80 protein-coding genes, 1 tRNA gene and 1 pseudogene (1 of these 82 running past the window's edge) are annotated in these 85,032 nt (G+C 61.0%); 54 read left to right on the top strand and 28 right to left on the bottom strand.

The window, feature by feature from the left end:
- Positions 1 to 546 precede the first annotated feature (546 nt).
- From Q1A71_RS17215 to Q1A71_RS17205, 3 genes are read left to right on the top strand one after another with little or no spacing between them, the layout of a single operon-like run.
- Positions 547 to 1,050, top strand: coding sequence for a 2Fe-2S iron-sulfur cluster-binding protein (locus Q1A71_RS17215; protein WP_299679115.1), 504 nt, complete (start codon positions 547 to 549; stop codon positions 1,048 to 1,050).
- Positions 1,047 to 2,033 (top strand): xanthine dehydrogenase family protein subunit M, encoded by a 987-nt coding sequence (locus Q1A71_RS17210; protein ID WP_299679112.1) that lies wholly within the window; start codon positions 1,047 to 1,049, stop codon positions 2,031 to 2,033. Before Q1A71_RS17215 ends, Q1A71_RS17210 begins: the two co-directional genes overlap by 4 nt.
- Complete coding sequence (locus Q1A71_RS17205; protein ID WP_299679109.1) at positions 2,030 to 4,384, top strand: xanthine dehydrogenase family protein molybdopterin-binding subunit; 2,355 nt, start codon at positions 2,030 to 2,032, stop codon at positions 4,382 to 4,384. Before Q1A71_RS17210 ends, Q1A71_RS17205 begins: the two co-directional genes overlap by 4 nt.
- On the opposite strand, the gene Q1A71_RS17200 is transcribed toward Q1A71_RS17205, so the two are convergent.
- Complete coding sequence (locus Q1A71_RS17200) at positions 4,376 to 5,302, bottom strand: AraC family transcriptional regulator (RefSeq protein ID WP_299679106.1); 927 nt, start codon at positions 5,300 to 5,302, stop codon at positions 4,376 to 4,378. The two genes, Q1A71_RS17205 and Q1A71_RS17200, sit on opposite strands and share 9 nt — an antisense overlap.
- Before the next feature lie 225 nt (positions 5,303 to 5,527).
- Between Q1A71_RS17200 and Q1A71_RS17195 the strand changes: the two genes are divergently transcribed.
- The 3 genes from Q1A71_RS17195 to Q1A71_RS17185 are packed head-to-tail and all read left to right on the top strand — an operon-like array spanning position 5,528 to position 7,558.
- Positions 5,528 to 6,415: an NAD(P)H-binding protein gene (locus Q1A71_RS17195; protein WP_299679103.1), complete on the top strand. Its 888-nt coding sequence runs from the start codon at positions 5,528 to 5,530 to the stop codon at positions 6,413 to 6,415.
- A gap of 49 nt (positions 6,416 to 6,464) precedes the next feature.
- Positions 6,465 to 6,965 (top strand): twin-arginine translocation pathway signal, encoded by a 501-nt coding sequence (locus tag Q1A71_RS17190; RefSeq protein ID WP_299679100.1) that lies wholly within the window; start codon positions 6,465 to 6,467, stop codon positions 6,963 to 6,965.
- Positions 6,962 to 7,558 (top strand): ferric reductase, encoded by a 597-nt coding sequence (locus Q1A71_RS17185; protein WP_299679097.1) that lies wholly within the window; start codon positions 6,962 to 6,964, stop codon positions 7,556 to 7,558. Before Q1A71_RS17190 ends, Q1A71_RS17185 begins: the two co-directional genes overlap by 4 nt.
- Before the next feature lie 40 nt (positions 7,559 to 7,598).
- Here Q1A71_RS17185 and Q1A71_RS17180 read toward each other — a convergent pair whose 3' ends face one another.
- Entirely contained in the window at positions 7,599 to 8,531 is a 933-nt protein-coding gene (locus tag Q1A71_RS17180; RefSeq protein WP_299679094.1) for a 3-keto-5-aminohexanoate cleavage protein, read from the bottom strand.
- Between the two features lie 301 nt (positions 8,532 to 8,832).
- Positions 8,833 to 9,591, bottom strand: coding sequence for an IclR family transcriptional regulator (locus tag Q1A71_RS17175; protein WP_299679091.1), 759 nt, complete (start codon positions 9,589 to 9,591; stop codon positions 8,833 to 8,835).
- Between the two features lie 260 nt (positions 9,592 to 9,851).
- On the opposite strand from Q1A71_RS17175, the gene Q1A71_RS17170 reads away from it, so the two are divergent.
- The 7 genes from Q1A71_RS17170 (at position 9,852) to Q1A71_RS17140 (ending at position 16,662) form a co-directional block, all read left to right on the top strand.
- Positions 9,852 to 10,760 carry a hypothetical protein gene (locus Q1A71_RS17170; RefSeq protein WP_299679088.1) on the top strand — a complete coding sequence of 303 codons (909 nt, stop codon included), beginning with the start codon at positions 9,852 to 9,854 and terminating at the stop codon, positions 10,758 to 10,760.
- On the top strand, positions 10,729 to 11,709 hold the full coding sequence (locus Q1A71_RS17165; RefSeq protein WP_299679085.1) for an aldolase/citrate lyase family protein: 981 nt from the start codon (positions 10,729 to 10,731) through the stop codon (positions 11,707 to 11,709). The genes Q1A71_RS17170 and Q1A71_RS17165 overlap by 32 nt, the downstream gene beginning before the upstream one ends.
- Positions 11,702 to 12,634, top strand: coding sequence for a DUF6282 family protein (locus tag Q1A71_RS17160; protein ID WP_299679082.1), 933 nt, complete (start codon positions 11,702 to 11,704; stop codon positions 12,632 to 12,634). The genes Q1A71_RS17165 and Q1A71_RS17160 overlap by 8 nt, the downstream gene beginning before the upstream one ends.
- A 98-nt stretch (positions 12,635 to 12,732) precedes the next feature.
- Complete coding sequence (locus Q1A71_RS17155; protein WP_299679079.1) at positions 12,733 to 13,500, top strand: class II aldolase/adducin family protein; 768 nt, start codon at positions 12,733 to 12,735, stop codon at positions 13,498 to 13,500.
- 17 nt (positions 13,501 to 13,517) lie between these two features.
- The gene (locus tag Q1A71_RS17150) at positions 13,518 to 14,528 is read left to right on the top strand and encodes an amidohydrolase family protein (protein ID WP_299679076.1); all 1,011 of its coding nucleotides are present in this window, start codon (positions 13,518 to 13,520) and stop codon (positions 14,526 to 14,528) included.
- Positions 14,525 to 15,826, top strand: coding sequence for an amidohydrolase family protein (locus tag Q1A71_RS17145; RefSeq protein ID WP_299679073.1), 1,302 nt, complete (start codon positions 14,525 to 14,527; stop codon positions 15,824 to 15,826). The genes Q1A71_RS17150 and Q1A71_RS17145 overlap by 4 nt, the downstream gene beginning before the upstream one ends.
- A gap of 77 nt (positions 15,827 to 15,903) precedes the next feature.
- The gene (locus Q1A71_RS17140; protein ID WP_299679070.1) at positions 15,904 to 16,662 is read left to right on the top strand and encodes a dienelactone hydrolase family protein; all 759 of its coding nucleotides are present in this window, start codon (positions 15,904 to 15,906) and stop codon (positions 16,660 to 16,662) included.
- Between the two features lie 87 nt (positions 16,663 to 16,749).
- Here Q1A71_RS17140 and Q1A71_RS17135 read toward each other — a convergent pair whose 3' ends face one another.
- On the bottom strand, positions 16,750 to 17,529 hold the full coding sequence (locus tag Q1A71_RS17135; RefSeq protein ID WP_299679067.1) for an IclR family transcriptional regulator: 780 nt from the start codon (positions 17,527 to 17,529) through the stop codon (positions 16,750 to 16,752).
- A gap of 323 nt (positions 17,530 to 17,852) precedes the next feature.
- Between Q1A71_RS17135 and dctP the strand changes: the two genes are divergently transcribed.
- The 5 genes from dctP (at position 17,853) to Q1A71_RS17110 (ending at position 22,731) form a co-directional block, all read left to right on the top strand.
- Positions 17,853 to 18,908, top strand: coding sequence for a TRAP transporter substrate-binding protein DctP (gene dctP, locus Q1A71_RS17130; protein WP_299679064.1), 1,056 nt, complete (start codon positions 17,853 to 17,855; stop codon positions 18,906 to 18,908).
- 71 nt (positions 18,909 to 18,979) lie between these two features.
- Positions 18,980 to 19,477, top strand: a complete 498-nt coding sequence (locus tag Q1A71_RS17125; RefSeq protein ID WP_299679061.1) for a TRAP transporter small permease — start codon at positions 18,980 to 18,982, stop codon at positions 19,475 to 19,477.
- A complete protein-coding gene (locus Q1A71_RS17120) occupies positions 19,474 to 20,781 on the top strand; it encodes a TRAP transporter large permease (RefSeq protein WP_299679058.1) in 1,308 nt (435 codons plus the stop codon). Before Q1A71_RS17125 ends, Q1A71_RS17120 begins: the two co-directional genes overlap by 4 nt.
- Positions 20,782 to 21,237: 456 nt before the next feature.
- Positions 21,238 to 21,813 (top strand): cytochrome b, encoded by a 576-nt coding sequence (locus tag Q1A71_RS17115; RefSeq protein WP_299679055.1) that lies wholly within the window; start codon positions 21,238 to 21,240, stop codon positions 21,811 to 21,813.
- Positions 21,814 to 21,924: 111 nt separating this feature from the next.
- Positions 21,925 to 22,731 (top strand): serine hydrolase, encoded by an 807-nt coding sequence (locus tag Q1A71_RS17110; RefSeq protein WP_366140289.1) that lies wholly within the window; start codon positions 21,925 to 21,927, stop codon positions 22,729 to 22,731.
- 404 nt (positions 22,732 to 23,135) lie between these two features.
- Here Q1A71_RS17110 and Q1A71_RS17105 read toward each other — a convergent pair whose 3' ends face one another.
- Positions 23,136 to 23,366, bottom strand: a complete 231-nt coding sequence (locus tag Q1A71_RS17105) for a hypothetical protein (RefSeq protein WP_299679052.1) — start codon at positions 23,364 to 23,366, stop codon at positions 23,136 to 23,138.
- Positions 23,367 to 24,028: 662 nt separating this feature from the next.
- On the opposite strand from Q1A71_RS17105, the gene Q1A71_RS17100 reads away from it, so the two are divergent.
- A complete protein-coding gene (locus Q1A71_RS17100; RefSeq protein ID WP_299679051.1) occupies positions 24,029 to 24,907 on the top strand; it encodes an NAD(P)H-binding protein in 879 nt (292 codons plus the stop codon).
- Positions 24,908 to 24,936: 29 nt separating this feature from the next.
- Positions 24,937 to 25,917, top strand: coding sequence for an MBL fold metallo-hydrolase (locus Q1A71_RS23680; protein WP_366140281.1), 981 nt, complete (start codon positions 24,937 to 24,939; stop codon positions 25,915 to 25,917).
- Here Q1A71_RS23680 and Q1A71_RS17090 read toward each other — a convergent pair.
- Together Q1A71_RS17090 and Q1A71_RS17085 are read right to left on the bottom strand one after the other, a co-directional pair.
- A pseudogene (locus Q1A71_RS17090) lies at positions 25,915 to 26,586 on the bottom strand (transposase); the annotation flags it as partial. The gene Q1A71_RS23680 and the pseudogene Q1A71_RS17090 sit on opposite strands and share 3 nt — an antisense overlap.
- Positions 26,587 to 26,722: 136 nt before the next feature.
- Complete coding sequence (locus Q1A71_RS17085) at positions 26,723 to 27,811, bottom strand: site-specific integrase (RefSeq protein ID WP_299679047.1); 1,089 nt, start codon at positions 27,809 to 27,811, stop codon at positions 26,723 to 26,725.
- Between the two features lie 113 nt (positions 27,812 to 27,924).
- Between Q1A71_RS17085 and dusA the strand changes: the two genes are divergently transcribed.
- The 3 genes from dusA to Q1A71_RS17070 all read left to right on the top strand — a co-directional run bounded on the left by dusA (position 27,925) and on the right by Q1A71_RS17070 (position 30,808).
- Positions 27,925 to 28,926, top strand: coding sequence for a tRNA dihydrouridine(20/20a) synthase DusA (gene dusA, locus Q1A71_RS17080; protein WP_299679044.1), 1,002 nt, complete (start codon positions 27,925 to 27,927; stop codon positions 28,924 to 28,926).
- Between the two features lie 304 nt (positions 28,927 to 29,230).
- Positions 29,231 to 29,890, top strand: coding sequence for a phytanoyl-CoA dioxygenase family protein (locus Q1A71_RS17075; protein ID WP_299679041.1), 660 nt, complete (start codon positions 29,231 to 29,233; stop codon positions 29,888 to 29,890).
- Between the two features lie 132 nt (positions 29,891 to 30,022).
- Positions 30,023 to 30,808, top strand: a complete 786-nt coding sequence (locus Q1A71_RS17070; RefSeq protein ID WP_299679038.1) for an inositol monophosphatase family protein — start codon at positions 30,023 to 30,025, stop codon at positions 30,806 to 30,808.
- On the opposite strand, the gene Q1A71_RS17065 is transcribed toward Q1A71_RS17070, so the two are convergent.
- Together Q1A71_RS17065 and putA are read right to left on the bottom strand one after the other, a co-directional pair.
- Positions 30,809 to 31,576, bottom strand: coding sequence for a rhomboid family intramembrane serine protease (locus tag Q1A71_RS17065; RefSeq protein ID WP_299679035.1), 768 nt, complete (start codon positions 31,574 to 31,576; stop codon positions 30,809 to 30,811).
- Between the two features lie 61 nt (positions 31,577 to 31,637).
- Positions 31,638 to 35,063, bottom strand: a complete 3,426-nt coding sequence (gene putA, locus Q1A71_RS17060; RefSeq protein WP_299679032.1) for a bifunctional proline dehydrogenase/L-glutamate gamma-semialdehyde dehydrogenase PutA — start codon at positions 35,061 to 35,063, stop codon at positions 31,638 to 31,640.
- 97 nt (positions 35,064 to 35,160) lie between these two features.
- Here putA and Q1A71_RS17055 point away from each other — a divergent pair, with 97 nt between their 5' ends.
- The 4 genes from Q1A71_RS17055 (at position 35,161) to Q1A71_RS17040 (ending at position 39,197) form a co-directional block, all read left to right on the top strand.
- A complete protein-coding gene (locus Q1A71_RS17055; protein WP_299679148.1) occupies positions 35,161 to 35,652 on the top strand; it encodes an Lrp/AsnC ligand binding domain-containing protein in 492 nt (163 codons plus the stop codon).
- Positions 35,653 to 35,683: 31 nt separating this feature from the next.
- The gene (locus Q1A71_RS17050; protein ID WP_299679029.1) at positions 35,684 to 36,238 is read left to right on the top strand and encodes a tetratricopeptide repeat protein; all 555 of its coding nucleotides are present in this window, start codon (positions 35,684 to 35,686) and stop codon (positions 36,236 to 36,238) included.
- Between the two features lie 41 nt (positions 36,239 to 36,279).
- Positions 36,280 to 36,365, top strand: a tRNA-Leu gene (locus Q1A71_RS17045).
- A gap of 231 nt (positions 36,366 to 36,596) precedes the next feature.
- Positions 36,597 to 39,197 carry a methyl-accepting chemotaxis protein gene (locus Q1A71_RS17040; protein ID WP_299679026.1) on the top strand — a complete coding sequence of 867 codons (2,601 nt, stop codon included), beginning with the start codon at positions 36,597 to 36,599 and terminating at the stop codon, positions 39,195 to 39,197.
- Between the two features lie 73 nt (positions 39,198 to 39,270).
- On the opposite strand, the gene metG is transcribed toward Q1A71_RS17040, so the two are convergent.
- From metG to Q1A71_RS17025, 3 genes are all read right to left on the bottom strand, one after another.
- Complete coding sequence (metG, locus tag Q1A71_RS17035) at positions 39,271 to 40,992, bottom strand: methionine--tRNA ligase (RefSeq protein ID WP_299679023.1); 1,722 nt, start codon at positions 40,990 to 40,992, stop codon at positions 39,271 to 39,273.
- A 90-nt stretch (positions 40,993 to 41,082) separates the two neighbouring features.
- Positions 41,083 to 42,312, bottom strand: coding sequence for an MFS transporter (locus tag Q1A71_RS17030; protein ID WP_299679020.1), 1,230 nt, complete (start codon positions 42,310 to 42,312; stop codon positions 41,083 to 41,085).
- 66 nt (positions 42,313 to 42,378) lie between these two features.
- Positions 42,379 to 42,975, bottom strand: a complete 597-nt coding sequence (locus Q1A71_RS17025; protein WP_299679017.1) for a YceI family protein — start codon at positions 42,973 to 42,975, stop codon at positions 42,379 to 42,381.
- A gap of 169 nt (positions 42,976 to 43,144) precedes the next feature.
- Here Q1A71_RS17025 and Q1A71_RS17020 point away from each other — a divergent pair, with 169 nt between their 5' ends.
- The 4 genes from Q1A71_RS17020 to Q1A71_RS17005 all read left to right on the top strand — a co-directional run bounded on the left by Q1A71_RS17020 (position 43,145) and on the right by Q1A71_RS17005 (position 47,255).
- On the top strand, positions 43,145 to 44,188 hold the full coding sequence (locus Q1A71_RS17020; RefSeq protein ID WP_299679014.1) for an aldo/keto reductase: 1,044 nt from the start codon (positions 43,145 to 43,147) through the stop codon (positions 44,186 to 44,188).
- A gap of 99 nt (positions 44,189 to 44,287) precedes the next feature.
- The gene (locus Q1A71_RS17015; RefSeq protein WP_299679011.1) at positions 44,288 to 45,202 is read left to right on the top strand and encodes a 3-keto-5-aminohexanoate cleavage protein; all 915 of its coding nucleotides are present in this window, start codon (positions 44,288 to 44,290) and stop codon (positions 45,200 to 45,202) included.
- Positions 45,199 to 45,786: a lipocalin family protein gene (locus Q1A71_RS17010; protein WP_299679008.1), complete on the top strand. Its 588-nt coding sequence runs from the start codon at positions 45,199 to 45,201 to the stop codon at positions 45,784 to 45,786. Before Q1A71_RS17015 ends, Q1A71_RS17010 begins: the two co-directional genes overlap by 4 nt.
- On the top strand, positions 45,783 to 47,255 hold the full coding sequence (locus tag Q1A71_RS17005; protein WP_299679005.1) for a carnitine 3-dehydrogenase: 1,473 nt from the start codon (positions 45,783 to 45,785) through the stop codon (positions 47,253 to 47,255). The genes Q1A71_RS17010 and Q1A71_RS17005 overlap by 4 nt, the downstream gene beginning before the upstream one ends.
- A 100-nt stretch (positions 47,256 to 47,355) precedes the next feature.
- On the opposite strand, the gene Q1A71_RS17000 is transcribed toward Q1A71_RS17005, so the two are convergent.
- Positions 47,356 to 48,048 carry an NUDIX hydrolase gene (locus tag Q1A71_RS17000; protein WP_299679002.1) on the bottom strand — a complete coding sequence of 231 codons (693 nt, stop codon included), beginning with the start codon at positions 48,046 to 48,048 and terminating at the stop codon, positions 47,356 to 47,358.
- Positions 48,049 to 48,083: 35 nt separating this feature from the next.
- Complete coding sequence (locus tag Q1A71_RS16995; protein ID WP_299679145.1) at positions 48,084 to 48,425, bottom strand: DUF983 domain-containing protein; 342 nt, start codon at positions 48,423 to 48,425, stop codon at positions 48,084 to 48,086.
- A gap of 279 nt (positions 48,426 to 48,704) precedes the next feature.
- Here Q1A71_RS16995 and Q1A71_RS16990 point away from each other — a divergent pair, with 279 nt between their 5' ends.
- From Q1A71_RS16990 to Q1A71_RS16975, 4 genes are all read left to right on the top strand, one after another.
- Positions 48,705 to 49,160, top strand: a complete 456-nt coding sequence (locus Q1A71_RS16990) for a calcium-binding protein (protein ID WP_299678999.1) — start codon at positions 48,705 to 48,707, stop codon at positions 49,158 to 49,160.
- 67 nt (positions 49,161 to 49,227) lie between these two features.
- Positions 49,228 to 49,821: an RNA polymerase sigma factor gene (locus Q1A71_RS16985; RefSeq protein ID WP_299678996.1), complete on the top strand. Its 594-nt coding sequence runs from the start codon at positions 49,228 to 49,230 to the stop codon at positions 49,819 to 49,821.
- Positions 49,805 to 50,158, top strand: a complete 354-nt coding sequence (locus tag Q1A71_RS16980) for a hypothetical protein (RefSeq protein ID WP_299678993.1) — start codon at positions 49,805 to 49,807, stop codon at positions 50,156 to 50,158. Before Q1A71_RS16985 ends, Q1A71_RS16980 begins: the two co-directional genes overlap by 17 nt.
- A gap of 3 nt (positions 50,159 to 50,161) precedes the next feature.
- The gene (locus tag Q1A71_RS16975; RefSeq protein WP_299678991.1) at positions 50,162 to 50,653 is read left to right on the top strand and encodes a periplasmic heavy metal sensor; all 492 of its coding nucleotides are present in this window, start codon (positions 50,162 to 50,164) and stop codon (positions 50,651 to 50,653) included.
- Between the two features lie 3 nt (positions 50,654 to 50,656).
- On the opposite strand, the gene Q1A71_RS16970 is transcribed toward Q1A71_RS16975, so the two are convergent.
- Positions 50,657 to 52,039 (bottom strand): diguanylate cyclase, encoded by a 1,383-nt coding sequence (locus Q1A71_RS16970; protein WP_299679142.1) that lies wholly within the window; start codon positions 52,037 to 52,039, stop codon positions 50,657 to 50,659.
- A gap of 122 nt (positions 52,040 to 52,161) precedes the next feature.
- On the opposite strand from Q1A71_RS16970, the gene Q1A71_RS16965 reads away from it, so the two are divergent.
- From Q1A71_RS16965 to Q1A71_RS16945, 5 genes are all read left to right on the top strand, one after another.
- On the top strand, positions 52,162 to 52,443 hold the full coding sequence (locus tag Q1A71_RS16965; protein WP_299678989.1) for a DUF3572 domain-containing protein: 282 nt from the start codon (positions 52,162 to 52,164) through the stop codon (positions 52,441 to 52,443).
- On the top strand, positions 52,440 to 53,141 hold the full coding sequence (locus Q1A71_RS16960) for an HAD family hydrolase (RefSeq protein WP_299678986.1): 702 nt from the start codon (positions 52,440 to 52,442) through the stop codon (positions 53,139 to 53,141). Before Q1A71_RS16965 ends, Q1A71_RS16960 begins: the two co-directional genes overlap by 4 nt.
- Positions 53,142 to 53,260: 119 nt before the next feature.
- Entirely contained in the window at positions 53,261 to 54,823 is a 1,563-nt protein-coding gene (locus Q1A71_RS16955) for a trimethylamine methyltransferase family protein (RefSeq protein ID WP_299678983.1), read from the top strand.
- Between the two features lie 99 nt (positions 54,824 to 54,922).
- Positions 54,923 to 55,510 (top strand): heme NO-binding domain-containing protein, encoded by a 588-nt coding sequence (locus Q1A71_RS16950; RefSeq protein WP_299678980.1) that lies wholly within the window; start codon positions 54,923 to 54,925, stop codon positions 55,508 to 55,510.
- On the top strand, positions 55,507 to 56,544 hold the full coding sequence (locus Q1A71_RS16945) for a diguanylate cyclase (protein ID WP_299678977.1): 1,038 nt from the start codon (positions 55,507 to 55,509) through the stop codon (positions 56,542 to 56,544). Before Q1A71_RS16950 ends, Q1A71_RS16945 begins: the two co-directional genes overlap by 4 nt.
- Positions 56,545 to 56,969: 425 nt before the next feature.
- Here the strand turns inward: Q1A71_RS16945 and Q1A71_RS16940 are convergent, their stop codons facing one another.
- A complete protein-coding gene (locus tag Q1A71_RS16940; RefSeq protein WP_299678974.1) occupies positions 56,970 to 57,884 on the bottom strand; it encodes a LysR family transcriptional regulator in 915 nt (304 codons plus the stop codon).
- A 110-nt stretch (positions 57,885 to 57,994) separates the two neighbouring features.
- Between Q1A71_RS16940 and Q1A71_RS16935 the strand changes: the two genes are divergently transcribed.
- Together Q1A71_RS16935 and Q1A71_RS16930 are read left to right on the top strand one after the other, a co-directional pair.
- Entirely contained in the window at positions 57,995 to 58,924 is a 930-nt protein-coding gene (locus Q1A71_RS16935; protein WP_299678971.1) for a VOC family protein, read from the top strand.
- Positions 58,925 to 58,936: 12 nt separating this feature from the next.
- Complete coding sequence (locus Q1A71_RS16930) at positions 58,937 to 59,620, top strand: alpha/beta hydrolase (RefSeq protein ID WP_299678968.1); 684 nt, start codon at positions 58,937 to 58,939, stop codon at positions 59,618 to 59,620.
- Between the two features lie 156 nt (positions 59,621 to 59,776).
- On the opposite strand, the gene Q1A71_RS16925 is transcribed toward Q1A71_RS16930, so the two are convergent.
- Together Q1A71_RS16925 and Q1A71_RS16920 are read right to left on the bottom strand one after the other, a co-directional pair.
- Positions 59,777 to 60,658, bottom strand: coding sequence for an AEC family transporter (locus Q1A71_RS16925; RefSeq protein ID WP_299678965.1), 882 nt, complete (start codon positions 60,656 to 60,658; stop codon positions 59,777 to 59,779).
- Between the two features lie 52 nt (positions 60,659 to 60,710).
- Positions 60,711 to 61,004 carry a DUF6476 family protein gene (locus Q1A71_RS16920; protein ID WP_299678962.1) on the bottom strand — a complete coding sequence of 98 codons (294 nt, stop codon included), beginning with the start codon at positions 61,002 to 61,004 and terminating at the stop codon, positions 60,711 to 60,713.
- Positions 61,005 to 61,017: 13 nt separating this feature from the next.
- Between Q1A71_RS16920 and Q1A71_RS16915 the strand changes: the two genes are divergently transcribed.
- The 3 genes from Q1A71_RS16915 (at position 61,018) to Q1A71_RS16905 (ending at position 64,141) form a co-directional block, all read left to right on the top strand.
- Entirely contained in the window at positions 61,018 to 62,043 is a 1,026-nt protein-coding gene (locus tag Q1A71_RS16915) for an RluA family pseudouridine synthase (protein ID WP_299678959.1), read from the top strand.
- A 186-nt stretch (positions 62,044 to 62,229) separates the two neighbouring features.
- Entirely contained in the window at positions 62,230 to 63,126 is an 897-nt protein-coding gene (gene rpoH / locus Q1A71_RS16910) for an RNA polymerase sigma factor RpoH (protein WP_299678956.1), read from the top strand.
- 316 nt (positions 63,127 to 63,442) lie between these two features.
- A complete protein-coding gene (locus Q1A71_RS16905) occupies positions 63,443 to 64,141 on the top strand; it encodes a hypothetical protein (RefSeq protein ID WP_299678953.1) in 699 nt (232 codons plus the stop codon).
- 12 nt (positions 64,142 to 64,153) lie between these two features.
- On the opposite strand, the gene Q1A71_RS16900 is transcribed toward Q1A71_RS16905, so the two are convergent.
- Complete coding sequence (locus Q1A71_RS16900; RefSeq protein ID WP_299678950.1) at positions 64,154 to 65,968, bottom strand: M3 family oligoendopeptidase; 1,815 nt, start codon at positions 65,966 to 65,968, stop codon at positions 64,154 to 64,156.
- A gap of 211 nt (positions 65,969 to 66,179) precedes the next feature.
- Here Q1A71_RS16900 and Q1A71_RS16895 point away from each other — a divergent pair, with 211 nt between their 5' ends.
- Positions 66,180 to 67,085, top strand: coding sequence for an ABC transporter C-terminal domain-containing protein (locus Q1A71_RS16895; RefSeq protein ID WP_299678947.1), 906 nt, complete (start codon positions 66,180 to 66,182; stop codon positions 67,083 to 67,085).
- 52 nt (positions 67,086 to 67,137) lie between these two features.
- On the opposite strand, the gene Q1A71_RS16890 is transcribed toward Q1A71_RS16895, so the two are convergent.
- The 5 genes from Q1A71_RS16890 to Q1A71_RS16870 are packed head-to-tail and all read right to left on the bottom strand — an operon-like array spanning position 67,138 to position 71,891.
- A complete protein-coding gene (locus Q1A71_RS16890) occupies positions 67,138 to 68,019 on the bottom strand; it encodes an amidohydrolase family protein (protein WP_299678944.1) in 882 nt (293 codons plus the stop codon).
- Positions 68,012 to 69,610, bottom strand: coding sequence for an ATP-dependent DNA ligase (locus tag Q1A71_RS16885; protein WP_299678941.1), 1,599 nt, complete (start codon positions 69,608 to 69,610; stop codon positions 68,012 to 68,014). Before Q1A71_RS16885 ends, Q1A71_RS16890 begins: the two co-directional genes overlap by 8 nt.
- Complete coding sequence (locus Q1A71_RS16880; RefSeq protein ID WP_299678938.1) at positions 69,607 to 70,614, bottom strand: ligase-associated DNA damage response exonuclease; 1,008 nt, start codon at positions 70,612 to 70,614, stop codon at positions 69,607 to 69,609. The genes Q1A71_RS16885 and Q1A71_RS16880 overlap by 4 nt, the downstream gene beginning before the upstream one ends.
- A gap of 39 nt (positions 70,615 to 70,653) precedes the next feature.
- Positions 70,654 to 71,601: an alpha/beta hydrolase gene (locus tag Q1A71_RS16875; protein WP_299678935.1), complete on the bottom strand. Its 948-nt coding sequence runs from the start codon at positions 71,599 to 71,601 to the stop codon at positions 70,654 to 70,656.
- The gene (locus tag Q1A71_RS16870) at positions 71,601 to 71,891 is read right to left on the bottom strand and encodes an SCP2 sterol-binding domain-containing protein (protein WP_299678932.1); all 291 of its coding nucleotides are present in this window, start codon (positions 71,889 to 71,891) and stop codon (positions 71,601 to 71,603) included. The genes Q1A71_RS16875 and Q1A71_RS16870 overlap by 1 nt, the downstream gene beginning before the upstream one ends.
- 75 nt (positions 71,892 to 71,966) lie before the next feature.
- Here Q1A71_RS16870 and Q1A71_RS16865 point away from each other — a divergent pair, with 75 nt between their 5' ends.
- The 5 genes from Q1A71_RS16865 to Q1A71_RS16845 all read left to right on the top strand — a co-directional run bounded on the left by Q1A71_RS16865 (position 71,967) and on the right by Q1A71_RS16845 (position 76,934).
- Positions 71,967 to 72,524, top strand: coding sequence for a tetratricopeptide repeat protein (locus Q1A71_RS16865; protein WP_299678929.1), 558 nt, complete (start codon positions 71,967 to 71,969; stop codon positions 72,522 to 72,524).
- A 24-nt stretch (positions 72,525 to 72,548) separates the two neighbouring features.
- Complete coding sequence (locus tag Q1A71_RS16860; protein WP_299678926.1) at positions 72,549 to 75,368, top strand: DEAD/DEAH box helicase; 2,820 nt, start codon at positions 72,549 to 72,551, stop codon at positions 75,366 to 75,368.
- Positions 75,369 to 75,746 (top strand): RNA-binding S4 domain-containing protein, encoded by a 378-nt coding sequence (locus Q1A71_RS16855; protein WP_299678923.1) that lies wholly within the window; start codon positions 75,369 to 75,371, stop codon positions 75,744 to 75,746.
- A gap of 52 nt (positions 75,747 to 75,798) precedes the next feature.
- A complete protein-coding gene (gene fdxA / locus Q1A71_RS16850; RefSeq protein ID WP_299678920.1) occupies positions 75,799 to 76,137 on the top strand; it encodes a ferredoxin FdxA in 339 nt (112 codons plus the stop codon).
- 284 nt (positions 76,138 to 76,421) lie between these two features.
- Positions 76,422 to 76,934, top strand: a complete 513-nt coding sequence (locus tag Q1A71_RS16845; RefSeq protein ID WP_195820682.1) for a CarD family transcriptional regulator — start codon at positions 76,422 to 76,424, stop codon at positions 76,932 to 76,934.
- Positions 76,935 to 76,983: 49 nt separating this feature from the next.
- Here the strand turns inward: Q1A71_RS16845 and Q1A71_RS16840 are convergent, their stop codons facing one another.
- The gene (locus Q1A71_RS16840) at positions 76,984 to 77,745 is read right to left on the bottom strand and encodes an adenosylcobinamide-GDP ribazoletransferase (protein ID WP_299678914.1); all 762 of its coding nucleotides are present in this window, start codon (positions 77,743 to 77,745) and stop codon (positions 76,984 to 76,986) included.
- 82 nt (positions 77,746 to 77,827) lie between these two features.
- On the opposite strand from Q1A71_RS16840, the gene cobT reads away from it, so the two are divergent.
- Positions 77,828 to 78,841 carry a nicotinate-nucleotide--dimethylbenzimidazole phosphoribosyltransferase gene (cobT, locus tag Q1A71_RS16835; protein WP_299678911.1) on the top strand — a complete coding sequence of 338 codons (1,014 nt, stop codon included), beginning with the start codon at positions 77,828 to 77,830 and terminating at the stop codon, positions 78,839 to 78,841.
- On the opposite strand, the gene Q1A71_RS16830 is transcribed toward cobT, so the two are convergent.
- Together Q1A71_RS16830 and Q1A71_RS16825 are read right to left on the bottom strand one after the other, a co-directional pair.
- The gene (locus Q1A71_RS16830; protein WP_299678908.1) at positions 78,842 to 80,716 is read right to left on the bottom strand and encodes a monovalent cation:proton antiporter-2 (CPA2) family protein; all 1,875 of its coding nucleotides are present in this window, start codon (positions 80,714 to 80,716) and stop codon (positions 78,842 to 78,844) included. It abuts the gene before it with no gap.
- 24 nt (positions 80,717 to 80,740) lie between these two features.
- Complete coding sequence (locus Q1A71_RS16825; RefSeq protein ID WP_299678905.1) at positions 80,741 to 81,196, bottom strand: Lrp/AsnC family transcriptional regulator; 456 nt, start codon at positions 81,194 to 81,196, stop codon at positions 80,741 to 80,743.
- Between the two features lie 157 nt (positions 81,197 to 81,353).
- Between Q1A71_RS16825 and hppD the strand changes: the two genes are divergently transcribed.
- Complete coding sequence (gene hppD, locus Q1A71_RS16820; protein WP_299678902.1) at positions 81,354 to 82,448, top strand: 4-hydroxyphenylpyruvate dioxygenase; 1,095 nt, start codon at positions 81,354 to 81,356, stop codon at positions 82,446 to 82,448.
- A 53-nt stretch (positions 82,449 to 82,501) separates the two neighbouring features.
- Here hppD and Q1A71_RS16815 read toward each other — a convergent pair whose 3' ends face one another.
- Positions 82,502 to 84,826, bottom strand: coding sequence for a hypothetical protein (locus Q1A71_RS16815; RefSeq protein WP_299678899.1), 2,325 nt, complete (start codon positions 84,824 to 84,826; stop codon positions 82,502 to 82,504).
- A 158-nt stretch (positions 84,827 to 84,984) separates the two neighbouring features.
- On the opposite strand from Q1A71_RS16815, the gene Q1A71_RS16810 reads away from it, so the two are divergent.
- Positions 84,985 to 85,032, top strand: partial view of an SIMPL domain-containing protein gene (locus tag Q1A71_RS16810; RefSeq protein ID WP_299678896.1) — the 5' portion only. The gene runs 636 nt beyond the window's last position; 48 of the gene's 684 nt are visible here — the first part of the coding sequence; its start codon is at positions 84,985 to 84,987; its stop codon lies off the right edge, out of view.

Below are 85,032 nucleotides of genomic sequence, written 5' to 3'. Positions count from 1 at the left end.
GAAACCATCGTCCAGATGGACCAAAGGCCGGTCATGCACTAACAATCAAATTGGACCACTCAAGTGCGGCTGATCAACCGAGGAAGGACGACGTTCGTCGGGGCAGTGTCTTGATCTGACCGTCGTGATCACTTCCGATCCGAACCTTCTGGCGCACACGCGGGGTCATTTCGGGCAACTCATGTCCTTGATGAACAATATTGCGGACGACGTGTAGGCGTCGTTCTAAATCTGATCTGCCCATACTCTCCAGAACATTCCGATTACCACCTAACCAAGATGTTTTCACGTCTCTAACAACAAGGGTCTCGACCAAATTCGATAGTTGCGAACGCCGACGACAATAAGCTGTACGCTTAGAACGGTCGCAGTCGAGGCCTTAAAATATACTTTCACCAGCCACTTGCGTGCGGCGCGACCAATCTCTCAAGGATTTATCTCATTTGAAGGCTGGGTCAGGAGGAAATCTGATCTGCTTGGGTGTTCTGGTCAACGACCGCTACGGCGAATTTGCGCGTTAGAGCGCTCAGCTTAGGGAGCGAACCGATGACCATAGAAATAAACAACCAACCCTACGATTTGCCGGATGATGCCCGCATTTCGCTTCTTGATTTCATGCGAGAACGTCTTGACCTTTTTGGCAGTAAGAAAGGCTGTAACCAAGGCGCATGCGGAGCGTGCACAGTGTTGGTTGATGGAGAACGTATTCTTGCGTGTCTCGCGCTTGCCGCCCAATATGATGGTCGTTCGGTCACGACGATTGAAGGTGTAGCGGACGGCGATGAGCTGCATCCTTTGCAGGCTCTTTTTGTCGAGAACGAGGGGATGCAATGCGGTTACTGCACCCCAGGCCAAATTATGAGCGGGATCGCTCTTAAGTCCGAGCTGGAGCGCGGTGCTCCAAGCAATGTTTCCTCGGACCTGACTGTCGCCCCGCGCCTGAGCCGCGATGAAATCAAAGAGCGGTTGAGCGGAAACCTGTGCCGATGCGGGGCCCACAACGGCATTATCGATGCCGTCGCAGCCTATGTGGGGGGGGAAGAGCAATGAACCCTTTGACATACGAAAAAGCAACGTCCTCCACTGACGCTCTCGAACGACATGATGGTGACACCGCAAAGTTTCTGGGAGCGGGAACCAACTTGGTGGATTTGATGCGTGAAGGAATTGCGACCCCGACACGTCTGATTGACGTCACCAGCTTGGCGCAGAGCATCGAAGAGCAGTCTGACGGTGGTCTTCGGATTGGTGCCGGCGTCAGCAACACGGCCGTCGCCGAAGACGCGACGGTCCGAGCCCAATATCCTGCTCTATCCCGTGCTATCCTTGCAGGAGCATCTGCACAAATCCGAAATATGGCGACGGTCGGCGGGAACATTCTGCAGCGGACACGCTGCTCGTACTTTTACGATGTGGCTGGATCACGGTGTAACAAGCGTACTCCCGGCGAGGGTTGTGATGCTATCGGCGGTTTCAACCGTGCTCATGGCATCCTTGGCGTGTCAGATAGCTGCATCGCAACACATCCATCGGATATGTCCGTCGCTCTTTCGCTCTATGACGCAGTGATCAATGTCGAGAGTGAGCAGGGGACCCGAAGCATTTCGATAAACGACTTCTACGTTCTTCCCGGAGATACGCCTGACATCGAAAATCAGCTTAATCCGGGTGAGCTCATTGTATCAGTCGATCTTCCTGCACCGTCTGCAAACAGACGTGCAACCTATCGCAAGGTGCGAGATCGCGCGAGCTACGCTTTCGCACTTGTCTCTGTCGCAGGCAGCCTGATCATCGAAGATGGGTTGGTTGTAGACGCCGGTATTTCAATCGGCGGCGTCGCACCTAAGCCTTGGCGCGCAACAGAAGCGGAAGCGGCGATTGTTGGGTCCCCACCAACAGAGGAGGTCTTCCGAAATGCCGCTCAAATCGCACTGGCGGACGCAACAACTCAACCCGGAAATGTCTTCAAGCCTGAACTGGCGCAACGTGTGATTGTTGCCGTGCTGCAAGACCTCGCAGGAGACGCACAATGACAAATATCAAACCCAACCCGTCTTCACGCAAGTCGGATCCCAATAGACGTCAGGTCCTGGCTGGTTCAGCGGCCGTCGTTGCTGTTAGCGCGCTTGGCCTGCCTGTTGGTGCACAAACCACCACAACACCTGCTGCTTCGGGCGCTTTTGCCAGTCTAGGCGTTCCTCATATTCGGCGAGACGGAGCGGAGAAAGCGCGCGGCGGCGCAAAATTTGCCGCTGAATATAGCTATCCTGGCATGGTCTATGGCGCACTTGTCTACTCGACCATTGCGCGGGGTACGATTACGTCTCTGGAGGCAGCTGAGGCAGAGGCAGCACCTGGTGTTGTTCTTGTGATGACGCATGAAAACGCGCCAAGACTTGAACGACCTGAACCCTTCTATTCCTCACCAACCGGAATGGCGGGAAGCTCGACACCTGTGATGCAAGACGCTGAGGTACTTTGGAACGGGCAACCTGTCGCAGTCGTTCTGGCGTCGACCCAGGAAGAAGCCGATCATGCAGCCACCTTGATCAACGTCGCCTATGAAGAGTCTGATGCTGTCACGAGTTTTGACGTCGCAGCAGAAAGCGCGCAGACAAGTTTCTATGCGGGCCGTAATCTACTCATTGAGGAGGGTGATGCAGAGGCGGCACTAGCGGATGCGGAAGTGTCCGTCGATCTGTCGTTCAACACCCCAGCACATAACCACAATCAGATTGAGCCGCATGCCGTCACGGTCTTGTGGCAAGACGGCATCCTTCGCATGCATGATTGCTCGCAAGGGGTCGATTTGTCCGCCATTACGATTGCGAAAGTGTTCGGCATTTCGCCCGCAGAGGTGCATTTGTCAGCTGAATATGTTGGCGGAGGCTTCGGAGGCAAGACGGTATGGCAATACCACATCCTCGCTGCTGCTGCATCGCAATTGGCCGACAGACCTGTTCGCATGGCACTGACCCGAGAGGGCGTGTTTCGGATATGTGGTGCGCGCGCGCCAACCCGGCAGCGAGTAGCATTGGGCTCTAACCGCGAAGGTCGTCTGACGTCGCTGATCCACACCGGAACGACGATGAAAATTGAGAACAACTCGATGACTGAACCGTTTTTCGAGCAGAGCGAACACATGTATCGTGCCGACAACATGCACCTTGAGATCCGGGCAGGCACGATGGATATGCTTGCGAATACGTTTATGCGAGCACCGGGGGCAGCAACTGGGACATTTACCCTGGAAGTTGCGTTGGACGAGCTTGCCGAACGCCTCGCGATCGATCCCATTGAACTGCGGGTTCGCAATGAGCCTGACGTCAATCCAACAACCGGCCGCAAGCATTCGCAGCGTGCATTGATCGATGCATATCGCGAAGGTGCGCGTCGGTTTGGCTGGGTTCCACGTTCGGGAGAGCGCCAAGGCTACCGCGAAGGTGAATGGCAAGTAGGGACCGGTATGGCTGCAGCTTACTATCCCTATAAGCGTTTCCCAGGTGGTGCCGCCCGTATCACGTTGAACGGTGAGGGTGGTGCATTGATCGAAACCGCCGCGGCCGACATGGGCATGGGGACGACAACTGCAACAGCAGCCGTTGCCTCAGAACGGCTTGGCATTCCCTATGAGGCGATTGAAGTCAGGCACGGTGACAATACGTTGCCTGGTGCCTTGATTGCGGCTGCATCACAGCAAACCGCGGCAATCGGAGCCTCATTGACAGCGGCGCATGAGGTTTTGCTTGCCGAGCTTGTGAGCCTAGTTCCAGCGACATCACCGTTGCATGGCCTTCCGGCTGCTGAACTTGGAACTGCTGAGGGGGCCCTTTATTCGCTAGCCGATCCTCAGCAACGGATCCCGCTGGTTGACCTTGTTGCATTGTCGGAAAGCGGCACTGTATCTGCGGAAGGGCAGGGCGGGCCTATCTCGGAATGGACACAGGACTGGTCAATGCATTCGACTGGGGCGGTATTCACTGAGGTCCGGGTGAACTCAGTCACCGGTGAAATACGCGTGCCTCGGATCACGGCCATCTATGATTGCGGAAAAATCCTGAACTCGAAATTGGCTGAAAGTCAGTTTCGAGGCGGCATAATCATGGCGCTCGGGATGACATTGATGGAAGGCGCCAGTTTTGACGAGCGGAACGGACGCGTGATGAACCCAAGCTTCGGGTCCTACTATATGCCGACCCACCTTGACGTGCCCCATATTGACGTGGGCTGGACTGACATTCCTGATCCTCAAGCACCGACGGGCGCGCGCGGAATTGGCGAGATCGGGATGAGTGGACCAGCAGCAGCGATCTCAAATGCCATTTACGACGCAACCGGGAAGCGCGCACGCGACCTCCCGATCCGTTTGGATGCCCTAATGTGAGACGACCAAAGCGCGCCGCGAGTTTTTTGCAAATTGTCGCGGCGCGTGTCCCATGGTCCTCTTGAAGGCTACACCAAATGCGCTTTCAGAAGTGTAGCCGACATCGGAAGCAATTGTCGCCACGGGCATCTGTGAGTTTTTCAACCTATCTGCAGCAATCAACATGCGCCACTCAGTCAAATATTCGATTGGTGTTTGGTCGGTCACCTCACGAAATCGAACCGCAAACGAGGTTCGTGAACTTGCAGTCAGCTTCGCAAGTGTCTCAACGCTCCAAGCTCTCGCTGGATCGTCGTGCATCGCTGCGATCGCAGGTGCGATGCGTTTGTCCGCCAAGGCGGCGAGCCAGCCTTTGCCGACCGGCGAATTTGTCGAGAGATGATCGCGCAGGACTTGAAGCAGCAAGACGTGGGAAAGATGTGTGACCGTTAATGGGCTTCCCGGTCGGGGCAAACGCAGCTCATCCGCAATGCGACTAAGTGTCCAACGGATGGTCTCCTGCTCAGGACCAGGGCTGATCACGATCAAAGGTGGCAAATTGCGCATGAGTGTCCGCGCAGGTAATCCGTCAAGGAGGAACCTCGCACCCGTCATGAAAAAATCGCCGCCGCATCCGTAGGTCGCCGTCCCGCCATGGCGTACTGGCTCGTATAGAATTTGTGCATCAATCCCTGTTTGTGAGGGTTTCGATGACAGGACAAAGGGCCGACCCCGTGGCAGAATTGCGCAATGGCCAGCCGGAAGATGAACGGGGTCGGTATCCTGAACGGTAATCCAGCATTCTCCTTTGAGAACGGCATTACATTTCAGACCCTCATGCGCCTCAAATCGAATTGACCAGTCACCGCCCGCGTCAAAACCGGCAGCGACACAATCATGTGGATGCAACAATGAGACGATATTGGACAAAGGATCCATAGATGACCTGTTTTTGAACGCTGGCGAGATATTTGCGAACTACTGAGTGCTTTAAGTTCGAATTATCGCTCATATCTCATCGGATATCAACATGGAGGATCGCGTCGTGCTCCAAAGATCAGCACTGTTCTTGGGTAGAAAATCGCAGGCTTGTGCTGAGCTGTCTGCATCTAGCTGCTGTATGATCGGCGGTTGGCTTCGCGCAACTCAAGAGAGTGAACCAAAATGAACAGTTGTAAATCTACACCCAAAGTGATGGTCACAGGCGCAACGGGACAACTCGGAGGTCTGGCGATTTCGGCCTTGCTGCAAAGGTTGGATCCGAACCAGATTGCCGCGCTTGTGCGACCGAAAAAAGAGGCCGATGCCCGCGTGTCGAAACTCGATCAACTAGGGATCGAAACGAGAGAAGCGGATTACGAAGATCCTGCGGCACTGAGACAGGCGATGTCGGGGATCGAACGTCTGCTATTTGTCTCTTCCAATTCGTTTGAACCGCGCCGGACCCAACATCAGAACGTGATTGATGCGGCACAGGCGTCCGGTGTGAAGTTCATTGCATATACCAGCATTCTAAATGCTCAGGACACGCCGCTGGTTTTGACGACCGATCACCGGGAAACTGAGGACATGTTGACGTCTTCCGGCATAGATCATGTGGTGCTTCGCAATGGATGGTATCTGGAAAATCATCTCAACGGAGTCCAACAAGCCTTGAAGGATGGTTTCATTGCAGGCGCTGCAGCCAATGGTCGTTTTTCTTCTGCTGGTCGCGCGGATTATGCAGCGGCGGCCGCTGTTGTGATCCATCCAGATTTCGTCCCGTCTCGGCAGGTCTTTGAATTAGCCGGCGATGCTTCATATTCGCTCAATGATCTCGCTGCGGCTTTAAGCGAGCAGTTCAATACGGATATTCGATACCGGAATATGGATGCAGAAGCCTTTAGAACTACGCTGGAGGCACACAACCTGCCACAGACGCTTACGTCAATTCTGGTCGATACCGATCTGTGTGCTGCCGATGGGGCGCTTGAAGACGCTAACGGCACGCTAGGGGATCTTATCGGCCGTCCGACACTTTCACTGGCCGATGCCCTATCAGCCAGCCCTTAACCTTTTGGGGCTCTTCAATTGCCCTAAATCTAACTCAGGAGAATGCGAAATGACAAAAATCACACCCAACCGCCGCACCATCTTGGCAGGCACGGCAGCAACTTTTCTCACAGGAATTTCTGGGCTGGTCACGCCAGCGCTTGCACAAGGTCTCGCGCCGACCCGGACAATGCGTGGCGGGGCGAATAACTATCGTCCCGGCGCTCCGATCGTCGATCGGATCGGGGGCGGGGGCTTTTGGACGACAGGGACTGTTCGGCGCGCAGGCGATGGCATGCCTCTCCCCGGTCGCCGGATTCAAGTCTGGGCCCACACTACCGAAGGCCATGAACGCGACGCGGCATCACATGGCGCGACCCTAACTGACGAGAACGGTATCTTCCGCATTGAAATGCCTCAGATTGTTCCTGCGTTTGGCCAACCACATGGGCACTTGGCATATGATGCCGAGTTTGATGATGGCGGGTTCCAAACCGTCTTTTTGAGACCGGTCATGGCGCGTGCATCGGATACAGAGTTGAATGTGGATTTTGTTCTGCAGCCTTCATGACCTCAGGAAAGACAGTGTTGTGGATGCTGGTTGCACTCGTGATCTTTGTTCCGATACTGGTTGCAACCCAGAGTTCGCTCCTTGAATGGCGCCAGCCGATTTATGTAGCTGCTGGCTTTGCAGGGATAATCGCCCTGGCATTGATGCTGTTGCAAATCCTTTTGGTGAGTGGCCAGCTGCTTGTTGGTTCGAAACAGAGATACGCCCATGCAATAGTCGGCGGAAGTATCGTTAGCTTAATCGTCGTTCACATCGGGGGGCTTTGGTATGTTAGCCCTCCGGATGTTGTTGACGTGCTTCTTTTTCGCTCACCTACACCGTTCGGACTTTGGGGAATGATAGCAACACTTGCTGTAATTGCCTCCAGCGGTTTGGCCGTCTTCAGGACGCGGATCAGTTTGACACGTTTTCGCGCGCTACATGGGGCCAGTGCAGTTCTTGTTGTGATTACGACTATTGCGCACACCATTTTAATTGAGGGCGCGATGGGTCAGAATACTAAAGTGGCCTTATGTATTATGGTCGTTGGGGCACTTTTTTGGACGCTGTGGCGTCGTCGAAGCTGGCGTGTTTTCAAGCTTAAAAGAGCGTAGCTAGGCAACGCTCTTTCTGCCTGACACATGCGTTTCAGACCTAAAATGACACGTTGTCACGACCTTTAAGACCAAGAATATCTCGCGCTTGGTCTGGCGTTGCAACTTCACTCCCCAAAGCTTCGACAATCCCGCGAACTTTTTTGACTTGCTGAGCATTGTTCTCTGCAAGCTGTCCCCGCGCGATGAGAAGACTGTCTTCAAGGCCAACGCGCAAATTACCGCCCATCTGGCTTGCGGTCGTCGCCAGAGACATCTGTGCGCCACCAGCCCCTAAGACTGACCAACGATAATCATCGCCAAATAGCCTATCGGCAGTGCGCTTCATAAAGATTAAGTTGTCGACTTCCGGCCCGATGCCACCAAGAATTCCAAAAATGAACTGCAAGAAAATCGGTGCTTTGAAGAAGCCCTGATCCATGCAGAACTTCAGGTTATAGAGGTGGCCGACATCATAGCACTCGTGCTCGAACTTGATATCGTGCGGACGCAGTGTGTCCGCGGCTTCCCGAATGTCACGGAACGTGTTTCTAAAGATGTTCCCCTCGGAACCTTCAACATAGTCTTTTTCCCAATCAAACTTCCACTTGCCATCATAGCGTTTCGCCAAAGGATGAAACGAGAAGTTCATGGAACCCATGTTGAGCGAGCACATTTCTGGGCTGAACTGGGTCGCGGGTTTGACGCGATCTGATATCGGAAGCTGAAGCGAACCACCTGTCGAAATGTTCACAACTGCGTCTGTCGCTTGTTTTATTTTCGGTAGGAAGGCTGCGAAGTGATCAGGGTCTACGCTGACACCTCCATCATCCGGGCGCCGTGCGTGAAGGTGCAGAATTGATGCCCCGGCTTCAGCGGCTGCGATTGACTGATCCGCAATTTCTTCGGGGGTGTAGGGCAGGGCGGCTGACATGGTTGGAGTGTGAATCGCACCAGTGATTGCGCAGGTGATGATGACAGGGGTTTTCGCCACGACGGATCCTCTAGATTGTTTGACTTAGATGCTTGAGATCGGGCACTCGCAAGGATCGACCCGTTTTCGGCGCAACATTCGTGAGTGCATGACACACGAATGTTGCGACTAGCGCAACCCTGTTTCGATTATCGCAATTGTGATGATCGTTGGTATGCCGAGAAACCTTTGGAACTGGAGGTTCATAATAGTGTATCAACTATAGTTTTTTGTTTTAGCTCACGCTTCGAAAGCGACGCTGCTGCGGCGCAAAGATAATCTTTGGTACCATAGTCGAGTGCATTCAGTGGGTGGGTTCAGACTATGCTTTGTCTTCCTGAGAGAACCCAAGATCTTCTGAAATAGCCGCCGCCGCCCTCAGAATCTCAGACAGCTGTTGTGCCGTCGGCTCGTTTCCGATGTGCTGAACTGAATCGTTTATGGCGATCGTTCCAACAAACCGGCCATTGCCTTCGAAGATTGGTGCCGCGAGAGTATTCAAACCGATCAAAGCCTCGTTCGCAGCCATGGCCCATCCATTGTTCCGTATACGATCCAATTCGACGTCGAGTGCTTCTGGGTTTGTTATTGTCTGCGGCGTAAGAGCAACCAGTTCAGAGCTCAGAACTTTCTCTCTGAGGTTGGCGGGCCCAAAGGCGAGCGCGAGCTTACCTTGGGCGGAACCGTGCAGGCTGAGCGGCGAACCAGGCAAAACGCCAATTTCAATATCTGATTTTCCACGAAGGGCGGCGATAACCCGTATGCCATCTCCTTCAAACTGCGACGTTACCGCAGAGTGCCCTAAAGCATCTCGCAAGTTCGCTAGGACCGGCCTTGCGGCGGATAGAAGATTGATCTGGCTCAAGAGATTCAAGCTAAGCTTCACCATTCCGGGGCCAACTTGGTAGCGCTCAGAATCCGGTGCGCGTTGAACAAATCCTTCTTGTACAAGCGTTTGAAGATATCTGGAAATCCGACTTTTCGTCGTTCCAAGGTTTGCAGCGAGCGTCGTGACACCGGTTGGACCATCGGCCTCAGCCAGTTCGCGCAAAATGCGCAAAGCGAGCACAACCGCCTGCACGCCACCTGCGGCTTCCCCAACTACCTTTGGCAATGGATCGGTTCAAACATGCTGGAGGTCACCCTTCAATGGAGGTCAGATTTCCCGTGGACTCAAGTTCAGCACGGGGTGGCTGTCAAGTTCGATAAATTTCGTCTTGACCACAGACACTCATCTACGCCATTGTCCTATTCAGCAAAACATTGTTTCAATCAGAGAACCAAAGAGAGCCGAGGGATAGTGTGAAAACACGGTTGCCGGCGCACCAACGGAGATACGGCATGTATGACAGCAGAGATGTAAGAGCGACGTTGGCAAGCGCTGGAGCAGGCGGCCTTCCAGCTCCAGAGCTATTGTCGTCTGAAAGCGTCGGTCTTTTTTACGAGGAAACGCCACAATTTGACGATGACCACGGAAAAACGTGGCTTATCCGGGGCCAGAATTTCGTGATCGCCTATACTGAGGTTGCGCCCGGCGGAACCGTTTCTCGGATCGATCACCCGGATGAATACATGGCTATGGTGCCAGATCGTGAGACGCCTGCTGTTCTGAGTGCCGGTACTGAAACAAACGAGATCGATGGTTATTCCATGATCGTGATGCCACCCGGTGACAGCATCATTACTCTCACCAAAGGCGGTCGGCTCGTTCGCGTATTTTCAACCAATTCAGAAGAACTCAACGCACAGTGCGCCAATGCCGATGCATACGCAGAGCCTCGCATCAATGTCACTCCATTAACTCCATGGCCGGACCCGAAGGGCGGTTTCAAAATCCGAACCTATTCTCTTGATGTTCCGCAGCAAGAGGGGCGTTTTGGTCGAATTTGGCGTTGCACAACTGTGATGATCAACGTGTTTGATCCACAGATGGGGCCTCGCGATACTACTCGTTTGTCGCCCCATTCGCATGACGACTTCGAGCAAGCATCCCTCGTGCTGGGTGGGACATTCGCACACCATCTTCGCTGGCCATGGACAGTCGATCTCGCGTCTTGGCGCGAAGACGTACATCTTGATGTAAAGGCGCCGTCTGTCGCTGTTATTCCTCCGCCCACGATCCATACGTCGCGAGGCACAGCAGCGGGTGCGAATGACCTTGTCGATATCTTTTCGCCGCCTCGCCTTGATTTTTCGATGAAGGAAAACTGGGTTTTGAATGCCGAAGATTATCTACTGCCCAACACGTAGGATCAGTCGCACCTTCACCAATCAGGCAAAAACAGCAAGGCCAAAACCGGCCTACCTCGGCCCAGTTGACGAGCAGTTCCTGCCGCAACGCCGCCCAAATACAAGAAGTGGTTTTGCGGCAGGGAATGCTCGCAAAGAACTGCGGGAGGAAAGGAAAATGACCGACTTTCGAAAGCGGCTCCTCGCTGGCGAACTCATGATGGGAAGCTTCGTAAAAACCCCCGCAACCCATACCATTGAGGTTTTGGGCGACATCGGTTTTGATTTCGTCGTTATCGACGAAGAACATGCGCCATTTGATCGCGGAACAATTGATCGGGCCATTCTTGCGGCTCGCGCGTCAGGAACGTCCCCGATTGTCAGGGTGGCAGGTGCTGATCCATCCAAGCTTTTGGCCGTTCTCGATGACGGAGCTGAAGGCGTCCTGATCCCCCATGTCTACAGTGCCGAAATCGCGCGAAAGGCTGTTTCAGCATGTCGGTATCGCAGTGGATCTCGTGGAATTTCAAATACGACCCGTGCTGGTGGCTATGGCAGACTCGGCCTGTGGGAACATGTCGACATTCAAGACGCGGCTGTCACCGTCATCGCAATGATCGAGGATCCACAAGCGCTTGATGCAATTGATGACATCGTTGCAACTGACGGGCTAGATGCCGTTTTTGTTGGCCGTGGCGATTTGGCCGTGGCTATGGGCGCTGAGGGGCAGAATGCACCGGACGTACTGGCTGCCACTGCGCGGATAATTGAGGCGGCAAAAGCAGCAGGCAAACCCGCCATCATCATGGTTGGATCGGCAAAGGAAGGTCAGTCTTTCCTGAAAGACGGTTTCAACGGTTTCATCATTGGATCTGACCACAGTTTCATGCGCCAGGCGGCTATCCCCGCGTTGAAGGCATTTTCGGAACTGCGCCCGCAACCCAAGCAAGAGGATGCCTCACATGGTTAATGTCGCTGTATCTGAACCACAATTCGATCCACGGGTAGCCGATCTGCTGAAGGGTGCGATTGATCCGCATGTTCACAGTGGTCCCTCTATTGCAACGCGAGGGATCGACCATCTTGAACTTGCACGCGATGCATCTGAAGCCGGAATGGCTGCGATTGTTACGAAGGACCATGACTACAGTGGCGTTATGTGCGCCGCTCTGATCGAAAAGCACCACCCCGAACTGACAACGCGAGTTTTCTCAAGCGTCGTGCTGAACAACGTGGTCGGAGGGCTCAATCCGTTCGCCGTAGAGCATACAGCCGCAATGGGCGGAAAAACTGTTTGGCTGCCAACCTTGACAGCCGCGCACCATGCAAAGTGGGAGCGGACGTCGGGGATCGAACATCCCGCCAGCACGACAAAAATTCGGCCGGCCGAGATAATCCCTGTAGTTGGCGACGATGGGCAGCTCTTCGATTCAGTGAAAGAAATACTTGATACTATTGCGCGCACGGGCATCACGTTGGCAACCGGCCACTTACACATCAGTGAAAGCTGGATCGTAGTTCGAGAGGCTATCACGCGCGGCGTCGAACGGATCGTGATCACACACCCCGAAGACATCGTCGAAGGCACGATTGAAGATGTTGCGGGGCTTGCTGAACTGGGCGCATTCATCGAACACTCCCTTTCGTTTTTTGTGCCCGGTTCAGCCTTTCGCAGCAGAACTGCCGAAGACTTGCGCGCGCACATCGATGCCGCTGGCGTGGACAAAACCATAATGAGTTCGGACCTAGGACAAAACGGTCTGCTTCATCCAATAGACGGCATGCGCGAAGGCATTCAGATGTGTCTCGACCTCGGGTACGGCGAGCCGGATATCCGCAAAATGTTCTCAACTAACGCGAGACGCGCATTTGATATCGAGATCGTTCAAATCTGAGGCAAATCTCTGCGCAATCGACGCCGCTATTGTACCTTGCGGTATCTTGAAAAGACAGAATTGGGCCGAAAATTTCGGCCCGTAATGGGAGGAAAACAATGCTTGATCAATCCACATCGTCCGGCGTGAGCGCCGCAGAAACAGAAGCACGCATCGACTTGGCCGCAGCGATCCGCCTTGTCTCGTTGTTCGGTTGGGATGACGTAACGCTGGCTCATTTGTCAGCACGGTCTCCAGATAATCCGGATCACATGCTCTTGCATGGCCCACAATATTTCTTCGATGACGTTCAAGCCTCCAATCTTCATCTGCTTGATAGGAACGCCGAGCATGTAAGGCCACAAGACGACATGCCGCACAAGTTTGCGTTTCCGTTTCACCGCGAAATCTATGATGCATTTCCGAAGGCGAATGCCATCATCCATGTGCACACCAAGGCTGTCTGCGCCGTGGCAATGCAGAAACAGGGTCTCATTCCGGGCAATCAGTATGCGATGTGGCTTGGTCCTATCGGTTACCATGATTATCCTGGCATGCTTTCTTCGCCAGAAATTGGAGCCGACCTCGTCAACTCTTTTGGCGATGGCCAAATCGTATTGCAGCGAGGACATGGCGTCGCGATCTGGGCCCCCACGCAGCGCGAAGCATTTGTGTTGGCCTATACGTTCAACCGCGCCTGCGAAGCGCAGATCATGTCTGGCGTTGGAGAGGGTGGCATTGAAGCATATGTGCCGCCAAATGACGTGCTTGGCGCAACCGTACAGCAGGCCCGTGCAATCACGGACGGTGAGCAAATGTGGTCCAAAGTTTGTTGGGAAGGCTGGAAACGGAAGATCGCCCGAAGTGCCCCCGACTACTGTCACTGAGCAACAGACCCAGAGCAATGATTGACGTCCATCTTCATGCGATGCCTGGTCGATACCGGGCGGCCCTAATAACCGCATTTGGGACGGGGGTTAGGACACCAAAGTGGAATCCTCCTCTCGCATTGGAGTTTATGGATCGTTGCGGTGTAAGCTCTGCGATACTCTCGCTCTCCGCGCCAGGGACACATTTCGGTGACGATGACCATGCGTCATTGTTGAGCCGGGGTGTCAATGATGAGTTTGCACAACTCTGCGTGGAGAGCGCTCGCTTTGGCGCCTTCGCGACGTTGCCATTGCCAGCGGTGAAACTGGCCTGCGCTGAAGCTGAACGTGTGTTGGGGGATCTGAAACTGGACGGGATCAGTCTTCAGACTTCCTACAACGGCATCTATCTCGGAGACCCCACATACGACCCCTTGCTTGAAGTGCTCGATGCGCACTCCGCCGTGGTTCTTATCCACCCTTCACCAAGCACAGCATCCAAGAGTGTTGGCCTCAACATACCGGTTTTCGCCGTTGAGTACCCCTTTGAAACGACCCGCGCGGTGGTGAACTTGGTCTTTGCAGATGTCGCTGAGCGGTTCCCAAACATTCGCTTTATCTTGTCCCATGGAGGGGGGGTTATCCCGTTTCTTAGTTGGCGTATTGCGGCGATCGCGGCACACCAACTCTCTCTTCCCTCTGATGTCGAGGGATCAATGGCTTCTTCCTTCCCGACTCGGCTTGTCGACCGGGCAGGGCAATTGTCTATCAGCGACACCCGCTCGCTTCTCAGAAACTTCTACTTCGACGTGGCCCTGACCGGCGATGCTGCTGGTCTCGGTGCGCTACTTGAGTTTGCGGGAGAGGACCGGGTTCTGTTTGGAAGTGATTGGCCGTACGCGCATGACCGTATCGTGAATGATCAACTGGCATCAATGGATGATCCCGAAGTCATCCCGATTGAAGCACGCAAACGGATTGGTCGCGCCGCAGCGACTTCCCTTTTTCCGCGCCTGAAAACAAAAACAAAGGTAGAGCACCTATGACCGATGTTGTCACAAACCTTCCAGCGGGCGCGGATGAAGGTCTTTTTGCTGAAATTTCCTCAATTCAGGCCATCGATCAGCACGCCCACCCGGTGGCTGTGGGGGTTGAACCGGCGGGCGCCCGAGAACGGCCGATCCAGCCTCAAGATGTCCAGGTTCCCCTGCGAATGCGGACTGACAATCCAGAGTATCTGGCGGCATGGTCCGCGTTGTGGGGCATTCATCTGACCGATTTTTCTGAAAAGGGTCTGGTCGATCTGATTGAGCGCAAAGAGGCCGAGATATCGCGCAGGGGCAATGCCTACAACACCTGGGTGTTGGAGCAGGTCGGCATTGAAACGATGATTGGCATCGCGCCCGGTCCAAGCCCGTCCGAGCCCTCACCGCACTTTGAATGGTGTGCTTACGCGGAATGGTTGCTTTGGCCGTTCGCGATCGCAGAAGTCGAGCCAGATGGCCTTTCGGCCGTCTATACCATGGTACGCGGAAAAATGGTCGACCGCTTCTGCGGTGGTGACATGCCAAACACGTTACGAGGTTATCTCGATCACATTATGCAGGGCGCTTTGGTACTTTGGCGTGAACAAGGTGCAGTAGGCATCAAGTTCCACGGTCCATACAATCGCCCCTTGCGCTACGATGAGGTTTCGACCGAGACGGCCCAGACCGTCTATCAGGAAGGGCTACGCAAGGGATCATTGACGCCTCAAGAGCACAAAACCCTTCAGGATTTTGTGTTCGAGAGACTAGTCGTTGAGGCGGGCAAAGCAGGTTTGGTCGTGCAAATCCACACCGGATATGGTGTTGCAGATAGGTTTGACGTTGAAGGAAGTAACCCGGTATTGATGCAGCGCATTTTCCGCGCAGCACCAGGCACCAAATTCGTGCTCCTACATGGCGGATGGCCATTTATCTCTCAGACGGTGGCGCTGCTCAGCTATCCGAACGTCTACACGGACTTTTCTTGTGCCACGATCTTCCGTTCGGCACGTTCGGTCAGCTTGCAGATCAGGGAAGCGTTGGAATGGTGGCCGGAAAAGCTGCTCTTTGGAACAGATGCATATTCTGATCGGTCCCTTGGTATGCTTGCGGCATCGCCAGTAAAGAATAACCGCCTTGCTGGCTGGGAAGAAAAAGCCTGGATTATGAACCAAACCGGCAGAGCCGCCTTAACGCTGGCGTTAGGTGACATGCGCGCAGACGGACAAGTGTCTTCACAGGTCTGCGCGAACCTGAGCCAAGGCATTATGCGGGACCATGCACGAACGCTGTACGACCTGGATGGTCGCAAGCGTTAGAAATCAATCACCTAAAGATCGAAACACGTGCGTTACACCATGTCGGACAATGCACCACAATTGCAGAGATTGTCGAAATGACCCTAGAGACACTCCAAATAGAAACACCTGACGGCGTGATGCTAACGTATGTCGGACGGCCTGATGGTGAGAGCCGTGGCAACGTCCTGATTTACATGGATGCCATGGGTATCCGCGACGAGCTGCTTGACGGATTCCTTGAACGTTATAGGGCCGCAGGTTTCACGACATTTCTGCCCGATCTCTATTATCGTTTCGGTGAAAACGTGTCGTTCGACGCAACGGTGAGCTACAGTCAACTTCCGAAAGATGTGCAGCCGGTGTTCTATGCAACGGTCAAAAAAATGCGCAATGACGCGCCCATCGTGCGAGACACAGGCCTTTTGATCGACGCAGTGGGAGCCGCAACGGGCACCGATCAAACGAACCTTTGGAGTACTGTGGGTTATTGCATGGGCGGCCGGTTTGTCGTGCGATCGATGGCAGCTTATCCAAAACAGTTCGCTGCCGGTGTGGCTGTCTACCCCACCGGATTGGTGACCGATGAAAAAGATGCGCCTGTGCATGATATCGCTCAGATCTCTGGCAAGCTCTTCATCGGCTTCGGCGGAGCAGACGAACTGACACCGCTCGATGATATCGACGCCGTAAAACAGGCTCTTGAAGCGGCCGACCCAGAACATGATGTGCACGTATATCCGGATGCTGGTCATGCCTTCATGATGCCTGGCAAGCCATCCTCCTACCGCCATGAAGCCTCTGAAGACGTCTGGACGCAAAGCCTGGAAATGTTCGGGAAACTAGAGACAACGTGAGCGAACCCGAAGCTCCAATCGGTAGCGCGGTGCCTATTGACCAGCCTAAAGAACGGAAATATGCCCCATCATGGGCGGGCCTTCAGGCTACGTTATTCCGAGACGCCTCGAGATACTGTCTGCGGCGTCGATAACAGCGTCAACCTGCTCCTTCTCTGGTTTTTGCTGTAGTCTTTGGATTGAATCCACAATCGCTATACTGGCAACAAGCTGCTTATGCGCATCGCGAATGGGTGCCGCCAAAGCATTGAGCCCAAGCAGAGACTGATTTGGCGCAATGGACCAGCCCTGCTTTTTGATCCTATCGAGAATCTTCTTGAGCTCGACCGGTTCAACAACCGTTTCCGGTGTCAGTGGTTCGAATGGAGTAGCAAGCGCAAGATCCTGGTTTTCTGGCGATGCAAGAGCAAGAGAAATACGCCCCTGCGCAGTTGCGTATTGGTTGAGCATCGTTCCTCGTCTGACCCCAATTTCGAAAGGCGAGGTCCCAACTATGCTCGCGACAACACGCATGCCTTTCGGCTCTAAAGCGGACAAGATAACCGTGTGTCCAAGACTGTCGCGAAGATCCCGCATGATCGGAAGAGACACTTCCACGAGCTGATCGCCGTGCTCCAACAATGCGCCCAGTGATAAAGAGCGCGATCCGATCCGATATCGATCAGTCTCCGGACACTGATGTAGATAGCCTGTGGCAACGAGCGCTTGCAGATGGCGATGCACGCGACTGCGACTGAGAGAGAGAGCTTTCGTTATATCTGTCATACTTCGGGGCTGCGATTGCTCGGCCAGGTATTCAACCAACAACAACCCGAAGACGCTCCCTTGGATCGTTTCTTGGCCATCGCTTTTATTGGAGACTTCCAATTATTGAACCTCCTGCTCAAATCTGCCGCCACCTAAGGCCGACTCAGATTTACTATGCGCGAAAACGAAAAAACGCAAGTTGGCGTCGGGTTGCGCAAAAAATGTAGATACGTCTCTCAACATATTGAAATACTTATATAAAGTTCTGGTCAAATAGACTTTGCGGGGTTGACTTGATGAGCGCTCATCCTTACAAAAATGAGATCTCGTCTCGTTTTTGATGTATCACGAACGAGAACTGACGTCGATGTTGATCGCCTGTTTCAGTGCTCTGGACGCATAGAAGGGTGGGTTGACGACACAGTTAGGGGAGGGCGGTACGAATGGCAGTTCTTGCCAAAAAATGGTCAGGGAGGATTGAAGTGATCACGACAGAGAAATTCGCACCAGAACTACGCCGGTTTGCGACAGCAACCGCACTCGGTGCCACGCTTCTGACTTCGCCGCTGGCGGCTCAGGATGCAGAATTCACCATCAGATTTGCGATGCCAACCGCAAACGATTGTAACGAACGTGCTGGTGAGTTGATGGGCGAAGCCATCTTCGAAGCTACAAATGGCCGTGTTGCGACCGAGATTTATAACCGCCATCAACTTGGCGGCCCATCGGCCATGATCTCCGGGCTCCAGCTCGGAACGATTCAGGCTTATTTGGGTGTTCCGGGGTACTTTGCTGGTCTTGAAGAACGCATGAACCTCTTGTCAGTCCCGTTCATCCTCGACGGCGGCATGGATGGCGCGAATGCAGTGTTTCAGGACCCGGAGGTCAATGACTACATCTTATCGATGATGGAAGACAACGGGATCATCGGCGTTCAAGCGGTGGCGGTTAACCCGGTCCTTTATCTTGCGACGTCCGACATCAGCACACTCGATGGATTCGAAGGTCTGAATTTCAAATCAGACGGGGCGGAAGTTCAGGAGATATTCCTGAGCCGCATTGGCGCGACAGCCGTACCAATGGGAACCGGGGACATTGTTCCCGCGCTACAAGCAGGAACAATCGACGGTGTTGGTTCCGGTATCGCCGTCTTGAACGCATTCAATCTTCACTCGATTGCTACACAGGCAGTAAATCTTGAGGATACCGTCGTCCCGGTCTTCATCGTACTATCCGAGGCCTGGCTGAACACTCTACCGGATGATCTTGCCGATACGGTCGTGGCGGCTGCACGAAGCACACAAGCCGACTATGCGCAGCTGTGCACCGATGATCTGCCCAACATGATTGCGCAATGGGAATCGAATGGTGGAGAGATCATCAGTTTCAGTGATGAAGACCAGGCGCGTTACCGTGAAATGATGGCCGGTCTTGCAGAAGAAGTTTCTGCAAGAAATCCTGAAATGGAAGAGTTTCGTCGGCTGCTCCAGGGCGAATAGTCTAGCAACGTGTGCTCGGAGATTCGCTTCGGGCACACCCATTCTTCTATTCGCGAACGGTGATCGCCTTGATGTCTGTTGTCTTTGTGAGGCTTCCGACCATGTTGGCAAGCCTCTGCTTTCTAACGTTGGTTCTTGTAAATTGCACCAACGTCGCTCTGCGTTATGTCTGGAGTTCTCCGCTCTCTTGGGCCGAAGAAGTCATGATCTGCCTGACTCTTTGGGGGGTTGCGCTGATGTTCCCCGTTCTGACGTACCAACGGGCCCACCTTCGCATTAACCTTTTCGACTCTCTGATGTCATCGATTGGCCGAAGGATTAGAGGCGCAATCGAGAACATCGCGCTCATCGGAAGTGCAGGATTTGTCGCCTACCAGTCGTCAATTGTCATGCAGCTCTATTTGAATAGTGGCGAAACAACGACTGCAGCGCGCATGCCAATGTGGCTCTATCAAGGGTCGTTCTTTGCTGGTTTCACGTTAACGGCTCTTGCCGCTCTCTTTAGCCTACCGTCCTATCTTAAAGACGACGTTGAGGATCAGCAGGCTGTGCCGGAGACGGCAGAATGACTGGTCTGATCCTCACTGGTATGGTGATTGCCCTTCTACTGGGGTTCCCGATTTTTCTCTGTGTTCTGATCGCAGCGATCAGTCTAGTTGTGTTCGAGGTCGGCCTCCCTCACGTGATTTTGCATCAGGTGATGTTCGATAGCGTAAACAAGGGGTCCTTCCTTGCGTTGCCCTTCTTCGTTTTTGCCGGTGACATGATGTCTCGAGGGGGTGTCTCCGAACGGCTGCTGAACTGGGTGATGCTCGTTATGGGTGGGGCGCGAGCAGGGCTGGGTCTGTCTTCAATCTCGTTCTCAACGATTTTCGGAGCCATCTCCGGATCATCGACAGCCGCGGTCGCGACGGTCGGGCCACTGTCATATCCCAAGATGCTACAAAGTGGCTACAATCATGGGTTTGCCGCGGCGATCGTAATTGCCGGTGGTGGCATTGGGTCTCTCATTCCGCCCTCCATTGCTTTTATTCTTTACGGAATCGTCACAGAAACCTCCATTATTGACCTCTTCGCGGCAGGCATCGGTCCGGGTCTTGTGATGGCGGTTGCATTTTCGGTGTACATTGGCCTTCGGCTGCGACTGGCACACGCTGCCGAAGTCGCCTCTTCGGATGAAACGCCGAATAGTTCATTGAACGCAAAGTTTCGTGAAATCGTGCGTGCCTCTCTTGGTTCGATTTGGGCATTCGGAATGATTGCACTGATTTTCGTAGGGATTTATGGAGGCATCTTTTCCCCTACCGAAGCGGCCGGAGTATCGTCCGTCTATGCATTTATCGTCTCAACCCTGATCTATCGCGAAGTAACGTTGCGGGATTGTGTGGACATGGCGGGGCGCACAATGTTCCTGACTGCGATCCTCTTTCTAATCGTGTCCGTCGCTGCATTCATGGGTTGGCTCCTTACGATCAGCGGTGCTATCGGCACCATTACAGCGGCTGTATCAGCGATGGAACTCACGCCATGGCAGACGCTCTTAATCATCAATTTGCTGCTTCTCGTTGTCGGATGTTTCCTTGATCCAGGAAGCGCTATTCTCGTGCTGGCACCGGTTCTGCTGCCAATCGCGCAATCCATTGGCGTTAATCCGACGCATTTTGGGGTGATTATGGTCATGAACCTTGCGATCGGTGTGTTCACACCGCCGGTCGGGCTCAATATCTTCATGTTTCAGTCTCTCTTTAAGATAGACCTGCGTGCGATCTACTTCGAGCTCGTTCCATTCATCCTTGTCGCGTTCAGTGCGCTGCTTCTGGTAACATTTGTGCCCAGTATCTCATTGTTTATGGTGGAGGTTCTCGCGCGTTAAGTCAGTGCGATTGTGAACAGGGCCAATATGAGTGCCCAACTGGAAATCATGACCACATCGCGCCTGTAATCGACCGAGGGATCTTAGATAGAGTTGTAGGAAAGTTGAGGCTGAGGCCAGCTACAACGCCAACAATAACCGTCGAAACTGGCGGTGGATCAACCGCTGCGGTTTGCCAGAAAGGATCGAGTAGGTGTCACGGCTTGATCGCGACACATCGGAACGCAATGCATCCTGTCCTTCGGCTTTTTGACCGGAAGATGAATTACCCGTCTGGCCGAACGCGTGCGGAAGAGGCACTCCTGTGCCGGGGTCGCGGAAATTCGAGATTCGAACAGAGCGCAGCGGATTTTGAACGTTCTCACGAAAACTCGGAACGCATGAGTATTCAGAACGCAGATTAGCTGAATAGGTGAACTACTCAACAACCTGGACCATATCGGAGGCGCTCAGGCCATGCTCAGTTCAACCGATACGCCACCGTCAACGGGTGGCCAAAGATTCGATCGTATTTCCCGGATCAATCATTGGTTTACTGCCGCAGTTTTCCTTGTTGCATTGGGCATCGGTCTGGTGATCGACTACGCCGGGCTTTCCGAACAAATGACTTTTGCTCTTTATGACTGGCACATGCTGTTTGGCATCGTCGTGCTGGTGTACGGACTGTGGCGGGTCAGCTGGCGGATGGTCAATGGCTTCCCTGCGCCAGTCGACGGCACACCGCGTTGGCAGGAAAGAGCTGCGCATGCCGTCCACATCGGGTTGCTAATCGTCATCATCGTTATGCCGATATCTGGTATCGTAATGACGATCTCGGGAGGGTTTGATGTCGCTATCTGGGGTGTGGTTCTGGTCCCATCTATTGGGGAAATTGTGTGGTTAAATTCAGCGGCCGGGTTCACCCACTGGGCAATCTCAATGCTGATATTGGTGCTCTTAGCGCTCCATATCGGCGAGGTATTGAAGCATCATTTTGTCGATCGAGATGCGACTTTGAGCCGTATGCTCAGAGGTTCCAAAGAAGATATCTAGTTCTGTAGTGATTATGCGGCCCAACCAGAGCTTTTAGAGAGGTAAATGATGCACACGTCCCGCCGATCCTTTCTCAGATCAACCGCTGCCATTGGACTAACTTCTTTGGCTATGCCGGCCTTGGCGCAGTCCCTGCCAGCGTCCTCCTTGGGTGAGGTCCAGATCAATGCGGAGGCGATGGAACAGCTGCACGCCTTGGTGGTCATCCAGGGCGGAGAAGAAAGGCTGGCAATTGCACCCCGTGGGCCGGGGCTCGACCGCATTGCAAACATCAAATCGGTATCAAAGACGATTGTCGCGCTGCTGACGGGCATTGCCATTGACCGCGGCCATCTGAGTGGGCCGAACGCGCGCGTGTTGCCATTGCTTGATCGAGCGGAGACGGGGGACGCACGAGACAGCCTGACTGTTGGAAACCTGTTGTCCATGCAAACCGGTTTGGCCACGACCTCCGGTGCGAATTACGGCGCTTGGGTTTCGTCGAACGATTGGGTCGACTACGTGCTGGATGCCCCGGCAGAAAGCCGCCCCGGTGCTTTCATTTATTCGACGGGCGGATGGCATGTGTTGGGCGCGCTGCTGGCGCGTGTCACAGGACGGGATCTGCACAACCTGGCGCGGAATTGGCTGGGGGATCCGTTGGGGGTCGAGATTCCACGGTGGTACCGCGATCCGCAGGGGCTCTACCTCGGCGGAAACCAGATGGGCCTGACGCCTCGCTCCCTCGCGCGGATCGGCGAGATGGTTCGTCGGGGCGGTCTATGGAACGATACGCAAGTTGTTCCAGCAAACTGGATCGAAATGTCATGGCAACCGCGCGCGCGCTCGCCGTGGTCGGGAGATCAATACGGGTATGGTTGGTTTCTGACGCAAATTGCAGGGCAAGAGGCGGCTTACGGGCGGGGATACGGTGGGTAGCTTCTAGTGGTTGTGCCGGATCTGGATCTTACTGTTGTGATCACCTCTGATCCGAACCTCCCAGCACGTACGCAGGGTCATTTCGGGCAACTTATGTCGTTGATGAACAGCATTGCCGAGAACGTGTAGGCGTCGTTCTAGATTCAACCAATTGGCTGGTTCACGAACTCCATCGAGATCGGATTGCAACGACGGATCGCGCCAATTGCCTTTACAAAGGCGCTATACCTCCGATCGTACCCCGCGCTGGTGGCAGTATTGACGCCAGCTCATGCGGCAAACCGGCCGAACGGTTGGCACTATCACATCAGAGCGTGTAAGAGGCGTCAATCTGCGCTCAATTTCATCATTACACCTTCGTTGGTATGCGGGGGCAATTGAAGCTGCGGATGCCACGCAAAAGGTCAGGCTTTGGTGAGTGGTGTCGGTTTTTCCAATCCTTTTTCGCCTCTGAGAACAACTAGCGCGCCCGCGAATATGATCGCGACACCGCCACCAGTCCAGAGTGACGGGATTTCGCCGAAAGCCCAGAAACCCAGTGCAATTGCAGTCAGGATCGACGCATAGCCAAAGAAGGATAATAGGCGCGGCGAGCAGGGCACGAATGAACACCGCTTGACCAGGTGGAACGGCATCTGCAGTCGCCTTGATACAAGCCAGCATACTGCTCAAGAGAACAACGGACAGCAATTTGTAACCAATTCCTTTGAAGGTCTGGCTTGAGCTTTCGTCAAAATTGGCTTCGTTTAGCGAAGAGCGCATTCGACAAAATTTGGTCAGATTGCGCAACACTCGACCTTATCTTTTCTACAGGTTTCAACGTCGGTATGTCGCGACCATCAGGACGATGTCCTGTTCATTGAAACAATGTGGGCAACCTCTTTGAGAGTCAAGTCAGAGCTGGTCCACCAACCAAGAATGTAACACTGACCCGTTTTGGGTTTGCCGCAGATTCCAACTCGTGGGTAGGGTGAAGCAGCTTAAACAAGACGGCGAACAAGCAGTTCCCCGAAGTGCGTTAGCGTTAGGTGCGCTTGGTATTGGACAACCAATCATAGCATGACAGCAACTCGTCGGCGACTTTGTCGATTTCATCTAAGTCGACAGTGAATCGCAGCCACTGAAGGCGCTTGCTACGAAATCCGATAAGTGTCTCAAGGAGGCCGTCGAGACAAAAAACATCCATACGTCGTCTCAAAATAATTTTGAACGATCAAGGCATTTTGATGCACTTTCGAGTGTTTAACGTACAACGTTGGCCGCCTAACTGAATTGAACACAGTTAAGGAAGCATCGGATGATCTTAGTAACAACACCGACTGGCGATATCGGCTCACGTGTCTTGACGCGGCTGATGACTGACACGGAATTGCCTATCAGGGCGATCCTACGCGAACCGAGCAATTTGCCCCTTGCGCTGCGCAAGCGTATCGATGTCGTTGAAGGGTCTCACGGGGATGCAGAGACTATCGGTGCTGCCTTAGAAGGAATTGATCGCGTATTCTGGTTGCCGCCTGGTGATCCGACGGCGGAGAGCGCCAAGGCAGCTTATGTCGATTTCTCGCGCGCTTTCGCGGAAGCGCTGCCGACAACCTCTGTAACGCACGTTGTAGGCGTCTCTGCATTGGGCCGGGGGTGGAACCATTATGCGGGACTCGTCTCTGAGAGTATTGCGATGGACGATATGATCGCCAAGACCGGAGTCGCCTATCGGGCACTGGCCTGTTCTTCGTTAATGGACAACCTCAAACGGCAAACACAGTCCTTGCGCGACGGCAAATTTTTCGCGCCCACGCCTGCCTATCTGCCTCTTCCACACGTGGCAAAGTCCGACGTGGCTGCGGTGGCTGCAGGTTTGCTATCGCGGGTCGATTGGAACGGCGCAGAGGACATTCCGCTGCATGGTCCAGAAAACCTGACATTTGCAGAGATTGCCAAGACTTTGACGGACGTGCTGGGCCGACCAGTCGTTTTTTCCGAAGTGTCGATGGAAGGATTTGCCGAAAGCCTGCGGAAGAACGGCGCCAGCCCAGGCATGACGCAAGATTACGTCGCGATGCTGACAGCCAAAAATGACAGAATGGATACTCTGCTGCGAGACACACCTCGTCACAACACCCCAACCACGTTCCGCACATGGGCTGAGGCCGAACTACGGCCCACCGTGCTGGATTAAACTTCACCGCCAACAAAAAGGAAAACTCGATGACAACCGATCTTACGACCAATCGCAGACATCTGATGCAAGCTTCCGCCGCCGCGCTGATCACTGGCGCCTTGCCCACAGTTGCGTCCGCACAGGAGGCCACTGATGCGGGGCCGACAACGTATCCTCAGCCAAGCGTCGACGCCCGATTTGCCGCAGAAGTCGCACCAGGGATTTTTGTGATCCCGGATCAGCGCATCCCGCTCGTTCCCAATGTTGGCATCATCGTCGGGACAGAACGGGTGCTTGTCGTGGATTGCGGGCTTGGGGTCGACAGTGCAGAAGCAGTGATGGAAACCGCGCGCCGGCTGGCGTCCGGACGCGAAATCGTTTTGACGCTGACCCATGCGCATCCCGAACACGGTTTTGGCGCACAGGTTTTCGCACCGGATGCACAGATTTTCTATAACCGTGCGCAGGCTGATCATCTTGCGCGGGCGGGGCAGGGCCTTCTCGACGGGTTCCGGGCTGGGGTGCTTCCGGCGGAACATCAATTCCTTCTTGACGGAATCGAAGTCACGATGCCGGATGAGACCTACGACGGCGCGGAGACGCGTTTGGATCTGGGTGGGCGTGAGGTCGTGTTGCGATCGGTCGGACTGGCCCACTCCCCAGGCGATCAGATTATCGAAGTCCCTGACGCAGGCGTTCTTTTCGCGGGTGATTTGATCGAAGAGCGGATCTATCCGATCGTGCCCTATTTCCCGCCGTTGATCGGGGCTGAGGATATTGATTTGCTCGCTTGGCGGATGGCCCTATCCGGAATTGAAGAACTTGCTCCGGCGCTGATTGTCCCCGGCCACGGAAGCCTCGGCGGTGTCGAGATTGCACAAGACGTCGCCGGTTACTTGGATGCTTTGGACGAAATAGTCGCAAATGGTGCGGATATGGAAATGATGATCGCCGAGGTGCAGCGCCGCTATCCCACGTGGGAACAGGCAAATTATATCCCGCCCGCATTGGAGTATCTGAGGCGCTAGATAGTTCGTTGAGTAGATGAATTGGGCTTTATCACGGTCGGCGGCCGACCATCGCGCAGCCGGGTCGACGGGTGACAAGTACTTCGGCTGAACCGGCGTCGCCGCGCCGAAGGCCGCGTCGTCAAGCGTAGCCAGATACTCGGATGTCGCGCGGCTGGCGTGCTCTCCCGGAGCCCAGTCGTCGGGCGCGATCCCGTCCTCGCGGTTGGCGTCAGCTTTGATCAGCGACGCGTCGACGCCGAAAGCCTCGCCACCGACCAACCCTTTTTGGATACAGCGCGCCAAGACGTCCTCGAAGAGAAGGCGAAACAAGTCGCAATCGCGGAACCTTCCGTGGCGCTTCTTTGAGAACGTTGAGTGGTCGGGAACCGGGTCGTTCAGATCCAGACCGCAGAACCAGCGATACGCGAGGTTTAGACGGACGTCCTGGCAAAGCCGCCGCTCCGATCTGATCCCGTGGCTGTAGCCGATGATCAGCATCCGCAGCATCAGCTCCGGATCGATCGAGGGTCGACCGATCCGGCTGTAGAACGGCTCGAGCCGAAGACGGATATCGGAGGGATCCACCAACCGATCGATGCTCCGCAGCAGGTGGTCCTCCGGGACATGATCTTCGAGACTAAACTCGTAGAAAAGGCTCCGCTGAAGTGTCTGGCGCTCGCCCATCATGACCGCGATCTCCTGCTTTCACAGGAAGCTTGAATCAGCCCCAAACCCCGCTTTCAACCCGACTTTTTCAACAAAACCGGCCGACTTTGACTTCGGCAGACCCGTTGCATGATCATCGACGCAGTCCAGACTTTCTTCATTCTCCGGCTAACAGTGACGAAGGCGAAACCACGCGTTTCGGAACCAACGCATGCAGCGCTTCTGGTTGAAGATGTGTATAGCGGCGCAGCATTTTCCAGTCTCTGTGGCCTGTCACCAGCGCGACCTGTTCAATGGTAAGCCCTGCTTCGAAAAGGCGACTTGTGCCTTCGTGACGTAAATCGTGGAAGTGCAGATTCCTCACGTCGACGCTTCTACAGGCTCGTCGAAAGGCCGTGCCGACCGATCGCGAGTTGTAAGGAAAAATCCTGTCGTCAAAACGTCCGAAACTCTTTGCATGAGCGATGAGAAGCGCCCAGGCGTCGAATCCGGTGGCGGCGAAGAGCGGGATGCGCTGGTCATTTCCGGTCTTGTTGCGCGGGTCTTTTCTGTCCCGGATCATGAGCATGCGGCGGTCGACATCGAGATCGTTCCATTCGACGCGGCAGATCTCGTCGAGCCGCATGGCCGTGGCGACCGCGAACTTCACGATCCGGGTCATGGGCAGCGTCAGGCGCTCATTGTCATCGAAGCAACGGAACAATCGGTTCAACTCGTCTGTGCGGGGGCGTCGATCCCGCTCTGTACCCTTGCCGATGAGGCCAAGGCGTTTAAGCGCGACATGCGCCAGATCGACGGGCTCCGGAGAAATATCGAGACCGTGGACCGCGGCCGCATGGGTGATGATCATCTTGATCACGCCGATGTCGATCCCGAGCGTGACCGGGCCCGCACCTTGCTCCGCACGCATCTTGCCGTAGTCGATCAGCATCTGCCGGTCGAGGTGCCCGATCCGCTCCTTGCCGAGATCGCGCTTGAGCGTGGTCAGCGTGGCGGCCTTGCTGCGACGCGGCGGTTTCCCTACCTCGCACATATCGGTTATATGAAGGTCGATGAGGTCGCCAAAGGTCTGGAGGCTGGAGACGGACGACTTGTTCGGCGCCAGCCCCTGATCGACCCGGGTCTCCGCCTGGCGGGCCCAGCGATGGGCGTCGTCGCGGCGGAGGAAAGTCTCGCTCGCGTAGCGGCCCTTTCGTCTGATCTGGACCCGGTAGGCGCCAGAGGGGAGCTTGGTGATGGAGGCCATTCTCGTGTGCGCTGTGTGTGCAATGAGTCGTCGTAGAGGGGCAAATTCGGGGATATTGAGGCGTATTCCAGCGTAGCAGCATTCGCCGCCAACAGTTTGAAGATACATAAAAAATGCAACTAAATCAACATTCTAGATTGTCTATTGCGCCTATGATGGATTGGACTGACCGGCACTGCCGCCATTTGCATCGATTGCTAAGCCGACAGACGCTACTTTACACCGAGATGGTCACATCGGCGGCGCTTGTGCGCGGGCAAGCCCTGCATCTTCTGGAACAGTCACAGGAGGATCACCCTGTCGCACTGCAACTGGGCGGTTCGGATCCGGATGAGTTGGCGCGGGCCGCGAAGCTCGGGGTTGACGCCGGGTATTGCGAGGTCAATCTCAATGTGGGGTGCCCGTCTGACCGGGTGCAGTCGGGATGTTTCGGCGCGGTGTTGATGGAGCAACCCGGGCTCGTGGCAGATTGCGTTGCCGCCATGAGCGATGCCGTCGCGGTTCCGGTCACGGTCAAATGTCGGATCGGAGTGGATGACCAGGATCCGACGGTCCTTCTGCCGGCCTTTCTCACGCATGTCATCGGGGCGGGATGCGAGCGTGTGAGCATTCACGCACGCAAGGCGTGGTTGCAGGGCCTCAGCCCGAAGGAGAATCGGGACATCCCCCCACTTGACTATGATTTAGTGCTGCAGATGAAAGCCAGGTTCCCCGACCTGCACATTACGATCAATGGTGGCATTACATCACTGGATCAGGCTCAGGCTTTTCTGGCGGCAGGTCTGGACGGTGTGATGATCGGGCGCGCTGCCTACCACGATCCGGCGGCAATTCTGTGTGAGGCCGATCCGCGGATCTTTGGCGTTGGCAAAGCCAGTGTGCCTGAGGATGCTGTAGTGCAGATGCTGCCATATGTTGATGACCACCTCGCAAAGGGCGGCAAGCTCGGACAGATCACCCGCCACATGCTGGGACTATTCGCGGGACGACCCGGCGCGCGCGCCTGGCGGCGCATGTTGTCAGAGGGGGCTCATCGGCAGGGTGCGAGCCCGGACCTGCTGCTCGAGGCGTTGCGACAGATCGGGCCGCGCAATGATCTGCAGAGAACGGGCTAGCCGTGCAGAGCAGAGGGCGTCTCAGCGGTGCAACATGGCGGGCTGATCGAGCGGAGGGGTGCAGATGTTGGACGGCACGCACCGCCCTTTGCAACCCTAATGTTTGCGAGCCGCGCCTTTGGCCATCAGGCCTGACCTCTGGCGGCGAATGTCGTGACCGCCACTCCTTCGAATGACCGATCCGGCGACCTTCTTTGAGCAGGGCTGGGCAATTTTCCCAGCCGAGCCGACCGTTACCAATTGGGTGAGGCACGCACTGCCGCACGCTCAGGCCGCGGTCAAGGCCCCTGAAAATGCACACCTGTTGCAATGTGAGCGAACCTGGTTTGTCGGCCTCGACGCGCTGCCCAATGATCCGGCGGGCCGGATCGCCGAGGGTCCCCCGCTCGATGGTCGAGCCGTTGCTTTCGCCGCCAGCGAGTGTGGTGGATGGCCCGCTCTGCATCCGGCGCAGATTTCGGTGACATATCCTGGCTATCCGCGCCCGCGGGCCGGCGAAACAGAGGCCGGCTTTCGATATCGTCTGGACCGCGACGCCGCACATGTGGACGGTGTCATCGGCGTCGGGACACCCAAGCGGCGGTTTGTTCAGGAACCCCATGCTTTCATATTTGGGCTGCCGATGACAGAGGCCTCCCCTCAGGCTGCACCCCTGGTGGTGTGGCCCGGCAGCCATCTGATCCTGCAGGCCGCGTTTCGCGCAGGTCTTGCGGGCGCATCGGGGGACTTGTCGCAGGTCGACGTCACCGACATCTATCAGGCTGCGCGTCGCAAAGCCTTCGAGAGCTGTACGCGCAAAGCGATCCACGCCCCCGTTGGTGGCGCGATCCTGCTGCACCGTATGCTGGTGCATGGTGTCGCGCCTTGGCAGGAGAACGCATGGGCTGGAGCCGATGGCCGGATGATTGCGTATTTCCGACCGCAGATCCGCGGCGGGATTTCGGCGTGGCTCAGTGCGCGGTGAGGCCATTGCGTGCGTTGCACGTGGTGCAGTTCGGGCATACCGGCCGTGCGCGCGATTTGCAGCGTATTCCCCTTGGCAAGCCTGAGCCCAGCACTTATACGCGCAGCCTGATCCTCATCGGAGACCCCAAGCATGGTTGGCAGCGCAAACCTCAACATCATGATCAAGGCTGCCCGCCGCGCGGGACGGGCTCTGGTCAAGGATTTTCGCGAAGTGGAGAATCTGCAGGTTTCCATGAAGGGCGCGGGAGATTTCGTCAGCCGGGCCGATCTCAACGCGGAGACGATCATCAAGGAAGACTTGATGGCTGCACGTCCGACCTATGGCTGGTTGGGTGAAGAGGGTGGGGGCGAAGACGGGCAGGACCCCACCCGCCGCTGGATTGTCGACCCGCTGGATGGCACGACGAACTTCCTGCACGGGTTGCCGCATTGGGCGGTCTCCATCGCGCTTGAGCACAAGGGCCAGATCGTCGCCGGTGTCATTTTTGACCCGGCCAAGGACGAGATGTTCTTTGCCGAGAAGGGGGCGGGGGCCTGGATGAACGACAGCCGCCTGCGGGTCTCGGGGCGGAGCAAGATGATCGAGGCGCTGTTCTCCACCGGGCTGCCCTTCGGTGGGCGGTCCGACCTGCCGGACACGCTGAAGGAAATGGCGCGTGTGGCACCCGTCTGTTCCGGAATCCGGCGCTGGGGGGCGGCGGCGCTCGATCTCGCTTACGTCGCTGCGGGGCGCTATGACGGGTTCTGGGAGCGGCGGCTGAATGCATGGGATATCGCGGCCGGTCTGATCATCGTCCGCGAGGCGGGTGGACTGGCCGAGCCGATCGAGCCGGACGGCAACATCATCGAGGATGGAACGATCATCTGCGCGAACGAGGCGCTCTTTGCGCCGCTCGCAAAACTCGTACGGATCTGATCAGCTCCAGGGGCCGCGGGGGCGGCGCTGTCGACCCACTTTGGGAATGCTGCTTGCACCGATCCTGTAACGTGCCTGAGGATGCGGTGGGCGTCCATCCGTGCGGTCCCAGAACGCAGGTCCGCCCCGCCGGATCCAGAGCGGGCTGATCAGGGCCAACCCGGCGATAAATCCGCCGGCGTGCGCCCAGTAAGCCACGCCGCCTGCATCCGGGTCGGAACCGATGCCTCCGGCAAATTGCAGCGCAAACCACACCGCGAGCATGATCCAGGCGGGGATCGGAAAGATCCGGAAGAACACGATGAAGATGATCAAGATGTCCACTTTCGCCTTGGGAAAGAGCAAAAGATACCCGCCCATCACCCCTGCAATCGCGCCGGAGGCACCCACGGTCGGGATGACTGACCCCGGCGCCGAGATGTATTGCACCCATCCTGCAGCGATGCCTGCCGCGAGGTAGAACAGGAGATAACCCAGATGGCCCAACTCATCTTCGATATTGTCGCCGAAGATGTAGAGGAAGAGCATATTGCCGGCCAGATGCATCCACCCACCATGCAAAAACATCGACGTGACCAACGTGTACGTGCCCTGGCCGGCTTCGAGCCGTGCCGGGATCAGGGCCCAGTCGATCCAGAAGGCGTTGATCAGCCGCGCCTCCTGCATGATGCCCACGTAACTGAGGAAAATCCCGATATTGGCGGCCATCAGGATGTAGGTCACATACGGCGTCCGGCCTGACGGGTTGTGATCACGGATCGGAAGCATGGCCCCACGCTGCGGGATTGGACCAACGGCGTCAAGAGAGCAGGTCCGACGCGGCGCTGCGTCAGGTCGCCGCTCCCAACAGGGCCGCGTTGCCGCCCGATGCGGTCGTGTCGACGCAGACGTGACGTTCTGCACGGACCCGGGTGAGATCGGGGCGCCCGGGGATCACCGGGATGATCGGTCCCGGGCGCGCGGCGAGGGCGCGTTCCATCTCTCGTCCGGTCTCTTCGTCCCCCCACCACAGGACGCCCCCATAGCTCGGGCCATCCGTCAGCTGCTCGGGAACCACGGTTCCTGTCGCAACGACTGCGACGCCGCCGATAGCTCGGACGGAACGGGCCTGTTCGGCGGCGGTGTCCGGCCCGGGGCCGGCGCAAAGCAGCGCGGCACGGGGCTGTGTGCTCAACCGGTTGGATTCGCCCGTGGGTCCGGGCAGGCTTTGAGCGGTGACAGGGGCTGCCAAGCCCGTTGGAAGCACCGGCAGCTGGGTCATCTCGTTCTCCCAGGTGTCGGTGGGTGTCTCGCGGTCCGGGGCCGCAAAGCGTGGCAGATAGTTCGGCCCGCCGGCTTTCGGCCCGGTCCCCGAGAGACCCTCGCCGCCAAAGGGCTGGCTGCCGACAATGGCGCCGATCTGGTTGCGGTTCACATAGATGTTGCCCGCCTCGATCCGATCCGAGACGTGTTGGACCCGGTCGTCGATCCGGGTGTGCAGGCCAAAGGTCAGCCCGTATCCTGTCGCGTTGATCGTGTCGATCACATCGTCGAGCTCGTGAGACTTGAACGTTGCCATATGCAACACCGGTCCGAAGATCTCGCGCTCCAGATCCTCGATACTGGTCACCCGGATCAAGGTTGGAGCGACGAAGGTGCCCTGGGTTGGCGTTTCAAGCTCCGCGATCACGCGTCCCTCGTGCCGGGCCTCTGCGATGTGATCTGCGATGCCTTTGCGGGCGGCCTCATCTATGACCGGGCCCACGTCTGTCTTCAGGTCCCACGGGGTGCCAAGGCGCAACGCCCGCATCGCACCCACCAGCATCTCGGTGAAACTGGTCGCGATGTCCTCCTGCACGTAGAGACAGCGCAGCGCGGAGCAGCGTTGCCCGGCAGACTGAAAGGCGCTTTCAATGATTGATTGCACAGCCTGTTCGGGCAGGGCGGTGCTGTCGACAATCATTGCGTTGAGCCCGCCGGTTTCCGCGATCAGCGGTGTTCCAGGCGTGCAATGCTCGGCCATGGCCGCGCGAATGCGCAGCGCGGTAGCAGTTGATCCGGTAAAGGCGACCCCGCAAACGCGTGGGTCCGATGTGAGCGCGGCTCCGATCTCGCCGCCGCCCGGCAGAAGCTGCAGCGCGGCTCGCGGGACACCCGCGTCATGCAGGATGGAGGCGGCGAGACAGGCTGCAAGCGGTGTTTGCTCTGCCGGTTTGGCCAGCACCGCGTTGCCTGCCGCCAGCGCGGCAGTCACCTGTCCGCAGAAGATCGCGAACGGGAAATTCCATGGAGAGATGCAGGTGAAGACGCCTGCGGCTGGTGTATCGGTTGCCTGCGCTGCGTAATACCGCAGGAAATCCACCGCCTCGCGCAGCTCCGCCACGCAGTCGGGCAGGGTCTTGCCTGCTTCCCGCGCAAGAACGGCGAAGATCTCGCCGAAGCGGTTCTCCATCTGATCCGCGGCCGCTTTCAGGATCCGGCGCCGGTCCGGCAGAGGCGCCGACCAAGCCCGAGCCTCCGCAAGCGCGGTCTCGACATCCACCGCCGTTGCCGGCTGCACCGCGCCGGGGCTGTCGCCAGGGTTCGCCGGGTTGATCACCGGTGTGACTGTGCCACTTGGGTCTGCCTTGCCAGCCAGAAGAGGCCGCGCCTGCCACTGATGGGCCGCAAAGGCATCCCGCGCCGCGTAGATCTCGTCCAGGGTCTGGCTATGGGTCAGATCGAACCCTCGTGCATTCTCGCGCAGCGGTTTGAACAACTCCGGGCCGGTTGCGATGGCGGGGGCAGATGCGCTTGCAAGCATGTCAAAAGGATCGGCTGCCACAACGTCCGGCGGCACGTCTTCATCGACGATCTGGTTGACGAAACTGGAGTTCGCGCCGTTCTCCAGGAGGCGCCGCACCAGGTAGGCCAGCAGATCACGGTGTGCGCCGACGGGCGCATAGATGCGGCAGCGGGTCTTGTTCCGTGCCATGACCAGTGTGTGCAATGTCTCGCCCATCCCATGCAAGCGCTGGAATTCATAGGTCTCCGGGTCCTCCGCCAGATGCAGGATCGCCGCGACGGTATGGGCATTGTGCGTGGCAAACTGCGGATAGATGTGATCAGTCATCCCAAGCAGCCGCTTGGCGTTGCAGATGTAGGACACGTCGGTCGCCGCCTTCCGGGTAAAGACGGGGAAGCCATCCACCCCGTCGACCTGTGCGGATTTGATCTCCGTGTCCCAATACGCGCCTTTGACCAGCCGGACCATGATCCGGCGATCATGCCGTTCGGCCATATCGTAGAGGGTGTCGATGACCGTTGCCGCGCGTGGCCCATAGGCTTGCACCACGACGCCGAAGCCGTCCCACCCAGCGAGCGCAGGCTCGGCCATTACGCGGTCGATCACATCAAGCGACAGCGCCAACCGGTCCGCCTCCTCAGCGTCCACGTTCAGGCCCATGCCCGCAGACTTGGCCAGCAACGCGAGGGCCCGCAGCCGCGGGACGAGGTCGGTCATCACGGCCTCTTCCTGTGCGACTTCATACCGGGGATGCAGTGCGGAGAGCTTGACGGAGATGCCCGGGTTCTTGCGGATGTCTTCGGATGTGCAGGCCGCGGCGATGGCCGAGATCGCCCGAGAATAGCTGAGATGGTATCGTTTGGCGTCGGCTTCGGTCCGGGCGGCTTCGCCCAGCATGTCGTAGGAGTAGGTGAAGCCTTTGCTCTCCATGTTCGCCGCACGCGCCATGGCGCTGGTGATGTCCTCGCCGAGCACGAATTGCCGCCCCATTTCCTTCATCGCGCGGCTGACGGCGGTGCGGATCACCGGCTCGCCCAATCGCTTGATGGCGGCGCGCAGATGACGCACGGGGCCTGGCTGCTCGTCGTCAAGCACCCGCCCCGTCAGCATCAGCGCCCAGGTGGAGGCGTTCACGAGGCTCGAGGTGGAATGCCCGAGGTGGCGCCCCCAGTCCGATGGGGCGATCTTGTCTTCGATGAGTGCGTCGATCGTCTCTGCATCCGGAACCCGCAACAGGGCCTCAGCCAGACACATCAGCGCAACCCCCTCATCAGTGGAGAGCCCATATTCGGCCAGGAAGACCTCCATCAACCCAGGCGCTGTCGACGTGCGGATATCCCGCACCAACTGGGTCGCGTCTTCGGCAATCCGGGCGCGTGTGTCCGGGGTCAACGCCGCCTGTGCGATCAGATCTGTCAGGATGCTGTCGGGGTCGGCGTATTTGTGAGCGTCGATCAAGTGGCGCAGAGAGTGGGACATGTCGCGAGCCATGGCAGGGATCCTCAAGGGGCGAGTTTGATCTAGTATACTGCAGGTAACGCAGTCATAATGACCAAAGGTGGGATATCCGTGAGGCGATATGATCAAAATGATGCTGCATGAAGAAAAAAATGAACAAGCGGCGCTGGACCGGTTTGACCGGGCGATTCTATCGGTCCTTGCGGAGGACGGGCGGATCAGTATCACCGATCTGGCCAAGCGGATCGGGTTGTCCAAGTCACCCACCCAGGCGCGGCTGCGGCGGCTGGAGCAAAGCGGTGTGATCATCGGCTATCGCGCGCTTCTCGATCCGATCCAGCTTGGTCTGGACCATGTGGCCTTTGTCGAGGTCCGGCTGAGCGACACGCGAGAGGCGGCGCTGACGGCCTTCAACGCAGCGGTCGCAAAAGTGCCGGAGATTGAGCAGGCGCACATGATAGCCGGGAATTTCGACTATCTTTTGAAGGTGCGCACGCGGGACATGGCCCGGTACCGGGCGTTTCTCGGCGATACGATTTCAGGTCTGCCGCATGTGGCGGGAACATCGACGTTCGTGGCGATGGAAGCCGTCAAGGAAACGATGCTCGCCGATCCGGCTTGACGCTCAGCAGCAGCGCGACAGATCATAGCGTATGAAATCACTGTTCATCCTCTGCATGGTCATCGCCATGCCCGCCTTTGCGGAGTGTCCGGCGCCTGCCGATGTCTCCGATGATCTGGAGGCGCTTTTCTCGGCAGCGCGCACGGCAGACAACGAAGGGGCGGGGCGCGCAATCTCGGGCCAGATGTGGGAGCTGTGGCTCAAGGCACCCGATCCCGCGGCCCAAGAGGTTCTCGATCGCGGTATGCGCAAGCGTGAGGTCTATGACTTCGTCGGCGCCTTGAGCGATTTTGATCGGCTGGCGGCGTATTGCCCGGATTATGCGGAGGGCTTCAACCAGAGGGCGTTTGTGCATTTTCTGCGTGGTGACTATGCCCTTGCGCTTGTTGATCTGGACAAGGCACTGGAGTTGCAGCCGCGTCATGTGGGGGCGCAATCGGGCCGTGCGCTCACCTTGATGAACCTTGATCGGATCGACGAAGCGCGCGCCCAGCTTGAGGATGCGTTGAAGAACAACCCCTGGCTTTCAGAACGATTTTTGCTGTCAGACGGAGGACCGCTCGCGCGGCAGGGAAAAGACATCTGACCCGTTTACACGGTGTTCGCCTGCGCTATGGTGCGCGTCGCGCCCGCGTGGTGGAATGGTAGACACAGGAGACTTAAAATCTCCAGGCAGCAATGCCGTGCCGGTTCGAGTCCGGCCGCGGGTACCACCATCCAATCGAGAGAACCGTATGTGACCTGCCATCGTGGGGTCTCTACAATTTCGATCATTTGAAGCAAATCACGTCAATTTTGGCGCGGCTTGTTTGGCCCGCGCGCCTGTGCCTGCAGAGCTGTTAAGTGCTCCGTAACACCTCAGTTGTACAGCTTTTGATCAGCCTTTGATCGCTGGATTGTCGATGATGCCAGCGGCGATTTGACCGCCTTAGAAGGATCTGCTGATGTCGATTTTGAAACGCCCGCAGCTAAGCGCCCATTCATTCAACAGTCTTTTTGTAAAATGTACCCTCATGGTGGTGGTCTGCGTCGTTGCGGTGGTGTCTGCCATCGTTGTCGTGAATGGAAACATGCGGCAGCAACTGACATCGGAATCGTTGAGTGCCCGTGCCTCCGAGGTGACCGGATTGCTGGCTATGCAGATGGGCGGGTCCATCAAGTTCGGCAATACCAATGCGGTGGAACAAATTGTCGACGGCGTGATATCCTCGGCGAAGCCTGACGCGATCGGGGCACTCGTGATCAGCACTACGGGTGCCGTCTTGTACAACCAGGGCGACGCGGTGTTCGATGCGGATGCTGCGTCCGCTCTCGCACAGTCCGCCCTCGATCAAGGTCAGACGATTTTGTCGGATGACGGTCTGTCTGCTGCGGTACCCTCCACATTTGGGGATGGCGATGCGGTTGCCGGTGTGGTTGTGACGAGTTGGAGTAACGCCAGCCAACTGGCCCAGATGCAGGCGATGCAGAACCGCGCCTTGCTGACCGGCCTGGTCGTCATGGTCGTTGCCGTCAGCCTCGCGGGCTACTTTTTGCGCAGCCAGATGTCGCGTCCGATTGTGCGCCTCACCTCTGCGATGGGCGATATCGAGCAGGCGAAGTACGACATTGACGTGCCTTTCACCCAACGTGGTGATGAAGTCGGCCAGATGGCGCGCCGATTGGACACCTTCCGGCAGGCTTTGTCTGATGCGAAAGAAGCCGAGCGCGAAAGCGCCTTCAAGAGCGCGGCTTTTGAAGGGTCGACCGCGCCCATGATGATGGTTGATGAAAAGCTGAAGGTGATTTTTATCAACCCGACCTGCGCGCAGTTGCTGGGTGATATCATGGCGGACCTGCAGAAGGTTTGGCCTGATCTGAAAACCGGTGAGATGCTGGGCGCGGACTTGTCGAATTTCAGCGAACTGCAGGCCCATACACGCAACATCGAAGCCGGCGGGCTCGGCGTTCTGCCGATCTCACATGCGGCGAAGATCGGCGATGCGCTGATTGCGGTGAACATGAACGCGGCAACCAATGATGCAGGTGAGATGATTGGCGCGGTGATCGAATGGTCCGACGCCACGGAAGCCACGCGGAATGCAGCGCTGCTTGAGACAATCGATCATGGACAACTTCGGATCGAATTCGATGCCAGCGGGCAGGTTGTCGGTACCAATCCAAATCTGGTGACACTTCTCGACGTCAGCAATAATGCGATCATGGGCTGCGCGTTCCAGGAGATCTTTGAAGGATCGGCGGACGGCGAAATGGATGAACAGGACCTGAAACGCCGTGTTCTGACCAGCGACGCGGAAAGCGATGCGGTGTTCGGACGTTTCCTGATGAAGCGCGCCTCAGACGGCATACCTCTGATTGTTGAAGGTAACTTTGCGTCTGTCCCATCTCCGGACGGTCAACTTGAACGCGCCATTTTCCTCGGTACGGATGTTACGGAAAGTGCCGAAGCCGTGCGCCAGGCTGAAGCAGAGCGCATGCGCGTCGCAGAACAACAGCGCAATGTCGTCGAGGCGTTGGGTGTCGGGCTGCAGTCCTTGGCCGAGGGCGATTTGACCTCTGAAATCATCACCGAGTTTCCCACTGACTATGAAAAACTGCGGGCGGACTTCAATGCCGCAGTTCGGGCTCTCAAGGATACAGTCGGTGCCGTGGTACAAAACTCCGAGTCGATCCGCAATGAAACTGCCGAAATCACGACCGCGGCGGATGATTTGTCCCGTCGGACCGAAAAGCAGGCCGCAACACTGGAAGAGACGGCTGCGGCATTGGACGAGTTGACAAGTTCGGTCAAATCCGCTGCCGAAGGCGCGGATGAAGCCTCAACGATGTCTGCGGATGCGCAATCCAATGCGGAGAAGGGTGGAGAGGTCGCCCGTCGTGCGGTGGAGGCAATGGACGGGATCAAAACCTCGTCGCAAGAGATTTCAAAAATCACGACGGTCATCGACGATATTGCCTTCCAGACGAATCTTCTTGCGCTCAATGCAGGTGTCGAGGCCGCACGCGCCGGAGAGGCAGGTCGTGGCTTCGCGGTTGTTGCGACCGAGGTTCGTGCTCTGGCGCAACGGTCATCTGATGCGGCCCGGGAGATCAACGCTTTGATTTCCAGTTCGGGCGAGCAGGTCGAACAGGGCGTCGAACTCGTGGACAGAACAGGGACGGCTCTGGCGTCGATCGTCAGTTCGGTGTCGGAAATCTCCAAACGTGTCTCGACAATCGCTACATCTGCACGGGAGCAATCCGCGGGTCTCAACGAGATCAACACGGCCGTGAATGAGCTCGACCACGTGACGCAGCAAAACGCGGCCATGTTTGAGGAGACCACAGCGGCCAGCCATGCGCTGACATCGGAGGCGGATGCACTGGCTGCCGCGGTGGCGCGTTTCAAGCTTCGTGCGGTGGCTCCAACGACCAAGGCGCCGACCTCCAAGCCCGTTGAGGCCCAGCCTACGCGAGCGGCCACGCCTTCTGCCCACGGCAACGCCGCGCTGAAAGTGGACCCCGAGGATGATCTCGATATCGAGGCCGGGTGGGAAGAGTTTTGATCTTCAAAAGCCGGGCTAAACGAGAGTGTCGCGGCCGCGATCGCCGAGACGATGTCATCGGTCGGTGTGTGTTTTAGCCCGTGCGTTGTCCTGAGAACCGCTCCTGCCAAGCCTCGCGGTCCTCATCGCTGATCTTTGCGAAGAGAACCTCCGGAACTGCAAAAGTATGGCCTGGGCCGAGCCGATCAAGAAAAGTGGTGGGGTCATCCGGCCAGATGGGCTTGTCGACGTTTAGACTGGCCAAGATCTTTTGGCTGGCGTCCGGCAGAAATGGCGCCGACAGAACCGCAAACAGATGCGCCATGTTCAGGCCCAACCGCGTTTGTGCTGCGGCTGCTTCGGGATCTGTCTTGAAAGTTGTCCATGGCGCCACGGTCTGCAGATATTCGTTACCGCACACCCAGATCGCACGCAATTCCTGCGCTGATTTCCGGACCTCCATCGCCTCCATCTGCGCCTCGTAGCGCTTCAGACGCGTTTCGATCTCGCTGATGGCCGCCGTTTCGGGCTCCCCATAGCCCGCGCCGCCCGGTACCACTTCGCCGAACTTCGAGCTGCAGAACTTGGTGATGCGGCTGATGAAATTGCCCAGCACGTCCGCAAGGTCCTTGTTGACGGCGCTTTGGAAGTTCTCCCAGGTAAATTCGGAATCGCTGCTCTCCGGTGCGTGGCTGAGCAGCCACCAGCGCCAATAGTCGGCAGGCAGGATCTCGAGGGCCTGATCCATGAAGATGCCCCGGCCCTGCGATGTCGAGAATTGTCCACCATCGTAGTTCAGGTAGTTGAACGACTTGAGATGATCGACCATCTTCCACGGTTCACCCGAGCCGATCAGGGTTGCGGGAAAGCTGAGCGTGTGAAACGGCACGTTGTCCTTGCCCATGAATTGCGTGTAGCGCACGTCATCGGCGCCCTTGTCCATCCGCCACCACCGCTGCCAGTCCTCCTCGGACAACCCATTCGCCTCGGCCCATTCGCCCGCGCAGGCGATGTATTCGATGGGCGCATCGAACCAGACATAGAAGACCTTGTCCTCCATGCCCGGCCAATCGGCATCCCCCTTCCGGACCGGGATGCCCCAATCGAGGTCGCGGGTGATCCCGCGATCCCGCAGCCCCTCGCCATCATGCAGCCATTTCTTTGCGATCGAGGTGGTCAGAACCGGCCAATCGGTCTTGGAGTCGATCCAGGTGTCGAGCTGATCTTTCAGGGCGGACTGTCGCAGGTAGAGATGTTTGGTGTCCCGTACTTCCAGCTCCGTCGCACCGGAAATCGCGGATCGCGCGTCGATCAGATCCGTCGGATCGAGTTGCTTGGTACAGTTCTCGCACTGGTCGCCGCGGGCCTTGTCGTAGCCGCAGTTGGGGCAGGTGCCCTCGATGTAGCGATCCGGCAGAAACCGACCGTCCTTGACCGAATAGACCTGTTTTTCAACCACCTCGCGGATCAGCCCGGCCTCGGCCAGCCGTCCGGCGAAATGCTGGGTCAGTGCGTGGTTCTGCGGGCTCGAGGAGCGCCCGAAGTGATCAAACGACAGCCGAAAGCCCCGGGCGATTTCGGCTTGGACCGCGTGCATTTCGGCACAGTAGTCGGCGACGGGCTTGCCCGCTTTGGCGGCCGCCAGTTCCGCCGGGGTGCCGTGTTCATCGGTTGCGCAGAGAAAAAGCACCTCATGGCCGCGCGCGCGCTGGTAGCGTGCGAACAAATCGGCCGGCAGCTGGCTGCCCACCAGATTGCCCAGATGCTTGATCCCGTTGATGTAAGGAATGGCGGATGTGATCAGGTGACGCGCCATCAGGAGCCTCGTGTATTCAGACAGTTTGGCCTCGTCTATCGCAGCTTGCCCGCAAGGGCCACGGGGAAATGGCCGTCGGTGCTGTACCGGTTAGTCCTCGCCGGGATCACGGCTGCGGCGGAGCAGGCGCCCGATGGTGAAGGAGGTGCGCGGTGCGTATGTGTATTTCGTGCGTTCCTCCGGCGCCGGGCGCGCGCGCATCCGCGTCAGCCCGAAGACGACCAGAAGGGCGTGGCCCACTGCCATCAAGACAAAGAGCGCCGCCGGACCATAGCGGTCGATGAGCAGCGACGCGGTATAGGGCGCGGCGATGGCGCCCAGGGCGAAATAGAACATCAGGGCCGCGGACAGCTCGACCCGCTCCTCGTCGCTTGCGAAATCATGGGCATGCGCCGCGGCGACGGAGTAGATCGGAAAGGTGGTCAGCCCGAACAGCCCAGCTGTCAGCATGATCCCGAGCGTGCCGAGACCGGCCGCGGAGATCGTGATGGCAGAGCTGATGATGGCCGCGATGGAGAGCCAGATCAGAACGCGCCGACGATCGTATCGGTCGGCCAGCCATCCCACCGGATATTGCGCCAGCGCACCGCCGAGCACGAAGGCGGACAGGAAATAGGCGATCTGGTCGACGGTCAGCCCCACCTCCTGGCCGTAGACCGGCCCGACCATCCGGAAGGAGGAACTTGACAGGGCGGCAACAACGACAGCCGCCGCTGCCAGGGGTGAGCGCTCGTGTGCGAGGCGCGGTCGCAGTCTGGGCGAAGCAGGGGTCTCGGGTTGGCGGACGGTTGTGAGGGTCAGCGGCAACAGTGCCGCGCAGCAGATGATCGCCAGGAGATTGTAGGAGACGTAGCTCGCGGGCTCCAGGATGCCGATCATCATCTGGGCCGCGATGGAGCCGGTCATATCGACGATCCGGTAGACGCCGAGCGTGCGCCCGCGGGTCTGATTGGTGACCTTGGCCTGCAGCCAGGCTTCGATGACCGTGTAGCACCCCGCGACGCAAACGCCGGAGGCGATCCGCATCACCGCCCAGGCGTAGGGGTCGACCACCAGCATATGGCTCATCAGACCGATGGCACCTGCGGCGGTGAACGCGGCGAAGGCGCGGGAATGACCGACGCTGCCCATCAGGCGCGGCGCCCACCAGCAGCCGATGAAAAAGCCCAGGAAATGCGCGGATCCGAGCAGACCGATGTCCTGTTTGCTGAACCCCAAGGCCAGGCCGGACAGTGCATCGAGCGGTCCGACGCCACCCGAGGACAGTTGCAGCAGAAGCACCGACAGGAACAGGGCGGCGAAGGAGATGAGCAGGCGCATGGTGCAGGCAGACCTAACAGCCTGGTCGGCGGCACCTTGCAGTTATTCGACAAACTCGCGTCGTTTTTAGCTGCGGCGCTGGATTTCCGCGCTGATGTCGAGATCGACCGGGTCGGCGACCAGTTTGGGATAGCCAATAGCGCCGAAGGCCGAGCGGCTGAGCGTGCCGGTGAGGCGGATGGTCAGGACGGAGAGATCGTCCGGCGCAGAGCCTGGCGGTCGGGTCAGGCTGGCATCGAGGCTCAACGGGCGCGTGACGCCGCGCAGGGTCAGCTCCCCGTCGATGCGGGCGCCTTCGGAAATGCGCCCGTCGCGGCCCAAACGCACGCGGGTCGACCGGTAGCGCACCATTGGATGGTTCTGCGCATCGAGCACCGAGGGGCTGAGCAGCGCCTGCGTGATGAACACCATGCCGGTTCGGGCCCCGCGCACATCGGCTGTCACATCGGCGCTGGAGCGGGTCAGGTTGGCGGTATCGACGCGGATGTCCGCCGCGCTTACAGGCACGGTGCCGGTCTGGGTCGCGCCGCTGAAGTCGAAGAGAAAGGCGACCCGGGAGCGCGCGCTCACGAGGTCGTAGCGTTGGCTGGCTGCGCCTCCGGCTGTCGCCCAACTGGCCAGCCCGGCGGCGACAAAGAAGCGTCGTGACAGAAGAAGCGCCATGGATGCCTGTCTCCTTGCGTCCCCTGCCTCAGATAGGCCGCCGCGCGCGCTTTCCAACACCGTCACGCGGACTTGATCCTGAACGGCGATGTTGCACCGCGCGAAACCGGCTTGCAGCATGCGCCGGTGCAGGTAGTGTGACCCGGTTGTGAACGAGAGGACCACCACAATGAAGATGAACCGGCTAGGGCGGACGCAGATCGAGGTGTCGGAGTTTTGCCTGGGCTCCATGACCTGGGGCACGCAAAACACGGCGGAAGAGGCACATGATCAGATCGACCGGGCCCTGGACGCGGGGATCAACTTCATCGACACCGCCGAGATATATCCGGTGAACCCGGTGAGTGCCGAAACGGTTGGCCGCACGGAGCGGATCATCGGCCTCTGGTTCGAGCGGGACATGCGCCGGGGGGATGTCATTCTGGCCACCAAGCATGCGGGTGAGGGGCAGGCGGCGGTGCGGGAGGGCGCGCCGATATCCTCGCAGACCATTGCCGAGGCGGTCGAGGGGTCGCTGCGTCGGTTGAAGACCGATTACATCGATCTCTATCAGTTTCACTGGCCCAATCGCGGCAGCTACATGTTCCGCAAGAATTGGACCTATGATCCGTCCAGCCAACTGATGCTGGACACGCAAGCGCATATGGAGGATGCCCTTGGGGCGCTGCAGGACGAGGTCAAACGCGGGACGATCCGCGCCTTCGGGCTGAGCAACGAAAGCGCCTGGGGTACGGTGAAGTGGATGGAGGCGGCAGAGCGCGTGGGCGGGCCGCGGGTGGCGTCGGTGCAGAATGAATATTCCTTGCTGTGCAGGCTTTTCGACACCGATATGGCCGAGATGAGCGTTCAGGAGGATGTCCCTCTGCTTGCCTTTTCGCCGCTGGCCGCCGGGCTTCTGACAGGCAAGTATCAGGACGGGGCGGTGCCCGAGAAATCACGCATGTCTCTCAATGGCGATCTGGGCAGGCGCAAGACCGACCGGGCCTTCGAGGCGGTGCAGGCCTATCTGGAGATCGCCGCGCGCCATGGGCTGGACCCGGTGCAGATGGCGCTGGCCTGGTGCAAGACGCGGCCTTTCATGGGCTCCATCATTTTTGGATCCACGACGATGGATCAGCTGGAAACCTGTCTTGGCGCGATTGACCTCGACCTTGAGGATGCCGTGCTGGATGAGATTTCCGCAGCGCATCGCCAGCATCCCATGCCTTACTGACGGATCGGGCTTGCGCCGGGCGCCGATCGGGGGTCGTATCGCGACATCGCGGGGGTTTCGTGTGCGAAAGCCGGCCGCGCAGACAGGGGAGGTCGCCAGATGCCTTTGAGCATGACGAAGGAAGTCTTCATCACCTGCGCGGTGACGGGATCAGGGGGGACACAGGAGCGCAGTCCGCATGTGCCGCGCTCTCCCAAAGCCATCGCGGAGAGCGCCATCGCGGCGGCCAAGGCGGGGGCGGCCATCGTACATTGCCATGTGCGCGACCCCGAGAGCGGGGCGCCGAGCCGAAAGCTAGAATATTATCGGGAGGTTACGGATCGTATCCGCGCGGCTGACGTCGATGTGGTTTTGAACCTGACGGCGGGTATGGGCGGCGACATGGTCTTTGGCGACCCGGAACAGCCATTGCCGCTGAACGCGGCGGGCACCGATATGATCGGGGCCAGCGCGCGGGTGGCGCATGTGGCGGAATGCCTGCCGGAGATCTGCACGCTCGATTGCGGCACGATGAATTTCGCGGAGGCCGATTACGTGATGACCAACACGCCCGGGATGTTGACGGCCATGGGGCGGAAAATGACTGAGCTCGGGGTGAAGCCGGAAATCGAGGCATTTGACACCGGTCATCTGTGGTATGCCAAGCAACTGGTGTCCGATGGGGTGCTGGAGGCGCCCGCGCTGGTGCAGCTCTGCATGGGGGTGCCCTGGGGCGCGCCCAATGATCTCAACACCTTCATGGCGATGGTGAACAACGTGCCGGACGACTGGACGTTTTCGGCCTTTTCATTGGGGCGCGACCAGATGGCCTATGTGGCGGCGGCGGTGCTGGCAGGGGGCCACGTGCGGGTCGGGCTGGAAGACAACCTCTGGCTGGGAAAAGGGGAGCTTGCCGAGAACTGGCAGCTCGTCGAGCGCGCCTCTAGCATCATAGAGAACATGGGCGCGCGGGTCATCGGACCGGCGCAGGTGCGTGAGAAACTGGGGCTGCAAAAACGGGCCCTCGGCACATGATGACGGGCGTCGGTTTGCGTGTCGGTATCACGTCGGTATTGCGTCGGTATTGCGTCGGTGCGCGGCGCACGCTGCGGGCGCGGTTTGTTTACCTTTGTGCGGCAGGCTTGGTGGCGTGCGCCCCGGCGCCTGAGACCGGGTTTCGGGACAGCTCGGTGCCGATCGCGGCCACGACCAGGTTTTCGCCCGAGGCCTTTTCGGGGACCTGGCAGGTCATCGAGGCCTATCCCACGCCGCTCTTTCCCGGCTGCGGCGATCAGCGGTGGGAGGCGCGCCTTGCCGATGCGGCTCCGCAACTGGTGGTGCGGTGCGGCGCGCAGGTGAGGGCGGCGACACCTGTCGAGGTTGATCCGCGCGGGCGGCTGCAGCTGGTCAGCCCAGATCTCGATCTGCCGGATCGTGCGCTCTGGGTTTTGTGGATGGATGAGGACGCCCGCACGGCGGTGATCGGGACACCCTCCGGCGAGATGGGCTGGATCTTGAACCGAAGCGCGGATCTGCGCGCCGACCGTCGCGTGGCGGCGCGCGAGATCATGGCGTTCAACGGCTACGACATCACCGGGTTGCAGGAGATCGGACCATGACGACGGGGGCTGTGATTGGTGGCGGTGTGATCGGCGGCGGCTGGGCCGCGCGGTTTCTGCTGAACGGCTGGGATGTGCAGGTTTTCGATCCGGACCCGGAGGCCGTGCGCAAGATCGGCATTGTGATCGACAACGCTCGGCGGTCGCTGCCGGGGCTGCTGGACGTGGCGCTGCCCGCGGAGGGACGATTGCGGTTCTGTGACAGCATCGCCGAGGCGGTAGACGGGGCACGCTGGGTGCAGGAGAGCGTGCCGGAGCGGTTGGAGATCAAGCATCGGACGCTGACCGAGATCCAGGATGGCTGCGTGCCTGAGGCGGTGATCGGGTCGTCGACCTCCGGGTTCAAACCGTCACAGCTGCAGGACGGCGCGGCGCGCCCTGGCCAGATCATGGTCTGCCATCCGTTCAACCCGGTCTATCTGCTGCCGCTGGTGGAGGTGGTGACAACGCCGGCCAATCCGCCCCGGATCGTCGCGGAGGCGAGCGACGTTTTGCGGGGGCTCGGGATGTACCCGCTGCATCTGGCCAGGGAGATCGATGCCCATGTGGCGGATCGCTTGCTGGAGGCGGTCTGGCGGGAGGCGCTTTGGTTGGTCAAGGACGGGATCGCCACGACCGAAGAGCTCGACGACGCCATCCGCTACGGGTTCGGCCTGCGCTGGGCGCAGATGGGGCTGTTCGAGACCTATCGTGTGGCGGGGGGCGAGGCGGGCATGAAGCACTTCATGGCGCAGTTCGGGCCCGCGCTGAAATGGCCCTGGACGCGGCTGATGGACGTGCCGGAGTTCACCGAGGAGCTGGTGGATCTGATCGCCGGGCAATCGGATGCGCAGTCCGGGCAGTATGACATCAGGGAGCTGGAGCGGATCCGCGATGCCAATCTGGTGGCGATGCTGCGCGCGCTGAAGGCCCGGGACTGGGGGGCGGGGGCGCTGCTCGCCGGTCAGGAGCGGGCCTTGCGGGCCGGGCATGAGCTGGGCCAGCGCGCAGCCGACGTGCAGGACCCGGCGGCGCCTGTGCTGACCGTGCGCCGGGCCGTCCCGCTCGACTGGACGGACTACAACGGGCACATGAACGAGGCGAAGTATCTGCAGGCCTTCGGGGATGCGACCGACCGCTTCATGGAGCTGATCGGCTGCGATGCGGCTTATATCGCCTCGGGCGGCAGCTACTTCACGGCGGAGACGCATATCCGGCATCTGGACGAAGCGCATGTCGGGACCGTGATCGAGGTGCGGACGCGCGTTCTGGGGGGCGGGGGCAAGAAGATGCACCTGTGGCACGAGATGCGCGACGGCGATCGCCTTCTGGCGACCGGCGAGCATTTTCTGCTGCACGTGAGCCTGGACACGCGGCGGCCATCGGAGGCACATCCGGAGATTGACGCGGCGCTGCGGCGCTTTGCCGAGGCGCAGTCGGATATGCCGCGGCCCGAGGGGGCAGGGCGCGCCGTCGGGGCGCCGCGCTAGGGGCGACCAAAGGTGGCCTGAAAGCCCACCTGACCTGCCTGCTCTGGCGGTCGGGACCGGCAGGTGGGGTGGGCTTTCAGGCCACCCCTTGGCGCGGAAGCTAGGCGCCCCGGAGCCGCAGAAACAGCGACTCCTCGTCGTTGTTCTTGAAGAAGGGGACGCTCGCGGGCGCCGCGGTGTCTTGTACGCGGGCTTCGATCTCCGAGAGCACGACTTCGGTGATGAAGGGCATGTCAAAGCGGCGCGCCTCGCGCAGGGGGACCCATTGCAGATGGGACAGCTCATCGCTGGCGGCGGAGAAGTCGTCCGGATCACTGGCGAGATCGGCGGCATCGACCAGAAAGAACCGCGCGTCGAACCGCCGGGGCCGCCCCGGAGGCGTCAGGGCGCGGAAGACGAACTGCAGCTTGGCGGCAGTGGGCACATGGCCGGTCGCGGCGAAGCTCTGCCAGTCCGCAGGCACCGGCCCCGCCCAGGGGGCGGGCGCGCCGAGCACGAGGCCTGTCTCTTCCCAGAGCTCGCGGATGGCTGCGACGGCCAGGGCGTCCGCGAGATCTTCCGGTGCGTCGTCGGTCAGCCGCGCGGCACAGGGCGCGGGTACCGGGTGCGCCAGCGGCACGGTCTTGTCCGTGGCGTCCACTGCACCGCCCGGGAAGACGAATTTGTTCGGCATGAAGGCGGCGTTGGCGCCGCGCTGACCCATCAGGATGCGCGGGGTCGTCTGGCGGTCGCGCAGCACGATAACGGTGGCGGCATTGCGGATGGCGGTCTTATCCGGACTGGCGTCGGCCATGGCGGCCCTCTCGATGCTTTGGCGCACCCGCTCGCTCAGGCGGATGTGGCAAACCCGCCCATTCTGCGCGCCCATTGGTAGCCGACGATGGCTCCCTTCAGTCGGGGCAGAAGATAAAGCGACAGGCCCACGCAGCCAACCGCAAAAATCGTGAACAGCGTCAGCGGATCGGGGCGCCAGGTCACGAAGACCAGATGCAGAAGCGGAGCCATAAGGTGGCCCACAATCAGGATCGTGAGATATGCCGGGCCGTCGTCGGCGCGGTGATGGTGCAGGTCTTCTCTGCAGACCGGGCAACTGTCGTTCACTTTCAGATAGGAGCGCAGCAGCGGCCCACTGCCGCAATTGGGGCATTTGCGGCGCCAGCCACGCAACATCGACCGTTTGGTGTCGCGGTCTCGCGCATCCGCCAGATCGCCCGGAGCGGACAGATCCGCGCGCCCGTGAGTCGTCTCAACCATGTCGCACTCCTTTCCCAAGGCTCTCTAATGCGCCCATATCCCGCCAAATGAAAGATGCGCCGCTGTCGCTGCGGCGGGATGTCGCGAAATGTTGCGCAAAAAGACGGCGACGGAATGTGGCGGACGCTGCGTAGAAGAGATGTCCGGCCCCGAAATGGTGGGATGCAAATGGACAGAACACGCAGGAGTATCACGATGAAAAACACTGGTTTTATGGCACTGATCGCCGTCATGGCTGTCACGGTTGCGGCGGGTGCGGCCCTAGCACGCGGCGATGGCCCGGGCGCACCGATTTCGTTTGGCGCGCTTGATCTGGACGGAGACGGCCGCATCACACTTGAGGAAATGCGCATGCGCGGCGCGGAGCGCTTTGACCGCGCCGACACCGATGGCGACGGCGCGCTGACGCTGGAGGAGGTGCAGGCGGCGGCTGCGACACGGGCGCAGGAGCGGTCGGCGCGCATGTTCGAGCGGATGGATGCCAACGCCGATGGCCGCCTGTCTCCAGATGAGACGGCACCCGCGGAGCGTGCCGAGCGTCGCTTCAGCCGGGTCGATGCGGATGGCGATGGCGCGATCACCGAGGCCGAGTTCGACGCCGCGCGCGAGAAGATGCGCGGGCCGCGCAGACATCGCGGGCCAGCGGACTGATCCCATAGGAGACCGAAGCGGCGGCGCGTCTTGATTGCCGCGCCGCCGCCTTCTAACCATGCTCGGGATGACGATGCCGCCGGACGCAGATCCTTCAGGTTCCGACGACGCGCTCTTGCGGCTCTATGCTCAGGGCGACGCGACGGCTGCGCGGCGGCTGAGCGCACGCCTGCTGCCGCGGGTCTATGCCCATGCCACGCGGCTTCTGGGGGATGCGATGGAGGCTGAGGATGTGGCGCAGGAAGCCATGTTGCGGCTGTGGCGGACCGCACCGGAGTGGCGGCCGGGCGAGGCGAAGGTGACCACCTGGCTCTACCGGGTGACGGCGAACCTGTGCATTGACCGGCTGCGCAAGCGGCGCGGGGTGGGGCTGGACGAGATCGCGGAGCCTGCCGATCCGCAGCCCGGGGTGGCACAGCAGATGCAGGACCGCAGCCGCCATGAGGCGCTGCAGGCGGCGCTCGCGACCTTGCCGGAGCGCCAGAGGCAGGCGGTGGTGCTGCGCCATATCGAGGGGTTGTCGAACCCCGAGATCGCGCAGGTGATGGAGATCAGCCCGCGCGCGGTGGAAAGCCTGACCGCGCGGGGCAAACGAGCGTTGACGGCACTTCTCGCCGGACGGCGCGCAGATTTGGGATATGACGATGAAAAAGCCGGATAGAGACACGGGCGGCGACGCGCTGGAGGCGTTTTTCGAGGCAGCCCGGGCGGCTCCGCCCCAGGTGCCCAAGGCGTTGATGGCACGGGTGCTCGAGGATGCGCAGGAGGCACAGGCGCCGGTCCGGGTGCCGATCTGGACGCGGCTGGGGGAGGTGCTCGGCGGCTGGCAGGGGCTGAGCGGTCTGGCCGCGGCGACCTGCGCCGGGCTCTGGATCGGGTGGAGCCCGCCTCAGGCGCTGCCCGATGCGGGCGCGCTGATCTTCGGATATGGCAGCACGGAGCTGTTGAGCAACACGGCGGAACTGACCAGCTTTGGCTGGGACCTGGAGGAAGGCTGAGAGATGCAGGAAACGAACCCGAGCCGTCGGCCGATGTCGCGGCGGATCAAGATCCTTCTGGGCGTTTCACTGGCGCTGAACCTTGCGGTGGTGGGCCTGATCGGCGGTGCTGTGCTGCGCCACGGGGATGGCAAGGGGATGGGCCCGCGCAGCACGGGCTTCGGTGCCTATGGGCTGCCCTATATGATGGCGCTGCCGCGCGAGGACCGGCGTCAGATCGGGCGCGTTATCCGGTCCGGTGCGGATCTGCCCGACCGTAGTGCGCGGCGCGCGCTCTACCGCGATGTGCTCAGTGCCCTGCGGGCGACGCCCTTCGATGCCGGGGTGCTTGCAGCGGCGGCGGCGCGTCAGGCGGAGACGACGATTGCGGTGCAGAAGACAGCGCAGGCGGCCTGGCTCGACGTGGTGGCGGGCATGAGTGATGCAGAGCGCAGCGCCTACGCGGATGCCGTGGAAGACGTGTTGCGCCGGGGGCCGAAGGGGCCGCGCAGGTGAGCGTCAGGCCGCCGGGCGGTTCAGGTTGACCTGGTTGCGGCCCTGCATCTTCGCTGCATAGAGCGCCTTGTCCGCGGCATCGAGCAGCAGGTTGGCGTCCTGCGGTGCCTCGCCGTCGTGCGGCTTGCGGATGCCGCCGATGGTCACGCCGATGGAGACGGTCACCTTGATGGGATCGTCCGCGCCCGGCACGATGAACCCGCGTCCGCCGATCTTGCGACAGAGCCGGCTGGCTGCGACCCGCGCTTCGGAGAGCGGGGTGGCGGGCATGACGATCAGGAACTCCTCCCCGCCGATCCGCGCAATCAGATCGACGCCGCGCAGGTTGTCGCGCAGGCGTCTTGCCGTTTCCACCAGCACCGCATCGCCCGACGCGTGGCCGTAAAGATCGTTGATCTGCTTGAAGTGATCCAGATCAGCCACCATCACGGCAAAGCTGCGCCCGGTTGCGGCGGAATGTTCGGCCACGCGGCTCAGGTGCGGCATGGCATAGCGGCGGTTGTGCAGCCCCGTGAGCGGGTCGCACACGGCGGCCTGCAGCCCGGTGCGCACGGTGGCGCGCAGCTGGTCGGCGATGCGCTTGCGGCGCAGCATCGCCTTGACCCGCAAGGTCATCTCCGCCACCTCGAAGCCGTCGGTCATCAGGTCGTCGGCGCCCAGATCGAGCGCATAGGCACCGAGCCCGGGGTCGGGGCGGGCCTGCACCACGAGGATGCCGGCGTGGCGGGTGATGGCGGTGGCGCGGATCGCGGCCAGCAGGCGCAGCACGTCGCTGGTGCTGTTGTCCTCTTCCGACAGCGTCAGGATGAACACATCCGGCACCTTGCCGGGCGCAAGGTCGCGCAGCGCGGTGTCGGGTGAGGCGAAGCTGAGGCTCGTGCGCAGGTGCGGGCGCAGTTGTGACATCCAGTTGTGCGCATTGGGCGCGTCGGCGCCCACCAGAACCGCCCGCCCGGGTGGTCCGAAATCCAAGGTATCCTCGGCGAAGCCAAGGGCGCGTGAGGTGTCGTCTCGCATCTGCCATTCCGCTGCTGAATTGTGGGCACGGATCAGGCTGCGCACCCGTGCCAGGAGAAGGGTGTCGTCGATCGGCTTGAGCATCACGTCCTGCACGCCCGCTTCCAGCGCCTTGAGCCGTGTATCGGCATTGGGCCGGCAACCGACCACCATGAGCGGGATCGCCCGGGTCTGTGGATTGTGGTCGAGGCGGCGGCAGAGCTCGGCCGCGTCGCAGTCCGGCAGGGCCATGGCCGAGATGATCAGATCGGGGCCGTGGCGGAGGGCTGCGACGCAGGCCTCGTCGGCGGTGGAGGCCTGGATGACTTCGTAGAAGGCCGAGGCAAGTTTAACTTTTAACACGATGCGATTTGTAGAAATCGCGTCCACAATGAGTATTTTTCCTTGCACGCCTGTCGCGTCCTCTCAGGGTTGCTGATCGTCCGTCGACATTGCGCCGAATTTGGTTAACAAAGCGTTTCGAATATCGGGCAATCTTTGGGCAGGCGCGCATGTACACGCAAGAAACCGCCGAGGTTCTGGGGCTTCGGATTTTGGGTTGGCTGGCGGCTGATGAGGCGCTGTTGCCGGTCTTTCTGGGCGCGACCGGCGCCAGCGAGGCCGATCTGCGGGCCGGGGCGACGGACCCGGTGTTTCTGGCCTCGGTGCTGGACTTTCTGATGATGGATGACGCCTGGGTGGTGCGGGCCTGCGACGCGCTCCGCGTTGCCTACGATGCGCCGATGCAGGCCCGCCAGGCTTTGCCCGGAGGCGCGCAGGTGAACTGGACATGAGACCTGTGCGCGGGGTGCTCTTCGACAAGGACGGCACCTTGTTCGACTTTGCCGCCACCCGGGAGGCCTGGGCCGCGGCGTTTCTGGACCGGCTGGCCCGCGACAGGAGCCATGCGGCGCAGCTGGGCGCGGAGATTGGCTTTGATCTTGCCGCGCGGCGATTTCAGCCGGGCAGTGTCGTGGTGGCCGGAACGCCGGGCGAGATCGCGCAGGCGCTGCTGCCACATCTGCCCGGCCAGTCGTTTCGCGGCCTGATGCAGGTGATGAACGCGGAAGCCGCACAGGCCCAACAGGTGGAGGCGGTGCCGCTGGTCCCCTTTCTCAGCGGTCTGCGGCGGGAGGGGTTGCGGCTGGGTGTGGCCACCAACGATGCCGAAGCGCCGGCCCGGGCGCATCTCGACCGAGCTGAGGTGACGCATCTCTTTGATTTCATTGCCGGGTTTGACAGCGGGCATGGGGGTAAACCGGCGCCGGGGCAGCTCCTGGCCTTTGCCGGGGCGGTGGATCTGCCGGTGGCCGAGATCGTGATGGTGGGCGACAGCACCCATGATCTGCAGGCGGGGCGCGCGGCGGGGATGCGCTGTGTCGGCGTGCTGACCGGGCTGGCGGGTCGAGACGAGCTGGCTCCGCTCGCCGATGCCGTTTTCGATGACATTTCCGCTTTGCCCGCGTGGGTCGCCGGTCAGGCCTTGGGCTGACCGGCGACCCACGCCCGTTCCTCCCAGCCGCATAAAAACGACTGAATCCGTCGCGAACAAGACGGCTGTCGCGCTACCGCTTGCGCCTTATGGGGTGAGCCTGCGAGGAGAACGGCGCCATGGTCACGACAGCATCCAAACGCAGAGGGCGCAGCGGCGGGCGCGCCGGTGCCGCCACCCGGCGCGGCACCGCGGTGATCGAGCAGATGCCCTGGACCCCCCCGGTGAACACGGATCGCCCCACCGAACCGCTGTCGCCCGAGGGGGTGGCCGCGATTCACGATGGGGCCATGCGCATTCTCGAAGAGATCGGTGTGGAGTTCCTCAACCCAGAGGCGGTGCAGATCCTGCGCAAGGCGGGATGCACGGTGCAGGATGAAAATGTGCGCATGGGGCGCGAGTTCGTCATGGAGTGGGTGGGTAAGGCGCCCTCCGAGTTCACGCTGACTCCCCGCAACCCGGCGCGCCGGATCACCGTGGGCGGACGCAGCCTGCTCTTCGGCAACGTCTCTTCTCCGCCCAATTACTGGGATATGGAGCGCGGCACCAAGGTGCCCGGCACCCGCGAGATGTGCCGCAACCTGCTGAAACTCACGCAATACTTCAACTGCATCCATTTCGCGGGCGGCTATCCGGTGGAGCCGGTGGATCTGCACGCCAGCGTGCGGCACCTGGATGTGCTCTTCGACAAGCTGACACTCACCGACAAGGTCATGCACGCCTATTCGCTGGGTAAGGAGCGTGTCGAGGACGTGATGGAGATGGTCCGGATCGCGGGTGGGTTGTCACATGAAGACTTCGACGCAACCCCCAGAATGTACACGAATATCAACTCGACGTCTCCGCTGAAGCATGACTTTCCGATGCTGGATGGCTGGATGCGGTTGGCGCGCCGTGGACAGGGGCTGGTGGTCACCCCCTTCACGCTGGCCGGTGCCATGGCCCCGGTGACGATGGCCGGTGCTGTGGCGCAGTCGCTGGCCGAGGCGCTCTGCGCGGTGGTGCTTGCCCAGATCATCCGTCCGGGGTGCCCGGTGGTCATCGGAACATTTACCTCCAACGTTGACATGAAATCCGGGGCGCCCGCCTTCGGGACGCCCGAATACATGCGGGCGACCCAGATGACCGGGCAGATGGCGCGGTTCTACGGTCTGCCGATGCGCTCCAGCGGTGTCTGTGCCGCGAATGTCCCGGACGGGCAGGCGATGTGGGAGACCTCCAACAGCCTCTGGGCGGCGGTACAATCGGGCTCCAACATGGTCTATCACGCAGCGGGCTGGCTGGAGGGCGGGCTGATCGCGAGCCCTGAAAAGTTCATCATGGATTGCGAGGTCCTGCAGCAAATTCAACGGTATATGGATCCTTCTCTGGTCGCGACCGGGCCCGATGAGATCGCGCTGGAGGCGATCAAATCGGTCGGCAACGCGGGGCACTTCTTTGGCATTCAGCACACGCAGGACCGCTACACCACCGCCTTCTATCAGCCGTTCCTGAGCGATTGGCGCAACTATGAAGGATGGGAGGTCGCGGGCGCGGTCTGGACGCCGGAGCGTGCGCATCTGATGTTCAAGGAGATCGTCGCCAGTTTCGAGCCGCCGCCGATGGATATCGCGATCCGCGACGAACTTGCGGATTTCGTGGCGCGGCGGAAGGCGGAAGGCGGCGCGCCGACGGATTTCTGAGCGGAAATCGCCTTGAAACCTCTGTGATCCCCGTCCGCGTTGGGTATTTCTTAACCGATGCACTCCATTCTCCGACCGTCAGATCGGAATGAGGCGGCCATGCACGGGCTTATAAACAGGGCGATACAGCGGTTCGTTGTCGACAGCTATGGCGCGCCGCAATGGGCCGCTGTGGCCCGGCGCGCGGATCTCGGCTTTGTCGAGTTCGAGGCCATGTGGACCTATGATGACGCGATCACGCCGCGTGTGCTGGCGGCGGTCAGCGATATTCTCGACCGCCCCTACGACGAGCTGATGGAGGATATCGGAACCTATCTGGTCTCGCATCCCAATCTGGAGGCGTTGCGCAGGCTGTTGCGCTTTGGCGGCGTGACGTTCGTCGAATTTCTGCACTCGCTGGATGATCTGCCGGATCGGGCGCGTCTGGCGGTGGCCGATCTGACCCTGCCGCGGCTGGAGCTGCGGGAGCATGGCCCGCATCAGTACAGCCTGACCTGCGTTGGCGATATTCCGGGCTGTGGCCATCTGTTTACCGGGGTGTTGCGGGCGATGGCTGACGACTATGGCGCGCTGGTGTTTCTCGAGCACAGGGGCGAGGCCGATGGGGTCGAAACGGTGTCGATCGCGCTGCTTGAGGCCGACTACGCAGAAGGCCGCGGGTTCGAACTGGGCGCGCAGGCGTCATGATCGGCGCACCGCGGAGCCATGAGATGTTGAGCGTGCTCTGTCCGATGCATGTGGTTCTCTGTCCGGATGGGCTGATCACCTCGGCCGGACCCACGACACAGAAGCTCTCGCGCCAGCAGCCGGTTGTGGGCCGCCCCTTTCTCGATGTCTTCGAGATCAAGCGCCCGCGTGAGATCACGACCCTGGAGGGTCTGCGCGAGGCGGCGGCGATGAAGCTGCATTTGCAGCTGCGCGAACCGCCCCATCGCGAGCTGAAGGGGGTGCTGATGGAAGGCCCGGACGAGGGCCAGATGATTGTGAATCTGTCCTTCGGCATTTCGGTTGTGGATGCGGTGCAGGATTACAAGCTGACGGCGGCGGATTTTGCCCCGACGGATTTGGCCATCGAGATGCTCTATCTGGTGGAGGCGAAATCGGCGGCAATGGAGGCGTCGCGCCAGCTCAATCGCCGTTTGCAGGGGGCGCGCGTGGCGGCGGAAGAGCAGGCGCTGACCGACACGCTCACCGGGCTGCGCAATCGCCGCGGCATGGACAGCATCCTGAGCGATTTGATCGCCGACGGCGAGAATTTCGCGCTGATGCACATGGATCTCGACTACTTCAAGGCGGTCAACGATACGATGGGCCACGCAGCGGGCGACTATGTACTGCAGCAGGTGGCGAGCATCATGCTCAAAGAGGTGCGCAGCCACGACACCGTGGCGCGGGTCGGGGGCGATGAGTTCGTCTTGCTGCTCCGTGATGTGGAAGAGCCTGCGGTGATCGACCAGATCGCCACGCGGATCATCGAGCGGATCCGCGAACCGATCCTGTTCGAAGGCGAGCGCTGCAAGGTTTCGGGCAGCGCCGGCACGACCCTGTCACGCAACTATGAAGTGGCGACGGCGGATCAGCTGCTGGGCGATGCCGACGTGGCGCTCTACGAATCAAAGCACCGTGGGCGGGGACGGCACACGTTCTTTTCCGAAGAGCTGCGGGCGCGGTCGGAGGCGGCCAAGATCCCGCTTCCCCGAGCGCAGGCACCGCAGATGTGAGAGCGTGGCGCGGCCTCGGGCACGTGTTTGGGATTTCTGGGGACGGTTGTCCGATTGGACTGCGGTTGGTGAAACGGCGCGGCCAAAACAGAGACGACTCCAGAATGAACCGACGCCGGGCGGCGGGTATGGCGTGGATGCGCAGGACGCGCCCTCTGTGCAGGCGTTTCAACGGCTCAAGCGGCTGGGCTTGTCGCCCTGGCCGGCAAATGACATCTCGCCGGGACAGCTGCCGCGCGGGTGCCCATCGGATGTCGGAGCCGGGTGTCCAGTGTTGCGGGCGACCATTTGCAGCATCTTCGGGACCCGCTGCACCGCTTCGGAGGCCGGGCACGCGGGCATGGCAGGTGTTTTGCGTCGACCCGGACGGCCTCCGTTGACCGCAGCGTTGGATCGGTACAAACGCGCTCCATACCCTGACGAAGCTAGGTCTGGAAGGCGAACCCACTCTCCTCGGCCAGATAGGCTTCGAAGAAGTCCGTGAAGGTTGCCACCAGGGGAGGCAGCGCCTCGTAGGGCGGGTAGTAGAGCGACAGCCAAAGCGACGGCAGATCCCAGTCCGGAAGGACCGCTTCGACCTCTCCGCTCCTTAAGCCATCCGCCACGTGGAACTCCGGCAAGACAACGATGCCTACGCCCCGCCGGGCCAGACGATAGAGCAGATCGCCGTTGTTGGAGTGAATGGCGTGTCCCGCGGTGACCGCCCGTTTCACACCGCCCTTCTGAAAGCGCCAGACTTCGCCGTCCATGGTCTCACCATAGGAGAGACACAGGCGTCGCTCCAGATCGTCCGGCGTATCCGGTCGTGGAACGCGCGCGAAGAGGGACGGCGCGGCGACCGCGCGCATCGGAACTTCGCAGAGCTTCCGCCAGATGGTGGACTTGTCGGTTGGCGGCTCCGATACGCGGATGGCCAGATCGCAGGCCTCGGAGACGATATCGACGAGCCGGTCCGTGAGGCGGATGGTCAGGTCGATGTTCGGATATGCCAGCTGAAAGCTGTCGATCAGGCCCGGCATCAGCCGGAGGCCAAAGGCCATCGGTGCGTTGATGGACAGACGCCCGCGGTGCGGCTGCATCTCCCGGTCCAGTTCGGCCCTCACCTGATCGAACGCCTCGACAAGGGGCTGATAGCGTGCGGCCACCAGCGCGCCGGTGGATGTCAGGGAGACCTGTCGGGTGGTCCGGAGCAGCAGTTGTTGACCAAGCTCCTCTTCGAGTTTGGCGACGATGCGCGTTGCGGACGCAGGGGTCATCGCAAGCGACCTGGCGGCGGCGGCAAAGCTTTGCAGGCGCGCCACCGCGAGGAACACCCGGATTGGTTTGAGATCTTGCTGCATTCTGATTATTATCAGAGATCGGCATAGTGAATGCAAATTTGATGCTGTAGTTTTTTGGAATATTCCCCCCCACCTTTGCCTCGACGAGTTGCAAAGGGTAGAAACGCATCATGAAAAATCTCATCAAAGGTCTGCACCACGTCACGTCGATGGCGGCTGATGCGACCGAAAACAACAACTTCTTCACCCGGACCCTTGGGCTGCGCCGGGTCAAGAAGACCGTGAATTTCGACGCGCCCGAGGTCTATCACCTCTACTATGGGGATGAGGTGGGCACGCCGGGGTCGGTCATGACCTATTTTCCCTTTGGGGGGATGCCCGGCGGGACCCGCGGGGCTGGCGAGGTTGGCGTGACCGAATTTGCAGTGCCGACAGGCGCGCTTGGCTTCTGGAAGGATCATCTTGCAGCGCAGGGTGTGTCCGGCCTGAAAGACAGCGCGTTTCTGGGAGAGGCCAGACTGGAGTTTGATGGCCCGGATGGCGACGGCTTTGCGCTTGTCGAGGCCGAGCCTGACGGTCGGGCGTCCTGGACCGGTGGCGGGATTGGCGCAGGTGAAGGCGTGCTCGGGTTTCACGGAGCCCGGTTTCGGCTAGCGGATGCGGCGGCCACGGGCGAGCTGTTGACCTTCATGGGATATCAGAAGGAAGAGACCGAGGGATCGGTGACGCGGTATCGGATCGAGGGCGGAAACGCGGCGCGCACCCTTGATCTCGAAGAGGTGCCCGACGCGAGGCAGGCGACCCAGGGGGCCGGTTCCGTTCATCACATTGCTTTCGCCGTCGAGGACCGAGCAGCGCAGCTGGAGGTCCGCAAGGCGCTCATGGCGACCGGCTATCAGGTCACGCCCGTGATCGACCGGGATTACTTCTGGGCGATTTATTTCCGCACCCCCGGGGGTGTGCTGTTCGAGATTGCCACCAATGAGCCCGGCTTTGACCGCGATGAGGATACGGCGCATTTGGGTGAGGCCCTGATGCTGCCGGATCGCTACCGGCCCTATCGCGCGCAGATCGAACGACGACTGCCAGAGCTTGCATGAGGAGGGTGCCGCATGACTGCAGAGGCATACCACGCGTTGACCAAGGCCCCCGCGGGGCGCGGGCCGCTTGTCTTCGCCTTCCACGGCACCGGTGGGGATGAGGCTCAATTCTTCGATCTCGCACAGGAGCTGGTTCCGGGCGGCGGTGTCGTATCGCCGCGCGGGGATATCCTGGAGAGGGGGGCGTCGCGCTTCTTTCGCCGCACCGGTGAAGGGGTCTACGACATGCAGGACCTCGCACGCGCCACGGCGAAAATGGCGGGCTATGTGGACGGCTGGACGCGCCGCTATCCGTACCGGGAGGTTTATGGCTTCGGCTATTCCAACGGGGCCAACATCCTGGCGGCTGTGATGATGAAGCGTCCCGATCTGTTTGATCGGGTGGGGCTGCTGCATCCTCTGATCCCGTGGAGCCCCGCTCCCGCGCCGGGGCTTCGGGCTCGCAAGCTGTTGATCACTGCCGGCCGGCGCGACCCGATTTGCCCCTGGCCGATGACAGAGCGGCTGGTGACCTGGTCAAGGGCTCAGGGCGCGGAGGTGACAACGTCGGTTCACAACGGTGGACACGAGTTGCGCCGAGAGGAGCTTGTGGCACTTTCCGCCTTGCTCACGCGGACGGACGGCGATGAAGGGCGGGCGCTGTATGGAGAATCCGGAGGTGTTGGCGCCTCAGCGGAGCCACTTGTGCGTCCTTGATCATCAGTGGCAGCTGGCGTCTGACATGCTGCGGGGTTCAGGGGCGCCGCGGTGAAGGGGCCTTCCCGATGGGGGGACTATTTCCGACCACCTGGTGCGGGGCGAAGGGATTGGCGGCGGCGCCCTCCGATCCGCTGTCGAGTTGCGGGTGACGCGCTACAAGACGAGGCTCAGGAGCAGCGGCAGCGTGACGATCGACAGAAGCGTCGACACAACCACCAACCCGGCGACGGCCTGCGCATCCGCACCATATTTTTCCGCAATCAGGTAACTCGTGACAGCCGCGGGCGCCGCGAGTTGCAGCACCAGAATGCCGAAGGCGACGGGCGGCAGGTCAAACCAGCGCCCAAGCACCCACCCGATGCTGGCGCAGAGGGAGATTTTGGCCAGCGCCACCCACAGCGACCGACCGACGTTCTGGGGCGCCAGCCGCCCGACGGCCACCCCGAGGGTGATCAGCATCAGCGGTATAGCCATTTGGCCCAGCAGAGACAGCGTATTGGTGAGGACCAGCGGGGTCTGCCAGTCCTGCCAGAGAAACAGCGCCCCCAGCAGGGTGGCCGCAACCATTGGCTCCTTGAACATCGTGAGGGGCGAGTTGGTCCGGGCCACGGTCCAGACCCCGAAGGTGAAGGCGAAGATGGAGGAGATGGCGAAGACCACCACCGCATAACCGAGCCCTTCGTCCCCATAGGCGAAGAGCGCGAGCGGCAGGCCGATGTTGCCGGTGTTGCCCATCATGACCGGCGCCAGATAGGTCCGCAGATCGAGCCCGGTCAGGCGCAGGAGGACCCAGGCGCCGAAGGCTGCGCAGGTATAGCCGACGACGGCGGCGAGGCTGATCTTGGAGAGCGAGTCGGCAGGAATTTCCGTCTCCATCAGCGCGACGAAGATCAGAGCCGGAATCGCCAGGGTCATGGACAGCCGCGTGACGAACTGCACCCGGTATTCAAAGCCGAGGCGCACCCAGAGAAAACCCATGCCCACCAGCAGAAACACCGGGGCCGTGATCTCGATGACTTTCAGGGCAAGGTCCAAAAGGCGGGTCTCTTCTCAGGCGGGGGAGAGCGATGGCGTGACGGGTGCGCGCTCAGTCGATTTCAATGGTTTGGCGCAGCTGGCCGGTGACGCGGTCGAAAATCAGGATCTGGTTTGCATCCGTGGTCACGGCGTACCAGTCGGGCCCTTGCGTGAAGCTGATGGCCGCGGCTCCGCCCGGTACTGCGATACTGTCGGGCAAATCGGGTGGTGGTGCGTTGAAACGCATGACAATCAGCGCGATGATCAGTATGACACCGCCTATCATCGTGGCGGTCAGCACCGTCACCAGTCGACGCAGAAACCGCAGGTTGGCGGGCTCTTGAGGCGCTGTGTCCGAATTCATTTCAGGGTTGTCCATGCCGTCTCGCCACATTCACTTCACCATCGACGCCGCACCGCCGCCGCGTCTTGATAAGGCGCTTGCGCGGGATGTGCCAGAGGAGGCCGCGCTGTCGCGGACCCGGCTGGCGCGTCTGATCACCTCGGGCGCGGTCCTCGTGGATGGGGTGGCACAGGTCGATCCCAAGGCCCGCGTCGCGGCCGGGGCGGGCGTTACGATCACCGTTGAGGAGGCGCAGGAGAGCCATATCCTGCCCGAAGCCATCCCATTGGAGATCGTGCACGAGGACGCAGATGTCATTGTTGTGAACAAGCCTGCGGGGATGGTGGTGCATCCCGCGCCCGGGACGCCCTCCGGCACATTGGTCAACGCGCTGCTGGCGCACTGTGGGGCGGAGCTGTCGGGCGTCGGTGGCACCAAACGGCCGGGGATCGTGCATCGGATCGACAAGGACACCTCGGGGCTGCTTGTTGTCGCCAAATCGGATGCAGCCCATCACGGCCTTGCCGCGCAGTTCGAAGCGCATACCGTGGAGCGCTATTATCAGGCCCTGGTCCATGGGGTTCCGGACGGCAATGACCCCCGGTTGCGCGGCGTGAAGGGCACGCGTTTCGAGCCGGGCAATATCCTCAAGATCACCACCCAGCTGGCGCGCCACAGGACCGACCGCCAGCGTCAGGCCGTCGTGTTTCAGGGCGGACGCCATGCGGTCACCCGCGCCCGCAACGTTGCCTCTTTTGGCGACCCGCCCACCCTGGCGCTGATGGAATGCTGGCTGGAAACCGGCCGCACCCATCAGATCCGGGTGCACCTGGCACATGCCGGCCACGGGCTGGTGGGCGATCCGACCTATGGCGGCAAGCGCAAGCTGCCGGTCCGGGCGTTCAGCGAGACCGCCGCAGGTGCGATCACCCGTTTCTCGCGCCAGGCGCTGCACGCCGCCGTTCTGGGCTTCGTGCACCCGCTGACGGGGGCGAAACTGCGGTTCGAAGCGCCCTTGCCGGCGGATATGACGGACCTTCTGGCCGCGCTGCGGGCCTGACTGACATATTTCGCAAGCCTGCGTGAGCGCACAGTCACGTGAAGTGTTAACGCGGGCGCTTTGTGTCAGTCTTTCATTAATCAGGACGCGATACTGTTTCCGTTAACATTTTTGGAAGAGGTGGCTTGAACTGATCGGTTCAGACACCATATTTCATGTTAAGCCTGTAAACATTGGGAGGCTCCCATGGCAAACTATGCAAATCTACCGGCCCCGACGCCGGAAGGCGGATTGAACCGCTACATGCAGGAAATTCGCAAATTCCCGCTGCTCGAGCCAGAAGAAGAGTATATGCTGGCCAAGCGCTGGGTCGAAGAGCAGGACACCGAGGCCGCCCACAAGATGGTCACCTCGCACCTGCGCCTCGCGGCCAAGATCGCGATGGGATATCGCGGCTATGGTCTGCCCCAGGCCGAGGTGATTTCCGAGGCCAATGTGGGTCTGATGCAGGCGGTCAAGCGCTTTGACCCCGAGAAGGGATTCCGGCTTGCCACATATGCGATGTGGTGGATCCGGGCGTCGATCCAGGAGTACATCCTGCGGAGCTGGAGCCTGGTCAAGCTTGGCACGACCTCCGGCCAGAAGAAGCTGTTCTTCAATCTGCGCAAGGCCAAGAGCCGCATCGGCGCGCTGGAGGAAGGCGATCTGCGCCCCGAAAACGTGACCCGGATCGCGACCGATCTGGGCGTGACCGAGGATGAGGTGATTTCCATGAACCGGCGGATGTCGGGTGGGGACGCGTCGCTCAACGCCACCGTGGGTTCGGAAACCGAAGGGGCCATGCAGTGGCAGGATTGGCTCGAGGATGAAGATGCGGATCAGGCTGGCGATTATGAGGCGCGCAACGAGCTTGAAGCGCGTCGCGAGTTGCTGGGCGAGGCGATGAGTGTCCTGAACGACCGCGAGAAGGACATCCTCACGCAACGGCGCCTGTCGGACAAGACCGTGACGCTTGAGGACCTCAGCGCCGAATATGACGTCAGCCGCGAGCGCATTCGTCAGATCGAGGTGCGGGCTTTTGAGAAGCTGCAGAAGAAGATGCGCGAATTGGCGCGTGAGAAGGGCATGCTGACCAGCGCCTGATCGCAAATGCACGCGGGCACGCCTGGGAAAAGCTGTCCGCGCCTAGCTTTCCATCTGCCGCCCAAGCTCAGCCTTGCCTGAGCCTGGGCGGTGTGCCTTTGCATATAACCTGTCCCGCTTTGCTGGATTGAAGAGCAAGAATAGGGTACCATCCACGTCGGGCCTGTCCTGTCCCGGGTTTGCGCGCCGCCAATTGTTCCGGTGTGCGCTGAAGCGACCCCGCGATGCAGGTCCCGCTGATGGCGCTGTTTCATCGCGCGGTCATGTAAGTTTTTATTGAAGTTCTTTGAGCAAGACATTGATTTAGGAGATTAAAATGAAATACGGCCCCTATCTTGCGATATTCGTCGTGGCGGCGGTTGCGGCTTATGCCGCGGCAATCGGCTTTGGCAGCATGTCTTTCGAGGACGGCCTCGCGGAGCGGGTGGTGACCCATTTGCTGGCCCTCACTTTTTTCGCTTTGCTGATCGAGCGGGCCGTCGAGGTCATCGTGAACAACAAATTCATGAAGCGCGAATTGGATGTCGATGCCGAGGTCGTCAAGCTCCGGCGCAAATGCGCGATCCTGCAGTCCGCATTGGATATGGAGCTGCAACAGCCCGTCCCGGCAATGACCGATCAGGCGGCGCTGGCCGCGGCAAACGATGCCAAGAACGCCACCATAAAGCGCCTGCGCGATCAGATCAGAGCGGCCAAGAAAGACAAGATCGAGGCCGATCAGGTGGCGATGCCACAGCGTGAGGAGCTGGGCACCGAGAAGGCCGCCTTTGCTGCGACAACGGCCACCGTTCTGGGCGGGCTGGTGGCGCTGACGGGCACCACCGTGCTGTCTGAATTCGTCGATATCACCAGCATTTCGGCGGCGAACAAATTCCTTGGCCTTTTTGATCAAGCGCAATTCTTTGTCGCCGTGGATGTGCTCTTTACGGCGCTTATTCTTGCGGGCGGGTCAGACGGCATTCACCAGATCGTCAAAGGATTCCTCTCGGCGAAAGACGACATGGTCCTGACCTGACGGCGGGAGGGTCTAGCCCTCCATCGCCTCCAACTTGTCGATGAAGCCCGAGATCATGCTCAGGCCCTTGTCCCAGAAGGCCGGGTCAGAGGCATCGAGCCCGAAGGGCGCCAGAAGCTCCTTGTGATGTTTTGAGCCGCCGGCCTTCAGCATGTCGAAGTATTTCTCTTCGAAGCCCGCGTCGCCCTCGGCGTAGACCGCGTAGAGCGCGTTCACCAGACCGTCTCCGAACGCGTAGGCGTAGACATAGAAGGGCGAGTGCACGAAGTGGGGGATATAGGCCCAGAAGGTCTCGTATCCGTCCATGAACTCGAAGGCCGGGCCGAGGCTTTCGGCCTGCACGGACATCCACAGCGCGTTGATGTCATCGGGCGTCAGCTCGCCGCCGCGCCGCGCCGCGTGCAATTTGCATTCGAAGTCGTAAAACGCGATCTGGCGCACAACCGTGTTGATCATGTCCTCGACCTTGCCGGCCAGCAGCACCTTGCGCTGCGCCGCGTCGGTTGCGCCGTCGAGCATCTTGCGGAAGGTGAGCATTTCTCCGAAGACGCTCGCCGTTTCCGCCAGCGTGAGCGGCGTTGAGGAGAGCATCTCGCCCTGTTCCGCGGCCAGCACCTGGTGCACGCCATGGCCGAGCTCATGCGCGAGGGTCATCACATCGCGCGGCTTGCCGAGGTAGTTCAGCATGACGTAGGGGTGCACATTGGTCACGGTGGGGTGCGCAAAGGCGCCGGGCGCCTTGCCCGGTTTCACACCCGCATCGATCCAGCCTTTGCGAAAGAACGGCTCGGCGATTTCCGACATGCGCGGGTCAAAGGCGCTGTAGGCGTCCATCACGGTTTTCTCGGCCTCGTCCCAGCCCACGATGCGGGTGTCTTCCATGGGCAGCGGCGCGTTGCGGTCCCAGACCTGCATCTTGTCGAGCCCGAGCCACTTGCGCTTGAGCTCATAGTAGCGGTGGCTGAGCTTGGGGTAGGCTTCGACCACGGCGTTGCGCAGCGCCTCGACCACCTCGGGCTCCACCTGGTTGCTCAAGTGGCGGCCGAGCTGCGGGCTTTCCATGCCACGCCAGCGGTCCACGATTTCCTTTTCCTTGGCCTGGGTGTTGTGCACCCGGGCGAAGGTCTTGATGTTGGCCGCAAACACGGTGGCCAGTTCGCGCGCCGCCGCTTCGCGCTGGGCGCGGTCGGGGTCGGTCAAGAGGTTCAGCGTGCCTTCGATGTTGAGCGTCTCGCCGTCGACGTCGAACTCCAGCCCGGCGATGGTCTCGTCAAAGAGCCGCTCCCAGGCGTCACCGACGACGCCCAGGTCGTGCAGGAATTTCTCCAGCTCGTCGCTGAGCTGATAGGGCTTCATGGCGCGGATACGGTCGAAGACGGGCTTGTAGCGCGCCAGATCGGCGTTTTGCGTGTAGAGCGTGTCCAGATGGTCATCCGCCAGCCGGTTGATTTCCAGCGTGAAGAACACCAGCGGCGTGGTGAAATTGGTGATCTTCTCCTGCAGGTCCGACATGAACTTGGCCCGGCCCGCATCCGTCGTCAGCTGGTAGTAGCGCAGCCCGGCGAAGGACATGATCCGCCCGGCGACCTGATTGATCTTTTCGTTGCGCAGCACGCAGTCCAGAAAGCCGGGCGCGTCCAGATCCGCGAGCTTGCCTTCATAGTCCGTGGCAAAGCTGGCGCAGGCCTGCTCCAGCCAGTCCAGATCGCGCTTGAGTTCGGTCGCGTCTTCGCCGCTGTAGAGATCGCTCAGGTCCCATTCGGGCAGATCCCCCAGAGGGTTTGAGGCGCCTGAGGCATTTGCGTCGTAAAGCGGGCGGTTGAACATCGTGGTCTCCTGATCCATCTGGCGCGCGGTCGCGGCATTGGCTTTGCCGTCACCTAGGGCTCTTCTGCTCAGGTAAAACCCTCGCGCAGGCTTCGCAACCGGATGAGGGCACATAATTCTTAGTAAGACGCCGCGAATCCTTTAGACTCAACCGCGTCACACGAATGCGATACCAGAGTATCGCCGGGCGTTTCAGATGGAGGGGATATAAATGCAAAATCAATTGGCCGTTGGAGTGGGAGGGGGCTTGCTGTTTGGCGTTCTGCTCTCGGTGGCGATCAGCGGGACATTGACGGATGGCAAGATTGAACGTGCGGTCGGTCAGGCGGGCGAGACCGCAACGGCGGCCATGAGCGAGGCCACGGGCGCTCTGGAGGCGCGGATCGCCGAGCTGGAGGCAAGCCTCGCTGACAGCGCCTCTGCGACAGCCGCTCAAATGGACGAGAAACTGGCGGCATTGGAAGCGGATGTCTCAAGCCGCATGACCGCGCTGGCCGAGGAGGCCGAGGCACGGGTGGCCGACCTGGCGGCCCTGGCGGACGGGGTCACCTCTGCGCCGGAAAGCGATGCCGCGCCGGCGGAGGGCGGCACGGTCTCGGACATGGCGACCTCCGATGCGCTCGGGGTCGGTGAGACGGCGATCTTTGCGGACGGTGCGGTGCGTGTGTTTGTCTCGGCGGTCGATCAGGACAGCCGGAGCGCACGGCTCAGCGTGAATGGCGCGGCGCGGACCCTGTCTGTCGGCGAGACAGCCGGCGTCACCCTTGAGGGCGCAGACTGTACGGTCGGCCTCGTGGAGGTGACCGAGGCGGGTGCAACCATCGGATCCGATTGCGGCAGCGAGACCGCGGAGGCGGCGCCAGCCGATGTCCCGCCCGCTCCGGAAGAGGGCCACACGCCCGGCACCACGGTGTCTCTGGCGGACGGCGCCCTGCGCGTCTTCGTGTCATCTCTGGCTGCGGATGGCTCTGCCGCGCGCCTCGCGGTGAATGGCATCGACACGGTCACGGTCGCGTCGGGCACGTCGATTGAGGTTGCCGTGGGCGATCAGACCTGCACCGTCATGGTGACGGGCGTCGGCAATGGTATGGTCGGGCTGGACGGCAGCTGTTCATGATCAGCGCGTGGCGCCGGGCACCTGTCCGGCGCCGCCCCGATCGCGGCTCATTTCACCGGTCAAAGCCGAAGAGCGTTGCCGGGTTGTCCACGAGGATTTGCTGACGGGTGCAGGCATCCGGCACGACGCGGTCAAAGGCGTCCAGCAGCTGAGCGGCTTTGGGCATCGCCGCATCGGCGAGCATCAGGTGCGGCCAGTCCGACCCCCAGAGACAGCGCTCTGGATTGGCCGCGATGAGCGCCGCAACGAGAGCATCCGCGGCGCGATAGCGGGCCGGGCACATGCGGTAGAGCGCCGAGAGTTTCACCCAGACCTTGCCGGTGCCCAGGAGGCGGCAGAGCGCCTGGACACCCGGCGCCTCGGGATCCAGCGCAGCGCTCGGCCATCCGATGTGGTCAAAGACAACATCGACGGGCAGCGCACGGACCTCCTCGGCGAGGTCTTGCATGTGCTGATCCGCGTGGCAGAGCATCTGGATGTGCAGCCCGCGTTCGGCAAGTGCCGGGGCCATGGCCTTGGCACCCTCCCAGCTGAGCACGCCGCCGTGCACATAGTTGAGGCGGACGGCGGTCATATTCCACTCCACAAAGCGATCCATCTGCGCGTCGCTGGCGCCATCAGGCAGCAGGCCGACCCCGCGAAAACCCGCACCCAGGCGGCGCACCGCCTCGACGGTCACGGCATTGTCGGTGCCGTAGAGGATCGAATGCACGATCACGCCACGCGAAAAGCCAAGCGTCTCCAGATGCGTGCGGAACATCGCAAGCCAGCCGTCGAGATCCGGACCCGGAGCCGGATTTTCCACGCGCCCGTCCCAAAGCGGAAACTCTTCCCGGCCCGCGACCAGATGCACATGCGCATCACAGGCGCCCTCCGGAGCGCGGTGCGCGGGCGCGTCGGGGGCGGGCGGCATCTGCGCGTCCGGCTTATCCATAGACCCTCAGCATGTCGTTCAGATCCTCCAGCGTATTGGCCTCTTGCAGCGGTTTGTCCTGCCGCCAGCGCGACATACGCGGAAACCGCAGGGCAACGCCAGACTTGTGGCGCGGACTGGCCTGGATGCCTTCGAAGGCGATCTCGAACACGTGGTGCGGCGTGACCTGCCGCACCGGGCCAAAGCGCTGCAGCGTGTTCTTGCGCACCCATTTGGTGATCTCGCGGAATTCGGCGTCGGTGAGGCCGGAGTAGGCCTTGGTGAAGGGGACAAGATCGTTGCCGTTCCAGACCGCGAAGGTGAAATCGGTGAAGAGGTTGGCGCGCCGCCCGTGGCCTGCCTGGGCGTAGATCATCACCGCGTCGACGGTCAGCGGGTCGAGCTTCCATTTCCACCAGTCGCCTTTCTTGCGCCCGATCAGATAGGGGCTGCCCGCGCGCTTGAGCATCACACCTTCGGCGTTTTCGTCCCGCGCGATGCTGCGCATCTCTGCCAGATCGTCCCAGCTCTCGAAGTCGAGCTGCGGTGAGAGGCGCACGGGGGCCTCGGGCGGCAAGTCGGCGCAGGCGCCTTCCAGCAGGGCGCGGCGCTCGGCAAAGGGTGTGTCGCGCAGGTCCGCGCCCTGCCATTCGAGCAGGTCATAGGCATGCAGGACCACGGGAGTCTCGGCCAACAGCTTTTTCGGCACGGTCTTGCGGCCGATCCGGCGTTGCAGCGCATTGAAGCTGGCGGGGCTCTCGGTCTGCGGGTGCCAGACCAGAAGCTCGCCATCCAGCACCGTGCCGGCGGGCAGGAAATCGACGGCACGGGCCAGTTCCGGAAAGCGGTCGGTCATCAGTTCCTCGCCGCGGGACCAGACAAAATGCTGCCCCTCCCGCAGGATCAGCTGGCCACGGATGCCGTCCCATTTCCACTCCGCCCGCCAGTCCTCGGGCGCGCCAAGTGCCTCGGGCCCGTCCTCCAGCGCGTAGGCCAGATAAAACGGGTAAGGGCGCGACGCATCGGCGGAGGCATCTTCGGCCTCGATCAGCGTCTCCCAGCTGGTGTCGTCGGGGTGCCAGTTGCCCATCAGGCGATGCGCCAGTTCCGCCTCGGGTTTGCCGGTGGCCTTGGCGAGCGCGCGGGTCATCAGTTTCTGGCTGACGCCCATGCGAAAGCCACCCGTGATCAGCTTGTTGAAGACGAAGCGCTCGGTGCCTCCGAGCCGGTCCCATGCGTCAAGGACCGCGGCCTTACGGGCAGGTTCATCCACCGCCGCCAAACCGCGCAGTTCGGAGATCCAATGCGAGAGGCCCTCGTCCGATGTCGTCTCCACCGGCGGCAGAACCAGAGCGATTGTCTCGGCCAGATCGCCTACGATCGGATAGCTTTCCTCAAAGAGCCAGAGTGGAATGCCCGCCCGTTCCGCCGCCCATTCCCGCAGCCTGGTGGTGGTGACGGCGCGCTTCGGTCTGCGCCCGGAGAAGAGGGCGATGGTCCAGATCCGGTCGACATCCGGTGCAGCCGCGAAATACTCCGCCAGGGCGGCCACCTTCACCGTGGTCTTGGTGCTCTGGTCGATGGCATTGAAGAGGGCGGCGAAATCTTTCATGCGGCCGGCTCCGCATCGAGCGTTTCGCCTTCGAATCCTGTGGGGACCACCTCGGCAGACCAGCCATTGTCGTTCAGGTAGCGCGCGAAGATATCGGTGTAGCCATGGGTGACGTAGATGTTCTCGGCGCCCGTGGCGGTGATGCAATCGAGCAGGCCCTGCCAATCCGCGTGATCGGAGATGACGAACCCGCGGTCGCCTGCGCGCCGGCGCCGCACCCCGCGCAGCTGCATCCAGCCGCTGGCGAAGGCGGTTTCCTGTGCTCCGAACTTCTTCGTCCAGGCGCTGCCCAGAGCCGAGGGCGGCGCCAGCACAAGCGCGCCTGTGTGGACCTTGGGGTCAAGCTCGGCGGTGGCGGCAATGGTTTCGGGCAGCGCAAGGCCCTGCGCCCGCAGGACCTCATTGGTGTTCTCAACCGCGCTGTGGGTCAGGATTGGCCCGATATCCGTGTCCAGCAGGGTCAGCAGCCGTTGCGCTTTGCCCAGGGCGTAGGCGCCCAGGAAGGCCGTCTTGCCTGCAGCCGCGCAGCCCGCCCACCAGGCGTTGATCTCCTGCGCGACCACGGCCTGCGGCTGCCAGCGGAAGACAGGCAGGCCGAAGGTCGATTCGGTGATGAAGTGATGGCAGCGCTGCGGCTCGAAGGTTTCGGAGAGCCCGTCCGCTTCCGCCTTGTAGTCCCCCGAGGCCACCCAGATTTCCCCCGCGACCTCGACCCTGATCTGGGCCGATCCGGGCACGTGGCCTGCGGGGTGAAAGGAGACGGTGGCGTCGCCGATCGTCAGCGGCTCACCGAATGCGATGCCTTGCGCGGAGATGTCTCCGAGCCGGTGGCGCATGACCGGCAGCGCGGCGTGCGTTGCCATGTAGCTCTTGTGCCCGTAGCGCGCGTGGTCGGCATGGCCGTGGGTGATCAGCGCGCGCTCCACCGGGCGCCACGGGTCGATGTAGAAATCGCCCGCGGCACAATAGATGCCACGGTCGGTGAAGGTCAGGGCGGGGCTCATGGCAGGCAACTTAGACGATCCGGCCGATTTGCCCAGATGTCAGCCGTGGCCGCCGCTGAGAAAGAGGGTGGCGATCTGATCAAAGAGCGGCCCGGCCACGGCCTCGCTTTCCATCAGCACCTCATGCTCGCCGTCTTCCACAAGCTCAAGCGTTCCCCGCGCCCAGGTCTTCATCCGGGCCTCGATGGCCGGGAGATCGACAATCCGCTCGTTTGTGCCCACGAAGGTCAGGCAGGGCAGGTTGGGAGAGGGGCGGCTGGCAAGATGCCGCGTTTCCTGCAGCGCCTCGCGCAGCCAGACAAAGCTCGGCCCACCCAAGGCCAGTTCCGGGTGCGTTTCGAGCTGTTTGCGCATCAGGTCGAATTGTTCCCGGTCGCGCGTCAGCAGGTTGCCGTCGAACCCGTCCGTCAGCACGTGATGCTCGATCTTGGTTCCGGGCGGCAGCCGGTCGCCGCGGCCCACATGCGGCATCACGTGGCTGAGCACCCAGGCGACCGGGCGCAGATGGGGGGAGAGCTTGATGCCCCACATCGGCCCCGTGAAGGCCGTTGCCTGCACGGACAGACCTTCCATGGCCGCGCGTAACCCGATGGCGCCGCCCATGGAGTGGGCCAGCAGAAAGAAGGGGCGCGGCAGCTCAAGGGTGCGTGCCGCGCGCACCATGACGTCCACGTCTTTCTGATAGTCCGGAAACCGTGCCACATGGCCCATCAGCGGATTGTCGAGCAGCCGGTCCGCGAGGCCTTGCCCGCGCCAGTCGATGGCCATGCTGGCAAAGCCGCGCCGGGCCAGTTGCGCCGCACAGATGTCGTATTTTTCAATGAACTCAGTGCGCCCGGGGAAGATGAGCACCGTGCCCTTGGCCTCCTGCCTCTGCCAGACGCCGAGGCGGATGCGGTGCCCGTCCGAGGTCTGCGCCCAATGTGCGACGCCTCCGGGGGCCCCGAATGCGATGTCGCCGAGAAAGGGCGCAGGGGACAGGGTCATCAGGCGAGTGCTGAGGCCAGCTGCATTGCCATGCCCATGTCACCGTCGACGCTCAGCTTGCCGGTCATGAAGGCGCTGGTCGGGTTGGTCTCGCCGTCGAGGATGGATTTGAACGTCTCCGCGTCAGCAGAGAGCGTGACGTCCGCGGCCTCGTCTCCGGCGCGTGCGCCACTGCTGTCCATCATCACGGTGCCTTCGCCCGCGATGTCGAATTTTGCGGTGCCGCCAAAGTCGGATCCCGCAAGTTTTTCATTCAATGCGGCCACGGCTTCGTTCACAATATCGCTCATCTTCACGCCCTTTTGGGTTTGTGGCAGTCGCGGGGTCTGGAATTGCCCGTGCCGCCTGTTACATTCAGATCTGTTATGAGCATGAAACTCCATTTCCTCAAACATGTCGTTACGGCATTTGTCGCAGCGCTGGTTTTTGCGGCATCTGTGTCGGCACAGCAATCAGAGGACGCGCTTTTGCAGCAGTTGCAGGAGGCACCGGAGTCCGAAGCCCCCAGGCTGGACCGGGAGTTGTCGCTGATCTGGGACAACTCGGGGTCTCCGTCGATGAACCTTTTGCTGAAACGGGGGCGGGACGCGCTGGAAGAGGAAGAGACCGAGAAGGCCATCGACCACCTGACCGCGCTGACCGATCACGCGCCGGAGTTCGCCGAAGGCTGGCATGCGCGGGCCACGGCCTTCTACCAGGCCGGTCTCTACGGCCCGGCGCTGGATGATCTGGAGCGCGCGCTGGCGCTCAACCCGAACAATTACAATGCCATTTTCGGCCTTGGCGTGATGCTGCAGGAATTCGGCGATCTGGAGCGCGCAGCGCAGGCGTTCGAGCGCGTCCTGGTCTTGCATCCGCATCACGAGAACGCCAATACCGCCATGGAGCAGCTCAAGCGCCGCGGCATTGGCCGTACGCTCTAAGCACCGGACACGAAGGACAGCGCCGTGACAGGTGACACGCGGGTGGTGGCCGTTCTGGGCCCGACCAACACAGGCAAGACCACCTATGCCATCGAGCGGATGCTGGGCCACCGGACCGGCGTGATCGGGCTGCCGCTGCGGCTGCTGGCACGTGAAGTCTATGATCGGGTGGTGGCGGCGCGCGGCCCGTCGGTTGTGGCTCTGGTCACCGGCGAGGAACGGATCGTCCCGCCCCGCACGCAGTATTGGGTCTGCACGGTCGAGGCGATGCCGGAGGGCATGGGGTGCGATTTCCTTGCGGTGGACGAGATCCAGCTTTGCGCCGATCCTGAACGCGGGCATGTCTTCACCGACCGGCTGTTGCGGGCGCGGGGCCTGCATGAGACGCTCTTTCTCGGGTCCGACACGATGCGCGGGCCGATCCGGGCACTGGTGCCTCAGGCGCAGTTCATGCAACGCGAGCGGATGTCGGATCTCACCTACATAGGTGCGAAAAAGATAAGCCGGATGAAGCCGCGCAGCGCTATCGTCGGGTTTTCGGTTGAGAATGTCTATGCGATCGCCGAGCTCATCCGCCGCCAGAAGGGCGGAGCGGCCGTGGTCATGGGCGCGCTGAGCCCGCGCACGCGCAACGCGCAGGTGGACATGTACCAGAATGGCGAGGTGGATTACCTCGTCGCCACCGATGCCATCGGCATGGGGCTGAACCTCGATGTGGATCACGTGGCCTTCTCTGCGCTCAGCAAGTTCGACGGGCGGCGCATGCGTCCGCTTGCCCCCAACGAACTGGCCCAGATTGCGGGCCGGGCGGGCCGCGGCATGAAGAACGGCACCTTCGGCGTCACCGGCGATGCTGCGCCGCTGGACGAGGGCGTTGCCGAGGCCATCATGGCGCATCGCTTCACGCCGCTGAAGAAGCTGAACTGGCGCAATCATGCGCTGCAATTCGGCTCCATCGAGCGGCTGATTGCGACCCTGGAAACGAGCCCCGATCACGAGATGTTGGTCAAGGCGCGGGACGCGGATGACCTGAGCGCGCTGAAAGCTCTGGCGCAGGATGCCGAGATCACGGCGCGCTGCACCGATGGGCCCTCGGTCCGCCTGCTCTGGGATGTGTGCCGCATTCCCGATTTTCGCGGCATCAGCCACGCCGAGCACGCCGGCCTTCTGGAGGTGATCTTCAACCATCTGCATGAGCGCGGGCAGATCCCCGACGAGTGGCTGGCGCGACAAATCCAGAGAATTGATCGAACCGATGGCGACATTGACGCGTTGTCAAAGCGACTGGCGTTTATCCGCACATGGACCTATGTGGCGCAGCGCAAGGGCTGGACGGCTGACGAAATCCATTGGCGAGAGGAGGCGCGTTCTGTAGAAGACCGATTGTCGGACGCGCTGCACGAGCGTTTGACCCAAAGATTTGTAGACCGGCGCACATCCGTGCTCTTGCGCCGGCTCGGCCAGAAGGAAGCCATGGTGGCAGACGTATCGAATACCGGCGAAGTGACCGTCGAAGGGGAATTTGTAGGGCGCCTGGAAGGGTTCCGGTTCAGCCAGGACAAGAGCGCGACCGGTGCCGAGGCCAAGACGATCAAATCGGCGGCGCTTCAGGCGCTGGCGCCACAATTTCACCTGCGCGCGGACCGTTTCTACAACGCCCCTGATACGGAGATCGACTTCACCGAACAGGGCGGCCTGATGTGGGGCAAGGATGCCGTTGGCAAGCTGATTGCGGGGCCAGAGGCATTGAAACCGCAGGTCGAGGTCTTTGTCGACGATGTGGCAGGCCCGGAGGTCGCACAGAAGGTGCAGCGCCGCCTGCAGCATTTCATTGACCGCAAGATCGCCGCACTCTTCGAGCCGTTGATCACCCTGAACCGCGACGAGACGCTGACCGGCCTTGCGCGCGGCTTTGCCTTCCAGATGGTCGAGGCGCTTGGCGTTCTGCCGCGTGCGGCGGTGGCCAACGAGGTCAAAGCGCTGGATCAGGACGCGCGCGGGGCTCTGCGCAAGCACGGCATCCGTTTTGGACAGTTCACGATTTTCATGCCGCTGCTGCTGAAGCCCGCGCCCACGCGGTTGCGCCTTGTGTTGTGGTCGCTCTCCAAGGGACTGAGTGATTTCCCCGAGGCACCGCCGCCGGGGCTTGTGACCATTCCGGCGGATGCGGCTGCGCCTGAGGGGGCCGACACGATGGCGGGTTACCGGGTTGCCGGCGAGCGCGCGATCCGCATCGACATGCTGGAACGGCTCGCGGATATGCTGCGCGGCGAGAATTCACGCGCAGGCTTCGAGGCCACCGCCGATATGCTGTCGATCACCGGCATGACGCTGGAGCAGTTCGCCGATCTGATGCAGGGGCTGGGCTACAAGGCGGAGCGGGGCGAGCGCGAGAAGGTCAAACCGGTGGATGCGGTTGTGGCAGAGGCGCCCACGCCCGCCGAAGATGCGCCCGTGATGGACGAGGCCGAGTCTGACACGGCCCCTGCAGGCGCCACTCTGGATGATGCGGTCGCGGCGGAGGCTGCCGTGCCCGACACACCTGCCGAGGAGACCCCAATTGGCACTGCGCCCGATGCGGAAGATGCCGGGCCAGAGACCGAGGTCTTCTATACCTTCACCTGGGGTCGCGCACCGCGCGCTCACGGTGCAGGCCGCAAACAGGGTGGGGACCGAAGCAAGGGCAAGGGCAAACCTGGTGGCAAAGGCAAGCGGGGCGGCCCGCGGGGCGAGAAGGACAAGGGGGCCCAGAAATTCTCTGCCCGGCCGCCGAAGTCCGAGAAGAAGATCGACCCCGACAACCCCTTTGCCGCGGCTCTCATGGGGCTCAAGGACACCAAGTGATTGGCTGAAAAACTCCGTCTCGACAAATGGCTCTGGCATGCGCGGTTCTTCAAGACGCGCTCTCTGGCGGCCACGCGGGTCGCGGGGGGGGAGGTGCGGGTCAATGGCACCCGCACGGAAAAGCGCAGCCAGATGGTGGGCCCGGAAGACGTGCTGACCTTCGCGCAGGGCGATCACATTCGGGTGATCCGCATCGACGCCGTGGGCACGCGGCGCGGCCCGGCCACCGAGGCGCAGACGCTTTACACCGATCTGTCCCCGCCAGAGCCCAAATCCCGAAAAACTGCCCCCGAAAACCCCGGTTTCGAAGGAAAAGGTCGCCCGACCAAGAAGGATCGCCGCATCCATGATCTTTCTAAGGCCCGCTCTCTTGAATGATCGGGTTGGCTCATTTAGCTAACCCAGTGAGATTGGGGATAATGAGGGTCCGATGACCTATATCGTGAACGACAGCTGCATTGCCTGCAAATACACCGACTGCGTTGAGGTCTGTCCGGTGGATTGCTTCTATGAAGGCGAGAACATGCTGGTCATTCACCCCGACGAATGCATCGATTGCGGTGTGTGCGAGCCCGAATGCCCTGCGGACGCGATCCGCCCGGATACCGAGCCGGATATGGAGAAATGGGTCGAGTTCAACCGCAAATACTCCGAGATGTGGCCGGTGATCATCACCAAGAAAGACCCGCTCCCTAATGCTGATGAGCGCGATGGTGAGACCGGGAAGCTCGAAAAATACTTCTCCGAGGCGCCGGGAGAGGGCGGATAAGGGCCGATTCGAGGTTGATTCCTGCGAGGTGCAGGTCCTAAGCGGCTTGTTTTACGGTGTTTTTTATCCTCTGACGCAGGGTTCACTTTTTTGCGGCCCATTTTTGTGTTATATTGCCGTCACAAAGTCGTAATCGGGACCGCTCATCGCCGCGCGTGGTAGAGGACGCCGGCACAGAAAATTCGAATTAGTCACACTCGGACGCGCGGCCGAAAGGTCACCGCTCAGTGTGATTTTGACTGTCGAACGCCAGGACCAGAGTGCCCAGTTGTAAGGAACGCTGAATGACCAAATCGAAGAAACTTGATTTCCGTCCGAATGAGTTTGTCGTCTACCCCGCGCATGGCGTGGGCCAGATCCTGTCGATCGAGGAGCAGGAAGTCGCGGGGATCTCGCTCGAGCTCTTCGTGATCTCGTTCGAGAAGGACAAGATGACGCTGCGGGTGCCAACGCACAAGGCGACGGAGATCGGGATGCGGGCGTTGAGCTCTCCGGATGTGATCACCCATGCGATGAAGACGCTCAAGGGAAAGGCCAAGGTCAAGCGGGCGATGTGGTCGCGCCGGGCGCAGGAGTATGAGCAGAAGATCAATTCTGGCGATCTGATCGCAATCGCAGAGGTGGTGCGCGATCTGCACCGCACTGATGATCAGCGCGAGCAGAGCTACTCCGAGCGTCAGCTCTATGAAGCGGCGCTGGAACGCCTGACCCGTGAGGTCGCTGCCGTGAGCGGCGGTGACGAGCTGGCGGCGGCCAAGCAGGTGGGCGATGTGCTGGAAAGCCGCGTGGCTGCCTGACAGGCTCCAGATCTAAAGGAAAAACCGCGCCTCATCCGGCGCGGTTTTTTTACGTGAGCAGCAGGATGAACGCGGCCAGAGCGAAGAGCTCGCTGATCTGCTGTGCTGCGCCCAAGACATCTCCGGTTTGCCCGCCGATTTTGCTGCGCGCGATGGCGCCCACCACCGCTGTGGCCGCGAGGATGGCCAGGAGGCCGCCAATGGCCGCGCCCCCGACGCAGAGCCCCGCGAGCAGAAGTGCAACGCCCAGCCCCAGCACAGCCGTCGGCACATCCGGCCGCCCCACGCTCTTTGACAGCCCATCGTCGCGCGCATGGGGCAGGGCGGCCATCAGGCAGGGCATACCCGCCCGCGACAGGGCCGCGACGGCGATGACCGGCAGCACACCCAAGGGCAGAAGCGCCGCATAGGCGCTCCAGCGCAGCCCGGTGATCAGGATCAGCGCGAGAATGCCATAGGTCCCCGTGTGGCTGTCGCGCATGATCTCGAGCCGCCGCGCGGGCTCAAACCCGCCCCAGAAACCGTCCGCCGTATCTCCAAGCCCGTCCTCATGCATGGCACCGGTCAGCACCATCAATGTGATCAGCAACGCACCCGCAGCGAAGACGGCAGGCAGCCCCAGCGCAAGACACAGTGAAGCGACCAACCCTGCAATCGCGCCCAATCCGGCCCCTGCAATCGGATAGGCCCACGCAGCCTGGGCGCCCCGTGCAAATGTGGCCTCGGACAGATGCGGCAGCGGCACCCGGCTGAGCAATGTGCCCGCTAGCAGGATGTCGGTGAACCAGGACGGGAAACTGTCGGTTTTCATGCGCGGATCGGTCGTTCTTGCCTTGTGGGCGTTTGCTCATTGGGTAATCAGGTGCGCGGAAGGTTACAACCGGGGGACACCGATGACGGCAGCTTTTTCCGATATGGCGGAGTTCAGGACGCTTTTGGCAAAGCAGCCCGGTGTCGATGCGGCGGCGGTCTCGGCGGCCACGGACCGGAACGGGCAGCTGACCAAACCGCCCGGCGCGCTGGGACGGCTGGAAGACCTGGCGATCTGGTACGCGGGCTGGCGCGGAACCGCGCGCCCGACCGTCGAGCGCCCTCAGATCATCATTTTTGCAGGCAATCATGGCGTGGCGGCGCAAGGCGTCTCGGCCTTCCCGCCGGAAGTGACCGCCCAGATGGTGCTGAATTTCCAGCACGGCGGTGCGGCGATCAACCAGTTGGCCCGGACATTCGGCGCGCAGCTGGACGTGCACGCGCTGTCGTTGGACAGACCCACGGCAGATTTCACCCAAGAGGCGGCGATGAGCGCGGCGGAGCTTGTCGAGGCGCTCTCGACCGGCTGGTCGGCGGTCGACCCCGAGGCGGACGTGCTGGTGGTCGGTGAGATGGGCATCGGCAACACCACCTCCGCCGCAGCACTTGCGGCGGCTCTGCTGGGGGGGGACGCGTCGGGGTGGGCCGGGCGCGGCACCGGCGTCGATGACGCGGGGCTTGAGGTCAAGACCCGTGTTGTGGCCGAGGCCATGGCGCGGCATAGGGGGCAGGGCGACGGGTTGGAGACACTGCGCCGTCTCGGTGGGCGTGAGCTGGCCGCGATGGCGGGCGCGATTGTTCGGGCCCGCAGTCTGCGCATTCCGGTCCTGCTCGACGGATTCATCTGCACCGCTGCTGCTCTGACGCTGGAGAAGACGCAAGGCGGCGCGCTCGATCACTGCACGGCCAGCCATTTGAGCGCGGAAACCGCGCATGGGCGCTTGCTGGAGGCGCTGGGCAAAGCGCCCCTGATGTCGCTGGATCTGCGCCTGGGCGAGGGCTCCGGAGCGGCGCTGTCGCTCGGGATTCTCAAGGGCGCGGTCGCCTGCCTCAGCGGTATGGCGACTTTCGCGGAGGCGGGCGTGTCCGACGGGTGATCAGGCGCGCTTCTGCTCTGAATCGCGGCTGAGAATGGCGGTCTCCAGCTCTTTCTGCAGTTCCTTCGCGCGGGCCAGATAGGCCGGATTCTGGCTCGCCGGAACCTCCGGATCCCAGAGCTTGGCGAGCTCGCGGACGGAATAGCGGTCGTGGTGGTAGAAGATCTTCTCGGCCTCTGCCGCCTCGAACTCGCTCAGCCCGATGTTCTCCAGCACATAGCGCCCGGCGCGCAGAGAGCTGTCAAAGAGCTCGCGCACGATGTCGTCGGCGCCCGCCTGATACAGGCGATAGACATGGGTCCGGTCGCGTGCGCGCGCCACGATGTGCAGGTCTGGCCGCAGTTTGCGCGCATAGGTGACCAGCGTGATCGCCGCCTCCGGATCATCCAGTGCCACCACGAGCACGCGTGCGTCCTGCAGCCCTGCCGCCCGCAGGATGTCGGGCCGGGTCGGATCGCCCAGAAAACCCTTGAAGCCAAAGCGCCGCATCACCGCGATGGTCTCCATGTCATGATCCAGCACCACGGTGTTGAACCCGTTGGCCTGCACCAGCCGGTTGACGATCTGACCAAACCGACCGATGCCTGCGATGATGACCGGGCCCTCGATGTCGATTTCGTCTTCCTCGTGCTGCTCTGCCGTCTCGGGCGCGCGTTTTGAGAGGTAGTCGTAGATGATGAAGAGCAGCGGCGTGATCAGCATCGAAATGGAAATGACGAGCAGGAGCGTCTCGGCCACGCCGCGCGGGATCACACCCTGAACGACCGAGAACGACACCAGCACGAAGCCGAACTCACCTGCTTGGGCCAGCGCCAGCGTGAAGAGCCAGTGGTCCTTGCCCTTGAGCTTGAAGGCGCGCCCGAGAAAATAGAGGATGATGCCTTTGAGCAGGATGACCAGCAGGGCCATGCCGATGATGTTGAAGACGTTGTCGAAGAGCAGGGTGAAGTTGATCCCCGCGCCCACGGTAATGAAAAAGAGGCCGAGCAGTAGCCCCTTGAAGGGCTCGAGGTCCGTTTCCAACTCGTGTCGGAACTCGGAACTGGCAAGCACGACGCCCGCAAGGAATGCGCCGAGCGCGGGGGAGAGGCCCACAAGCGTCATCAGGAAGGAGATGCCGACAACGATCAGCAGCGCGAGTGCTGTATACATCTCACGCAGCCGGGCCGAGTGAATGTAGCGGAAGAGTGGCCGGGTCAGAAAAACCCCGGCCAAGATCACCGCCGCGATGGCGGCGATGGTGACCAGCGTGACGCCCCAACCGGGCAGACCCTCCACCAGCGACATCGAGTGATGTGCCTTGTCATGTGCGTCATCGCCTGCGCGCTGGATCGACCCGTCGCCCGCGAGCTGCGCCGGTACGGTCGCGACCAGAAGCGGCAGGAAGGCCAGGATGGGGATCACCGCAATGTCCTGTGTGAGCAGGACGGAGAAGACGGAGCGCCCGCCGCTGGTCTGCATCAGACCCTTTTCCGACAGGGTTTGCAGGACGATTGCCGTTGAGCTGAGGGACAAGGCCAGACCAATCGCCAAGGCCACACCCCAGGGCTGCTGATAGGCCATGGCAATCGCCATCAGGGCCAGCGCGCTGAGAATGATCTGCAGCCCGCCGAGACCGATGAGCCGGTGCCGCATATCCCAGAGCGCGCGGGGTTCCAGTTCCAACCCGATGAGGAACAGCATCATCACAACGCCGAATTCGGCAAAATGCTGCAGATCCTCGGTTTCCGAGCCCACCAGCCCGAGAAGCGGCCCGATGATGATGCCCGCCGCGAGATACCCCAGAACCGAGCCGAGCCCCAGCCGCGAGGCAAAGGGCACGGCGATCACCGCCGCGGCCAGATAGATCGAGGCCTGAAACAGAAAGCTGTCCATAGCGGGGAGGTCTCCTCGTTGAGGTCAAGTGGGCAGCGGCCCGTCGGATTTCAGCTGGTCCATGACGATCTGACTGTGCACACGTGCAACGGCCGGATGCGGGAGCAGGATCTCGTGGATCAGCGTATTGAGCGCTGGCAGGTCGGCACAGTACACCCTCAACAAATAGTCCGCATCGCCGGTCATTGTCCATGCGCTGGTAATCTCGGGCCGCGTGTTCACGAGCCGCGCAAAGCTTTTGGAATGTTCGGGCCCATGGGTGCTCAGATGCACCTGCACAAAGCCCTGGACGTGCAGCCCCAGCCGCTTTGGGTCCAGCCGGGCGGTATAGGCCTGGATGTAGCCGGCGCTCTCCAGCCGTTGTCGTCTTCGCCCCGCCTGGCTCGGCGAGAGGTGCAGCAACTCGCCCAGCTGTTGCGCAGTCAGATGCGCGTCACGTTGGAGCGCTTGCAGCAGGCGGGTGTCGATCTCATCCAGCATGATGCGTCCTTTTGCATCAGAATGAAGGCATCTTGCGGTGTTCCCGCATTGAGCGCCAGTGTTAAGGCCGGATTTGCGCAGATTTAGCGCATCAGATGCCATATCTTAAGCAAAATACCCTGACGTTTGCGATTCACCTGACCGATTGGAGACCAGAATGGGCCCGTTCCCGCACGACGCACCGAAATCCGAGATCACAGCCGAGAACCCGGTTGGAACCGATGGGTTCGAGTTTGTGGAGTTTGCGCATCCGGATCCGCAAGAGTTGCGTGATCTCTTCGCGCGCATGGGCTACGCGCATGTGGCCACCCACAAGACCAAGCGGATTGAGCTCTGGCAGCAGGGGGATATCACCTACATCCTGAATGCCGAAGCAGAGAGCTTTGGCGCGCGATTTGTTGCCGAACACGGGCCCTGCGCGCCGTCGATGGGATGGCGTGTCGTGGACGCGCAGCGGGCGTTTGACCATGCGGTGGCAAAAGGGGCCACCCCCTACGAGGGTGACGACAAGGTGCTGGATGTCCCTGCAATCATTGGGATTGGGGGCTCGCTGCTGTATTTTGTGGATCAGTACTATGACACCAGCCCCTACAACGAGGAGTACGACTGGATCGCGCGCTCAAAGCCGGCGGGGGTCGGGTTCTATTATCTCGATCACCTGACGCACAATGTGCACAAGGGGAACATGGACAAATGGTTCCGGTTTTATGGTGACCTGTTCAACTTCCGCGAGATCCGGTTCTTTGACATCGAAGGCAAGTATACCGGCTTGCTGAGCCGGGCGCTGACTTCGCCGTGCGGGCGTATCCGCATTCCGATCAACGAAGACCGGGGGGAGACGGGGCAGATCGTTTCCTATCTGAAGAAGTACAACGGCGAGGGAATCCAGCACATCGCCGTGGGGGCGCGCGACATTTACGACAGTACCGATGAGATCGCCGCGCGCGGGTTGAAGTTCATGCCCGGGCCGCCCGACGCCTACTATGACCTGAGCCATGACCGGGTCGTCGGTCATGAGGAGCCGCTGGACCGGATGAAGACGCACGGTATCCTGATCGACGGCGAAGGTGTCGTCGATGGTGGTGAGACGAAGATCCTGTTGCAGATCTTTTCGAAGACCGTGATTGGCCCCATTTTCTTCGAGTTCATCCAGCGCAAGGGCGACGATGGATTCGGCGAGGGCAACTTCAAGGCGCTGTTCGAGAGCATCGAGCAGGAACAGATCAACAGCGGAGAATTGGCAGCCGAGTAAGGGTGGCCTGAAAGCCCACCCGACCTGCTGGTGACTCGGCTCGTGCCGGGGACCTACCCGCGGGGCATTTTGAGGACGATGTTGCGTCCTCGTTTCTGGTAGCGCAGTTCGCCTTCGCCGATGGCGGAGACGCGACCTCCGTCGATCCGGTCGCCCACCTGCACTTTCTTGTACCGTCCGTTCGACAGGCGCACCAGCGCGCGGCGCGCCGATGGGGTGCCATAGACCCCGATAAGATTGACTTTACGCAGATTGATCGCGTTGCGGAGCGTGGCCTCGCGCGCGACCGATGCGCTCGACGGGATCTGAGGTGTAACGGAGCGTGGCGCGGGTGCGGCAATGCTGGCCGCGCCGATTGCGGCGGCCGAGGCGGCGGTTTGCTGGGCGCGCGCGACGATCTGGTTGAAATTGCTTGGGCGCGCGTCCGGTCGGAGGGAGGCGGCCACGGCCAGGGGGCTGCCGCTGGGTTCGACCTCCGCGGACGCCGCGGCATCATCTAGGGGCACGAGGCTGGCGCTTGCCGCGCTGGCGGCAGCAATCACCGCCGGGCGTTGAGGCCGGACGGGGGGGCGCAGCTCTGCCAATTCATCACGGGTGAGCCCATCCAGCGTGGCCCGTTCCGTATTTTCCACCAGATCGGCGGGGCGGCTCCTGGGCCGGAACTGGGCGAGTGCACTCTGTACCGGGTTTACTTCGGCGCTGGTCCCACCGCGGTCCGGGAAGGCTGCCGGTTGTGCAGGCGGGGGGCCTGCGACCACGCGTATCCCATCCGGGCTCAGCGCGCCGTCCGGGGTCGCGATGACAAGGCCACGACCGTCCATGGCAAAGGTTGTGCCCGCGGCAGCCGGCGATCCCGGCGCATCAAACAGCGCGTCCTGGTCGAAGGCCGCAACGTCGGGCAGGGCCACCGCGTCAAACGCCGGTTCAATGGGGTCAATACTGGTCACGTAGAGATCTTCGATGTCGACGAGCGGGGGCGGGGACGGGACCTCCGGTGCGCGGGGCCAAATTCCGGTGACCGCGTAGGCGGCGCGCAGTTTTTCGTCATCTGCGCGGTCTGTTTCTTCGGTTGTCAACGGCGTGCGGAGCGCATCGAGGACGGCGGCGTCTTCATCGCTGAGCGGCGCGGGCCGGGCAGCGACCTCGGTGTCGGAGGGTGGGGTGTCGGGCTGCTCCTGGACCGATGGATTGATTGGTGGCGCCACCCCGATGGCTGTGATCTCTGGCGATCCGGGGCCCGTGCGACCGGTCCAGCCAGCGATGGTGTCCTGCAAACTGCCGAAGGACCAAGTGCCGATCCCCACGAGGAGAAGGAGCAGAAGTGCTGTCATGCCAAGCGGCAGGCCGCGCCGCGCCTGGTCCGCTGGTGCCGTGTGTCGTGCGCCGAAAACGGTCATCCGTTCGGCTTCGCTGCGCACCTTGGGCGTGACCGGGCCCGCCGCCGGGATCGGCGCGCGGGACGCACGGGCTTCGGCGTCACTCCGTGGCTTCGGTACGAAAGGCTCCGCCGGCTCTGCGAAGGCGGTCAGAACTTGCGGTTCCGGCGCCGTCTCGTAGACAAGCGGCGCGGAGCCCGGCGGGGACCTGCGGCTCGAAAAGGACGGCGCCACCGGGTCGACGTCCCGCGGCGGCAGCGTGGGGTCCGTAACACCGGCGGTCGCATGATCCGCCCGCAGACTTGCCAGGGCCTCCTCCAGTATATCATCTTCGGGTGTATCGACGCCTCGGGCGGACTTGAAGGTCGGCGCTGCACTTGGCGCGGCGGCCATGACGTTCACAAGCGGCGAGGCGTCCTCAGCCACCTCGGGCACGGGCTCGTCGTCCTCTTCAACCGGGCCGAGAATAACAATGGCGCTGCTGTCAGGCTCCACAGTCTGTCCGGGCTCAAGCACGTCGCGGGCGCTTCGGGCGGGGCCGAAGTAGGGCTCGCCGGTGTATAAGGCCTCTTCGGGCATCGCGACGAAACTGACCGGGTGGAAGCGGTGCTCTGTCGCGAAGTCCTCCGCTTCCCGCAGCGTCTCAAGCGCGACCGCGGCCACCTGCGTGACATCCCCCACCTGCACGATGTCAAAGGCCAGATCGTCCACGGCGTAGGGTGTCGCACGTCCCAGCGCGTCGCGCGCGGCATCGCGGGCCTCTGACGGGCCGAGACCAGGTGTCTCAAGCGTCAGATATTTGATCTGCTCATTGGGGATCACGACCTTGCAGCGCAGCCCGTCAGGCGCCAGCGCGGTGCCCATCTCCCGCAGGGCCGACAGCGCGCCGATCAGGTCATCTGACTCTGGCGAAACTTCGCCGACCACGCGCCAGCCTCCGGGTGCGCGGTGCAAGAGGCGGATGCTCTCGAACGAGAGAGATAGCGCGAAGTTTGGTTTCATGTCGTGGGTTTACCAGTCATGATAGGGCTTGCACAGGTGGTTCATGGGCGAGCGAAGCATACAGCAGGTCTTTGCCGAGGAAAAGTAAACGCGGGATTAACCGCTTGCCGTCGAGGCCCTCCCTTGTATCACATGCCGCCATAATCAGGAGAATAACGATGAAATATGTTCTGAAGACGATGCTAATGCTGGTCTTTTCCGCGGGG

It is taken from the genome of uncultured Roseobacter sp., from assembly GCF_947493125.1.
In the GTDB taxonomy this organism is placed as follows: Bacteria; Pseudomonadota; Alphaproteobacteria; order Rhodobacterales; family Rhodobacteraceae; genus Roseobacter.
The sequence above is the reverse complement of the archived record's forward strand: the minus strand, read 5'-3'. Positions and strand labels throughout refer to the sequence as shown.

Bases quoted from the DNA above. Each gene is read 5' to 3' on its own strand.
- Q1A71_RS17215 (WP_299679115.1), top strand. From the start codon at position 547: ATGACCATAGAAATAAACAACCAACCCTACGATTTGCCGGATGATGCC.
- Q1A71_RS17210 (WP_299679112.1), top strand. From the start codon at position 1,047: ATGAACCCTTTGACATACGAAAAAGCAACGTCCTCCACTGACGCTCTC.
- Q1A71_RS17205 (WP_299679109.1), top strand. From the start codon at position 2,030: ATGACAAATATCAAACCCAACCCGTCTTCACGCAAGTCGGATCCCAAT.
- Q1A71_RS17200 (WP_299679106.1), bottom strand. From the start codon at position 5,302: ATGGATCCTTTGTCCAATATCGTCTCATTGTTGCATCCACATGATTGT.
- Q1A71_RS17195 (WP_299679103.1), top strand. From the start codon at position 5,528: ATGAACAGTTGTAAATCTACACCCAAAGTGATGGTCACAGGCGCAACG.
- Q1A71_RS17190 (WP_299679100.1), top strand. From the start codon at position 6,465: ATGACAAAAATCACACCCAACCGCCGCACCATCTTGGCAGGCACGGCA.
- Q1A71_RS17185 (WP_299679097.1), top strand. From the start codon at position 6,962: ATGACCTCAGGAAAGACAGTGTTGTGGATGCTGGTTGCACTCGTGATC.
- Q1A71_RS17170 (WP_299679088.1), top strand. From the start codon at position 9,852: ATGTATGACAGCAGAGATGTAAGAGCGACGTTGGCAAGCGCTGGAGCA.
- Q1A71_RS17165 (WP_299679085.1), top strand. From the start codon at position 10,729: ATGCCGAAGATTATCTACTGCCCAACACGTAGGATCAGTCGCACCTTC.
- Q1A71_RS17160 (WP_299679082.1), top strand. From the start codon at position 11,702: ATGGTTAATGTCGCTGTATCTGAACCACAATTCGATCCACGGGTAGCC.
- Q1A71_RS17155 (WP_299679079.1), top strand. From the start codon at position 12,733: ATGCTTGATCAATCCACATCGTCCGGCGTGAGCGCCGCAGAAACAGAA.
- Q1A71_RS17150 (WP_299679076.1), top strand. From the start codon at position 13,518: ATGATTGACGTCCATCTTCATGCGATGCCTGGTCGATACCGGGCGGCC.
- Q1A71_RS17145 (WP_299679073.1), top strand. From the start codon at position 14,525: ATGACCGATGTTGTCACAAACCTTCCAGCGGGCGCGGATGAAGGTCTT.
- Q1A71_RS17140 (WP_299679070.1), top strand. From the start codon at position 15,904: ATGACCCTAGAGACACTCCAAATAGAAACACCTGACGGCGTGATGCTA.
- dctP (WP_299679064.1), top strand. From the start codon at position 17,853: ATGGCAGTTCTTGCCAAAAAATGGTCAGGGAGGATTGAAGTGATCACG.
- Q1A71_RS17125 (WP_299679061.1), top strand. From the start codon at position 18,980: ATGTCTGTTGTCTTTGTGAGGCTTCCGACCATGTTGGCAAGCCTCTGC.
- Q1A71_RS17120 (WP_299679058.1), top strand. From the start codon at position 19,474: ATGACTGGTCTGATCCTCACTGGTATGGTGATTGCCCTTCTACTGGGG.
- Q1A71_RS17115 (WP_299679055.1), top strand. From the start codon at position 21,238: ATGCTCAGTTCAACCGATACGCCACCGTCAACGGGTGGCCAAAGATTC.
- Q1A71_RS17110 (WP_366140289.1), top strand. From the start codon at position 21,925: ATGCCGGCCTTGGCGCAGTCCCTGCCAGCGTCCTCCTTGGGTGAGGTC.
- Q1A71_RS17105 (WP_299679052.1), bottom strand. From the start codon at position 23,366: ATGCCGTTCCACCTGGTCAAGCGGTGTTCATTCGTGCCCTGCTCGCCG.
- Q1A71_RS17100 (WP_299679051.1), top strand. From the start codon at position 24,029: ATGATCTTAGTAACAACACCGACTGGCGATATCGGCTCACGTGTCTTG.
- Q1A71_RS23680 (WP_366140281.1), top strand. From the start codon at position 24,937: ATGACAACCGATCTTACGACCAATCGCAGACATCTGATGCAAGCTTCC.
- Q1A71_RS17085 (WP_299679047.1), bottom strand. From the start codon at position 27,811: ATGGCCTCCATCACCAAGCTCCCCTCTGGCGCCTACCGGGTCCAGATC.
- dusA (WP_299679044.1), top strand. From the start codon at position 27,925: ATGCAACTAAATCAACATTCTAGATTGTCTATTGCGCCTATGATGGAT.
- Q1A71_RS17070 (WP_299679038.1), top strand. From the start codon at position 30,023: ATGGTTGGCAGCGCAAACCTCAACATCATGATCAAGGCTGCCCGCCGC.
- Q1A71_RS17065 (WP_299679035.1), bottom strand. From the start codon at position 31,576: ATGCTTCCGATCCGTGATCACAACCCGTCAGGCCGGACGCCGTATGTG.
- putA (WP_299679032.1), bottom strand. From the start codon at position 35,063: ATGGCTCGCGACATGTCCCACTCTCTGCGCCACTTGATCGACGCTCAC.
- Q1A71_RS17055 (WP_299679148.1), top strand. From the start codon at position 35,161: ATGATGCTGCATGAAGAAAAAAATGAACAAGCGGCGCTGGACCGGTTT.
- Q1A71_RS17050 (WP_299679029.1), top strand. From the start codon at position 35,684: ATGAAATCACTGTTCATCCTCTGCATGGTCATCGCCATGCCCGCCTTT.
- Q1A71_RS17040 (WP_299679026.1), top strand. From the start codon at position 36,597: ATGTCGATTTTGAAACGCCCGCAGCTAAGCGCCCATTCATTCAACAGT.
- metG (WP_299679023.1), bottom strand. From the start codon at position 40,992: ATGGCGCGTCACCTGATCACATCCGCCATTCCTTACATCAACGGGATC.
- Q1A71_RS17030 (WP_299679020.1), bottom strand. From the start codon at position 42,312: ATGCGCCTGCTCATCTCCTTCGCCGCCCTGTTCCTGTCGGTGCTTCTG.
- Q1A71_RS17025 (WP_299679017.1), bottom strand. From the start codon at position 42,975: ATGGCGCTTCTTCTGTCACGACGCTTCTTTGTCGCCGCCGGGCTGGCC.
- Q1A71_RS17020 (WP_299679014.1), top strand. From the start codon at position 43,145: ATGAAGATGAACCGGCTAGGGCGGACGCAGATCGAGGTGTCGGAGTTT.
- Q1A71_RS17015 (WP_299679011.1), top strand. From the start codon at position 44,288: ATGCCTTTGAGCATGACGAAGGAAGTCTTCATCACCTGCGCGGTGACG.
- Q1A71_RS17010 (WP_299679008.1), top strand. From the start codon at position 45,199: ATGATGACGGGCGTCGGTTTGCGTGTCGGTATCACGTCGGTATTGCGT.
- Q1A71_RS17005 (WP_299679005.1), top strand. From the start codon at position 45,783: ATGACGACGGGGGCTGTGATTGGTGGCGGTGTGATCGGCGGCGGCTGG.
- Q1A71_RS17000 (WP_299679002.1), bottom strand. From the start codon at position 48,048: ATGGCCGACGCCAGTCCGGATAAGACCGCCATCCGCAATGCCGCCACC.
- Q1A71_RS16995 (WP_299679145.1), bottom strand. From the start codon at position 48,425: ATGTTGCGTGGCTGGCGCCGCAAATGCCCCAATTGCGGCAGTGGGCCG.
- Q1A71_RS16990 (WP_299678999.1), top strand. From the start codon at position 48,705: ATGAAAAACACTGGTTTTATGGCACTGATCGCCGTCATGGCTGTCACG.
- Q1A71_RS16985 (WP_299678996.1), top strand. From the start codon at position 49,228: ATGACGATGCCGCCGGACGCAGATCCTTCAGGTTCCGACGACGCGCTC.
- Q1A71_RS16980 (WP_299678993.1), top strand. From the start codon at position 49,805: ATGAAAAAGCCGGATAGAGACACGGGCGGCGACGCGCTGGAGGCGTTT.
- Q1A71_RS16975 (WP_299678991.1), top strand. From the start codon at position 50,162: ATGCAGGAAACGAACCCGAGCCGTCGGCCGATGTCGCGGCGGATCAAG.
- Q1A71_RS16965 (WP_299678989.1), top strand. From the start codon at position 52,162: ATGTACACGCAAGAAACCGCCGAGGTTCTGGGGCTTCGGATTTTGGGT.
- Q1A71_RS16960 (WP_299678986.1), top strand. From the start codon at position 52,440: ATGAGACCTGTGCGCGGGGTGCTCTTCGACAAGGACGGCACCTTGTTC.
- Q1A71_RS16955 (WP_299678983.1), top strand. From the start codon at position 53,261: ATGGTCACGACAGCATCCAAACGCAGAGGGCGCAGCGGCGGGCGCGCC.
- Q1A71_RS16950 (WP_299678980.1), top strand. From the start codon at position 54,923: ATGCACGGGCTTATAAACAGGGCGATACAGCGGTTCGTTGTCGACAGC.
- Q1A71_RS16945 (WP_299678977.1), top strand. From the start codon at position 55,507: ATGATCGGCGCACCGCGGAGCCATGAGATGTTGAGCGTGCTCTGTCCG.
- Q1A71_RS16940 (WP_299678974.1), bottom strand. From the start codon at position 57,884: ATGCAGCAAGATCTCAAACCAATCCGGGTGTTCCTCGCGGTGGCGCGC.
- Q1A71_RS16935 (WP_299678971.1), top strand. From the start codon at position 57,995: ATGAAAAATCTCATCAAAGGTCTGCACCACGTCACGTCGATGGCGGCT.
- Q1A71_RS16930 (WP_299678968.1), top strand. From the start codon at position 58,937: ATGACTGCAGAGGCATACCACGCGTTGACCAAGGCCCCCGCGGGGCGC.
- Q1A71_RS16920 (WP_299678962.1), bottom strand. From the start codon at position 61,004: ATGAATTCGGACACAGCGCCTCAAGAGCCCGCCAACCTGCGGTTTCTG.
- Q1A71_RS16915 (WP_299678959.1), top strand. From the start codon at position 61,018: ATGCCGTCTCGCCACATTCACTTCACCATCGACGCCGCACCGCCGCCG.
- rpoH (WP_299678956.1), top strand. From the start codon at position 62,230: ATGGCAAACTATGCAAATCTACCGGCCCCGACGCCGGAAGGCGGATTG.
- Q1A71_RS16905 (WP_299678953.1), top strand. From the start codon at position 63,443: ATGAAATACGGCCCCTATCTTGCGATATTCGTCGTGGCGGCGGTTGCG.
- Q1A71_RS16900 (WP_299678950.1), bottom strand. From the start codon at position 65,968: ATGTTCAACCGCCCGCTTTACGACGCAAATGCCTCAGGCGCCTCAAAC.
- Q1A71_RS16895 (WP_299678947.1), top strand. From the start codon at position 66,180: ATGCAAAATCAATTGGCCGTTGGAGTGGGAGGGGGCTTGCTGTTTGGC.
- Q1A71_RS16890 (WP_299678944.1), bottom strand. From the start codon at position 68,019: ATGGATAAGCCGGACGCGCAGATGCCGCCCGCCCCCGACGCGCCCGCG.
- Q1A71_RS16885 (WP_299678941.1), bottom strand. From the start codon at position 69,610: ATGAAAGATTTCGCCGCCCTCTTCAATGCCATCGACCAGAGCACCAAG.
- Q1A71_RS16880 (WP_299678938.1), bottom strand. From the start codon at position 70,614: ATGAGCCCCGCCCTGACCTTCACCGACCGTGGCATCTATTGTGCCGCG.
- Q1A71_RS16875 (WP_299678935.1), bottom strand. From the start codon at position 71,601: ATGACCCTGTCCCCTGCGCCCTTTCTCGGCGACATCGCATTCGGGGCC.
- Q1A71_RS16870 (WP_299678932.1), bottom strand. From the start codon at position 71,891: ATGAGCGATATTGTGAACGAAGCCGTGGCCGCATTGAATGAAAAACTT.
- Q1A71_RS16865 (WP_299678929.1), top strand. From the start codon at position 71,967: ATGAGCATGAAACTCCATTTCCTCAAACATGTCGTTACGGCATTTGTC.
- fdxA (WP_299678920.1), top strand. From the start codon at position 75,799: ATGACCTATATCGTGAACGACAGCTGCATTGCCTGCAAATACACCGAC.
- Q1A71_RS16845 (WP_195820682.1), top strand. From the start codon at position 76,422: ATGACCAAATCGAAGAAACTTGATTTCCGTCCGAATGAGTTTGTCGTC.
- Q1A71_RS16840 (WP_299678914.1), bottom strand. From the start codon at position 77,745: ATGAAAACCGACAGTTTCCCGTCCTGGTTCACCGACATCCTGCTAGCG.
- cobT (WP_299678911.1), top strand. From the start codon at position 77,828: ATGACGGCAGCTTTTTCCGATATGGCGGAGTTCAGGACGCTTTTGGCA.
- Q1A71_RS16830 (WP_299678908.1), bottom strand. From the start codon at position 80,716: ATGGACAGCTTTCTGTTTCAGGCCTCGATCTATCTGGCCGCGGCGGTG.
- Q1A71_RS16825 (WP_299678905.1), bottom strand. From the start codon at position 81,196: ATGCTGGATGAGATCGACACCCGCCTGCTGCAAGCGCTCCAACGTGAC.
- hppD (WP_299678902.1), top strand. From the start codon at position 81,354: ATGGGCCCGTTCCCGCACGACGCACCGAAATCCGAGATCACAGCCGAG.
- Q1A71_RS16815 (WP_299678899.1), bottom strand. From the start codon at position 84,826: ATGAAACCAAACTTCGCGCTATCTCTCTCGTTCGAGAGCATCCGCCTC.